The organism is Micromonospora sp. WMMD967 (assembly GCF_029626165.1).
GTDB classification, from domain to species: domain Bacteria; phylum Actinomycetota; class Actinomycetes; order Mycobacteriales; family Micromonosporaceae; genus Micromonospora; species Micromonospora taraxaci.
The window spans coordinates 3,554,344-3,669,686 of record NZ_JARUBK010000001.1 but is presented as its reverse complement, the minus strand read 5'-3'; the positions used below and the strand labels follow the sequence as shown (position 1 = coordinate 3,669,686).

The window sequence follows — 115,343 nt, the reverse complement described above, 5'->3', positions numbered from 1 at the left end:
TGACCGCGCCGGCCACCGCCAACCCACCGACCCGGGCCCGCGCGTCGGCCGGGAACCCGAACCCGGGCCGCATCCCGAGGCGCAGCCGGCCGACCGGGATGAGCAGGGACAACGACAGCACCACCACGCCGAGGGTCGTGCCGACCGACAGCAGCAGCTCACCGCCCGGGCTCACCCCACCGACCGTCGCGTTGCGGCCCTGCGTCGCGGTGAACCCCAGGTACACCACGATCACGGTGAGGCTGGACAGCAGCGGCGCGAGCACCGGCCAGGCGAAGCGCCGATGCGCCTGCAACACCCCGGTGAGCACGATGCCCACCCCGTACAGCGGCAACTGCGGTGCGAAGACCCGCAACATCCGGATGCCGCTCTGCTGCTGGGCGGCGGTCAGATGGTGCCCGAGCGACTCGACCACCGGCCCGGCGAGCAGCACCACCAGCAGCGCGAGCGGCACCAGCAGGGCCAGCGTCCAGGTCAGCAGCGCGCCGGTGGTCCGGGCCACCGTCGTGCGGTCGCCGGCCGCGACAGCGCCGGCCAGCAGCGGTACGACGAGACTGGCCAACGCGCCACCGGCGACGATCTCGAAGATGAAGTTCGGCACCGCGTTGGCCACCACGTAGGTGCCGCCGAGGTCGGTGTTGCCGAGGCTCCAGGTGAACAGCGCGGTGCGGCCGAAGCCCGCCAGCCGGCTGACCACGGTGAGGACGGCGATGAGCGCGGCTGCCCCGGCCAGCCGGCCGGCGCCGGCGAGGGGGGCCGGTCGGGTCACGTCAGTCGGCGCGTCGGCCCAGTGCGTCGAGCTCACGCAGCCCCGGGGTCCGTTGGATCACGGCCGTGAAGCTGACCTTCTCGCTGGCGGCGGTGAGCCCGGCGAGCACCGCGAGCAGACCGGCCCGACCCCACGGGCCGGTACGGACGGCGAGCGCGACACCGAGCAGCGCCCCGAGGGCGTTCGCGCCGCTGTCGCCGAGCATCACGTCCTCGCCCAGGTCGTCGCGGAGCAGACCAGCGGCGGCACCGGCGGCACCGGCGGCGATCCCGCCGTGCGGGCCACCGGCCAGCGGCGCGGCGAGCAGCAGCCCGGACTTGATCGCCCGGCCCGGCCGCAGGTCGAGCAGGTTGAGCAGGTTGGCCGTGCCGGCGATGACCCCGGCGCCGAGGAGCACGTCGACGCCCCGACCGAACGCGCCGTGGCGCTGCCGGCGCGGGTGCGCCGCGACCCGCTGGTCGGCGGCCAGCAGCGCCGCCGCGCCCAGGCCGGCGGCGCCCACCCCGGCGACCTTCACCAGGCCGGCGGTGACCCGCCCCTCACGCAGCGCGGCGAGGTGACCGGCGAAACCCTTCGCGGTCTTCTGCTCCGGCCGCGCGCCCACCACGTCGTCGTACAGGCCGACGGCACCCGCGCCGAGGCCGGCGACCAGCGCCGCCCCACCGGAGGGGCCGCTGGTGGCACCGAACGCGCCGACGGCCGCCGCGCCTGCGGCGAGCGCCGGCCCGGCGGCCAGGCTGACCGTGCGGCCCCGGAAGTTCGTGCGCTCCAACGCCGGACCGGCCGGCGAGGTGCGGACCTCACGCAGCGCGTACCGGGCCGCCGCGGCACCGGCGCCGACGAGCAGCAGCCGACCAAGCGTCCTCATGCCGCCACCCTGCTGCGCGTCAGCTCACGCGCGTCGATTACGGACACCGGGGTAAATCGTTCGCTCACTGGGGCAGTTTAGGCAGCAGCGACGGCGCGTTGTCGCCGACGCCGTACTGCCCGGCTTTCTTCTCGGTGAGCTGCTCCACCAGGGCGAGGCTGGTGACCAGCTGACCCTGCACGGTGTTGGCGTTGTCGACCGTGGAGATGGTCTGGGCGAGCACCGGGTCACCACGGACCACGGACACCAGGTTGCCGCCGACGGAGCCCTTCCCAGCCACCACGATCGACCCGGTCCGGTCGAACTGCTCGGCGATCTTGACGACCGACTCGTCCCGCTTCTCGGAGTCCTTGTCGACGTACGGCTGGCCGCTGACCACCACGACCGCCTCCGCCGAGCCGGTGACCTTGTTGTTGTCGGTGGTCAGGTAGCCGGCGTTGTTGTACGCGGCGAGCACCGCCCGCCGGTCGGCGTCACTGACCGGCGCGACCCCCTGGGCGCGGTCCAGCAGGACGCTGGCCAGCAACGCGCTGGACGTCTCCACACCGTGCCCGTTGCCCGGCAGGCCGGTGGTCTGCGCGGTCGGGCGGGCGGCGGTGACGGCCAACTCCAACAGGTTGGTGTTGTTGTCCGGGTTGATGAACTTGTCCTGCAACTCGACCCGTCCGGTCAGGGTGGCGCCGGCCTGCTGGAGCTTCTTGAGCACACCCTCGGTGTGGTCGCGCCCGTTGGGCAGCGTCAGCACCAGCACGCGGCGCCCGGTCAGGGTGCCGGGGAGGATGACCTGCGAGATCTCCTCGGCGAAGTCCTCCTCCAGCGCGAGCTGCTTCTCCATGTTGCTGACCTGCTGGCGCCAGTTCTGGTTGTCCTTACGCAGCCCGGTGACCTGTCCCTCGAGCGAGTCGGCGACCGGGCCGTTGAGGGCGGCTGTGCCGACCACCAAGCCGATCGCCAGAGCCAGGAAGACCGCGGTGAGGGACACCACGTGGTAGCGGAAGTTGATCACGCTTGCAGCCTCTTGATCGGTCGGGAACTAGAAGAGCCGGTACAGCTGGAACACGAGATTGTCCCACCACTCGGCGACCACGCCCAGGTACGCCTTCCCGACTGTCGACACGGCCACCGCGGACGCCATCGCCGCGATCGCCGACAACACCAGCAACAACAGCGACGAACCGGAGATGCTCTGCCGGTAGAGCCGGCTCACACCCTTGGCGTCGACCAGCTTGCCACCGACCTTGAGCCGGGTCAGGAACGTCGAGGCCATGCCACCGCGCCCCTTGTCCAGGAACTCGACCAGCGTGGCGTGGGTGCCGACCGCGACCAGCAGCGAGGCGCCCTTCTCGTCGGCGAGCAGCATCGCCAGGTCCTCGCTGGTCGCCGCGGCCGGGAACGTGATCGCCGGGACGCCGAGACCGTTGACCCGGGGCAGGCCGGGCGCCCTCCCGTCCGGGTACGCGTGCACGATCACCTCGGCGCCGCAGCGCAGCACGTCGTCGGTGACCGAATCCATGTCCCCGATGATCATGTCGGGGGTGTACCCGGCCTCGACCAGCGCGTCCGCCCCACCGTCGACGCCGATGAGCACCGGCTTGAACTCCCTGATGTACGGGCGCAGCACGTCCAGGTCGGCCTTGTAGTCGTACCCGCGCACCACGATCAGGCAGTGCCGACCCTGCATCTGGGTCTCGATGTCCGGAACGCCCACACCGTCGAGCAGCAGGTCGCGCTCCTGGCGCAGGTAGTCCATCGTGTTGGCGGCGAACGCCTCCAACTGCACCGACAGACCCTCCCGGGCGTCGGCCATCGCCTTGGCGACCGACTCGGCGTCCTGCAGGCTGCCGTGCGCCACCGGCTCGTCACCGGCGAAGACCGTGTTGCCCTCGATCCGGACCTGGTCGCCCTCGCGGATCCGTTCGAAGACCCCCTCGCCGAGGTCGTCGAGCAGCGGAATGCCGGCGGCGATCAACACCTCCGGGCCGAGGTTCGGGTAACGGCCGGACACCGAGGGCTTCGCGTTGAGCACCGCCCCGACACCGACAGCGACGAGCGAGTCGGCCGCCACCCGGTCCAGGTCGACGTGGTCGATGACCGCGATGTCGCCGGGGCGCAGGCGGCCGACCAGCCGTTTCGTCCGGCGATCAAGGCGCGCGGTGCCGAGGACTCTGCCCGGCTCGGGGGCACGGTTCCGGCGCAACGTGGGTAGACGCATCGTGACCATCCTGGCATGTGAGGCAGGCTTTTCTGTCGCGACATGCCTGAGCAGGGCCGCCTACCCAGGGAAGCACACGTCGGCACAAGCCGGTGTGCTTGCGCTCACAATACGCGGCGTCACAACCGCCTTTCCTTGGCGGCCACGGCCAGAAGCTCCTCGGCGTGAGCGATACCCAGATCCGAATCCGGCAAACCCGCCAACATCCGGGCCAGCTCCCGAGCCCGCTCAGTGTCCTCCACCACCCGAACACCACTGGTCGTCACCGCGCCACCGGTGTCCTTCGCCACCACCAGGTGCCGGTCGGCGAACGCCGCCACCTGCGGCAGGTGCGTGACGACCAACACCTGGTGGCTACGCGCCAACCGGGCCAGCCGCCGGCCGATCTCCACCGCCGCCTGACCCCCCACACCCGCGTCGACCTCGTCGAAGACCAACGTGGGAGGGCCGCCCGACCCGGCGAACACCACCTCTATCGCCAGCATCACCCGGGACAACTCACCACCGGACGCCCCGCGCTGCAAGGGCAACGACGGCGCGCCCGGGTGCGCCAGCAACCGCAGCTCCACCTCGTCACCGCCGTCCGAGGTGACACCCACCTCGACCCCGTTGACCGACAACGTGGGCTCGGCCCGACCCGCCGGCCGCGGCAGCACCGCCACCTCGATGCGCGCGTGCGGCATGGCCAACCCGGCCAGCTCCACGGTGACCTGGTCGGCGAAACGCAGCGCCGCCTCCTGCCGGGACGCCGACACCCGCCCGGCCAGGTCCGCCACCTCGACCGCGAGCCGCTGACCCTCCCGCTCCAGCTCGTCCAACAGATCGTCGGAGGTGTCCAGGTCGGACAGTCGCGTCCGCGCCCGATCAGCCCAGGCGATCACCCCGTCGACGTCGTCGGCGTACTTACGGGTCAGGGCACGCAGCGCCGCCCGCCGCTCGTAGACGTGCTGCAACCGGGCCGGGTCCGCGTCGAGCGTCGCCAGGTACGCCGACAACTCCGCCGACACGTCGGTGACCAGCGTCGCCGCCTCCTCCAGGCGCGACGCCAGGTCACCCAACGCCGGGTCGGTGCCCGCCTGCGCCTCCAGGGTCCGCCGGGCGGTGCCGAGCAACGCCGCCGCGTCCGGTGTCTCGTCGGTGGCCTCCGCGCCACCTGCCACACACTGCTGGGCGATCTGCGCGGCCGTCCGCAGCCCTTCGGCGTGCTCCAGCCGCTGCGCCTCGGTCTTCAGCTCGTCGTCCTCACCGGGCTGCGGATCGACCCGGGTGATCTCGTCGAGGCCCAACCGCAGCAGGTCGGCCTCCTGATTGCGCTCGCGGGCGTTGCGCCGCCGGTCGGCCAGGTCGTCGACCACCCGCCGCCACCCCGTGTACGCCTCCCGCAACGCGTCGAGCAGCTTCTCGTGCTCCGGGCCGGCGAACCGGTCCAACGCGGCCCGCTGTTCGGCCGGACGCAGCAGCCGCAACTGGTCGGACTGCCCGTGCACGGCGACCGCCTGCTCGCCGACCTCACCGAGCATCGACACCGGCATGCTCCGACCGCCGACGTGGGCACGCGAGCGGCCCTCCACCGTCACCGTGCGGCTCAGCAGCACCGAGCCGTCCTCGTCGGGCTCCCCACCGGCCTCGGTGATCCGCGCGTGCACGGCGTCGGCGACCCGCCCGAGCAGACGCAACCGCCCCTCGACCACCGCCCGGCCGGGTTGGGCACGAACCCGCCCGGCGTCGGCCCGGCCGCCGAAGAGCAGGCCGAGGCCGGTGACCACCATCGTCTTGCCCGCACCGGTCTCGCCGGTGATGACGTTCATCCCGCCGGTCAACGGCAGCGTGGTGTCGTCGATGACGCCCAGTCCGGTGATACGCAGCTCTTCCAGCACAGCCACCGACAGTAGACGCGAGGGGCGACAGTTGACCAGCCGACGGGCCCCGGCGCGGCCGGCACCCGGCCGACGTACAGTTCTGCCCCGTGTTGGACGTGATCGGCCTGACCTCGGCTGAGGAGGAGCTCTACCGCTGCCTGCTCCAGCTCACCGCGGCGCGCGTCGACGACCTGGCCCGACGCCTGCACCGACCGCGCGAGCAGGTCGTCGCCCAGATCGAGGCGCTGCGCGCCAAGGGACTGGTGCAACCCACCGACATCGACCCGGACGCGCCCCTGCGCCCGACCGCACCGGACGTCGCCCTCGGCGGGGCGCTGCTGCGTCGCCAGGAGGACCTGGAGGCCGCCCGGCACCGGGTCACCCAACTCGCCGAGGAGTACCGGTCCGGGCTGCGCCGGCACCACGTCGACCACCTCGTCGAGGTGATCGTCGGAGCCCGGGTCCTCCGCGACCGCCTGCGCGACCTGCAGAACTCGGCGCGTACCGAGGTGCTGTGGTTCTGCCGCGCCAACCCCCTGGCGATGGCCGGCCCGGAGAACGTCGAGGAGTTCGACGCGCTGGCCCGCGGCGTCAGCTACCGCGCCATCTACGAACGTGACCTGCTGCTGGAACCGGGAGCGTTGGCCGACCTGGCCAAGGGCGTCGCCGCCGGCGAGCAGGCCCGGGTGCTCGACCGGCTGCCCGTCCGACTGGCCATCGTGGACGCCAGCACCGCCATCTGCCCATTGGTGCCCGACCGCGACGGCGGGGAGCCGAGCGCCGCCGTGATCGGCCGCAGCCAACTGCTCGACGCGCTGCTCGCCCTCTTCGAGAGCCACTGGCGGATCGCCACCCGACTGCGCCTCGACGATCCCCTCACCGTCGCCGCGCCCGAGGGCCGGCGGCCGGACCCCGAGGACCGTCCCGGCGACGGCTACCAGCCCGACGCCGACGAGGCACGGCTGCTGTCGCTGTTCGTGGCCGGCGTACCCGACAAGTCCATCGCCTCGCAGCTCGGGGTGAGCCGCCGGACCGTGCAACGACGCATCGCCGACCTGATGGCCGCCGCCGGGGTGGACACCCGACCAGGGCTGGCGTTCCAGGTCGCCCGACGCGGCTGGCTCTGACCGCGCCGAGCCGGGGTGGGACGGCCCACGGCCATCCCACCCCGGCCTCCGATCAGCGCAGCCCGTACGCCTGGAGCACCGTCTGGTCGACGGTGTTCCCGGCCCGGTCGGCGGCGTGCACCCGCAGCGACACCGTTCCGCGCCCCGCCGGCACTGTCACGGTGTACCGGGTGCCCGACCCCTTGGTGTGCGCGTCACGCCAGGTGACTCCCCCGTCGAAGGAGACCTGCACCCGGACGCTGGTGCCGGTCGGCTTGGGCACACCGGTCGGCTGACGCAGGGTCAACGCCACCTGGTGCGGCCGGTTGCCACGAACCGTGCCGAGCAGGTCCGCCGGCACCTGGTAGTCCACCTGCAACAGCGACAACGGCGTGGCGGCCCCGCCCGCCGGACGGCCCGAGGTGAACTCCCAGGCCGTGTCGGTACGGGTGCCGTAGCGCCACTCGGCCGAGGACCGCTTCGTGGTCAGGTCCAGCCGGTAGCGGGCCCGACCCGGGGTGGCGGGCACCGGGGCCCACCCGCCGGACAGGTCGGCGATCTGCTTCCCGTCCCGACTGACCCGGGCCTCGACCGTGTCGGACTCCTCGCTGTTGCCGGCCACCGTGTAGTGCCCACCCGCGTCGACGAACTCGGGCACCCGCAGGTCCAGGCTGTCACCGGTGCGGGTGGGCACCGGCGCCCCACGGGCCGGCACGGCCGGACGGACCACCGGCGCGTGCCAGGTCTCGGTCTCCCGGTCGTCGGCGGCGTACCGTCGGGGCTCCTGGGTCAGGCCACCGGTCAACTGCCCCCACTGCATGAACATCGACTTGTGCAGCACCCGGTGCTGCCACCAGTTGTCCCCGGCGCTGACGAACTCCTGCCGGGTGGTGCCGTTGCGGACCAGACGCTGGTCGTCGTTCCAGGCGTACTCCTGCCATGGACGCCAGCCGAACCGCTCCTCGGTCGCCCAACCGGCGCCCATGTCGCCGTAGCTCGCGGTCACCTCCGCGGTGTTCTTCGCGGTCACCGTGTGCACGACCCGCTCCGGCACCCGACCCTTCGACACCTGCCACACGTCGTACAGGTAGGGGCTGTCCACCGTCAACGTCAGATCGAGCGTCGCCCGGCCCTTACGCGCCGTGGCGATCAACCGCTGCCCGTCGTCGTACGCCACCACCATCGACGGGATCGGCAGCGGCTCCGCCGCCGGCCTCCACACCGTCCACGCGCTCTGGTCCTGCGGGCGGACGATCAGCACCGCGGCGGCGCCGGCTGCCGCCGCGGCGGCGACCTGCTCCTCCTCCGCGCGGTTCGGGTCGGTGGTGAGAAGCGCGGCGGCACCCCGCACCCGGGCCAACTCGGCGGGGGTTCCGACACCGGCCCAGACCAGCGGCAACTTGTGCCGGCCGGTCGGCGCCGGCGAGGTGCCCAGCAGGTTGATGTCCGACGGACCGGACACGCCGCTGACCGTCGCGTCCACCATCGGCGCGACGAGCTGCCAGCGCGAGGCGAACTCGAACCCGCCCTGGCGCACCTGCCGGGTCGGCGTGACGTTGACCTGCTGGACGGTGCTGTACGCCATCACCCCGTGGTCGATCTGCCGACCGTTGCCCAGCACCCGGTGCACGTACCAACTCAGCGTGGCCCGCTGCTCGCTGGGCTTCGGCGTCTCGATCCGCACCGGCGTGCCCTTGCGGGCGTCGAGCACCACTGTCAGGTCCCGGTCGACGACCAGCTCCGGCTCGACCGTCTGGGTCATCTGCTCGTCCAGCGGAGCACCGTGCTCGACCAGGGCGGTCAGCAGGTACGTGCCCTCCTCGACCCGCAGCGTGCCCTCGCCCGGCCACCAACCCCAGTAGTCCGACTCGGGCTGCTCACCGAACAGGGTCAGCGCCGGCGACAGGGCCAGCTCACCCTTGCGGTCCAGCACCTTCACGGTGACGTCGTGCATCGGGCCGCTGACGGTCAACCCGACCGGCGTCCGCACGGCGACACCGTCGGTGCCGGTCGCCACCAGCCAGCCACCGTGCGGGCCCCGGGCCAGTTTCGCCGGGTCGGCCCGCAGCGGCACCGCCACGCTGCCACCCGCCGCGACGGTCACCGTGCCGGAGCCGACGGACACGCCGTCGGCCTCCGCCGCACCGCTGTCCAGGTTGCGCAGGTCCAGCGCGAGCCGCAGGGTCTGCGCGGCACTCGTCCCGTTGGTGTACGTCACGGTCCGCTCGACCGCGGCGCCGCCGGTGGAGACCCGACCGAAGTCGACAGTGGCCGACGCGTACACCCGCTGGGTGAGCGCCCGCGCCACGTCGACCCGACCGCCACCCTGCTCGAACACCGTCAACGCCGGGTTGGCCTTCGTGGTGCTGACCAACGCGTCCTTGAGAGCCCCGGCGGCCCAGTCCGGGTGCTCTTGGGCGAGGATCGCCGCCGCGCCGGCCACGTGCGGGGTGGCCATCGAGGTCCCGGACGCGGTCGTGTAGGCGTCGCCCACCGGCGTACCCATCGTGGTGCCGGCGGCCCGCGCGGCGACGATGCCGACGCCCGGCGCGGTGATCTCCGGCTTGAGGCCGTTGTCACCGACCCGTGGCCCACGGCTGGAGAAGTCGGCGAGGTTGTCGTCGCGGTCCACCGCGCCGACGGTGAGCGCCGCCGCGGCCGCGCCGGGCGACCCGACGGTACGCGCCTCACCCGCGTTGCCGGCGGCGATCACGAACAGCGCGCCGGTCTCGGCGGACAGGTCGTTGACCGCCTGGCTCATCGGGTCGGTGCCGTCGGTCGGGCCGCCGCCGAGGCTCATGCTGACGACCTTCGCGCCGGAGCGGGCCGCCCACTCCATGCCGGCGATGATGGACGAGTCGTAGCCGGAGCCACCGTCGTCGAGCACCTTGCCGACCAGCAGCTGCGCGCCGGGGGCGACGCCCTTACGGAGTCCGTCGGACGCCGCGCCACTGCCGGCGATGGTGGCCGCCACGTGGGTGCCGTGGCCGTGCCCGTCGCGGGCGCTGCCGCTGCCGGAGAAGTCCTGCGCCTCGGCGATCCGCCCGGCCAGGTCGGGGTGGGTGGCGTCGACGCCGGTGTCGAGCACCGCCACCTTCACACCGCTGCCGTCCCGGCCGGCTGCCCAGGCCGTCGGCGCGCCGATCTGCGGCACGCTGTGCTCCAGTGTCGGACGGACCTTCCCGTCCAGCCAGATCCGGGCGATGCCGCCGCCCAACCGGGGCGCGGCAGCCGAGGTCCGGGCGGTCGGCGTACCGGCGAGCGAGCTCCACAGACCGCCGAGGTCACCCTTGCCGACCCGCAGCGCCGCACCGTTGATGCTCTCCAGGGGGCGGGCGTCGGTGGCACCGGCGAGCGGTCGCACCCGACCGGCGGCCGGCTCCTGGTACCGCACGATCAGCGGCAGGGTGCCCCGCGCGGTGTCGCCGTAGCCGTCGGCCGCCAACTCCTGCACGTCGAACAGATTGGCGTCGAGGACCCCGCTGGTCACGTACGGCAGGGCGTCGCTGGGAAGCACCCGCAGCGTGCCGTCGACCTGCGTGGTCTGGAAGAAGATCCGTTCGCGCCCGGGTCCCGGGCGGACGGTGGCGGCGACCCGACCAGGCGCCGCCGGTGCCAGGTCGACCTGGTCACCGGTGATCAGCGTGATACGGACGGGCGCGGCACCCGGAGTGGGCGTGCCCGATGTCGGGCCGGTGGGCCGGGCGGGCGGGTCGGCGGACGCCGGTGCGGCGAGGCCGACCACCAACGCGCCGACCGCGCCGACGGCGAGCCAGCGTGGGGACCAGTGCATGCGATGTGCTCCTCTACTCCTCCAGGCCCACCATCCGTAGATGAGGGCCGATCGGAGTCTGCGTCGGAGCCTGTCACCAGGTCACTAGTCACCAGCCGCCGCAGCGGCGACATGTCGCCAGGTGGACAACCACCGTCCACCCACGGTGTGCGTCACGGTCACCGGCTGCCGCACCAACCGTGCACCGGCAGGCTGTCACCGGCGGCTGCCACGCCAACCGTGCACGGGCAGGCCGAACTTGGCGACCAGCCGGTCGGTGAACGGTCGGGGCCGCAGCCGCACGATGCGCACCGGCAGGGCACCCCGACGCACCGTCACCCGGGCGCCCGGCGGCAGGTCGTAGACCCGACGCCCGTCGCAGGACAGCACGGCCAGGGTGGTGAACGGGTCGACCGTGATCACGAAGGTGGACGTCGGCGCCGTGACCAGTGGACGGCTGAACAACGCGTGCGCGCTGATCGGCACCAGCAGCAGCGCCTCCACCTCCGGCCAGACCACCGGGCCGCCGCCGGAGAACGCGTACGCGGTGGAGCCCGTCGGGGTGGCGCAGACGACACCGTCGCAGCCGTAGCGGGACAGCGGCCGCCCGTCCACGTCGACGAGCAGTTCGAGCATCTGGGCCCGCTCGCCCTTCTCGATGCTGATCTCGTTGAGCGCCCAGGACTCGATGGTCGGCCCACCGTCGAACTCGGCGGTGACGTCCAGGGTGAGCCGCTCGTCGACCGTGTAGTTGCGACTGACGACGTCCTGCACCGCGACGTCCAGATCGTCGATCTCCGCCTCGGCCAGGAAACCCACCTTGCCGAGGTTGATGCCGAGCAGCGGGGCCTTCGCCGGACGGGCCAACTCGGCGGCCCGCAGGAAGGTGCCGTCCCCGCCGAGCGCGAAGACGATCTCGGCGCCCTCGGCGGCCTTCTGGCCGGCGACCGGCACCACACCGGGCAGGTCGAGGTCCTCGGCCTCGTCGGCGACCACCCGTACCTCGAAACCCGCGTCGATCAGGTCGGCGGCGACCGACCGGGCGTGCTCCGTGCTGCGGCGACGACCGGTGTGGGTCACCAGCAGAGCGGTCCGGCTCATCGCCTCGCCCGCCCGTCGGGGACCGGGCGGCGTCGCACCACCGTCGCCCCACTCCCGCCGCGTGTCGTCGCGGCGCCCTCGCTGCGCGCGTTCACCCTGCGACCTCCTCCGCCGCCGTCACGTCCGGCACGTCGCCGGCCGCTGTCGGGCCGTCCGGCCCGGCCGCCACCACGGCCCGCACCCGCTGCGGGTCGGCCGGCGGTGCGCCCCGGCGCAACCATACGAAGAACTCCACATTGCCGCTCGGCCCGGGCAGAGGGCTGGCCGCCACGTCGGCCAGACCCAGGCCGAGCGTGGCCGCCGCGGCGGCCACGTCCAGGACCGCCTCGGCACGCAACTCCGGATCGCGGACCACACCACCGGCGCCGACCCGTTCCTTGCCCACCTCGAACTGCGGCTTCACCATCAACGCCAGGTCGCCGTCGTCGCGGGTGCAGCCGGCCAACGCCGGCAGCACCAACCGCAGCGAGATGAACGACAGGTCGGCCACCGTGAGGTCGACAGGCCCACCGATCGTGTCCGGTACGAGGGTACGAACGTTCGTGCGTTCCAGGACGCGGACCCGCTCGTCGGTGCGCAGCGACCAGGCGAGCTGCCCGTAGCCGACGTCCACGGCCACCACCTCGGCGGCGTCGGCGCGCAACAGCACATCGGTGAAGCCACCGGTCGAGGCGCCGGCGTCCAGGCAGCGCCGGCCGGCGACCCGTAGCCCACCGGCCGCGAACGCGGCCAGCGCGCCGGCCAGCTTGTGCCCGCCCCGGGAGACGTACTCCTCGGCCGGGTCCTCGCCCGTCACCAGCAGCGGGTCGGCGGGGTCGACCATCGCGGCGGCCTTGCGCGCGACCACCCCGCGCAGCTGGACCCGGCCGGCCTCCACCAGCCCGGCGGCCTGCTCCCGGGAACGAGCCAGACCGCGCCGGACGAGTTCGGCGTCCAACCGGTTACGACGTGCCATGGGTGGTTCTCCGGTCTGCTTCAGGCCTGGTCGTGCCGCTCAGGTCTGGTCGATGGTGGCGAGGGTTTCCCGCAGCGTCTCGTAGGCCGCCTCGTACTGCGCGATCTGGTCCGCCGGGGCGAGCGTCGCGGCGTTCGCCATGGCCTGCACGGCGGCGTCCACCGCCGGGTGCCGCGCCGGCTCGTCCCCGAGGTCCGCCGGCGGACCGGGGCGGGCACCGGCCGGAGGGCCCGGGCGGGGCGGGAACGAGCCTCCGGTGGGTGGCCCGGGCCGGGGCGGGAACGAGCCGCCGGCCGGCGGGTGGGGCTGGATCATTCGGTGACGCCCGGTGGCTGCTTACGGACCGCCTTCTTGGCGGGCATGGCCGCCGGTGTCGGGGTCTCGTCGTCGGTGCGGCTGATCGTCGCCGGTGGCTTCTTCGCGATGGCCTTCTTGGCGACCGCCTTCTTGGCCACGGCCTTCTTCGCCACCGGCTGCACGGCCGCCGACTGCTCGGCCACCGCCTGCCCCGCCGAAGGCTGCCCGGCCGCCGGCTCGTCGGGCCCAGCCTGCCCCGCCGAAGGCTGCCCGGCCGCCGGCTTGTCGGGCGCATGAGCGGAGACCGGGGCACCCGCCGGGCCGTCGGACGGCACCAGACGGTCTCCGGGCCGCGCGGCGCGGGTCGGGTCCGGTCGCTCCGACGGGCTGCCGGTCGGCGTTTCCACTGGCTCGGAGGCGCGCGCCTCACGCAGTTGCCGTTCCAGGTCGCGCACCCGCCGGGTCAGCTCGGCCACCTCGTCGGCGGTTGCCAGGCCGACCGCCCCGAGAGCACGGTCGACCTCGAAGCGGACCAGCTTGGTGAGCGCCTCCCGGTTGGCGGCGCCGGTGGTGACCAGCTCCTCGCCGAGCGCCTGGAGTTGGGCGGCGGTCGCGCCACCGGAGCCGACGAGGCGTCGCGCCACGTCCTGGGCCTTCTTCCGGGGCGCCTCCGTGAGGCCCATGGCCAGTTCGAGGTAGGCGCGCCACGCGTCCTGCATGCCTGAGTCCTTCCACGGGGCGGGGTGTGCAGGTGTCACGCTACCGGGCACCCCGGACTGTGCCGTGCGGTACGGTGCCGAGGACGGCGTGGCGATCAGCGAGGGGGACATGTGGCCAGCGTGGACGAGTGCCGGCAGGCGTTGCAGGAGCTGGCCGCCCGGCTGGACCGCAACGCGGAGACGGTGCGCGAACGGATCGATCTGGACCGGACGCTGGCCTGCCGGATCACCGACCTGGACGCCGCGTTCCACGGCCGCATCACCGGCGGTCGACTGGTCGAGCTCACCGACGGCGACGACCCCAAAGCCAAGATCGCACTGAGCACCTCCAGCGACGACCTGCTCGCCCTGGTCCGCGGTGACCTCGACGTCACCAAGGCGGTGACCTCCCGCCGAGTGTCGATCAAGGCGAACCCGTTCGACCTGATGAAGCTGCGCAAACTGCTCTGACGACGCCGCGCCTGCCCGACCAGGGGTCAGGCGGTGGCGCTCAGACCGAAGCTCTCCAGCGCGTGCGCCGCGTCCGGGCCGATCGGGCGGATCTTCGGCAGCGCCGGCTCCGACGCCGACCAGGCCACCGCACAGAGCGCCGCCACCGCGTCCAACGGCCGACCCGACCCCGCCAACTCCAACGCACCGTCGCGGTCGGTCACCGACCAACCGCCGGCGTCCGCCGGGCCCGGCACCCGCACGACGGCCGCCGGGTCGAACAGCCCCGCCAGGTCCCTCGCGACGTACGTGGGCCGCCGACGCGGCTCCGCGGCCAGCAGATCCGGTACGCCATGGACACCGGTGAGCACCAGCAGGCTGTCCAGGCCGGCGCGGCGGGCACCCTCGATGTCGGTGTCCAACCGGTCGCCCACCACCACGCTCCGGCCTTCGCCCGCACGTCGAGCCGCCGTCTCGAACAACGCCGACTCCGGTTTGCCGACCACCACGTCGGGGTCGCGTTCCAGCGCCGTCCGCAACACGGCCACCAGCGAACCGTTGCCCGGCAACGGGCCCCGTCCACTGGGCAGCGTCCGGTCGGTGTTGGTGGCGATCCAGAGAGCACCCGCCCGCACCGCGACCGAGGCCTCGGCCAGCTCCGCCCAACCCACCTGCGGGCCGTACCCCTGCACCACAGCGGCCGGATTCTCGTCGGCCTTGGTGACCGGGGTAAGGCCGACCGCGCGTAGCTCCGCGCGCAGGGCCTCCGCGCCGACCACCAGGACCGGCGCGCCGGCGGGCAGCCGATCGCGCAGCACCTCGGCCGACGCCGCGGCGGAGGTGAGTACCTCCTCCGGTCGAGCCGGCACACCCATACCCGTCAGCAGGGCCGCGACCTCGCTGGACCGACGGGACGCGTTGTTGGTCGCGTACGCCACCGCGACGTTCTCGTCGTGCAGCCGGGCCACCGCCTCGACGGCGCCAGGGATCGGCCGGTCGATCAGGTAGATCACACCGTCCAGGTCAAAGACGACCAGGGTGTACCCGTCGACCAGCCGCTCCCCGACGTCCGCGCTCATCGCTGCGTCGACCCCGACTCGTCGTCCCCGGCCGGCGCGGTCCGCTGGGCGTCGACCGCGCTGTCGGACGTCGCCGTGGCGTCGGAGTCGGTGTCCGCAGCGGCGCTGCGCACGGCCTCGTCCGGGTGACGATCCTCGTCCTCGTCGTCGAAGCCCTCGTCGTCGTCGGAACGACCGACGACATCGTCCTGCTCGTCGTCGTCGAAGTCTTCGTCGTCGTCGCGGTCGTCATCGTCGTCGTCTTCGTCGTCGCCGGTCAGGTCGGCGTCGGGTCGGGCCGGGACCGCTCCGGGAGCACCCGGGCCTGCGGCGATCTCCTCCGCGGCTTCGTCCTCCTCGTCGCCCTCGATGACGACACCGTCGAGTTCCAGCAGCCGCTCGGCGGCGTCGGTCTCACCCTCGGTGTCGACGTCGGCAGCGCGGGAGAACCACTCGCGGGCCTCCTCGCGCCGGCCCACGGCGAGCAGCGCGTCGGCGTACGCGTACCGCAGCCGGGCCGTCCACGGCACCGTGGCCTCGCTGGTGAGGTCCGGGACCTGGAGCATCGCGACCGCTGCGTCCTTCTGGCCGAGGTCCCCCCGCGCGCCGGCAGCGACGATCAACAGCTCGATCGCCACGGCCTGGTCCAGCTTCTCCCGGTCGGCACCACGGAACAGGTCGATGGCCCGCTCCGGCCGGCCCAGAGCCCGCTCACAGTCCGCGAGCACCGCCAGGTGGCTCTGCAGCCCGCTCATCCGGTGGTACGTGCGCAGCTCGGCGATCGCCGTCTGCCACTCCCCCGCGTGGTACGCGGCCAGGCCGACAGCCTCGCGGACGGCGGAGATGCGCGACGCGAGCCGGCGAGCGGCCAGCGCGTGCGCCAACGCCTCCGCCGGGTCCTCGTCAATCAACTGACCGGTGGCGACCAGGTGCCGAGCCACCGTCTCGGCGACCGGCTTGTTCAGCGAGAGCAGCTCAGCGCGAACGTCCTTGTCGAGGTCGGTCGCGACGATGTCGTCCGGCAGAGCCGGGGCAGAGCTACGGCCACCCTCGAACGACTCGGCGCCGCCAGCGCGGTCGTCGCGGCGGAACTCGCCCTCACGGCGCGGTCGCTCGTCAGAGCGGGAAGCACCCGCCCGGTCACCGCCCCGGTAGCCGCCGTCACGGTCGCCACCACGGAAACCGCCCGTACGGGGAGCGCCACCCTCACGACGGTCACCGCCACGGAAGCCACCCTCGCGGTCACCACCACGGAAACCACCGCCCTCACGACGGTCACCGCCACGGAAGCCACCCTCACGGTCACCACCACGGAAACCACCGCCCTCACGACGGTCACCGCCACGGAAACCACCCTCACGGTCACCACCACGGAAACCACCGCCCTCACGACGATCGCCCCCACGGAAACCGCCGTCACGAGGAGCGCCGCCGTCGCGCGGTCCGCTCGGCCGCGAGCTGTCCCGGTCACCGCCACGGAAACCGCCTTCGCGGCGGTCACCGCCACGGAAACCGCCCTCGCGGTCACCACCACGGAAGCCGCCACCCTCACGACGATCGCCCCCACGGAAACCACCCTCGCGAGGAGCGCTGGAGCGCGATCCATCACGGTCGCCGCTGCGGAAGCCACCTTCGCGGCGGTCACCGCCACGGAAACCGCCCTCGCGGTCACCACCACGGAAGCCGCCGCCTTCGCGGCGGTCACCGCCACGGAAGCCACCGTCGCGGTCGCCACCACGGAAGCCGCCACCCTCGCGGGAACCGCCTTCGCGACGGTCGCCGCCGCGGAAACCACCGCCCTCACGACGATCGCCGCCACGGAAACCACCGTCGCGGTCGCCGCTGCGGAAGCCACCGCCCTCACGACGGTCACCGCCACGGAAACCGCCCTCGCGGTCGCCGCTGCGGAAGCCACCGCCCTCACGACGGTCACCGCCACGGAACCCACCGTCGCGGTCACCACCACGGAAACCGCCACCCTCGCGGGACGCACCAGGCCGAGAACCCTCGCGGGAACCGCCTTCACGACGGTCGCCGCCGCGGAAGCCACCCTCGCGGTCACCGCCACGGAAGCCGCCACCCTCACGACGGTCACCCCCACGGAAGCCACCCTCGCGGGACGGGCCGGACTGCGTACGGTCTCCGCTGCCCTGATAGCCGCCTTCACGACGGTCGCCGCCGCGGAAGCCACCCTCGCGGTCACCGCCACGGAAGCCACCGCCCTCACGACGGTCACCCCCACGGAAGCCACCCTCACGACGGTCGCCGCCGCGGAAACCACCCTCACGCGGGGCGCTGGAACGAGAGCCGTCGCGGTCACCACCACGGAAACCACCCTCGCGGGGAGCGCCGGAACGGGAGCCGTCGCGGTCGCCGCCACGGAAGCCACCGCCCTCACGACGGTCACCCCCACGGAAGCCACCCTCGCGACGGTCGCCGCCACCGAAACCGCCTTCGCGACGGTCGCCGCCGCGGTAACCACCCTCACGCGGGGCGCTCGAGCGCGAGCTGTCCCGGTCGCCGCCACGGGAACCAGAGTCGCGGCCGCCGGCGTATCCGCCGCGGGTGCCGCCGCCGCTGTCGCGGTCGCCCCGGTACGGGGGCCGGTCTCGATCGTCGCGGCGTGGGCCGCGGTCGCGTCCGCCCGCACCGTCGGTACGGTCTTCGTAACGACGGGGACGGTCTCCGCCCTGCGGTCCTGAACTCACAGGTACATCCTTCCTGATTGCGCCACCAATGGCGCTACGCAGTCGAGGGCCGACCCGGATGGGGCGGCCCTCGACTGGAAGATTGTCCGGCGGCGTCCTACTCTCCCACACCCTCACGAGTGCAGTACCATCGGCGCTGGAGGGCTTAGCTTCCGGGTTCGGAATGTAACCGGGCGTTTCCCCTCCGCCATGACCGCCGTAACTCTATGAACATATCAAACAACCCCGGCACACACACGTGGGTGTTCGCTTGTTCAGAGTTGCACAGTGGACGCGTAGCAGCTTAGTAGTCAAGTCCTCGGCCTATTAGTACCGGTCAACTGAACCCGTTACCGGGCTTACATTTCCGGCCTATCAACCCAGTCGTCTAGCTGGGGGCCTTACCCCACCAAAGTGGGTGGGATACCTCATCTTGAAGCAGGCTTCCCGCTTAGATGCTTTCAGCGGTTATCCCTTCCGAACGTAGCTAACCAGCCGTGCCCTTGGCAGGACAACTGGCACACCAGAGGTTCGTCCGTCCCGGTCCTCTCGTACTAGGGACAGCCCTTCTCAAGTATCCTACGCGCACGGCGGATAGGGACCGAACTGTCTCACGACGTTCTAAACCCAGCTCGCGTACCGCTTTAATGGGCGAACAGCCCAACCCTTGGGACCTGCTACAGCCCCAGGATGCGACGAGCCGACATCGAGGTGCCAAACCATCCCGTCGATATGGACTCTTGGGGAAGATCAGCCTGTTATCCCCGGGGTACCTTTTATCCGTTGAGCGACACCGCTTCCACTCGCAAGTGCCGGATCACTAGTCCCGACTTTCGTCCCTGCTCGACCTGTCAGTCTCACAGTCAAGCTCCCTTGTGTACTTGCACTCAACACCTGATTGCCAACCAGGCTGAGGGAACCTTTGGGCGCCTCCGTTACCTTTTAGGAGGCAACCGCCCCAGTTAAACTACCCACCAGACACTGTCCCTGAACCGGATAACGGTCCGAAGTTAGATACCCAAATCAACCAGAGTGGTATTTCAAGATTGCCTCCACCCATACTGGCGTATGGACTTCACCGGCTCCCACCTATCCTACACAAGCTAATTCGAGTACCAATGTCAAGCTATAGTAAAGGTCCCGGGGTCTTTCCGTCCTGCCGCGCGTAACGAGCATCTTTACTCGTACTGCAATTTCGCCGGGCCTGTGGTTGAGACAGTGGGGAAGTCGTTACGCCATTCGTGCAGGTCGGAACTTACCCGACAAGGAATTTCGCTACCTTAGGATGGTTATAGTTACCACCGCCGTTTACTGGCGCTTAAGTTCTCCGCTTCGCCCCGAAGAGCTAACAGGTCCCCTTAACGTTCCAGCACCGGGCAGGCGTCAGTCCATATACATCGAATTACTTCTTCGCATGGACCTGTGTTTTTAGTAAACAGTCGCTTCCCCCTGCTCTCTGCGGCCATACAACGCTCCACCCGCGCGGGGCTTCACGTCTCCGGCCCCCCTTCTCCCTAAGTTACGGGGGCAATTTGCCGAGTTCCTTAACCACAGTTCGCCCGATCGCCTCGGTATTCTCTACCTGACCACCTGTGTCGGTTTGGGGTACGGGCCGCTAAGAACTCGCTAGAGGCTTTTCTCGGCAGCATAGGATCACTGACTTCACCTGAATCGGCTCGGCATCACGTCTCAGCCTTCATGCGGTGCGGATTTGCCTACACCACGGCCTACACGCTTACCCCGGCACAACCACCGGCCGGGCTCAGCTACCTTCCTGCGTCACCCCATCGCTTGACTACTACCCGCCAGGTTCCCACGCTCCCCAACATCAACCCGAAGGTCTCCGTCAGTTTGGGTGGTTAGCACAACGAGGTTCGTCAGGGTCGCTCTTTCGCGGGTACGGGAATATCAACCCGTTGTCCATCGACTACGCCTCTCGGCCTCGCCTTAGGTCCCGACTCACCCAGGGCGGATTAGCCTGGCCCTGGAACCCTTGGTCATCCGGCGGAAGGGTTTCTCACCCTTCTTTCGCTACTCATGCCTGCATTCTCACTCGTGCCGCGTCCACAACTGGGTCACCCCGCTGCTTCACTCGCGGCACGACGCTCCCCTACCCATCCACACACCTGCACGCACCATCAAGGGCACGCGTGGTTAAAATGTGAATGCCACAGCTTCGGCGGTGTGCTTGAGCCCCGCTACATTGTCGGCGCGGAACCACTTGACCAGTGAGCTATTACGCACTCTTTAAAGGGTGGCTGCTTCTAAGCCAACCTCCTGGTTGTCTATGCGACCCCACATCCTTTTCCACTTAGCACACGCTTAGGGGCCTTAGCTGGTGATCTGGGCTGTTTCCCTCTCGACTACGAAGCTTATCCCCCGCAGTCTCACTGCCGCGCTCTCACTTACCGGCATTCGGAGTTTGGCTGATTTCGGTAAGCTTGTGGGCCCCCTAGACCATCCAGTGCTCTACCTCCGGCAAGAAACACGCGACGCTGCACCTAAATGCATTTCGGGGAGAACCAGCTATCACGGAGTTTGATTGGCCTTTCACCCCTAACCACAGGTCATCCCCCAATTTTTCAACATTGGTGGGTTCGGCCCTCCACGCGGTCTTACCCGCGCTTCAGCCTGCCCATGGCTAGATCACTCCGCTTCGGGTCTAGGACACGCGACTGAATCGCCCTATTCAGACTCGCTTTCGCTACGGCTCCCCCACACGGGTTAACCTCGCCACATGCCACTAACTCGCAGGCTCATTCTTCAAAAGGCACGCCGTCACCCCGCAAGGCTCCGACGGATTGTAGGCGAACGGTTTCAGGTACTATTTCACTCCCCTCCCGGGGTACTTTTCACCATTCCCTCACGGTACTCGTCCGCTATCGGTCACCAGGAAGTATTTAGGCTTACCAGGTGGTCCTGGCAGATTCACGGCAGATTTCAGGGGTCCGCCGCTACTCGGGAACACCCACAGAAGGTCAGCAACTTTCACCTACCGGACTTTCACCGTCTACGGTCAGCCATTCCAGACTGTTCGACTAGCCACCAACTTTGTAACTCCTCGAACAAGTGTCAGCTTGTTCAGCAGGGTCCCACAACCCCGACCACGCAACCCCTGACAGGTATCACACGCAGCCGGTTTAGCCTCAATCCGCTTTCGCTCGCCACTACTCACGGAATCACTATTTGTTTTCTCTTCCTACGGGTACTGAGATGTTTCACTTCCCCGCGTTCCCTCCACACACCCTATGTGTTCAGGTGTGGGTGACACCACATGACTGGTGCCAGGTTTCCCCATTCGGACACCCTGGGATCACAGCTTGGTTGACAGCTCCCCCAGGCCTATCGCGGCCTCCCACGTCCTTCATCGGCTCCTGGTGCCAAGGCATTCACCGTTCGCCCTTGACAACTTGACCACAAAGATGCTCGCGTCCACTGTGCAATTCTCAACAAACGACCAACCCACAACCCCAACAGCCCCACACCAAACCCAACACCAACGGTTAGCGGTATGTGAGGCCAGGCCATGCCTGGCAGACTCCCAGCCCCCACCACGGAGGGCCAGCGACGTCTCTGAAACAACAACACGATGGTTGTTCTTTCAGGACCCAACAGGGTGCTTACATTCTCCCTCAGCCGCACCAGAAGCATCCGTTCCCACCACCCGAGGGTGGCTGTACTAGGCGCCGCCGGCCGTTGCCAGGGCAAAACTTGCCAGTGTCTCCGCCATTCGAGCACCCCGACCCAACATTCGTAGGCCGCGGGCTCCTTACCACCTTTCGGTGGAAGGTGCTCCTTAGAAAGGAGGTGATCCAGCCGCACCTTCCGGTACGGCTACCTTGTTACGACTTCGTCCCAATCGCCAGCCCCACCTTCGACGGCTCCCTCCACAAGGGTTGGGCCACCGGCTTCGGGTGTTGCCGACTTTCGTGACGTGACGGGCGGTGTGTACAAGGCCCGGGAACGTATTCACCGCAGCGTTGCTGATCTGCGATTACTAGCGACTCCGACTTCACGGGGTCGAGTTGCAGACCCCGATCCGAACTGAGACCGGCTTTTTGGGATTCGCTCCACCTCACGGTATCGCAGCCCATTGTACCGGCCATTGTAGCATGCGTGAAGCCCTGGACATAAGGGGCATGATGACTTGACGTCATCCCCACCTTCCTCCGAGTTGACCCCGGCAGTCTTCGATGAGTCCCCGCCATAACGCGCTGGCAACATCGAACGAGGGTTGCGCTCGTTGCGGGACTTAACCCAACATCTCACGACACGAGCTGACGACAGCCATGCACCACCTGTGACCGCCCCCGAAGGACCCCCCATCTCTGGAGGTTTTGCGGCCATGTCAAACCCAGGTAAGGTTCTTCGCGTTGCATCGAATTAATCCGCATGCTCCGCCGCTTGTGCGGGCCCCCGTCAATTCCTTTGAGTTTTAGCCTTGCGGCCGTACTCCCCAGGCGGGGCGCTTAATGCGTTAGCTGCGGCACAGGGAACCGGAGAGGCCCCCCACACCTAGCGCCCAACGTTTACAGCGTGGACTACCAGGGTATCTAATCCTGTTCGCTCCCCACGCTTTCGCTCCTCAGCGTCAGTATCGGCCCAGAGACCCGCCTTCGCCACCGGTGTTCCTCCTGATATCTGCGCATTTCACCGCTACACCAGGAATTCCAGTCTCCCCTACCGAACTCTAGCCTGCCCGTATCGACCGCAGGCTTGGGGTTGAGCCCCAAGTTTTCACGGTCGACGCGACAAGCCGCCTACGAGCTCTTTACGCCCAATAAATCCGGACAACGCTCGCACCCTACGTCTTACCGCGGCTGCTGGCACGTAGTTGGCCGGTGCTTCTTCTGCAGGTACCGTCACTCTCGCTTCGTCCCTGCTGAAAGAGGTTTACAACCCGAAGGCCGTCATCCCTCACGCGGCGTCGCTGCATCAGGCTTCCGCCCATTGTGCAATATTCCCCACTGCTGCCTCCCGTAGGAGTCTGGGCCGTGTCTCAGTCCCAGTGTGGCCGGTCGCCCTCTCAGGCCGGCTACCCGTCGTCGCCTTGGTAGGCCATCACCCCACCAACAAGCTGATAGGCCGCGAGCCCATCCCAAGCCGAAAAACTTTCCACCCAACCCCATGCGGGGCCAGGTCCTATTCGGTATTAGCCCCCGTTTCCGAGGGTTATCCCAAAGCTTGGGGCAGGTTGCTCACGTGTTACTCACCCGTTCGCCGCTCGAGTACCCCGAAGGGCCTTTCCGCTCGACTTGCATGTGTTAAGCACGCCGCCAGCGTTCGTCCTGAGCCAGGATCAAACTCTCCAACAAAAAATTGGAAAACAATCCTGACAACAAACAAATTGTTGCCAAAGGAATCCCAACCAGCCAAACCAAAGGCCTGACCAGTCCGGGGTATAAATCATAATTGGCACTGGCTTTACAAGCACCCTGTTGAGTTCTCAAAGAACAACCACACACCGACCAGAAGCCCCACACTCAGTGGAACCCCAACCGGGGCTTTACCGCTCTGCGTTCCTAGCGCTTTCAGCGCCAGGCACTTTTACTACGTTACCCGCTGGTTTCCGCTGTGTCAAACCGGTGTTTCCCGGTTCGTCATGCTTCGCCCAGAGTCATGCGGGCACCATGTCTCGACCGGCTCTCGCCGCTCTCGTCACGGATTTGGCAGGCCGGCCGCTGCGGTTTCCCGCAAGCTCGCCCGGTGCCCTGCCGGTCGTAAACCTTACCCGGTCGGCTTCGCCGCACCAAATCCGCCTCGCGGCCAATCCGGCGAGCCCCGCCCGGCCGTGTCTCACAGGAGCGAACCCCTGCCTGACCCGGTCACCAGCTCGTTTCTGGGGGCTCAGAACTTTCGTCCCGTTTGCCCCGTTCCGCGCTGGCAGAGAGAAAGTTACGCGTCCGGCGGGATGATCGTCAAATCCGCCGGACGCGTCCCCCGTCACATCGTCGACACTCGGCTATTCGCCCAGCTCAACGCCCGCGAACGAGCGCTTGCCGCGGCGCAGCACCAGGTACCGCCCATGCAGCAGATCGGCCGGCGAGACCTCGGCGTCCACCTCGGTCACCCGATTGTTGTTCACGTAGGCGCCGCCCTCGGCGATCACCCGGCGAGCCTCCTTGAGGCCGTTCACGAGCCCGGAGTCGCGCAACAGGCCCGCCACATCCGGCAGCTCACCGGAGAGCCGCACCAGCCCGGCCTCGGTCAGTGCCGCGCGGAGCGTCTCCGGTGCCAACTCGTCCAGTGACCCGCGCCCGAAGAGCGCCTGACTGGCCGCGATGGCCTGCCGCGTCTCCTCGGGCCCGTGCACAAGGGTGGTCAACTCCTCGGCGAGCGCCCGCTGCGCCACGCGGGCCGCCGGCCGTTCGGCGGTGGCCTTCGCCAACTCCTCCAGCTCGTCGCGGGTACGGAAGCTGAAGTACCGCAGGTAACGGTCGACCTCCTGGTCCTCCACGTTGAGCCAGAACTGGTAGAACGCGTACGGGCTGGTCATCGTCGGGTCGAGCCAGACCGCGCCGCCCTCGGTCTTGCCGAACTTCGTGCCGTCGGACTTGGTGACCAGCGGCGTCGTGAACGCCTGCACCGGCCCCGCTCCCCGCCGGCGTACGTAGTCGACGCCCGCGGTGATGTTGCCCCACTGGTCGGACCCGCCGAACTGCAACTGGCAGCCGTGTCGGCGGTGCAGCTCGAAGAAGTCGTTGGCCTGGAGCAGCTGGTAGCTGAACTCGGTGAAGCTGATGCCGGTCTCCAACCGGGCCCGCACCACCTCCCGCGCGAGCATCTTGTTCACCGGGAAGTGCTTGCCCACGTCGCGCAGGAACTCGACGACCGACATCTCGCCGGTCCAGTCCAGGTTGTTGACGACCTGGGCCGCGTTCTCGCCGGTGTACGACACGAAGGGCGCCAGCTGGTCGCGGATGCGCTCCACCCACCCGGCGATCACGTCGGGCGGGTTGAGGGTCCGTTCGGCGCTCTCCTTCGGGTCACCGATCTGCCCGGTCGCCCCGCCGACCAGCAGCAACGGGCGGTGGCCGGCGAGTTGCAGCCGGCGGGCCATGGTGACCTGCATGAGGGAGCCGACGTGCAGGCTCGCCGCGGTGGGGTCGAAGCCCACGTAGTACGTGGCGGACTTCCCACCGTCGAGCAGCTCGCGCAGCTCGTCGAGGCCGGTCGAGTCCTGTATCAGGCCACGCCAGAGCAGGTCGTCGGTCAGGGAGTCCCGCCCGGGCGGCGGGAGGCTACTGTCGGTCACGGTCACCGATTCTCCCCCATCGCCGGCGCCGACCCGTACCGGGTTTGCCGCAACCCGCCACGGTTAGGCTTGCGCCAAGTTGATCGAGGAGGGATTCGCCGTGGAGATTCCGGACGTGACGGGTGGTCTCGTCGCCCTGCTCGGCCTGACGTTCAAGGAGGCGTCCCCCGACCGGGTCGTCATCACCTGGCAGGTGCGACCGGAGCTGCACCAGCCGTACGGCATCCTGCACGGCGGCGTGTACTGCTCGGTCGTGGAGACCGCGGCGAGCGTGGGTGGCGGCCTCTGGCTGGCCGACCGGGGCACCGTGGTCGGGGTGTCGAACCAGACCGACTTCCTGCGGGCCGTCCGGGACGGGGAGCTGACCGCCGTCGGCACTCCGGTGCACCGGGGCCGCAGCCAGCAGCTGTGGCAGGTGGAGATCACCGACGCCGACGATCGGCTGGTCGCCCGGGGTCAGGTACGGCTGCAGAACCTGTCCCGCGACTGAGCTACGGCCGCCGGTCGGCTCAGCTGCGGGCCTCGTCCAACACCGGCTCCGGGGTCTGCTCGGCGTCGCTGTCGCTGTCGTCGGGTACGCGGCTGAGCCGTACCTCGGTGATCGCCCGGTGGTCGATGCCGGCCACCATCAGGACCCAGCCGTCCAGGGTGACGTCCTCCCCGGCCACGGTGGGGATGTGCCCGAGCCGGGCCAGCACCAGGCCGGCGACCGTGGTGTAGTCCCCGGCCGGCCGCGAGGGCAGCTCGACGCCGATGTCCGGAAGGTCGTGCACCGGGAAGGTGCCGGGCAGCAGCAACGCGCCATCCGGGTCGCGGCGAACCGAGCTCACGTCCCGGTCGGTCTCGTCGTAGATCTCCCCGACGATCTCCTCCAGGATGTCCTCCAGCGTCACGATGCCGTCGACGGCGCCGCGTTCGTCCACGACCAGCGCGATGTGCTGGCGCTCGGCCTTGAACTGGCGCAGCGCGTCCACGACGGGCAGCGAGTCGGGCAGCAGCATGGGAGGCCGGGCGATCTCGTCGACCGGGCGGTCGTCGGGCACTCCCACCAGGTCACGCAGGTGGATCACGCCGGCCGTGTCGTCCAGGCCGCCGTGGCGCACGACCGGCGCCCGGGAGTGCCCGGTGGCGGCCAGCACGAGCCGCGCGGCCTCCGCCGTGGTCCCGCTGTCGAGCGTGAAGACCTGCAACCGGGGTACGAGGACAGCCCGCAACCGCCGATCCGCGATCTCCACCGCGCCCGCGATGATGGTGCGTTGCTCCTTGGTGAAGCCGTGGTTGCCGGCGACGATGTCCCGCAGCTCGTCCGGGCCGATCTCCTCCGGCTCGTGCTTGGGGTTGAGCCCGACCAGGCGGACCACCAGGTCACTGGTCGCGCCGAGGGCCCAGACGGCGGGGCGGGTGAAGGAAGCCAGCAGATCGAGCGGGCGGGCCACCAGCAGCGCCCACCGCTCGGCGGACTGCATGGCGATCCGTTTGGGCGCCAGCTCGCCGAAGACCAGCGTGACGAAGGTCAGCACGAGGGTGACCGCCACGATCGCCACCGTCTCGGCGGCTCCGCCGAACACCCCGAGCAGCGGCACCAGGGGCTTGGCCAGCGAGACCGCCGCAGCGGCGGACGCCAGGAAGCCGGCGAGGGTGATGCCGATCTGGATGGTGGCGAGGAAGCGGTTCGGGTCCTTGGCGAGCCGGGCCAGCACCCGCCCTGCGCGGCTGGTGCGCTCCAACCGCTGGATCTGGCTGTCCCGCAGTGACACCAACGCCATCTCGCTGCCGGCGAAGAGCGCGTTGATCACGATCAGGATTCCGACCAGGGCCAGTTGGCTCCCGTAGCTCTGCACGCCCGGTTCGCTCCCTCTCCGGTGGTGGCACCGGCCGGTACGCGCGGCGCCCCGCCGGTGGGCAAGCCCGCCCGGCGTAGGCGTGTCTTTGCCCCGTCCCGTGCCGGCCGAATCCTGCCGCAGCGAGGGTACGCCGAATCGGCGGCGCTAGGCCGGGCCGGGGGTCGGTGAGGTCGGCAGGTCGAGGACGTACGAGTCGCCCTCCGGGCGGAAGCCCAGCCGGTGGTAGTAGGGGGCGACCATCCGGGGCGGGCTGACCACCCGGTGGAAGCCCCGTTCGGTGAACAGGTGGCTGCGCCGGTAGACGAACTCACCCGGGGTGAAGTCGCGGAACTTCGGGGTCACGTAGTCCAGGTCGATCTGGGCGACGCCGCGCGCCTCGGCGTGCGACAGCACCACCCCGACCACCTCGTCGGCCGTCACCACCAGGAACGCGGACCGCCCCGACGCGTCCGGGTCCCAGTGGAAGCCGGGGTTGAAGCGGGCGATGTCGGCGGCGTGCACCCGCAACGTGTGGGCGAGGAACTGGTCGCCGACGCCGACCTCCACCACCTGGTAGGTCTTCTCGTCGTGACGGGTGGCGAGCATCCCGCGCAGGTACCAGATGTTGATCACCGCGAGCACGATGTTGAGCCCGACCATGGGCCAGACCCCGATCGCGGCGTTGTAGCCGATCAACACGACGCAACCGATGAGGTTGAGCGCGCGCAGCCGCAGGACGCGCGACTGCAACAGGGACCAGACCAGCACCGCGGAGCCGGCCCAGCCGACCAGATCCAACCAGTTCACCCCGCGAGACTAGTGCCCGCCCAGGTCAGCGCCATCGGCGGGCAGCTCCAGCAGCCACTCCTCGACGTCTTCGCCGCGGCCGTTGGCGTACCCCGAATCCTCACCGACCACCGCGAAGCCGCACTTGCGGAGCACCGCGAGGGAGGCGGCGTTGTCCTTGGCGGCGCGGGCGTGCACCGGTCGGGGCAGCTCGCGTAACAGGGCGGTCAGGGCCGCCGTGGCGTGACCCCGGCCCCAGCGCGTCGGGTCGATCCAGTAGCTGACCTCGGTCTGCTCGCCGGCCGGCCAGGCACTCACGTAGCCGACCACCTCGCCGTCGGCCTCGACGGTGCGGACCAGGTTGGCCGGGTTGGTCAGCACCCGGGCCCAGTGCTGGGCAAACTCCCGCCGGTCGGACGGGTCCTTGGGACCGAACGCGGCCATCCGGTTGGCCTCCGGGTCCTGCTGGTGCAGGAAGAACTCGACGAGGTCGTCCTCCAGGACCGGGCGGAGCCGCACTTCGAACGTCATCGGACGAGGGTACGCACTGGCTGTGGCAGTGCGGGACCTCTGGCCCGCGGACCGTACCGTCCGGCCCTGCCGGCACACCCGGACGCATTGGTACCAACAGAGGGAGAGGTCCGTGCGGCAAACGGAATCTGGAGGCCGGAGCCATGCCCAAGTACGTCTACGACTTCATCGAGGGTGACCGGGGCAGGGCCGACCTGCTGGGTGGCAAGGGCGCGAACCTGAGCGAGATGACCCGGCTGGGGTTGCCGGTGCCGCCGGGGTTCACCATCAGCACCGACGCCTGTCGCGCCTACCTGCGCACCGGTGGGCCTCCGGACGGGCTCTTCACCGAGGTCAACGCGCACCTGCGCGACGTGGAGGCGCGCCTGGACCGCCGGCTCGGCGACCCGCACGACCCGCTTCTACTGGCCGTCCGCTCCGGTGGCCGCTACTCGATGCCGGGGATGATGGAGACGGTCCTGGACATCGGGCTCAACGACACCACGGTCGGCGGTCTCGCGGCGCACAGCGGTGACGCCCGGTTCGCCTGGGACTCGTACCGGCGGTTGATCCAGATGTTCGGTCGCACGGTGCACGGGCTGCCGACAGAGGAGTTCGAGCAGGAGTTGGCGGCGCTACGCGCGGCGGCCGGCCCGGCCGGGCCGAACGCCGAGCAGTTGCGCGACCTGGTGGAGACCTACAAAAAGATCTTCGCCGCCCAGGTGGGGCACGAGTTTCCGCAGGCCCCGCACGAGCAGCTCTACCTGGCCATCCGGTCGGTGTTCGAGTCGTGGAACTCCCAGCGGGCGAGGTTGTACCGCCGCCAGGAGCACATCCCGGACGACCTGGGCACGGCGGTCAACGTCATGGCGATGGTCTTCGGCAACCTCGGCCCGAACTCCGGCACCGGGGTGGCGTTCACCCGTGACCCGGCCAGCGGCGCCCCCGGCGTCTACGGCGACTATCTCGCCAACGCTCAGGGTGAGGACGTGGTGGCCGGTATCCGCAACACGGTCGGCCTGCCGGAGCTGGCACGCATCGACCCGCTGAGTTACCACCGACTGCTCGAGATCATGGCGACGTTGGAGCGGCACTACCGGGACCTGTGCGACATCGAGTTCACCATCGAGCGGGGGCGGCTCTGGATGCTGCAGACCCGGGTGGGCAAGCGGACGGCGGCGGCCGCGTTCGTGATCGCCGCGCAACTGGTCGACGAGGGGCTGATCACGCTGGACGAGGCGCTGCACCGGGTCACCGGCGCTCAGCTGGCCCAGCTGATGTTTCCCGCGTTCGACCTGGCCGGCGCACCGCGACCGCTCGCCGTCGGTCTCGGCGCCTCACCCGGGGCCGCGGTGGGGCGCGTCGTCTTCGACTCGGCGGCCGCCGAGGCGGCGGACGGACCGGTGATCCTGGTCCGTCGGGAGACCAACCCGGACGACCTGCCCGGCATGATCGCCGCGGCGGGAGTGCTCACCTCGCGCGGCGGCAAGACCTCGCACGCCGCCGTGGTGGCCCGGGGCATGGGGCGTACCTGCGTCTGCGGGGCGGACGCACTGCGCATCGACACCGAGCGCGGCGAATTCACCGTCGGCGACCAGGTCGTCCGGGCCGGCGATGTGGTCTCGATCGACGGCATTACCGGAAAGGTCTACCTCGGCGAGTTGCCGGTACGGCCCTCGCCGGTCGCCCGCTACCTCGCGGGCGAGCTGGCACCAGAGGCCGACCCGCTGGTCGTGGCGGTGCACCGGTTACTCGGGCACGCCGACGCGGTACGCCGGCTGGGCGTACGCGCCAACGCGGACTCCGGAGCGGACGCCCGGCGGGCCCGACGCCTCGGTGCCAGCGGAATCGGGCTGTGCCGCACCGAGCACATGTTTCTCGGGGCCCGTCGGGAGCTGGTGGAGCGGCTGATCCTGGCCGAGGGCCCGGACGAGGTGACCGCGGCGCTGGAGGCGTTGCTGCCGTTGCAGCGGGCCGACTTCGTGGAGATCCTGACCGCGATGGACGGGCTACCGGTGACCATCCGCCTCATTGACCCGCCACTGCACGAGTTCCTGCCACCGCTGCACGAGCTGACCGCGCGGGTGGCCCGCGCCGAGGCACTCGGCGAGGATCCGGGCCGTGACGGCCGGCTGCTGCGGGCCGTACGCCGAATGCACGAGGCCAACCCGATGCTCGGGCTGCGCGGCGTGCGGCTCGGGCTGGTGATCCCGGGGCTGTTCGCGATGCAGGTCAGGGCGATCGCCGAGGCCGCTGCCCAGCGGATGGGCGAGGGCGGTGACCCTCGCCCGGAGATCATGGTGCCGTTGGTCGGCGACGTGCGGGAACTTCGCGCGGTGCGCGCCGAGATCGAACCGGTCCTTGCCGGGGTGCCCGACGCGCCGGAGATCCCCCTCGGCACGATGATCGAGGTGCCGAGGGCGGCGCTGACCGCCGGGGACATCGCCGGCGCGGCGCACTTCTTCTCCTTCGGCACCAATGACCTGACCCAGACCGCGTGGGCGTTCTCGCGTGACGACGTGGAGGGTTCGTTCTTCGACGCCTACCTGAAGCGGGGGATCTTCGAGCTGTCTCCGTTCGAGCGCATCGACCCTGTCGGCGTGGGCCGCCTGGTCCGGCTGGCCGTCGCCGAGGGTCGGGCGGCCCAACCGAAACTCACCATCGGGGTCTGCGGCGAACACGGCGGCGACCCGGACTCGATCGCGTTCTTCGCCGACGCCGGCGTGGACTACGTCTCCTGCTCGCCGTACCGGGTGCCGATCGCCCGGTTGGCCGCCGGGCAGGCCGCGGTCGACGCCACCACCGGCACGTCCGACTCCCGCTAGGAGGCAGCGCCATGACCGCGATCCTCAACCCCACCGGCGCCGCACCGCTGAGCCCACCCCCGACCCGGCGGGCGCCCGAGCCGACCGCCGCGCCGGTCACCGTGGGACCGGTGCTGGAACTGCCGGGTACACCGGCGTCCGCGCTGGTGCCGGTGGTCCGCGACGGCCGGGCGATGGGGGCGTACGTCCTCTCCGGCGGGCGGGTCCGGTACCGGCCGGTGACCGACCCGGACCGGCTGCTCGCCGCGGCGACCGGCGCGTTCGCGGTCGCGGTGCTCACCGCCGCCGTCGCCGTGGTCGGTCGGCGCAAGCCGCCGGCGATCGGCGCGGTGACGATGGGGCCGGGCGGCTGGGTCAGCCTGCGCGGCGTCCGCGCGCCGGCGCTGCGCCCGGCGGCACCGCGCCCGTGGTGGGCCCGGGTACTGCGGGCCCGCCGGCTGGTCGTCGAGCGTTGACCAGGAGACGATCCGCCGGTCGGGGACGGCTGGCGGATCGTCTCGTCGACGCCCACCGCGCGACGGGCCGTTGGTCCCGGCCGGCGGCGGACCTGCTCCCCTACCTGCGCCGGTACGACGGGACGACGCTGAGGGTGCAAGCGGAGAAACGACCCAGGAGGTCCCCGATGCGCGCAACAGTCGTCACCGCGTTCGACCGTCCACTGGAGATGTTCGACCTGCCCGTGCCGGAGCCGGGCTCCGGCGAGATGCTGGTCCGGATCGAGGCGAGCGGGCTGTGCCACACCGACATCCACGCCGCCCGCGGTGACTGGCCGGTCCGGCCCAACCCACCGTTCGTGCCCGGGCACGAGGGTGTCGGCATCGTGGAACGGGTCGGTCCTGGCGTGACCGAGCACGCCGTCGGCGACCGGGTGGCCCTGCCCTGGCTCGGTTGGGCCTGCGGCACCTGCTCCTACTGCGTGAGCGGCTGGGAGACCCTCTGCGAGGCGCAGCGCAACACCGGCTACAGCATCGACGGCGCGCACGCGGAGTACGCGGTGGCCGCCGCCCGATACGCGGTGCGCGTACCCGACGGTGTCGACCCGGCCGAGGCAGCGCCGCTGACCTGCGCCGGGGTCACCACGTACAAGGCGGTGAAAATGGCCGGCGTACGCCCCGGCGAGCGGGTGGCGATCTTCGGCATCGGCGGTCTCGGTCACCTCGCCCAGCAGTACGCGCAACTCTTCGGCGGCGAGACCGTCGCTGTCGACGTCACCGCCGAGAAGATCGCCCTGGCGACCGCGCTCGGCGCGACGCACACCGTGAACGCCGCGCAGATCGACCCGGTCGACGCGATCACCCGCCTCGGCGGAGCCGACGTGGCGATCGTTCTCGCCGCGAACCCCACGGTCATCGAACAGGCGCACCGCTGCCTGCGCCGCGGCGGGCGGCTGGTTCTGGTGTCCCTGCCGAAGGAGAACACGTTCGCCCTGCCGGTCTTCGAGACGGTACTCAAGGGAATCACTGTGATCGGCTCGATCGTCGGGACCCGAGCCGACCTCGCCGAGGTGTTCCGGTTGCACGCCGCCGGTCGCACCCGGGTGGCCTACGAGATCCGCAAGCTCGATGACATCAACACCGCTGTCGAGGATGTCCTCGCCGGCCGCGTCACCGCCCGTCTGGTTCTCCAGCCGTGACCGCCGTGACCGTTGCCCACCCGTCACCGACGACCGAGCGGTCAGGAGCAGACATGAACAGCGCCGCACCCCTCGCCCCGTGGCGTGGCTTCACCGACGGGACCTGGCAGCACACCATCGACGTCGCCGACTTCGTCCGGGCCAACCACGAGCCGTACACCGGGGACGCCGCGTTCCTCACCGGGGCCACGTGCCGCACGCTGGAGGTCTGGGGCGCACTCGCGACGCTGTTCGCCGAGGAACGCCGCCGAGGGGTCCTCGACGTGGACACCGCCACCCCGTCCACGATCACCGCCCACGCCCCCGGCTGGATCGACCGGGACAGGGAACTCATCGTCGGCCTCCAGACCGACGCGCCGCTGCGCCGGGCCGTCATGCCGGCCGGCGGGCTGCGGTTGGTGGAGAACGCGCTGCGGGCGTACGGGTACCGGCCCGACCCGACGGTGCACCAGATCTTCACCAGCTACCGCAAGACGCACAACGACGCGGTATTCGACGCGTACCCGGCCGACGTGCTGGCCGCACGGCGCTCGCACATCATCACCGGACTGCCCGACGCCTACGGGCGGGGAAGAATCATCGGCGACTACCGCCGGGTGGCGCTGTACGGCGTGGATCGGCTGGTCGCCGAGCGCAGGACGATCAAACAGGCCCTCGACGACCGGCCGTCGACCGACGACGTGATCCGCGACCGGGAGGAGCTGGCCGAGCAGATCCGGGCCCTGGACGAGCTGAAGCTGATGGCCGCGAGCTACGGGCACGACATCTCCGGGCCGGCCACGACCGGCCGGGAGGCGATCCAGTGGTTGTACTTCGCGTACCTGGCCGCCACCAAGGAACAGAATGGCGCGGCGATGTCGCTCGGACGTACCGCCACGTTTCTCGACGTCTACCTGCGGCGGGACCTCGCCGAGGGGCGGCTGACCGAAATGGAGGCCCAGGAGCTGATCGACGATTTCGTGATCAAGCTGCGGATCATCCGGTTCCTGCGCACCCCTGAGTACGACGAACTCTTCTCCGGCGACCCCACCTGGGTCACCGAGACGCTGGGTGGGATGGGCGCGGACGGCCGCCCGCTGGTCACCCGGACCAGCTTCCGGTACCTGCAGACCCTCTACAACCTGGGGCCGGCGCCCGAACCGAACCTGACCGTGCTGTGGTCGCCGCGGCTGCCCGCCGGGTTCAAACGGTTCTGCGCCCAGGTGTCGCTGGACACCAGCGCCATCCAGTACGAGAACGACGAGCTGATCCGTCCGGCGTACGACGACGACACCGCCATCGCCTGCTGTGTGTCGGCGCTGCGGGTCGGCCGGGACATGCAGTTCTTCGGTGCACGGGCCAACCTGGCCAAGGCGCTGCTCTACGCGATCAACGGCGGTCGGGACGAGGTTACCGGCGAGCAGGTCGCCCCGGCGACGCCACCGGTCGGCGACGAGGTCCTCGACTACGACGCGGTGCTGGCCGCGTACGACCGGACGCTGGACTGGCTCGCCGAGACGTACGTGGACGCGCTGAACGTGATCCACCACCAGCACGACCGGTACGCGTACGAGCGGCTGGAGATGGCGCTGCACGACCACCCGGTTCGCCGGTTCATGGCCACCGGCGTCGCCGGCCTGTCCGTGGCGGTCGACAGCCTCGCCGCGATCCGTTACGGCCAGGTCAAGGTGCTGCGCGACGACACCGGGCTCGCGGTCGACTACCTGCTGGAGGGCGAGCCACCCACGTACGGCAACAACGACGACCGGGCCGACTCCATCGCGGTGTGGCTGACCGAGACGTTCGCGGCGAAGCTGCGCCGGCAGCGCACCTACCGCCACGCCGAGCTGACCATGTCGGTGCTCACCATCACCTCGAACGTGGTGTACGGCCGGCACACCGGCAACACCCCGGACGGCCGACGCGCCGGCGAACCGTTCGCGCCGGGGGCGAACCCGATGAACGGGCGCGACACCCACGGCCTGGTCGCGGCCGCACTGTCGGTGGCGAAACTGCCGTACGACGCCGCCCGCGACGGGATCTCGTTGACCGGCACTGTCACTCCCGACGGGTTGGGACGTACCCGGCAGGAGCGGATCGACAACCTGGCCGGGGTGCTCGACGGGTACACCGACGCCGGTGGGTTCCACCTCAACGTCAACGTCCTGGACCGGGCCACCCTCCTCGACGCGATGGCGCACCCGCAGCGCTACCCGCAGCTGACCGTTCGGGTTTCCGGGTACGCGGTGAACTTCGTCCGGCTCACGCCCGAACAGCAACGCGACGTGGTGTCGCGTACCTTCCACGGGTCGCTGTGACCTCGCGGCCGGCACCGCCGTCCGGGCCACACCGGCCCGGGCGGACCGGCGCGCCGACCCTCGGGAGCGTGCACTCCTGGGACGTTTCGGTAGGTGTGGACGGGCCGGGGGTCCGCTTCGTGGCTTTCCTCGCCGGCTGCCCGCTGCGCTGCCGCTACTGCCACAGCCCGGACACCTGGTACCGGCGCAGCGGCCGGACCCGCACCGTCGACGAGATCATGACCGAGGTCGAGCGGTACCGGCGGTTCATCAGTGTCGCCGGCGGCGGTGTGACCCTCAGTGGTGGCGAGCCGCTGCAGCAACCCCGGTTCACCGGCGAGGTGCTGCGCCGCTGCCACGACCTCGGCCTGCACACCGCGCTGGACACCTCGGGATTCCTCGGGGTACGTGCCAACGACGCCCTGCTCGACGCCACCGACCTGGTGCTGCTGGACGTCAAGTCGTGGAATCCGGCGACGTACCGGCGGGTCACCCGGACCGGGTCGGTCACGCCGACCCTGCGTTTCGCCCGTCGGCTGGCCGAGCGGGGCACGCCCATCTGGATCCGGTTCGTGCTCGTACCGGGCCTGACCGACGCGGTGGAGAACGTCGCAGGCGTTGCGGACTTCGTCGCAGGGCTGGCCACCGTGCAGCGGGTCGAGGTGCTGCCCTTCCACCGGCTCGGCGCGCACAAGTACGCCGACCTGGGCCTCGCGTTCCCACTGGCCGGCACCGAGCCGCCCGACACCGGGTTGCTGGCCAGAGTCCGTGGGCAGTTCGCCGAACGAGGGCTGGCCGTCTACTGAGGCGACGAGGGACGTTCGTCCCGAGCCGCACGGGCGCAACGCCTCTGCCCGGCGCGGTCGCACAGCCGCATGGTGGGACGGGACGGCGTGCGGGCGACGCGCCGCGCAGGACGGGGAGGTCACGGGGTGACGACGACCGGAGGACGAGACGGGACACTGGAGGACCCCGTCGACCTGGCCGTACCGGTCGGGCTCGACGCGGCAGAGGCCGCCGCCCGGCTGCGTGCCAGCGGCCCCAACACGGTCACCCCGCCACCCCGCCAACACCTGGCCGTACGGATCCTGCACCAGCTCACCGACCCGCTGGTGGCACTACTGCTTGCCGCGGCGGCCGTCACCACGGTGCTCGGCGACTACCCGGACACCGCGGTGATCGTCCTGGTCGTGCTGGTGAACACCGTCATCGGGGTGGTGCAGGAGGTACGCGCCGACCGCGCGATCGCGGCTCTGGACCGGCTCGCCGCGCCCGCCGCCCGGGTGGTGCGTGACGGCCGGGAACTGGCGGTGCCCGCCGCCGACCTCGTCCCCGGCGATCTGGTCCGCGTCGAGGCCGGCGACATCGTCCCGGCCGACCTGCTGCTGATCGAGGCGAACCGGCTGCACCTGGACGAGTCCGCGCTGACCGGTGAGTCGGTGACAGCGGGGCGTACCCCCGGCGAGGAGGCGCTGGCCGGGACCGTCGTCACCACCGGACGGGCAGCCGGCACCGTGCTCCGCACCGGAGCAGTGAGCGCCCTGGGCCGGATCAGCGCGCTGATGGCCGGCACCCGTCCCACCACCACACCACTGCAGCGCCGGCTGTCCGCCCTGGGCCGGGTCCTCGGGTTGGTGGCGGTGGCCCTGTCCGGGCTCGTGTTCGCCATCGGCGTCGTCGGTGGCCGGCCGGTGGTGGACATGGCGATCACCGCGGTGAGCCTGGTGGTCGCGGCGGTGCCCGAGTCGCTGCCGGCCGTGGTGACGCTGGCCCTCGCGCTCGGCGCCCGCCGGATGGCCGCCGCGCACGCCATCCCGCGCCAACTGCACGCGGTCGAGACACTCGGCTCGGTGACGGTGATCGCCTCCGACAAGACCGGCACCCTCACCGAGGGGCGGATGGCGGTGCAGCAGGTGGTCATGCCCGACGGTGCCCGATATGGAATCACCGGCACCGGGTACGCCCCGTACGGCACTGTGCATCAGGACGGCGCGGCGGTGGCCGTACCGGAAGAGCTGCGCCGACTGGCGCGTGCCGGGCTGCTCTGCAACGACGCCGCCCTGTCGCCGCCGGACGACGAGCGGCCCGACTGGGCTGCGGTCGGTGACCCCCTGGAAGCGGCGCTCGTCGCCTTCGCGGCCCGGTGCGGCCTCGACCCGCAGACCACCCGCGCCGCCTGGCCCCGGGTCGCCGAGCACCCCTTCGACCAGGCGCAACGCCGGATGATCACGGTGCACCGCTCCTGCGACCAGCGTTACCTGGTGGTCTGCAAGGGTGCACCCGAGAGCATCCTCGGCGCGCCGCTGGTCGACGCGACCGCCGAGGAGATCGACGAACTGACCACCACCGCGCGGCGGCTGGCGGCCGAAGGGTTACGGGTGCTCGCCGTCGCGGCCGCCCTGGTGGACCGGATGCCCAACCTCGCCGCACCCACCGGGCTGCGTCCGGTGGGGCTGGTCGCCGTCGGTGACCCGTTGCGCGTCGGCGCCCCGGAGATCGCCGACAGCTTCGACACCGCCGGCGTACGGCTGCTGCTGATCACCGGAGACCACCCGGCCACGGCCGCGGCGATCGGTGGTCAGCTCGGCCTCTGGCGCGTGGGCGACCCCGTCGCCAGCGGCGACGACGACCAGACGGCGCACCCGGACACCCGGGTCTTCGCCCGGACCCAGCCGGAACAGAAGCTCGACATCATCGCCGGCATGCAGGCCCGTGGCGAGGTGGTGGCGATGACCGGTGACGGGGTGAACGACGGCCCCGCGCTTCGGCGCGCCGACATCGGGGTGGCGATGGGTAGTGGCACCGAGGTCGCCCGGCAGGCCGCTGACCTGGTGCTGGTCGACGACGAACTGTCGACGGTGGCCACTGCGATCGGCGGCCGGATCTACGACAACATCCGTCGGTTCCTGCGGTACGCCCTCGCCGGTGGGGTGGCGGAGATCATGGTGATGCTGACCGGCCCGTTGTTCGGGTTGGCCGTACCGCTGCTGCCCGCCCAGATCCTCTGGGTCAACCTGCTGACCCACGGGGTGCCCGGCGTGGCGCTCGGTGCCGAGCCCGCCGAACCCGGCACCCTGCGCCGCCCACCACGCTCGCCCCAGGAGTCGGTGCTCGGTGGCGGGCTGGGTCGGGACGTCCTGGTCACCGGCGCGCTGATCGCCGCCGTGGTGCTCGGCGCCGGCGTGTTCGCCGCACATCGGGGCCTGCCGTGGCAGTCGGTGGTCTTCGTGGTGCTCGGGCTCGCCCAGCTCGGTGTGGCGCTGGCGGTCCGAGCGCCCCGGCTGCCCGGAGCCCGACACGGCAACCCCGGCCTTCTCGTCGCGGTGGCGGCGTCGGCTCTGCTCCAGGTCGGTGGGGTGCTGCTCGCTCCGCTGCGGGAGTTGCTCGGCACCGACCCGCTGGGGCCGGGCGTGCTGCTGGCCTGCGCGGCGGTCAGCGTCGTTCCCGGTCTGGCGCTGCGGTTGGCCCGTCGCCAGTCATCGCTGGCAGCGCCCTGCCGGGACGCTGACGGGGCGTGACGAGTGACGGGACCAACGGCCCCCGACCCCTTGCCGTACGCCCCTGACCGCCGAGACGTCCTCGCAGGAGGATGAGGACGGATGAAGGAGGACGTGATGACCACGAGATCCGGTGCTCCCATTGTGGTGGCGGTGGACGGCTCGACGTCGGCGTTGGAGGCGGTACGGGTCGCCGCGCGGGAGGCCGTGACGCGGGGCCGGCCGCTGCGGGTGGTGCACGCGTTCATCTGGGCGCTGTACGGCGTGTCGCTGGAGCCGGTGCCCGGCGCTCCCGACGACGCAGGGTTCCGACACCAGGCGGAACAGACGGTCGCCGACGCGATGGCCGAGGCCGGCAAGATCGCGCCGGACCTCACCGTCACCGGCTCGGTCATCGACGGTTCGCCCACGCCGGTGCTGTTGGCCGAGGCCCGGGACGCGGCGCTGGTGGTGCTCGGCAGCCGGGGCCTGGGCGGCTTCGGCGGACTGCTGGTCGGCTCGGTGGCGGTGCAGGTCTCCGCCCACGCCGACTGCCCGGTACTCGTCGTCAAGGGCACGGCCCGCGCCGACGGACCGGTCCTGGTCGGCGTCGACGGCTCGGCCCTGTCCACCGAAGCGCTGGGTGTCGCCTTCGAGGAAGCCGCACTGCGGGACACCGGCCTGGTGGTGGTGCACGCCTGGAACATCCCGGTCCCGCCGAGCGCCCTCCTGCCGGTGGCCGACAGTTTCGAAGCGCTCGCCGGCGAGGAGGAGCGGGTGCTGGCAGAGGCGCTCGCTGGTTGGTCCGAGAGGTACCCGGACGTGCCGGTACGGCGCCACATCGCGTACGGCGCGCCGGCGCGGATCCTGGTGGAGGAGTCGTCCCGCGCGCAGCTGACAGTGGTCGGGGCGCGCGGCCGGGGCGTGTTCACCGGCATGCTGCTCGGCTCGGTGAGCCACGCGGTGCTGCACCACTCCCACAGCCCGCTGATGATCGTCCGGCACCGCCGGGACGCCTGAACGCCGTACCCCGTCCGTGCCGGCCGCCTCCCGGCCGGCGCGTTCGGCGGCGCGGCGCGGGTGCACGGTCGACAATGACCTGACCGACCCAGGGAGCGCCAATGAACCGACCCGTCGTGGTGGGCGTGGACGGATCGCCGTCCAGCCTCGTCGCCGCCGAGCACGCGGCCCACGCCGCGCAGCTCCGGTCCCGACCGCTGCACCTGGTGCACGGCTTCCTGCACCCGCTCGGCTACGGCGTGCCGCTCAACCCGTACGACCTCGGGGTGCCGGCCCCCTCCGAGGACGCGCAGAAGATGTTGGAGCGTACGGCGGCCGAGCTGGCCGACAGGTGGCCCGGCCTGGTCGTCGAGGTGCGTCAGGTCGCCGGCGGACCCGGCATCACCATGATCGAGGAGTCCCGCCGGGCCGACCTCGTCGTGGTGGGCAGTCGAGGGCTGGGCGGGTTCGCCGGGCTGCTGCTCGGCTCGGTCGGCTCTCAGGTCGCCGCGCACGCGCACTGCCCGGTGCTGGTGGTCCGCCCGGACGAACAGCCGATCCCGGTGGACGCCCCGGTGCTCGTCGGCGTCGACGGTTCCGAGTCGTCACGCCTCGCCGCGGGCTACGCGGCCGACGAGGCGGCACTACGCGACGTGCCGGTGGTGCTGGTGCACGTCGGCCCGCCCGACGAGGGCCGGACGGGGCCGGAGGAGATCGAGGAGTCGCAGGCCGCCTACCAGGCCGACGCGGTGCGGCTGCTCGCCGACGCCTCCGCCGCGGTCCGTGCCGAACATCCCGACCTGGTGGTGCGGGAGCATCCCGTCCGGGCCGCCGGGGCGGCCCAGGGGCTCATCGAGGCCAGCGGCACCGCGTCGCTGCTGGTCGTGGGCACCCGGGGCCGGGCCGGGTTCACCGGCATGCTGCTTGGCTCGGTCAGCCAGGCGGCGATCCAGCACGCGCACTGCCCGGTGCTGGTCGCCCACCCGTACCCGGTCAGCTGACCGGCGCGCCGTCCCCTCGGCCGAGCATCTGGAGGAAATCGGTGGTGAGGGCGAACGGGTCGGCCGGCCCGCCGGCCGGCGGTCGACGCTCGACCTGGTCGGCCAACTCCCCGGCGGCACGCCGGATCCGACCGCGCAACGCGCCGTCGGCGGTGCCGTCCGCCCAGTCCTCCGGGGCGGCGAAGACCGCGGTCGGGACCACCACCGACCGCAGGTACGCGAACATCGGGCGGACGGCGTGCTCCAGGGCCAGCGAGTGCCGGGCGGTGCCGCCGGTCGCCCCGATCAGCACCGGCCGGTCGACGAGCGACTCGGAGTCCAACACGTCGAAGAAGGACTTGAAGAGCCCGTTGTAGGAGGCGCTGAAGATCGGCGTGACGGCGATGAGGCCGTCCGCTCCGGTCACCCTGTCGACGACCTCGCGCAGCGCCGCCGGCGCGAACCCGGTGAGCATGTTGTTCACCACGTCGTGGGCGTACTCCCGCAGGTCGACGACGTGCAGCTCCACCTCGGCGCCGCGCCGGACCAACTCGTCGCGGGTGGCCGCGGCGAGCTGGTCGGCGAGCAGCCGGGTCGACGAGGGCTGGCTCAGCCCCGCCGAGACCACGGCCAGGTTGCGGCGGGTCATCGGGTCGCCTCCTCCGGGGCCTTGCCCGTGACGTCGTCGACGGCGTGCACGGTGCTGTCCTTGGCACCACCGGCGGCGGCGACCAGCGAGGCGTGGGTGGGCGCCTCCGGCACGTGCGCCGGGCGTCTCGCGGCGAACTCCTTGCGCAGCACCGGCACGACCTCCTCGCCGAGCAGGTCGAGCTGCTCCAGCACCGTCTTCAGGGGGAGGCCCGCGTGGTCCATCAGGAACAGCTGCCGCTGGTAGTCACCGACGTACTCCCGGAAACCCAGGGTGCGGTCGATGACCTGCTGCGGGCTGCCCACCGTCAGCGGCGTCTCCCGGGTGAACTCCTCCAACGACGGCCCGTGCCCGTAGACCGGGGCGTTGTCGAAGTACGGGCGGAACTCCCGGACGGCGTCCTGCGACTTGCGGCGCATGAACACCTGCCCGCCGAGGCCGACGATGGCCTGGTCGGCGGTGCCGTGGCCGTAGTGCGCGTAGCGCTGGCGGTAGAGGCCGACCATCCGCTGGGTGTGCTCCTTGGGCCAGAAGATGTGGTTGGCGAAGAAGCCGTCGCCGTAGTACGCCGCCTGCTCAGCGATCTCCGGGCTGCGGATCGAGCCGTGCCAGACGAACGGGGGCACCCCGTCGAGCGGGCGCGGCGTCGAGGTGAACGACTGCAACGGCGTGCGGTACTTGCCCTTCCAGTCGACCACGTCCTCGCGCCACAGCCGGTGCAGCAGGTCGTAGTTCTCGATGGCGAGGGGGATGCCGGCGCGGATGTCCTTGCCGAACCACGGGTAGACCGGGCCGGTGTTGCCGCGGCCCATCATGAGATCCACCCGACCGCCGGACAGGTGCTGGAGCATCGCGTAGTCCTCGGCGATCTTCACCGGGTCGTTGGTGGTGATCAGCGTGGTCGCGGTGGAGAGCAGCAGACGCTCGGTCCGTGCGGCGATGTAACCCATCATGGTGGTCGGGGACGACGGCACGAACGGCGGGTTGTGGTGCTCGCCGGTGGCGAAGACGTCCAGGCCGACCTCCTCGGCCTTGAGCGCGATGGCGACCATCGCCTTGATCCGCTCATGCTCGGTCGGCTCCCGACCGGTGGTCGGGTCGACCGTGACGTCGCCGACGGTGAAGACTCCGAACTGCATGACCAGCTCCTTGCGTGGTGAACCGGGTCATTCGTTGTGCCCGGACGCAGCTGTCAACTTATTTGACGAGTCAACTATTCCGTCAGCGGGTCGATCCGATGTGGCGCCGGTCACCTCCAGAGACGGATCCCGGTCGGCCGGGGGCCTCGCTCAGCCGCCCGCGACCGATGGCAACACCTGCACCTCGGCGTCGTCGCCGACCGGCGTGGCGAGACCACCGGAGTGCCGGCAGTCTTCCCCGTCGACGAAGACGTTGACGTAACGGCGCAGCTCACCCCGCTCGTCACGGATCCGCCGGGACAGCCGCGGATGGTGGGCGGCCAGCTCGTCGAGGACCGCCCGGAGGGTCCCGGTGGCGGCGACGCTCAGCCGACTGGCACCGCCGGCCTCACCCCGCAGCGGACCGGGCAGCAGCACGGTGACCACGTCACACCGTCGCAGCGCGGACGCAGAGCACATCCGGCAGGTGCGTGGCCAGCGTCGACCAGGAGTCACCCTCGTCGCGGCTGGCGAAGACCGAGCCGGACCGGGTGCCGAAGTAGACCCCACCGGGGGTGGAGTCGTCGGCGCACATCGCGTCCCGCAGCACCGCCGGGTAGAACGGCCCCTCCGGCAGCCCCACCGACAGCGGCTCCCACTTGCCGCCCGCGTCGGCGGAACGGAACACCCGGCAGCGGTGATCGGTCGGGAACCGCTCGCTGTCGGCCACCAACGGGAAGGTCCACACCATGCCGCCGCGCCCGGGGTGGGCCACCATCGGAAAGCCGAAGTCGCTGGGCAGCCCGTCGGCGATCGAGGACCACGTGCGGCCGTCGTCGTCGGAGCGGTAGACGCCGTGGTGGTTCTGCGCGTACAACCGCTCGGGGTTGCCCGCGTCCCGGGCGACCTTGTGCACGCACTGGCCGAACTCCGGCCACTCGTCGGGCATGAAGTACGCGCGGATGCCGGTGTTGCCCGGGGCCCAACTGGCCCCCGCGTCCTCCGAGCGGTAGACCCCGCCGGTGGACATGGCGACCAGCAGCCGGGCCGGGTCACGCGGGTGCGGCAGCACGGTGTGCACAGCCTGACCGCCGAAGCCGGCCTCCCACTGCGGGCGGTGCGGGTGGTCCCAGAGGGACCGGACCAGCTCGAAGCTGCGACCACCATCGGTGGACTTGAACAGGGCGGACGGCTCGGTGCCGGCCCAGACCACGTCCGGCTCGTCAGGGCCCGCCGGCATCAGCTGCCAGACCCGACCGAGGGAGACGCCCGTGTCGCTCGGGAACGCGACCGGCGCCTGGTCGGGCTCGTCCCAGGAAGCGCCGAGGTCGTCGCTGGTGGCGACGCTGGGCCCGAAGTGTGAGCTGGTCACCCCGGCGAGCAACCGGGGGGTGGAGCGACGGGTGTCGACAGCGACCGCGTAGACACCCGTCATCGGAAAGTGCGGGCCGGTGATCTCCCAACTGCGCCGGTCGTCGCCACTGGTGGCGAGGAACAACCCCTTGGCCGTGCCGATCGCGAGCAGTGTTGTCATCACGTCCTCCGAACCGTCGGTGAGCAGGTCCGGTGATTATGGCCACACCCCCCGACACGTTCGCCGGACACACGCCGGAGCCGCCAGAGCCACCGGGTGGGTGCGGCGCCGACGGATTGTCAGTGTTGGACGAGACCGACGACCGGGACGGGGTCGACGTGGCCCGTCGAAGGAAGCGTCCGCGCCAGGGCGAGGCCGATGTCGACCACCGCCGATCGGCGGAGGCGTGCCACGTCCGGCAGCGGAGTCCAGACCGACTCGGCTGTTTGGCCGTTCGGCTCGGGCCGCAGCGTGCCGCCGACGACGCGGACCCGGTAGAAGATGCCGACATTCTGGTGCTCGATCCGCATCCACGCGTCGGCAGCGGGAATCACCCGCGAATCCACGCCCAACAGTCGCTCGACCACCGCCTCGTAACCGGTCTCCTCGGCGACCTCTCGGATCACCGCGTCGAACGGGTCCTCCGCGTGCTCGACCTTGCCGCCGGGCAGGGTCCAGTGCCTCTCGCCGGTCGGTTTCACGTAGTGCGCGAGCAGCACCCGCTCGTCCCTGATGCACACGGCGTACGCCGCCAGCCGGAAACTCAACCCGCACCTCCCGGACGGAACCTATCCCGGTGATCGTGGAGACAGTGTCCGAACTTCGCTCGATCGGGGCTATCCCTTCGCCGTCCTCGCGGTCCGACGACGGGGCGCGTGCCGTCGGTAGCTGCTCACCGTGGGGTCACCGGTGATCCAGAAGCGCCACGGAACGTCGTGCGCGGCGGCCACTCCGACTCGCGGCCCGGCTGAAATGGCCGAACTCTCGACCGGCCGGGACGGCGGCGTCAACAGCAGCGGCCCCTCACCGTCGAGCAGGGACGTGCCGTTGGCCGACGCGGTGATCCCGAGCGCGACCACCAGCCGCGCAGGCCCGCGGGCGAGGTCACGATCGGGCACCTGATCCCCCCGACGCTTCCGGGCGAGGTCCAGGCCGTCGACGACCTCGCCGGCGCGCAGCAGGACGGCCGCCGCCTCCCCCTCGGGACCGCACACGATGTTCAGACACCAGTGCATGCCGAACACGAAGTAGGTGTAGGCGTATCCGGCCGGGCCGAACATGACAGCGGTACGCGGGGTCGGGCCGCGATGGGCGTGCGACGCCGGGTCCTCCCCCGTGCCCGCGTACGCCTCGACCTCGGTGAGCCTGATCCGGACCCCACCGGCCGTGATCTCCCAGCCGAGCAGCGACTGCGCCGTCTCGGCTATCTGGGCGGCGGGGGCGTGCAGTCGGGAGTAGTCCACCGGTCCAGCAAACTCCGGGCGACGGAGATCGGCAAACCCACCTCCCCAATGGTTAAACAATATGTTGACAACAGCGCGTTGATGATATGTGCTCGGGACATGACGACAGGCGATCCGTTCACCGCGCCCCACCCGGCCCACGCCCGCGCCCACCGCACCCACGAGGCGCTGCGGCGGATCAGTGAGCGGCACGCCGGCACCGAAGCCCAACGCGGACGCTGGGCCCACCCGTACGTGCTGGACCCCTGGGAGGCGGTGGCCCTGATCACCGCGCTCGCCGCCGGTGGGGCCGAGCGCGAGCCCACCGAGGAACCGGTCGACACCGCCGACCTCACCGCCGCGCTGACCCTGCTGCCGCACGTGCGCGCCGAACTGGACGCCCTGGAGGCCGGGTTGCTGACGCTGGCCCGCGATCGGGGATTGACCTGGCAGGCGATCGCGTACGGGCTGGGCCTGGGCAGCGCGCAGGCGGCCCGGCAGCGCTACGAGCGGGTCGCCGCCCGCTCCGCCGAGCCGGCCGCCGAGCCGAGCGAGCCCGTCCACTGACCGCACGGCACGGCACGGCCCTGGCGGATCGGGCGCGCCAGATCGGCGATGTGGGGGTCTCTGGGCGGAGTGAGGGCACCATTTCGCCGACCTGGAGTCGATCAAGCGGGCTGCGGCGCTCCGGCCGACGGGGCGGCGGCACGTCGCGTGCCGACCGGCGGCCGGGCGGGCAGACTGGGCCAACGACGAGGAGGTCCCCCATGGAGCGCGCGGACATGCTGGCGTACTGCCTGGCCAAGCCGGGAGCGTGGCTGGACCGGCCGTGGGAGGGCGACGAGGTGGTGAAGGTCGGCAGCCGGATCTTCGCATTCCTCGGCGACGGCGCGGGTGAGCCGACGGTCGGAGTCAAGTGCGGGCCGACCCGCGAGGTGGCCGACGAGTGGCTGCACCGGCACCCGGACGACGCCAGGGTGATGGCCTACATCGGCCGGTCCGGGTGGAACACGCTGCGCCTCGCCGGCGGGATCGACGCCGACGAGCTGACCGAGGCGGTCGACGGGTCGTACGACATGGTGGTCGCCAAACTCCCGAAGCGGGAACGACCGACGGCCTGAACCGACCGCGGCGCCGACGGAACCCGCCGACGCCGCGGCGAGGTCAGCGCGGTACGACCGACTCGGTGGCCCACTCCCGCCAGCCGGCCAGCCGGTCGGCGGCGGAGGCGAGCTGGTCGGCGACCGGGCCGGGACCGGTCGAGCCGGGAGTGGTGCGGGCCGCCAGGGCCGAACGGACCGAGAGCACGTCGCGCACCGACGGGTCGAGGTGCCCGCTGATCGCGGCCAGGTCCTCGTCCGAGACGTCCTCCAGCTCGCACTCGCGGGCTGCGCAGAGCGCCACCAACCGGCCGGTGATCTCGTGTGCGTCGCGGAACGGCACGTTGCGCCGGACCAGCCAGTCGGCGACCTCGGTGGCCAGGGAGAACCCGACCGGCGCGGCGGCGACGAGACGGTCCACCCGGACCGACATCGTGGAGATCATTCCCGCCAGGGCCGGCAGCAGCAGCTCAAGGGTGTCGACGGCGTCGAAGGCCGGCTCCTTGTCCTCCTGCATGTCCCGGTCGTAGGTCATCGGCAGGCCCTTGAGCATGGTCAGGACGGTCACCAGCCCACCGACCAGCCGCCCGGACTTGCCGCGCGCCAGCTCCGCGATGTCCGCGTTCTTCTTCTGCGGCATGATCGACGAGCCGGTGGCGAACGAGTCGTCCAGCTCCACCCAGCCGAACTCGTGCGACGTCCAGAGCACCACCTCCTCGCCGAGGCGGGACAGGTGCACCCCGATCATGGCGGTGGTGAAGAGGAACTCGGCGACGAAGTCCCGGTCGGCGACCGCGTCCATCGAGTTCGCGAACGACGTACGGAAACCCAGCTCCTTGGCCACGGCCACCGGGTCCAGGGGCAGCCCGGAACCGGCGAGGGCACCCGCACCGAGCGGGCTGACGGCCGCCCGGTGGTCCCAGTCGCGCAGCCGCTCCAGGTCCCGCAGCAACGGCTGCACGTGGGCCAGCAACCAGTGCCCGAAGGTGACCGGCTGGGCGTGCTGGAGGTGGGTCATGCCGGGCGCGGCGGTGTCGATGTGCCGTTCGGCCTGCTCGACCAACGCCTCGGCCAGCTCGACGAGGCGGCTGGCCACACCCCGGGCATGGTCACGCAGGTAGAGCCGCAGGTCGGTGGCGACCTGGTCGTTGCGGGACCGGCCGGCGCGCAGCTTGCCGCCGAGGCTGCCGAGGCGCTCCAGCAGACCGCGCTCCAACGCGGTGTGCACGTCCTCGTCGTCGATGGTGGGGCGGAACGCCCCGGAGGCGCAGGCGGCCTCCAGGTCGTCCAACGCGGCCAGGATCCGACCCAGCTCCTCCGGGTCGAGCAGACCGGCGCCGGCGAGAACCCGGGCGTGCGCCCGGGAACCGGCGATGTCGTACGGGGCCAGGCGCCAGTCGAACTGCACGCTCACCGACAGTCGGGCGAGCGCCTCGGCGGGACCGCCGGCGAACCGGCCACCCCACAGGCTCGTCCGGTTGGTGGCTGCGCTGTTCTCGGTCAGGCTCTTGTCGTCCACGTCGCCCATCATTTCTCGGCTTGCCTTCCGGTCGCGACTGCGGGGGCTACTCGCTGCGCTCGCTCACCGCTCGCGCTCGCACCTGTCACCGCGCGCCACCGCCCAGCCGGGCGTCCCGTGCGGCGGCCATCCGACTCGGCAGCCCCCACAACTGCACGAAGCCCCTGGCCAGGGACTGGTCGAAGGTGTCGCCGGTGTCGTAGGTGGCCATCTGGAAGTCGTAGAGGCTCGCCTCGGAGCGCCGGCCGGTGACGGTGGCCCGGCCACCGTGCAGGGTCATCCGCACCTCACCGCTCACGTGTCGCTGCGCGTCGTCGATGAACGCGTCCAACGACTCCTTCAACGGTGAGAACCACAGACCGTCGTAGACGAGCTCGCCCCAGCGCTGGTCGACGCTCTTCTTGAACCGGGCCAGGTCCCGCTCCACCGTCACCGCCTCCAACTCCTGGTGGGCGGTGATCAACGCGATCGCGCCGGGCGCCTCGTACACCTCGCGGCTCTTGATGCCCACGAGGCGGTCCTCGACCATGTCGAGCCGGCCGACGCCGTGGTCGCCGGCACGCCGGTTGAGCTCCAGGATCGCCTGGTACGGGGTGACCGTCTCACCGTCGATCGCCACCGGCACGCCGGCGTCGAAGGTGATCACGACCTCGTCGGCGTCGCGCTCCTGCGCCGGGTCGGCAGTGTACGAGTAGAGGTCCTCCACCGGGGCGTTCCAGATGTCCTCCAGGAACCCGGTCTCCACCGCGCGTCCCCACAGGTTCTGGTCGATCGAGTACGGGGACCGGGCCGACACGTCGATCGGCAGCCCCTTCTCCTCGGCGAAGGCGATGGCCTTGTCCCGGGTCCACGCGAAGTCCCGGGCCGGCGCGATGATCCGCAGGTCGGGGGCGAGCGCGTTCAGGCCCACCTCGAAGCGGACCTGGTCGTTGCCCTTGCCGGTGCAGCCGTGCGACACGATCGTGCCGCCGTGCGCACGCGCCGCCGCCACCAGGTGCTTGACGATCAGCGGCCGGGACAGCGCCGAGACGAGGGGGTAGCGGTCCATGTAGAGGGCGTTGGCCCGGATCGCCGGCAGGCAGTAGTCGGCGGCGAACTCGTCCCGCGCGTCGACCACCTCCGCCTCGACGGCGCCACAGTCCAGCGCACGCTGCCGGATCGCGCCCAGGTCCTCCCCGCCCTGACCGACGTCGACGGCGACTGCGATCACCTCGGCACCGGTCTGCTCGGCCAGGTACGGAATGGCGACGGACGTGTCCAACCCTCCGGAGTACGCGAGGACGACCCGCTCGCTCATGACGAGGTGGTCCCTTCGACGCTGTCGTCCCGTCGGGCCCAGCCGGCGAGCTTCTCACCGAGCGCCGCCCCACCGACGGCCTCGCGGGCCACGACGAGGATGGTGTCGTCGCCGGCGATGGTGCCGACGATCTCCGGCAGGCCCGCCCGGTCCAACGCGCTGGCCAGGTACTGGGCTGCGCCCGGCGGGGTACGCAGCACGGCGATGTTGCCGCTGGAGTCGACCCCGTTGAGCAGCTCGTGCAGCAGCCGCATCAGCCGGGCCGGCGCGGCCTCGGCGTCGCGCAGCGGCCGTTTGCCGTCCTCGGGGATCAGGTAGACGGCCGGACCGTCGCCGCCGCGCACCTTGACCGCACCCAACTCTTCGAGGTCCCGCGAGAGGGTGGCCTGGGTGACACCGACACCGTCGGCGGCGAGCAGGTCGGCCAGCTCGGTCTGGGACCGGATGGCCTTGTCGCGGATCAGCTCCACGATGCGGGCGTGTCGGGCCGCGCGGGTCAACGGGGCGGTCATCGGGACTCCCCCATCGGGGTTTCCAGCAGGAACGTCAGCAGTGCCTTCTGCGCGTGCAGCCGGTTCTCCGCCTGGTCGAAGACCGCGCTCTGCGGGCCGTCGAGCACCTCGTCGGTGATCTCCTCGCCGCGGTGCGCGGGCAGGCAGTGCAGCACTATCGCGTCCGGTGCGGCCTGGCCGAGCAGCTCCTTGTTGACCTGGTACGGCAGGAACGGTGTGATCCGATCCAGCCCGTCGGACTCCTGACCCATCGAGGTCCAGGTGTCGGTGGCGAGCACGTCGGCGTCGCGTACCGCCTGGGCCGGGTCGGTCAGCACCCGCACCGACCCACCGGTCTCGGCGGCGATCGCCGCTGCCCGGTCCACCACGGCCGGGTCGGGCGTGAACCCGTCGGGCCCGGCGACCCGGACGTGCATGCCGGCCGTCGCCCCGGCCAGCAGGTACGACTGCGCCATGTTGTTGGCGCTGTCCCCCACGTACGCCAGGGTGCGCCCGGCCGTGCCGCCGCACCTCTCCCGCACGGTCAGCAGGTCGGCCAGCAGCTGGCACGGGTGGAAGCCGTCGGTGAGCGCGTTGACCACCGGCACGCTGGCCCCCGCCGCCACCTCGGCGATCCGGTCGTCGCCGTGGGTACGCAGCACGATGGCCGCGACGTAGCGGGACAGCACACGCCCCGCGTCGGCCAGGGACTCACCCCGGCCGAAGTGGGTGACCTGCGTGTCCACGACGAGGGGGTGCCCACCCAGCTCGGCGATCCCGGCGTCGAACGAGATCCGGGTCCGCAGGCTCTGCTTGTCGAAGAGCACCGCCACCGAGCGGGGACCGACCAACGGTCGGTGACCGAACCGGTCCGCCTTCATCCGCTCGGCGAGGTCGAGGACCGCTGACTGCTCGGCGGGCGAGAGGTCGTCGTCGCGCAGGAAGTGCCGGGTCATCGAGTCGTCTCCGTGGTGGTCGTGGGTGTCGGCGTCGAGATCTTGGAAGATTTCGGCCCCTGGAGGGGCGCTTTCCCTCCAAGATCTGCGTCGGTTCCGGCGGCGGCCGGGGCCGTCACGTCCAGAGCGGTGGGCAGCGCGGCGAGGAAGGCGTCGGCCTGGGCGGCGGTGAGGATCAGCGGTGGGGCCAGCCGGATCACACCCGGCTGCACCGGGTTGACCAGGAAGCCGGCCTCACGCAGGGCGTCGGCGAGGACCGACGCCACCGGCGCGGTGAGCACCACGCCGAGCAGCAGCCCCGCGCCGCGTACGCCGGCGATCAGGGGGTGGCCCAGCGCCTCGATGCCCCGGCGCAGCCGCTCACCGACCCGCTTGACGTTGTCGAGCAGCCCTTCGTTGGCGATGGTCGCCACCACGGCGAGCGCCGCCGCGCAGCTGACCGGGTTGCCGCCGAACGTGGTGCCGTGCGAGCCGGGGGTGAGCAGGTCGGCCGCCGGGCCGAAGGCCAGCGTGGCGCCGATGGGCAACCCACCGCCCAGACCCTTCGCCAGGGTGACGACGTCCGGCTCCACACCCTCGGCCTGGTGCGCGAACCAGTGCCCGGTCCGACCGATGCCGGTCTGCACCTCGTCGAGGACCAGCAACGCCCCGTGCCGGGCGGTGATCCGCCGGGCCGCCGCGAGATAACCGGCCGGCGGGACGACCACACCGTTCTCACCCTGGATCGGCTCCACGATCAGCATCGCGGTGGCGTCGGAGACCGCTTCCTCCAGAGCAGCCACGTCGCCGTAGTCGACGTGGGTCACCTCACCGGGCAGCGGCCGGAACGGATCGGCCTTGGCCGGCTGACCGGTCAACGCGAGCGCACCCATGGTGCGGCCGTGGAAGCCACCCCTGGTGGCGACCACGTGCGTACGGCCGGTGCGCCGGGAGAGCTTGAACGCCGCCTCGTTGGCCTCCGCGCCAGAGTTGGCGAAGAAGACCCGGCCGGGCCGGCCGGCGAGCGCCAACAACAACTCGGCCAGGGCCACCGGCGGCTCGGCGACGTAGAGGTTGGAGACATGCCCGAGGGTCGCGACCTGCTTCGACACCGCCGCCACCACGGCCGGGTGAGCGTGCCCGAGGGCGTTCACCGCGATGCCGCCGACCAGGTCCAGATATTCCCGGCCGGTGTCGTCGACCACGACGGCACCGGCGCCGGAGACCAGCGCCAGCGGCGGCGTGCCGTAGTTGTCCATCATGGACTGCTTCCAGCGCTGCCCCAACGTGCTCACGGCGCGACCATCCCGTCTCCCGGCACCACCATCGTTCCGAACCCTTCCGAGGTGAACACCTCCAGCAACGTGGAGTGCGCCACCCGACCGTCGACGACGTGCGCGGCCGGCACTCCCCCGCGTACCGCCCGCAGGCAGGCCTCCATCTTCGGCACCATCCCCGACTCCAGGCTGGGCAGCAGCTTGGCCAGGTCGTCCGCGCTGATCTCGGAGACCAGGCTGCTGGTGTCCGGCCAGTCGGCGTACAGGCCGGCGACGTCGGTGAGCACGACCAGCTTGCGAGCCTGCAACGCGATCGCCAGCGCGGCGGCGGCGGTGTCCGCGTTGAGGTTGTGCAGCACCCCGTCGACGTCCGGCGCCACCGTGGAGATCACCGGGATCCGACCGGCCTCGATCAGGTCGGTCACCGCGGACACGTCGACCGACTCGACGTCCCCGACCTGACCGACGTCGACCGGCAACCCGTCCACGTACGCCGGGCGACGCACCGCGGTGAACAGCCGGGCATCCTCACCGGACAGACCGACGGCGTACGGGCCGTGCGAGTTGATCAGACCGACGAGCTCGCGGCCCACCTGCCCGACCAGCACCATCCGGACCACGTCCATCGCCTCGGCGGTCGTCACCCGCAGGCCACCCCGGAACTCACTGGCGATGCCCAGCCGGCCCAGCATGGCGGAGATCTGCGGGCCCCCGCCGTGCACCACCACCGGCTTCAGGCCGGCGTAGCGCAGAAAGACCATGTCGGCCGCGAACGCCCGCTGCAACTCGGGATCGGTCATCGCGTTGCCGCCGTACTTGACCACGACAGTGGAACCGGAGAAACGCGCCAACCAGGGCAACGCCTCGATCAGCGTCTCCGCCTTGACCTGGGCGCGAGCGAGATCGGTGCTGAGGCTCATGTCGAGTACGCCGAGTTCTCGTGCACGTACGCGTGGGACAGATCGTTGGTCCAGATCGTCGCCGCCGACGTACCCGCGTGCAGGTCGATGCGGATGGTCACGCCCCGCCCGGTCAGGTCGACCTTCGAGCGGTCCTCGGCACCGGCGCCACGGCGGCACACCCACACCCCGTTGACCGCCACGTCCACCTCGTCCGGGTCGAACGCGGCAGCGGTCGTGCCGACGGCGGCGAGGATCCGGCCCCAGTTGGGGTCGTTGCCGAACAGCGCGGTCTTGACCAGGTTGTTGCGTGCCACCGTACGGCCCACCTCGACGGCGTCGTCCTCGTCGGCGGCGTTCACCACCTCAATGGCGACCTCCTTGGTCGCGCCCTCGGCGTCGGACACCAACTGCTGGGCCAGGTCGTGACAGGCCGCGGTGACCGCGGCGGTCAGCTCCGCAGCCGTCGGCTCGATGCCGCTCGCGCCGCTGGCCAACAGCAACACCGTGTCGTTGGTGGACATGCAGCCGTCGGAGTCGACCCGGTCGAAGGTGACCCGGGTCGCCCCGCGCAGCGCCTCGTCCAACACCGCCGGCCCGGCCACCGCGTCGGTGGTGAGCACGCACAGCATGGTCGCCATCCCCGGAGCGAGCATCCCGGAGCCCTTGGCCATGCCGCCGACCGTCCAACCGCTGCCCCGGGCCACAGTCGTCTTCGGCCGGGTGTCAGTGGTCATGATGGCCTCGGCGGCGGCCGCCCCACCGTCGCGGGACAAGCTCTTGATCGCCGACCGGACACCGGGCAGCAGCTTCGGCATCGGCAGCCGCTCACCGATCAGGCCCGTCGAGCAAACCGCGACCTCACCGGCGCCGAGGATCAGCCGCGGGCTCACCGAGGTCAGCGCGGCGGCGGTGTGCTCGGCGGTGGCGTGGGTGTCCTGGAAACCGCCCGGGCCGGTGCAGGCGTTGGCGCCGCCGGAGTTGAGCACCACCGCGCGGACCACACCACCCTGCACGACCTGCTGGCTCCAGAGCACCGGCGCGGCCTTGACCCGGTTGGTGGTGAAGACACCGGCGACACCGGCGTCCGGGCCGTCGTTGACCACCAGCGCGACGTCCGCGCCGCCGCTGGACTTGAGTCCGGCGGCCACGCCGGCCGCCCGGAACCCCCGGGGGATGGTGACACTCACGGCGCCTGCCTTTCGTTCGCGACTGCGGGGCTCCGCTGCGCTGCACTCCTCGCGCTCACGGTGCTGGGCCTTTCGTTCGCGACTGCGGGGCTCCGCTGCGCTGCACTCCTCGCGCTCACGGGGTGACCCCCCAGATGGACAGGCCCGTCGTCTCCGGCAGGCCGAGCATGAGGTTGGCGTTCTGCACGGCCTGACCCGCGGCGCCCTTGCCCAGGTTGTCGAGCGCGCTGAGCACGATCAGCCGACCCGAGTCGACGTCGACCGTGGCCTGCAGGTGACAGGAGTTGGAGCCCAGCGTGGCGGCCGTGTGCGGCCACCGCCCCTCCGGCAGCACGTGCACGAACGGCGCGTCAGCGTACGCCCGCGTCAGCACCTCCTGCGGGTCGACGCCGCGCGCCGGCACCGCCGTGACGGTGGCCAGGATGCCGCGCGGCATCGGCGCCAGGACCGGGGTGAACGACAGGCCGGTCGCGCCGGTGGCCTGCTTGATCTCCGGTACGTGCTGGTGGGTGCCGACCCGGTAGGGCGACAGGTCGCCCATGACCTCGCTGGCCAACAGGTGCGCCTTGGCCGCGCGGCCGGCCCCGGAGGTGCCGGAGGCGGCGACCACCACCACGTCGGCCGGGTCGGCAGCGCCGTCGGCGATCAGCGGCGCGAGCGCCAGGGTGATCGCGGCGGCGTAGCAGCCGGTGTTGGCCACCCGGGTCGAGCCGGCGATCAGCTCCCGCTGACCGGGCAGCTCGGGCAGGCCGTAGGTCCACTGCCCGGCGTGGGTGCCGCCGTAGTACTGCGCCCAGGCGTACGGGTCGGCCAGCCGGTGGTCGGCACCGAGGTCGACGACGCGCACCTCCGCCGGCAACTGCGCGGCGAGGGCCGCCGACTCACCGTGCGGCAGGGCCAGGAAGACCAGGTCGGCGTCGGCCAGCGTGGCGGGGTCGGTCGCGCCGAGCACCAGGTCGAGACCGGTGAGCTGGGGGTGCACAGCGTCGACGCGGTGCCCGGCCTGGCTGTGTGCGGTGGCGGCGACCAGGTCGAACTCCGGGTGCCCGGCGATCAGACGCAGCAGCTCACCCCCGGCGTAGCCGCTCGCACCGGCAACCGCGACTCGGATCCCCATACTCACCTCCGCATGACTATGCAGAGAAGATTAACAAGGACGACTCACGAGTGCAAGTTCATGCAGCCTACTGCATGCTAATGAATAGATCGACTGCATGGCGGGCTGCCTGGCCATCCGGGCCGACGTCGCGGACGGTGTGCCGGAACGGCGACGCCCGTAGCTGGCCCGATCAAGGCGGGTGCCGCGCCGCCGGGCTTGAAGTCGATGTACGACCGGGTGCGGGACCTGAGCACACAGGCCAGCGGGCCGGTGCCCGTCGCCGCCCGGACCGTTGCGGTGATCGCGGCGCCCGCCCTGAACCGGGCGTCGACGCCTCGCTCGCCCAGACCTCGGATGTGAGCGAGAAAGCCGGAGGTGCTGCCGGCGCCGTCAGTATGGATCAGCAGCGGTGTCCCGTGCCGGTGGGCGTCAGGGATCTGCGTCAGTACCCCCGCCGATATTTCGAGGTGGGCAACCGGCCGCGGGTCTCACAGGTATGCGCCCACAGGACGTCCCGCGCTGCCGCACGGGCCTGCCGCAACCGGACCAACGCTGCCGCATCGAGGCTGTCCAGCACCCGCCAACCGGTCGCGTCGCAGGCGACCTGCCCAAACAATTCGGGCTGATGGCGTGGCACGCTCACGGCGATCGCTTCGCCACCGTCGGCGAGCATCACCGCCAGATCCACGGCGACCCGGCCCGGCTCAAGGACCGGGCGTCGCTGCCCCAACCCCGTGAGCGCATCACCGAAACCGCTGGCCGACCCGGTCACCTCAGCGATGTCGGCCAGCAGGCGGGCGCCGGCGTGACCGACCACGCCCCGACCGCCACCAGAGACCGCGAGCCTCGGACGCATGCCGGTACGCTGCACCTTGAAAGTGCCTTCCGCGATGGATGGGTGAGACCCTCGATGCCGGCGACCGCATGAACGACGGGCTCGACGTCGATCCCGCAATCGCGCGCCCGCTCGCACAACTCCCGGTCTTCCACGAGGTCGTCGCGTGAGTCCTCAGACTGGTCGCGGGCAGAGAGTGGACCAGCCGTCGACGAAGCTCGGCGGCAGCCAAGGGGAAACTCACCGCTGACACCGACCCCTTGCTGCCGGAGCTAGCTCACATCCGAGCGGACGAAGCGCCGGAACCCGACGGTCAGCGGGAGCAGAATCCATACCAGGAGAACGCTGACAGCCTGACCGATCTCGGTAGGGCCGGCAATGGCCGCGCTGCTGATCTGCTCGAAACCGGTGATCAGGGAGAACCACTTTCCAGCGTCTCCTAGGACAAGGCCGATGACAGTGTCGGACACCAGGGTCAGCACGAGAAACGCGGTGAGGGCCACCGACGTGAGCCGGACGACAGTGGCCACCCCGACCGCCATCAAGGTATAGACAGTTGTCAGAATCATGTTCTGAAGAAGCCCACCGTCCACGCCGAAGGCATCGGCGTAAGACACCAATCGGGCGGGATGCGCGACGTGCGTGGCAATCACGGCGAAGGCGAAGGCGATCAGGGGCAACGCGAGGGACAGCAGGACGCCCAGGCCCAGCTTCCCGGCGAACACCCGCGCCCGGCGAGGTGAGAGCGTGAAGGTCAGCAACGCCGAACGGGTCGACCATTCGGAGGTGAATGCCGTCAGCGCAATGATCGGAACGAAGAGCACGAGCGGTGCCACCGCCATGGCAAATGAGTCGCGCACCAGGACGACACGTGAATCCGCGGGTGCCGCAGCCGCGATCACCGCGCCGGCGGCGACCAGGACGACGGCCACCAGGAGCAGGCCGCGGCCGCTACGGGTGGTGACGATCTTCCTGCACTCGACGGCGACGTGATCCGTCAGGCCCATGTCATACGCCTTTCTCGGAGCCGACCGCCGAAATCCTCGAAATCGATTCGAAGTACATTTGCTCGATCCTGTCGGTGGACGCGACTGTCAGCTTGGTTACCACGATTCCGTGATCAAGAGCTAGCTGGCCGATGCGTTCGGCGAGAGTACGCGCGAAGACGTCACCGCCCTGTCGGTGATGTTCGATGCCTTCCTTATCCAGGGCATCGCGCAGAGCTGCGGCATCGGTGGCGGACACCAGGACACCTGGCTCACTGCCGATCAGTTCCGCCAGGGTGCCCCGCGCCGCGACCCGCCCCTGATCGACGATGACGAGGTTGTCGGCGATCGACTCGACCTCCTTGAGCAGGTGACTCGAGAGCAGCACGGTGTGCCCCTGTTCGGCGTGCTGCTGCAGCAGTCTCCGGATCCAGGCCATACCGCTGGGGTCGAGGCCGTTGACCGGTTCGTCGAGAATCAAGTACCGCGGCTCGCCGAGCAGCGCTAAACCGATGCTCAGGCGTTGACGCATCCCGAGGGAGCAGTTACGGACAAGCTTTCCGTACTCGGGGGCGAGCCCGACCTGCGCGAGCACCTCGTCCGCCCGGGCCGTCGGGACTCCGATAATGCTCGCGGCCAGCCGGATCGTCCCGCGCAAGGTCCGCCCGGGGTGCAGGCCGCTCGCATCCAAAGAGACACCCACGGTCCGGCCCGGGTTCGGCAGTTCTCGGTAGGGGACCCCGTCTATCGTGGCCAGGCCGCGCGTGGGGGAAACCAGACCCAACAGCATCTTGAGAACTGTGGACTTGCCCGCACCGTTCGGGCCGAGGAGCCCGGTGATGGTTCCGGGGACGCAGTCGAAGCTCACGTCCGTCACCGCAGCCCGCCCGCCGAAGTCCTTGCAGATGTCGGTGACCGAGATCAACGGCTGGCCTCGCTGGCGGTGCGGAACTCCGGGGGTACCCGGTGATCGGCGATGATTGCGGCGATCACGACCACCACTTGGACGGCGAGCAGCACAAAGATCACTCGTACGGAGCCCACCTGAAGGTGCGTCTCGCGCGTCATCGTCAAGACGAAGTCGACGGCGATGATAGCGATTGCGACCACCAGGCAACCGATGGCCAGCCGGGTCGGCAACGACCGGACCTTGCCCTTGGGGAACTTCTCGGCGTAGGTCGAGGCCGGCCCGAACTGCTGCTCCGGCTCCTGACCCGATTCCCGGGAAAGCTCTCGCACGTCACGCAGGATCTCGACGATTGTGGACTCGGGGACTCTCCGAAGTCGAAGGTAGAACGCAAGGCTGCCGTAGTAGCTCACTTTTTCTCCATCTCGGAAGTCGGGAAGGACAGTGCCGACGCGACGGTCGTGTTGAGCCGCCGCCACTCACTCACCAGGCGTTCGAGCTCCTGCCTCCCCCTGTCGGTCAACCAGAACACTTTGCGTGCCGGACCCGGCGAGTCGATCTCCCATCGGTGGTCAACTAGGCCCAACTCCTGCTGCCGGGCCAGGAAGGGGTAGAGCGTGCCGCCCTTGACGGAACCGAATCCAAGCGAACCGAGGATCCGGAGGATCACGTACCCGTGTGCCTCGCCCCTGGCGAGCACGCTCAGCGACACCAACGGCAGGACTGCCCGCAGCCAGCCCGATGACCATTCAGCCTCGTCCATGGCTTTAGCCTAGCAACTATCTAAGTAGAGTCGCAACCTAGATAGCTTCCTTTACTCTCTCGGCGGCACCCGCCGCCTGCTCATCGCTCCCTGTGACCGGGCCGGCGGCCATGTCGCGGAGGAGTTCCTCGGCCATTGGGATACCGGCAAGCCGCCGGCTCGACAGCGCCAGACCTGCACCTACCCAGCCCAGCACAACAACCAAGGCGAGGATCGGCAGAGAACCTGCGGTAGCGAGGCCACCAAACGGCGGCGTAAGGAGGAGGAGAAACACGATCGAATGCAGTAGGTAGAGCGTGAGGCTGCGCTGCCCGAGTGTGGCGAGGATGCGGACCCCGGACGAGGCACGCAGCCCGGTCCATTTCTCGGCGATCGCCCACCAGCAGGCCAGGGCCCCCAGCAGACCACCGATCTGCGCCGCCACCAGGTGCCATGGATGGGCGGCCACGGCCCGGATGTCTCCCCAGTGTTCCGCCAAAACGGCCGCGTATGGCAGGCAGAGCGTAAAGGATCCGACGAGCAGCACGACGACCAGCGGGAAGGATCTGCTCGTCGGACGATCGCCCGCAGATCTGTCGCGCAGGACGACCGCGGCCGAACGGTAGCCGACTAGCATCGGGAACAGGAGCCCGCTGCTCAAAAAGGGCGTGGACAAGACGTACAGCAGCCACTCGGTCCAGCGCGCCCCCAAGGCCACCGAGGCGGAGTCGGCCAACACCGACGCGGTAGCCTCGTCGCCCGCTGTCAGCAGCAGCGTGAACGGCAGGACTAACGTCTGAAGCAGGAACAGGACGCCACTGGCCCAGGTCGCCAAGCGCAGCCGGCGTGGCTTTCGGGTCGCCCACACCAGGACGTACAGCAGGATCCCGTAGACGGCAAGAATGTCGCCGGAGAATACGAGCATCCCGTGTAGCGCCCCGAGCAGGATGAGGGAGAGGTTGCGCCGCACGACTGCCGCTCGCCGCTGAGGTGAGTCGGCACGGCGCAGCAGTACGTACATTCCGAACCCGAGGAGCAATGCGTACAGGGGCAGCCCTCGGTATTCGATCAGGACAGCCAGTGCTGCCCTGATCGCGCGTTCGACAACCGACGTACCCGCCGTGACGGACTCTGCGGGCAAGTAGATGAGCAGGTTCTCCAGCATGATGAACAGGAGCGCGACCCCGCGGAGCGCGTCCACCGCGGGAAGGCGCACGGCCTGCCTGCGTTCGACGCGTGCGGCCTCGTGGCTGGCGAACCGCTGCGTCCAGGCGGACGCGGGCCAAGCGGACCGGCTCGGAAAGACGGCGGCGGCAATCGAGAAGAATATTAGATATTTCGCGACCAGCAGGTTGGGAGAGTTTTCCGGTGCGAACTCAAGGGCGCCGAAACTCTGCGCGATCACGTTGTTAACGACGTGCAGGAGAACCGGAACCGCGATCGTCCGGGTTGCGCCCAGCACCTGATGCATGAGCAACGCGAAGAGAACGTGATCGAGGAAGGACGCGGCCGAGTCCGGCACGTGGAAGACGCCGAAGAGCAGCGCGGATACCAAGGTGGCCGCGACTGCCCCGTAGGGCGAGCGACCGAAGGCTCTCACCAGGACAAGGGGCAACAGCAGCCGGAAGAGCAACTCTTCGGTCGTGGCCTGCATAATCGTCACGCCCAACAGCGGGACGGCGAACGCGGCGTCCGTTGCGGTGAGAGCGAGGTGCTGCGCCCCGGTCGGCGCAACAGCGACGACCAAGCCGCCCCACAGGACGAACGCGGTCACGACGAAGGCACCGGCTCGCCAGAGAGGCTGTCGAATCCGGTCTCCCGCCGCGTCCGGAATATGGCGCGGCAGGGCGAGCAGGACGAAAGGCAGCATCGCCGCCACCGCGAGTCTGTCGGCGAGACCCGCAGGAACCGCGGCACCGCCTATCCGACCCAGGACGAGGTTCGTAGCGACAAGTACGGCTACGGAGGACACCAGGCCGAACCCGATGGCGACGACTGCTGTTCTCACGGTGGGCCAGTGGGCCGGCCGCCACCGCGCCCAGCCGCGGCCGGTTTGCCGGGAATCCGCATCAATCATGGTGTGATTCCTCGCCGGAGACGTTGGGTGCTCCCCCATTGCACCTGGGGAAGCACCCAACGACCCGATGGGGTTCCTAGAGCAGGTCCCTGATCGCCTCATAGAGGCTGTACAGGTTAAGCCCGCTGCCCAGAACGCGGATGTACCACGGCAGGGTCTTCCACCACGCCTGGAACTTCTGGTATGAGGCAACCGCGGCCCGCATTGCGTTGACCGCTCCCGAGCCAAGCTTCGTGACGGCGGCGATGATGGCCCGTGCCGCAGCGCCGAGCTGCTCGGTCGTCGCGCCCTGGGCGGTTCCGACGTTCACCGACGAGGCCGCCGGCGCCGCCGAGATCGCGGACGGCGCCGCACCAATTCCGAGCCCGAGTGCCAGGGCTACGGGCACGGCCACTAAGGCCGGCTTCAGCTTCATAAATTTCCTCCCGTGATTGATGGAAAGCGGCTGAGGCGCACAGCATTCGGCATTGCGCGATCGCAGGCCATGTCGAGTCCCGTACGACAATCGACGCCGCTCAGAGGTATCCAAATTAGTGACCGTGGCCAATGGTCACTCAAATTCGGATGCAGCGACCGTACAAGACGTTCATCGATGAGGCAACCCCTGATGCGGGTCACATGACTTCTTTGGTAGGCGCATTGCGGGCCGGAAGAGAGATTTCCGGCGACCCACCTGCACATACACACGCCTCGATCGGCGGAGGGGCTCACGACCGCGCGACAACATGGTACGGTCGGGCCGCAGAACGACGTGCATACATGCGACCACGGGGGTCGAATGAGTCACTTGCCTTGCCGCGCTACAACGTCGCCAATCGCCCACATCGCACTGGCCGACTGCTGCCCATCGCTGCCTAAATGGACTAAATCCACCCTGCTCAGGCCTGTCCACGCGACCTGAGCAGGGCCAAGCTACGTCTGATTGAGCGCCCATATACCGGTCAATGCGCCTTTGTCCGGTAGGGCGCCTCAGAGCAACCCCCGGTTCGCTCGCCACCAGAATCACGAAGGTGCGCGAGTTGATGGTGCGTTGCTTTTTCGGCCAGCCGCAGGACATCGTGTCCTGTGGCCGTTCGGGGCACCTATGCCCACACTTTAAAGGAGGAAGACAACGATGACCGAAACCGCCGTACTCGAACTGAACACCGCTTTGGACCATCCCGCCGGTGATCTCGAAGCCGAGATGCGGGAACTGGAGGAGTCCATGGAATTGCAGACCATCGAGGCCGCCCGCACCTGGCTCTCGGCCATCGGCGTCTGCTGCTTCTAGGACACTTAGTCGCCATGCCGATGCCCGATGCTTTCTCTGCCGCGCCGACCCTCGGTACGGACCTCCACTGCGCCCTTCGGCGTGCCGCCCCCCGGGCCGAACGAGACCCGGGCCGGAACGTACGGCCCGAGTCTCGAAGTCAGCCGCGTGAGCGGGAAGAGCATCGGCGTCCGTGGGTGCCGTTCGGCCCGAGCGGGCCGAACGGCACCCACGCCGAGCAGACCGGCACAGGGGCTGCCGACCAGTCCGGCCCGCGGCAGCAGACCGTCGTCGCGGGGGTCACCGGGGCTCGGCCGTCGGCGCTGAGCAAAGCAGACGGGCCCGAGCCGGACTGGGCGTTCGACGTGACCGAGGCGTACGGCACAGCGCCGCTTCCCACGGATGTCGGCCGGGGCGGCGTCGGCGCTTGGACCGCCGGCGGCCCAACGGCCGGCGCAGACGGTCGCGGTGAACAGGCCGGAAACGGCGACGAGCTGCCCTTCCTGCCGTTGACCGAGCCGCTGGCCGAGCTGCTCCGCAAGCGTCTGTCAGGGTCTCTGACGGAGATCCGGTGCGACCGCCTACCGAGCCCAGATCGCCTCGCCGACCTGCTGCTGCCCGGGCTGCTGCCACGGCTCAACGCAATGGTTCAGCGCACCTGCCTGCTGGAGTTGGCTGCCTGTCGGGAGGCGGGCCTGCTCGCCGGGCAGACTCCGCAGGAGCGGTTCGCGGATTTCCGTAAGCGGCTGTCCGACCCTGTCGAACGGCACCGGCTGATGGTCCGCTACCCCGTCCTAGCCCGCCAATTGGCCGTGACCGGACGGGCCTGGATCGGCCACGCGATCGAGTTGGTGACCCGCCTCGCCCAAGACCTGGCGGACCTGGTGCGGACCTTCTCCCCGGATCGTGACCCCGGCACGGTCGTCGATATCCTCACTGGTCTCGGCGACCCACATCGTGGCGCACGATCCGTGGCGATGGTGTGCTTCTCCGGTGGCTTGCGCATCGTCTACAAGCCAAGGCCGATGGCGGTCGACGGACACTTTCAAGATCTTGTGGCCTGGGTCAACGAACGCAGCCCCGGTCCACGCCTACGGATCCTGCGCTGCCTGGACCGGGGCACCTACGGCTGGATGGAGCACGTCGACTGCTCACTGCCCTGCGACGAACAGGCCGAGCGGCGCTACCACCGGCGGCAGGGTGGCCTGCTGGCCATCCTCTACCTGCTGCACGCCGGCGACTTCCACTCCGAGAACCTGATCGCGGCCGGGGACCAGCCAGTACTGGTGGACCTGGAATCTCTCTTCCAACCCGAGTTGCCGTCGCTGCGGCCCGTCGGAGAGTCGAACGTGGAGCGGCTGGCGGCGGGGCTTCTCTCCGGGTCGGTGATGCACGCCGGGTTGTTACCGATGCGCCCCTCGCCGTGGGGCACCGGCGAAGCCGGCATGGCGGAGGTCGGCACGCCCCGGCCGCACAGGGCGGAAGTGCGGCTGCCATCCCTGGCCGGAGCGGGCACCGACCAGATGCGGTTCGAGTTGACGTTTCGCGCCGAGGCGGTGCCCGAGGCCGGCCCGGCGGAGCGCCCCGTGGGCAAGGTCGCGCCGCAGGACCAGGTCGATCAGATCGTGCAGGGCTTCACCGAGGTCTACCGAACCATCGAGGGGCACCGAGACGAGCTCGGCGCGGTAGACGGGCCGCTGGAGGCCTTCGCCGCCGATGAGGTGCGAGTGCTGGCCCGCGACACGATGACCTACGCCGTGCTCCTCGGCGCGTCGTTCCATCCCAGCCTGCTGTTGGACGGCTTGGATCGCGACAAGCACTTCGATCGGCTGCTGCGCGAGGCGGATCACCGACCGGGCCTGCGGGCGATCGTCGAGGCGGAGCGCAGGGACCTCTGGCAGGGCGACATCCCCATCTTCAGCACCGGTGTGGCTCAGAGCCCGGTACGTGACAGCAGTGGGCAGCCGTTGCCGGATGTACCGGCGGTCGCGGGACTGGGGATTGCTCGTACCGTACTCGCCGGGCTTGGCCCCGCGGACCTCGCCCGCCAGACCTGGCTGATCCGCGCATGCATCGCGGTCAACGGAATAAGGCGGGACCAGCCCTACCTCTTCCACCGGCATCCCACCCAGCCTGCGGAGTTGCCCGCCCCGGACCACCGGATCGCCGATGCCGTGGCGGGGATCGCCGACCAACTGGCACAACTCGCGGTGCAAGACGATGACGACGCCGCTTGGATCGGGGCGCAGTTCGGGTTCCGCCGTTTCTGCTCCGTGGAGGTGCTCGGGCCAGGCCTGCACGACGGGTTGCTGGGGATCGCCCTGTTCCTCGCCTGGCATGCCGAGATTGCGGGGGACCGGTGCGCCCATCGGCTGGCCCGCAGCGCGGTCCGGACCGCCGTGCGTCAGATCCGCCGGGGTCTGCTTGGCCGGGTGGCTGGGCTCAGCGGGCTAGGTGGCGCGGTCTACGGCCTGAGCCAGCTTGGGGCTCTGTGGGAAGACGACACGCTGTTCCGCGAGGCCGACAGGCTCATCGAGGAGCTACCCACGCTGCTCGCCGCCGACCGGGAGTTCGAGGTGATGGAGGGTACGGCCGGCGCCTTGTTCGGCCTGGTCGCGCGTCATCATGTCAGGCCGTCCGGAAGGTCGCGCGAGTTGGTCAGGACGGCGGCCGACCGATTGGTGTCGACCCAGCGGGCCTACGGCCCCGGCGCGAGCTGGCTGCCGGCGGAGGTGGTGGCCAACGGTCTCGCCGACCGACCATTGGCGGGTTTCGGCCACGGTACGGCCGGGATCGCCGCAGCCCTGCTGGCCGGCGCGGATCTGCTTAGCGACGAGAGCTACGCGGTGGCTGCCGCCCGCGGTTTCGAATACGAGAGGGACCTTTTCGATCCCCGGAACGGGTACTGGACGGATATCCGTGACCACTCGCGGGCGGGAGAGGTCAGGATGAGGTTCGACGACGGCTCAGTCCGGTCGAACCGGTCGGTCGCGTGGTGCCACGGCTCACCGGGGATCGGGATGGCACGACTCGCGGCGATGTCCCGCCCCGGCCCGGCTGGGTGCCGGCCGGAGTTGTCCGAAGAGCTGTCCTCGGCGGTCGACGACACCTTGCAAAGCGGCTTCGGCAACGGACACTCACTGTGCCACGGCGATCTGGGCAGCCTCGACTTCCTGCAACTGGTCGGCGACCAGACCGGTGATCCGGCGCTGCTGCACAGAGTCCGTCGACAGGCGGCCGCGATGTTGGACTCGGTCGCCACAACTGGTTGGCACTGTGGGCTGCATCGCGACGTCGGAATACCCGGCCTGCTCACCGGCCTGGCCGGGATAGGCTACGGGCTGCTACGGCTGCTCGCCCCGCGCCGGGTGCCGTCGCTCTTGGCCCAACAGTCCCTGATGAGCCGGTGACGCGGATGCGTGGCTGGCGGAGGTCGTGCGCTGGCCATGCCGTAGAACCCCGGCGAGCACTCGTTGGTGCGCCGCCAGGGACTTGAACCCCGAACCCGCGGATTAAGAGACCGCGGGTCCGGGGCCGCTCCCGTCAGGCGCCGCGCAGGGTCGCGCCGAAACGTTCCGCCGCGACGGCGACCGCCGCGTCCCGCGCCGCGACCGCCTCCTCGACGGTGAGCGTCCGGTCCGGGGCCCGGAAGGTCAGCTTGTACGCCAGCGACCGGCGGCCCTCGCCGAGCTGCGCACTGGAGTAGACGTCGAACAGCCGCACATCCTCCAGCAGCTCACCGGCTCCTGCCTCCAGCGCCCGGCGCACCTGCTCCGCCGACACCGACTCGTCCACGACCAACGCCACGTCGATGAGCGCCGGCGGGAAGCCGGAGACCGTCGGCGCGGGCGTCACCGGGCTCGGCGGCAACGCGTCGAGGTTCAGCTCCATCGCGCAGGTGCGACGGGGCAGCTCCAGCGCCGCGACGACCACCGGGTGCAGCTCACCGGCGTGCCCCACGACGGTGCCGTCGACCAGCAGCTCGGCGCAGCGGCCCGGGTGCCACGGCGCGTACTCGGCCGCGCGCACCTCGACCCGCTCGTCCGGGATACCGGCGGCGGCCAGCACGTCCCGGGCCGCCTCGATGGCGTCCGCCCAGCCGGCCGGTCGACCCGCACCCCACCAACCGGCCGGGTCGATGTCGCCTGCGAGCACCACCGCGACGTGCACCGGCTGTGCCGGCACCACCGCGTCGGCGGCGGCGAACTCCTCGTCGGTGGGACGCCGGTCCACGCCCATCGCCGGCGGGCTGCCGGCACCGACGCGCGGGTGGAAGACCGCACCGATCTCGTAGAGGGCCAGGTCGCGAAGACCCCGGCCGAGGTTGCGCTTGAGGACCCCGAGCAGCGGGCCGAGCAGCGTGGTGCGCAGCAGCGGCTCCTCCTCGGACAGCGGGTTGGCCAGCCGCACCGCGGGCCGACGCGGGTCGTCGGCCGGCAGGCCGAGCTGGTCGGCCAGCTCCGGCGACACGAACGGGTGCGCGAGCACCTCCACGTACCCCCGCTCGGCCAGCGACCCGGCGACGGCCCGGCGGCGACGCTGCCGCGGCGTCAGACCGTTACCGGGAGGGGCGGTCGGCAGCACCGACGGCACCTTGTCGTACCCGTCGAGGCGGACCACCTCCTCGACCAGGTCGGCCGGGTCGGTCAGGTCGGGCCGCCAGGTCGGTGGGGTGACGCTCAGCGTCGTCCCTTCGCCGCTGGCCACGCCGACCGCGCCCGGGTCCTCGGACAACCGGTCGGAACCCTGCGCGACGGTGCAGCCGACCCGCTCGAGCAGGGCGACCACCCGCGCCGGCGGGTACTCGACCCCGATCCGCCGGGTCGGCAGGTCCGCCGGGAGGCTGATCGGGGTACGCGGGCGGACGTGGTCGATGTCGAGGATCTCCGCGCTCGGCGTGCCGCCGCCGTGCTCGGTGAGCAGCCCCACGGCACGCTCCAACGCGACCAACGGCACGGCCGGGTCGACGCCCCGCTCCCACCGCTTCGCGGCCTCGCTGAACAGCTTGTGCCGGCGGGCGGTGCGCCCGACCATCGCCGGGTCCCAGTGGGCCGCCTCGAAGAGCACGTTGGTGGTGGTTCCGGTGTCGACCTCGCTGGTCTCCCCGCCCATCACCGCGGCGAGGGAGATGGGCCCGGTGTCGTCGCAGATCACCATGTCGTCGGCGGTGAGCACCCGACTGACACCGTCCAGGGTGGTCAGCTTCTCCCCCGCCTCGGCGCGGCGGACCACCAGCGGCCCGGCGATCCGGTCGGCGTCGAAGGCGTGCATCGGCTGGCCCAGCTCCAGCATCACGTAGTTGGTGATGTCGACGGGCAGCGAGATGCTGCGGATGCCGGCGGTCACGAGTCGCTGGGCCATCCACGACGGGGTGGGCGCGCTCGGGTCGACGCCCCGCACCAGGCGGGCGGTGAACCGGTCGCAGCCGACGGTGTCGCGGACCTCCACCGGGTACGCCGGCGTCTCGGTGCCCCTCGGCGCGGGCACCAGAGCCGGGTCACGCAGCGGCACCTCGAACGCGTGCGACAGCTCCCGGGCCAGGCCGCGCAGGCTCAGCGCGTACCCCCGGTCGGGGGTGATCTCCAGGTCGAGCACGACGTCGTCGAGACCGACCACCGGGCGCGCGTCGTCGCCCGGCTTGGCCGTCACGTCCGGCCCCAGCACGATGATGCCGGAGTGGTCGTCGCCCAGACCCAGCTCCTTCGCCGAGCAGATCATGCCCGCCGAGTTGTGCCCGTACGTCTTACGGGCGCCGATCGCGAACCCGCCGGGCAGCACACCACCGGGCAGGATCACCACCACCCGGTCACCGACGGCGAAGTTCCGCGCCCCGCAGACGATCTCCTGCGGCTCCCCGGTGCCGTTCGCGTTACCCACGTCCACCCGGCAGAACCGGATCGGCTTCTTGAAGCCGGTGAGTTCCTCGATCTCGCGTACCTCACCGACGACGAGCTGACCGGTGACCGACCCGGCCAGGTCCACCACGGACTCGACCTCGATACCGAGGTCGACCAGTGCCTGCTCGAGGTCACCGGTGGGCAGGTCGGCGGGGAGGTCGACGTACTCCCGCAGCCAACTGACAGAAACTCGCATGACTTCAGACCACCGTTCCCGTGTCTCGTACCCGCATCGCCTACGCCTCGGTCCCGAGCGCGCGGCTGAACCGCACGTCGCCCTCGAAGAGATGGCGGATGTCGCTGACGCCGTGCCGGATCATCAGGGTCCGGTCGATGCCCATGCCGAACGCGAATCCGGAGTAGACCTCCGGGTCGACCCCGCAGGCGCGCAGCACCCGAGGGTTGACCATGCCGCAGCCACCCCACTCGACCCACTGCGGGCCGTCGCGGTGCTCCGGGAACCACACGTCGAACTCGGCCGACGGCTCGGTGAACGGGAAGTAGTGCGGCCGCCACCGGGTCTTCGCCTCCGGCCCGAACATCGCCCGGGCGAAGTGGTCGAGCGTGCCCCGCAGGTGCGCCATCGTGATGCCCTTGTCGACCACCAGACCCTCGGCCTGGTGGAACACCGGGCTGTGCGTGGCGTCGATCTCGTCGGTGCGGTAGACCCGGCCGGGCACGATCACGTAGATCGGCGGCTTACGGCTGAGCATCGTGCGGGTCTGCACCGTCGAGGTGTGGGTTCGTAGAACAAGGCCCGAGTCCTCCGGTGCGATGTGGAAGGTGTCCATCAACCCGCGCGCCGGGTGGTCGGCGGGGATGTTCAACGCGTCGAAGTTGACCCACTCCAGGTCGACCTCGGGACCCTCGGCCACCTCGTAGCCCATCCCGACGAACAGGTCGCTGATCGACTCCATCAGCGTGCTCAGCGGGTGCCGGGCACCACGGGGACGCCGGTCGTAGGGCAGCGTGACGTCCACCCGCTCCTCGACGAGCACCCGCTCGGCCTGTTCACGCTCCACCACAGCGGCGCGCTCGGCGTACGCGGACTCGATCGCCCGGCGGGCCTCGTTGACCCGCTTGCCGGCGTCGGACTTCGCGGCCGGCGGTAGCGCGCCGATCTCCCGGCGGGCCAACGAGACCGGGGACCGGTCACCGAGGTGCACCGAGCGCAGGGCGGTCAACGCGTCCGGGTCGGCGGCGGACTCGAACGCCTTCGTGGCGTCCGCGACGGCCTCGGCCAGGGCGGCGGGGTCGAGCAGGGCGACCTGCTTCGGGTCGTACGGATCGTTGCGGTAGCTCATGGCGTACGGGCACTCCCTCACGGCGGCGCCAGCCCTCATCGGGGCGGCGTAGCGAGTCTACGGACGCGCGGCTGTGCCGCAGCCCGCCGGTAGGAGTTGTGCAGGGAGCAGGTCAGGCCCGCCGCCCGCCGACACCGGCGGGCTGGCTAAACGAACGCCGTGTCGCGTTCATGGACGGACGCTCTCCCCTGCTGTCAGTCGCGCCGGGTGTGGACACCGTCAGCGCTGTGCTCTCGCTGAAGCGTACAGGCAGACGGCCGCGGCGGCAGCCAGGTTGAGGCTCTCGGCGCGCCCGTACAGCGGCACCCGCACGCGGGCGTCGGCCGCTGCCGTCAACTCCTCGGGCAGCCCGTGCGCCTCGGAACCGAACAGCCAGGCGGTGGGCCCGACGAGTCGGCCGTAGTCGGTCAGGTCGTCCAGGTCGTCGTCGCCGTACCCCGTGGTCGCGAAGATCGACAGCCCGGCGGCGCGCAGCGCGTCGACCACCGCGACCGGGTCGGGCGCGCGGACCACGTCGACGTGGAAGAGACTGCCGGCCGAGGCCCGCACACACTTACCGTTGTACGGATCCACGGCGTCGCCGGCGAAGATCACCGCACCCGCGCCGGCGGCGTCGGCGGTGCGCAGCACCGTGCCGGCGTTGCCCGGGTCACGGATCTCGGCGAGCACCGCCACCAGCCGGGGCCCACCCGCGAGAGCCTGCTCAAGTGTGACGTCCAGGTGCTGACAGACCGCTACCAACCCCTGCGGGGCGACGGTCTCGGTCAGCGCCGCGAGGGCGTCGTCGGTCACCTCGGAAACCGGCACGTCGGCGCGGGCCGCCGTGGCGGCCAACTCCGGATACCGGTCGAGCGCGGCGGGCGTACCGAAAAGCTCGGTGACCACCCCCGGCCGGGCGAGGGCCTCACGGACGGCCTGCGGGCCCTCGGCCAGGAAACGACCGGTCGCGTCGCGGTCCCGGCGGCGTTGCAGACGGCGGGCGGCGACAACCCTGGGGGTACGCGGGGTGAAGGCCATGGGGTTCGCTCCTCCGGCACGATCGAGGCGCCCCCCGGACGGCGATGCCGACCCGGGAGACGCCTCTCTCTGGTGCGTGGGGATCAGGCGGCCTGAGCCGCCGCGCCGCCGGTGCCCTCGGCCGTGACCGCAGCCCGGGCCAGCTCCACGATCGCCGCGAACGAAGCGGCGTCGTTGACAGCCATGTCGGCCAGGATCTTGCGGTCGACCTCGATGCCGGCCAGACGCAGGCCCTGGATCAGACGGTTGTAGGTCATCCCGTTGGCCCGGGCGCCCGCGTTGATCCGCTGAATCCACAGCTGCCGGAAGTCGCCCTTGCGGTCGCGACGGTCCCGGTAGGCGTACTGCATCGAGTGCAGCACCTGCTCCTTGGCCTTGCGGTACAGCCGGGAGCGCTGACCGCGGTAACCACTCGCGGTCTCCAGCAGGGTACGACGCTTCTTCTGGGCGTTTACAGCCCGCTTGACGCGTGCCATCTCAACTCCTTCTTACGTAAAGGTGGCGCGCGTCAGCGGCCGAGCAGCTTCTTGATGCGCTTGACGTCGGCCTTGGCCAGCACGACCGTGCCGGTCAGCCGGCGGGTCTGGGTGGAGGGCTTCTTCTCCAGGTTGTGGCGCAGGCCAGCCTGCTGGGCAACGATCTTGCCCTTGCCGGTCACCCGGACCCGCTTACCCATACCCGTGTGGCTCTTCATCTTCGGCATGTGGAACGTCTCTCCCCTGTTACTCGCCGCTGGTGGCGGCGGTGCCGGTGTCACCGGCTGCTGCGGTCTCGCCGACCGCCGCGGTGTCATCGGCTGCCGGAGCGGCGGACTCGTCCGCGGCCCGGTCCCGAGGGCCACCGCGAGACGCCGTGGCGGCGACCGCGGAAGCCTTGACGGCCCGGTGCGGAGCGAGAACCATGATCATGTTTCGGCCGTCCTGCTTGGGAGCGGCCTCGACGTATCCCAGGTCCGTGATCTCGGATTCGAGCCGACGCAGAAGCCGGTAACCCAGCTCCGGGCGACTCTGCTCGCGACCGCGGAACATGATCGTCACCTTGACCTTGTCGCCCGCCTTGAGGAACCGCACCACGTGACCCTTCTTGGTCTCGTAGTCGTGCGGGTCGATCTTCGGCCGAAGCTTCATTTCCTTGATGACGGTCTGCTGCTGGTTACGCCGCGCTTCGCGCGCCTTGAGTGCGCTCTCGTACTTGAACTTGCCGAAGTCCATGAGCTTGCACACCGGCGGGCGCGCCATCGGCGCAACCTCGACCAGGTCCAGATCGACGTCCGCGGCCAGCTGAAGAGCGCGCTCCAGCGGGACGATGCCCACCTGCTCACCCTCTGGGCCGACCAGTCGGACCTCACGTGCCCGGATCTGCTCGTTCACGCGTGGTTCGACGCTGATGGGGCCTCCTCGAGTCGTTTCTGCTCAGTGGCCGACCCCTGCGGCTCCCGGATGGGAACCGACCCGAAAAGCAGAAGGCCCCGGCGCATGCCAGGGCCCGCTCGACCGGCCAGCACGATCACAGGATCGCGCATCCGACGCCGGGACATGCCCGGAACCGGTGACCGGACCCGGCCACCGTAGCGGCGACTCGGGTGGGAGCAGGCGCTCCGCTTTCAAGGCTGCCTGCTCGCATGCGGAGACAGCCTGGTCGACTCGACAACACTACACCGACGTCCCGGCCACCCCCAAACCGGGACACCCGGGGCACCCTCCGGGGCTACCTGGACAACCCCGCGTCACACGCTGAGACGCGGGGCGTGGGGGCCTCCACAGGCCGCGCGCTTTCGGTGACGTTGCTGCCTCCGCCGTTCCGGAGGCAGCAGTTTCACCGACGTTGTCCGGATCTTGGAGGCCGGGCGTGGGCAGAGGACGGCGCGATATCCAGAGGGCACAGGCGCCCGACGGCGAGGCACGCAGCGGGCAACGTCTCAGCGCCGCAGCCAGTGGTCGACGGTGTGGGTTGTCAGTGGTCGACGGCGCGCTCGGCGCGTTCGGCCAGGTGGGCCTGGTGCGCCTGGTGCAGTCGCCGCAGCGCGCGGACCCCCTCGACGGCCAGTTCCTTGTCGGCAGCCTGCAGGGCGACCATCGGCAGCAGGTCGTCGTCGTGCAGTTCCAGGCTGGCCCACGGCGCGCCCCGGTCGAAGCGGACTCCCCGCACGACCTCCCAGGGCAGCTCGTAGGAGCTGATCACGTTGCGCACCCGGATGCCACGCGCGTCCGCCACCACCCGAGGGCGGGTGAACAGCAGGAACCCCAGCGCGCCGAAGATGCCCAGGCCGATCATCGCCACCTGGTCACCGCGCTGGAAGCTGCCGTAGCCATCGCCGGTCGGCCCACTCAGTGAGGTGGCGACCAGGCCGAACACCACCACCAACGCGACCGCCGCCGACCAGCAGACCACGCGGATACGGCGGGGCTTCAGTCGGACCAGCTCGGTTTCACTCACCCCACCAGTCTGCCATCCGCACCGAGCCCCTCAAACGCACCACCCGCTGACCAACGCCTCAAACCTCGCTGCCGGCCGTCAGGCCACCGGACCGCGACCGGGCCGACCGTCAGGCGGGACCGACCACCACAAGATCGCGCTCGAACAAGGAAGTAGTGGCCTCGGGTAGGGAGTGCGGCCACTACATCAACGATGGAGCGCGATCCTGCCGCGGTCAGGTGCGGCTTCCGGCGCTCCCCGCACGCGAGGCCGCACACGGGGACAGATCCACTCCGGTTCGCCGAAGTGGGGGTGTCGCGGCGGGCCGGACACCCCCACTTCGGCGAAACCGAGTTGATCAAGGCGCAAGGCGCAAACCAGGGACCGAGGCGCGCGGCCTGGACCGACGCGCGCGGCATGGACGGTCAGAGGCGACAGGCGTGGATGTTGGTGACGAGGATGGCGCGGGCGCCCAACTCGTACAACTCGTCCATGATCCGGTGGACGTCGTCGCGGAGCACCATCGCCTGCACCGCCACCCAGCCCTCGCGGTGCAGGGGCGAGACGGTGGGCGACTCGATGCCCGGGGTGAGCCCGCTGGCCCGGTCCAGCAGGCCGGCCGGCACGTCGTAGGCGAGCATCACGTACCGGCGGGCGACCAACACCCCGTGCAGGCGACGCAGGAGCTGCTCGGCCTGCGGGTGCGCGGGCGCGTCGGCACGACGGACCAGCACCGCCGAGGAGCGCAGCAGCGGCTCGCCGAAGACGACCAGGCCCGCCTGGCGCAGGGTGGCACCGGTCTCGACCACGTCCGCGATCACGTCGGCGACACCGAGGCGTACGGCGTTCTCCACCGCACCGTCGAGGCGGATGACGTCGGCCTTGACCCCCACCTCGCGGAGGTGCCGCTCGACCAGTCCCGGGTACGCGGTGGCGATCCGGTGGCCGCCCAGGTCCTGCACGGAGGCGATGTCGTCGGGGCGGGCGGCGAAGCGGAAGGTGGCCCGCCCGAAGGCGAGGTCTACCACCTCTTCGGCCGGCGCGGCCGAGTCGATCAGCAGGTCGCGGCCGGTGATGCCGAGGTCGAGGTCACCGGAACCGACGTAGGTGGCGATGTCCTTGGGGCGCAGGTAGAAGAATTCGACGTCGTTGGCCTCGTCCCGGCAGACGAGGTCCTTGGGGTCGGTGCGCTGGCGGTAGCCCGCCTCGCGCAGCATCTGGGCGGCCGGTTCGGCGAGGGTGCCCTTGTTGGGGATGGCGACACGCAGCATGACGGAGTGCTCCTTCGATCCGAATGACGATCAACGGGTGAGGGCACTCACAGATGTCGGTAGACGTCCTTAAGCTCGAGACCACTGGCGAGCATCAGCACCTGGACCTGGTAGAGCAGTTGGGAGATCTCCTCGGCAGTGCGCTCCGGCCCCTCGTGCTCGGCGGCCATCCACGACTCGGCGGCCTCCTCGACGACCTTCTTGCCGATGAAGTGCACGCCCTTGTCGAGGGCGGCGACGGTGCCCGAGCCCGGGGTGCCGGCGGCGGCCTTGGCCTGCAGCTCGGCGAACAACTCCTCGAACGTCTTCACGGAGAGCGATTCTTCCAGCCACCCGACCGGCACCCACGCCTGGGTCCGCCGGCACCCAGCCAGCGGGACAATTCCCTACCGACATGGTCGGAGAATTGCCGATCGACGGCTGTCACGCTCTACGCTGTCCGCCATGGCCAGCAGCTCACGTCTCCTCGCGCTCACCCTCGCCGGTGCCGCCGTGGTCGCCGCCGCCGGATGCGCGCCGCAGGACGACACACCGACCCCCGTCGTCACCGCGCCGCCGTCGTGCGCCAAGGACAGCCTGCCCACCCGTACGCCGGGCAAGCTGACCATCGCGACCGACCAGCCCGCGTACGAGCCGTGGTTCTCGAAGGACAAGCCGGACAACGGCGAGGGCTTCGAGTCCGCTGTCGCGTACGCGGTGGCCGAGAAGCTCGGGTACGCCCGCGCCGACGTCACCTGGACCCGGGTCAAGTTCGACGCGGCGATCGCGCCCGGACCGAAGACCTTCGACGTCGACATCAACCAGTTCTCCATCACCGAGGAGCGCAAGCAGGCGGTCGACTTCTCCGCGCCGTACTACCTGGTGCGGCAGACCGTCATCGCGTTGAAGTCCTCGAAGATCGCCGGCAAGAAGTCGCTGACCGACCTTCGCGACGCGCGGCTCGGCGCCCAGGTGGGCACCACCAGCTACCAGGCGATCACCGACGTGATCAAGCCGGCGGTCGAGCCGCGGGTCTACAACAGCAACGACGACGCCAAGAAGGCCCTGCAGAACGGGCAGTTGGACGGGCTCGTGGTGGACCTGCCGACCGCCTTCTACATCACCGGGGCGGAGATCACCGACGCCACGATCGTCGGCCAGGTGCCGCAGGTCGGCACGCCGGAGGCGTTCGGGTTGCTGCTGGACAAGAACTCTCCCCTGACGTCCTGCGTGAGCGGCGCTGTCGGTCAGCTCGCCGAGGCGGGGACGTTGAAGGAGTTGGAGCAGAAGTGGCTGGCGCAGGTGGCGGGCGCGGCCGAGCTGCGGTGACCCTGCTGGATCGCGTTCCCACCGAGGCGCAACGGCGGCGGTCGGCGTACCGGCGTCGGCAAACCGTCTACAGCGTGCTGGTCGCGGCCTCGTCCACGGCGGTGCTCGGCACGCTGCTGGTCGTCGCGGTGACCGGCGCGCCCGGGTGGGAGCGGGTACGGCAGTCGTTCCTGGACCCGGCGATCGCCCGGGACGCGCTGCCGGCCGTGGTGACCGGGCTCTGGCTGAACGTCCGACTGCTGGTCTGTTGTGCGGTCGGGGCGCTGCTGCTCGGGTTGGTGATCGCGGTACTGCGGACGTTGCGCGGCCCGGTCTTCTTCCCGGTCCGGGCGCTGGCCGCCGGTTACACGTACACGTTCCGGGGTCTACCGCTGATCATCGTGCTGTACCTGCTCACCCTCGGTGTGCCCGGCCTGCGGTTGCAGGGCATGCCGCCGGTGCTGGTGCTGGGTGGGCTCGCGTTGGTTCTCACCTACGGCGGCTACCTGGCCGAGGTGTTCCGGGCCGGCATCGAGTCGGTGCATCCCAGTCAGCTCGCCGCGGCCCGCTCACTGGGCCTGACCTACCGGCAGACGATGCGGCACGTGGTCCTGCCGCAGGCCGTCCGCCGGGTGGCGCCACCCCTGCTCAACGACGTGGTGGCGTTGCAGAAGGACGTCGGGTTGGTCTCGCTCGCCGGGCCGATCGACGCGGTCCGCGCCGCCCAGATCGCCACCGCCCAGTCATTCAACTACACGCCGTACATCGTGGCGGGGGTGCTGTTCGTGCTGCTCGCCATCCCGCTGATCGCGGTCACCGACTGGGTGACGCTGCGGGCGGCCCGCCGACAGTCGGGAGGGTGACGATGGCGTTGCTGCGCTGCCGGGGTCTGCGCAAGGAGTTCGCCGACCACGTGGTGCTCGACCAGCTCGACCTGACCGTCGACGAGCATCAGGTGGTGGCCCTGATCGGTGCGTCCGGGTCCGGCAAGTCGACACTGCTGCGGTGTGTGAACCTGCTGGAGGAGATCGACGACGGGACCATCGAGTTGGACGGTGAGGACATCTCCGATCCGCGGGTGGACGCCGACCGGGTCCGCCGGCGGATCGGCATGGTCTTCCAGGCGTACAACCTGTTCCCGCACCTGAGCGTGTTGGAGAACGTCACTCTCGCGCCGCGCCGCGTACACCGGCGGGCTCGGGCGGAGGCGGAGGCCCAGGCCCGGGAGTTGCTGGACCGGGTGGGGCTCGGCGCGAAGGCGGACGCCTACCCGGACCGACTGTCCGGCGGTCAGCAGCAGCGGGTGGCGATCGTCCGGGCCCTTGCGAACTCGCCTCGGCTGATGTTGCTGGACGAGGTGACCTCCGCGCTGGACCCGGAGCTCGTCGGCGAGGTGCTGGCGATGATCCGGGATCTGAAGGCCGACGGCATGACGATGGTGCTGGCCACCCACGAGATGGGCTTCGCCCGGGAGGTCGCCGACCAGGTGTGTTTCCTCGACGCGGGGCGCGTCCTGGAGAGCGGCCCGCCCGAGCAGGTGCTGGGCGAGCCGACCCAGCCTCGGACCCGGCAGTTCCTGCGCCGGATCATCGAGGCCGGTCGGCTGTGAGCGAGCGAGAAAGCGAAGGTCAGCCGCCGAAGCCGACCCGCTGGGCGTTGCCGGCGGCGACGACCCGGACGGCCAGCGCGGCGTCGAGCGCGGCGACGGTGGCGGCCCAGCCCTTGTCCTCCGCCGAGCCGGGCAGGCCGGCCCGGTCCCGGGCCTGCTCGATCGTCTCCACCGTCAACACCCCGTGCGCCACCGGCTTGCCCTCGTCGAGAGCCACCCGGGTCAGGCCGTCGGTGACCGAACGGCAGACGTAGTCGAAGTGGGCGGTGGCGCCGCGCACCACCACGCCGAGGGCGACCACCACGTCACAGCGGCGGGCGAGGGCCTGGGCGACCACCGGCAGCTCGACCGAACCGGCGACGCGGGCGACCACGGACCGCGCCCCGCACGCCTCGGCGGCGGCCAGCGCACGCTCCACCATGTGGTCGGTCAGATCGCCGTGCCAGCGGGCGGCGACGATCCCGACGGTCAGCCCTGCGGCGTCCACCGCCTCGACTCCCGGCTCCCCGAAACCCGCCATCGTCATGCTCCGATCTCGTCGTTGGCGACCGGACGCCCCAGCGGCGCCTCGGACACCTCGTCCAACTCGTCCAGCAGGTGCCCCATCCGGTCCCGCTTGGTGCGCAGGTAGCGCATGTTCTCCGGGTGCGCCCCGGCGGGCAGCCCCTCGCGGCCGGTGATGGTCAACCCGTACCCCTCCAGCCCGGCCCGCTTGGCCGGGTTGTTGGTCAGCAGTCGCATCGAGCGCACGCCCAGGTCGTAGAGGATCTGCGCGCCGGTGCCGTAGTCCCGGGCGTCGGCCGGCAACCCCAGGTCGAGGTTGGCGTCGACGGTGTCGCGGCCCAGGTCCTGCAACTGGTACGCCTGCAACTTGTGCAGCAGGCCGATGCCACGCCCCTCGTGACCGCGGACGTACAGCACGACGCCCCGACCCTCCCGCGCGACGCGGGCCAGCGCGGCGTCCAACTGCGGACCGCAGTCGCACCGCAGCGAACCGAACACGTCCCCGGTCAGGCACTCGGAGTGCACCCGCACCAGCACGTCCTGGCCGTCACCGATATCCCCCAACACCATCGCCACGTGCTCGGCGGGGTCGTGCTCGGCCCGGTAGCCGAGCGCGCGGAACACCCCGTGCCGGGTGGGCATCCGGGCGTCGGCGACCAGCTCGACCTGCTTCTCGGTACGCCGCCGGTAGGCGATCAGGTCGGCGATGGTGACCAGGACGAGACCGTGGTCGGCGGCGAACTTCTCCAGGTCGGGCAGCCGCATCATGGTGCCGTCGTCGTTGACCAGCTCGCAGAGCACACCCGCCGGGCGCAACCCGGCCAGCCGGGTCAGGTCGATGGCGGCCTCGGTGTGCCCGGGCCGGCGCAGCACCCCGCCCTCACGGGCGCGCAGCGGCACGACGTGCCCGGGGCGGGCCAGGTCGGTCGGGTCGGTGGACGCGTCGGCGAGCAGCCGGATGGTGTGCGCGCGGTCGGCCGCCGAGATGCCGGTGCTGATCCCCTCCCGGGCGTCCACCGTCACCGTGTACGCGGTGCCGCGCCGGTCCTGGTTGGTGTGGTGCATCGGCGGCAGGTCGAGGCGGTCGGCCTCGCTCTCGGTCAACGGCACGCAGACGTACCCGGAGGTGTAGCGCACCATGAACGCCATCAACTCCGGCGTGGCCAGCTCGGCCGCGAAGATCAGGTCGCCCTCGTTCTCCCGGTCCGCGTCGTCGACCACGACGACCGGCCGACCGGCCGCGATCTCGGCGACCGCCTGCTCGATGCTCCCGAAGCTGCTCATGCCACCACTCCGCTTCGCTCCATGGCGTCATGAGGCACCGAGACACTGAGCCTGATGATTCGCTCGCTGCGCTCGCTCATGCCACCACTCCGCTTCGCTCCATGGCGTCATGACCTACCACGGCGCCGATGATTCGCTCGCTCATGCCACGGCCTCCCGGTAGATGGGCGTGCGGGCGAGGGCGGTCGCACGCGAGGTGCGCCACCAGGCGGCGAAGCCCCAGACGCACAGCGCGCCGTAGATCAGGTACATGACCGCGGACGGGTAGAAGCCACCGCGCAGCAGCAGCGGCACGCCGACCGCGTCGACCGCGATCCACAGCAGCCAGAACTCCACCCAGCCGCGGGCCATGCCGTACGTGGCCAGCAGGCTGCCGGTGAGGATCCAGGCGTCGGGCAGCGGGCCCCACGAGCCCAGGGCCTTGAGCACCGGGTACGCCGCGGCGGTGCCGACCACGGCGGCCAGCAGCAGCATCAGCCGCTCCCGCCCGGTGGCCCACCGTGGGACGACCGCCGCCTGCCCGCCCTCGGCGCGGCGGTTGCGCTGCCAGCGCCACCAGCCGTAGACGCTGACCGCGAAGAAGAACACCTGTCGTCCGGCCTGCCCGTACAGGTCGTGCGCCTGCGGGGTGGCGAACACCCCGCCGAGGAAGACGGTCAGGAGCAGCGCGTTACCGATCATGCCGACCGGCCAGGCCCAGACCACCCGGCGCAGCCCGAGCAGCGCGGAGATCAGACCGAAGGCGTTGCCGACGATCTCCCGGACCAGCACCGGCGAACCGGCCACCTGCACCTGGGCGTCCAGCAGCCAACCGAGCGGACCCATCAGGCCACCCCGCCCGTGATCGGGGCCACCCCGGAACCGTCGGTGCCGGCCAGCCGGTCGCCGAGCAGCCGCTCGACGTACTTGGCCAGCACGTCGACCTCCAGGTTGACCGGGTCGCCGGCCCTCTTCGCGCCGAGCGTGGTCAGCTTGAGCGTGGTCGGGATCAACCCGACGGAAAACTCGTCCGCGCCCACCTCGGCCACGGTCAGCGAGACACCGTCGATGGTGATGGAGCCCTTCTCCACCACGTACCGGGACAGGCCGGCGGGCAGCCGGAACCGGACAGTCTCCCACTGCTCGGCCGGCTCCCGCGAGATCAGCTCGCCGACCCCGTCCACGTGGCCCTGCACCAGGTGCCCGCCGAGCCGGCTGCCGAGCGCGGCGGCCCGCTCCAGGTTGACCGGGTCGCCGACGCTCAGCGCGCCCAGCGCGGAGCGGCGAAGCGTCTCGCCCATCACGTCGGCGGTGAAGACCCCGTCGGCCACGTCCACGACGGTCAGGCAGACGCCGTTGACCGCGATGGAGTCGCCGTGCCGGGCGTCCGAGGTGACCAACGGACCACGGACGCCGATCAGCGCGGAATCGCCCGCCGTCGCCGTGACCCGGACGATCTCCCCCAACTCCTCGATAATGCCGGTGAACATCTCAGCCCTCCCTTTTGCGGGGCAAAGCGGTGATCCGGAGATCCGGACCGATCTGCGTAACGTCGACGAACTCCAGATCGATGGCCTCAGCGATAGTGCTCACTCCCGCGTCGACCAGAGCGGTCGGTCCGGCGCCGAGCAGTCGCGGCGCGACGTACCCGATGACCTTGTCGACCAGGCCGGCCTGCAGGAACGCTCCGGCCAGCCGGGGGCCGCCCTCCAGCAGCAGCGAACGGACCCCCCGCTCGTGCAGCGCCGCGAGCAGCGCCGGCAGGTCGACCCGGCCGTCCGGGCCGGCGCCGACCTCCTCGGCGGTCGCGATCCACGTCCGCGCGGCGCCGTCGCGGACCCGGGCGTCAGCCGGGGTACGCCCGGAGCTGTCCACCACCACCCGCAGCGGCTGCCGGATGGCCAGGCTGCCGTCGCGCAGGTTGCGAGCGGTCAGCCGGGGGTCGTCGGCGAGCACCGTGCCCACCCCGGCGAGCACCGCGTCGACAGTGCCGCGCAGCGCGTGCACGTCGATCCGGGCGGCCTCCGAGGTGATCCACATGCTGGTGCCGTCCAGGGCGGCGGCGCGCCCGTCGAGCGTGGCGGCGTACTTCCAGATGACGTACGGCCAGCCCCGGCGCATCGAGGTCAACCACGCGACGTTGCCGGCCTCGGCCTCCTCGCCGCGTACCCCGAGATCGACGCGGACCCCGGCGGCGCGCAGGGTGGCGGCGCCACCGGACGCGACCGGGTTGGGATCGGGTACGGCGATGACCACCCGGGCGACCCCGGCCTGGACCAGCGCGGAACTGCAGGGGCCGGTGCGACCGGTGTGGTCACAGGGCTCCAGCGTGACGACCGCGGTGCCGCCCTTGGCCCGCTGCCCGGCCTGCGCCAGGGCGACGATCTCGGCGTGCGGCCCGCCGGCGTACGCGTGGAAGCCCTCCCCCACGACCTGGCCGTCCTCGTCGAGCAGCACGCACCCGACCACCGGATTGGGGCTGGTCGTACCGAGCCCGCGCGCCGCCAACTCGATCGCACGCCGCATCGCCTCGTCGACGGAGACGCTGGCCATCGCCCTGCCCTGCCCTCTCACTCGCCGTCCGCGCGCTGGCGGTCAGGGAGGCTGCGGCCATGGGGCCGCGGGCAGGCGGAGGCGGAATCCGGGAACGGCACAGCCGCCCCGGGAGGTCGGCACGGCACGCTGAAGCCAGCGGCCGGCACGGACCGTCCGTCCCGCGCGCTGTCTCCCATCCGGACTGTCTGGGCGCGGACGAACCGCCCCCAACCGTCGGCCCCGGATTTTCACCAGGTCCACCGGGCGGCAGAGCCGTCCGGGTCGCGGGCTGACCACGGTTGGACCGTGGATCACCGCCGGTTCGGAATTTCACCGAGTCCCGCCAGCGCGTGGTGGGTACACCGGCAGTCTTACACGCTGACGCCGCTCCGCCGCCACCTAGGCGAGCTACTTCACAGCGGGATCACGCGTCAGGTGACGCCGCGCCGCCGGTCCACCGCCACGTACGACCCGGGTTGGCTCTTGGCGACCGTCTTCATCTCCGAGGCCACCGCGATCACCTCCAGGGGGTCGGTGAACCGCTTGCCGGCGTCGGAGAGGGACACCCCGATGGACAGGGTGACCAGGGCGGCGCGTCGGATGTTGCCACGCCGGTCCTTCAGCTCGACGAAGCCGCGCTCCCGGTCGGTCGGGTCGTAGAGGGTGTCGGCGGCGGTCTCGAAGTCCACCACCGCCTGGGAGGTCAGAGGGCGGACCTGGTCCGGGGCGCAGACGATGACGAAGTCGTCGCCGCCGACGTGGCCGAGGAAGGCCGGCGGCAGGCCGACGCCCACCACGGCCCGGTGCAGGCTGCGGGCCAACGCGGAGATGAAGTCGTCGCCCCGGACGAAGCCGTACCGGTCGTTGACGCTCTTGAACCGGTCGATGTCGACGTAGCCGACGGCGTAGTCCACGCCCTGCCGCACCCGGTCGCTGATCTCCCGGCGGATCCGGCTGTTGCCGGGCAGCCCGGTCAGCGGGGAGACCTCCCGGAACTCCTTGTTGCGGCGCAGCGTGGACGAGACCCGGGCCACCAGCTCGGCGGTGTCGAACGGCTTGACCAGGTAGTCGTCGGCACCGGCGCTGAGCCCCAGCACCTTGTCGACGGTCATTCCCTTGGCCGTCAACATGATCACCGGCAGGGCGGAGGTCATCGGGTCGGCGCGCAGCCGCCGGGTCAGCTCCAGGCCGTCGATCCGGGGCATCATGAGGTCGACGACCGCCAGGTCGGGACGCTCCCGTTCGATGACCTCGAGGGCCTCCTGGCCGTCGCTGGCGTGGATCACGTCGAAGCCGTGCAGGCGCAGGTTGAACTCGACGAAACGAGCGATGTCCTCGTCGTCGTCGACGACGAGGATGATGTCCTTGCGGTCGCCGTCGGGTTCCACGTCAGGCGCCGGGAGCCGCGCGTTCCGCCAGCGTACGCAGCCGTCGTACCGCCTCCGCCGGGTCGGCGGCGCCGTACACGGCGGTGCCGGCGACGAACGCGTCAGCGCCCGCCGCGGCGGCCTGCTCGATGGTGTCGGCGGCGATCCCGCCGTCCACCTCGATGCGCAGTTCCAGATGCCCGGTCGAGACGTGCCGGCGGGCGGTACGCACCTTGTCGAGCAGCTGCGGGATGAACCGCTGCCCACCGAAGCCGGCCTTGATCGTCATGATCAGCAGGGTGTCGAAGCTGGGCAGCAGGTCCAGGTACGGCTCGATCGGGGTGTCCCGGTCGATGGCCAGGCCCGCCTTCGCGCCAGCCGACCGCAGGTCCTTGGCCAACGCCACCGGATCGTCGGAGGCCTCGGCGTGGAAGGTGACGTTGTACGCCCCGGCGTCGGCGTAACCCGGCGCCCACCGGCGCGGATCCTCGATCATCAGGTGCACGTCGAACGGCATCGCGGTGACGGCCCGCAGGCTCTGCACCACGGGCAGGCCGATGGTCAGGTTCGGCACGAAGTGGTTGTCCATCACGTCGACGTGCAACCAGTCCGCGGCGTCCTCGACGGCACGGACCTCTTCGGCGAGGCGGGAGAAATCGGCGGCCAGGATGCTCGGCGCGACGATCGGCGGCGGTACGGTCACGTGGCCAGTGTACGAAGATGGCCACCCGCGACCCGCATCGCGCCACCTTCGGGGACGCGCTGTGACCCAGCAGTGACCACTGGTGCAGAATTAGTCGATCCGGATCCCCCAATCCGGACGAACAGACGTCAATGGCTGGCCGATCGGCGGAAAGGCGACGACACTCCAACCGGGACTGTGCCATAGGCTGCACGCCCGCCGGGGTCTCGCCGCGGGGCGCGGTGACCGGCCGCCATCTCCCGGGAAGGGCGGACGATGCGACGGTGGCTCCCAGCGCTGGTGCTGGCCGGCGTCACGACGATGCTGCTGGCCGGTTGCGCGCCGGCACGAGGCGCGGACGGCGACCTCACCGACGACTGGCCGGCGCTGCGGGTTCCGAAGCCGTTCAGTCCGGCCACCGACACCTGCCTGCCCCGGATCATCCCGGTCGTGCAGGCCAGCACGTACGAGACGGTGGACTGCGCGCGCAACCACCTGGCCGAGACCATCCACGTCGGCACCTTCACCGGCCCCGACGCGCTGACCGAGACCCGGCCCGAGCCCGGCTCGCCGGCGCTGCGCACCGCCCGCGCCGAGTGCGACCAGCGGGCCCGGGAGGTGCTCGGCGGCGACTGGCACACCGCCCGGCTCGCGTTGAACCTCGCCCTGCCGTCCGCGCCCGCCTGGTCCGGCGGGGCGCGCTGGTTCCGCTGCGATCTCAGCGAAACCGGCAGCATCGACAACACGCGACCGGTCAACCGCACCGGCAGCCTGCGCGGCGCGCTGATCGGCGACAGCCCGCTGACGCACCGCTGCTTCGACCCGAAACTGATCGGCGACAACCTCAACTACATGGCACCGGTGCTCTGCACCGAACCGCACCGCGCCGAGTTCGTGGGCGTCTACGAGGAACGCGACATGAGTTGGGCCGACTTCAGCAAGGCCGCCGCCCAGGCGCACCGGCGCTGCATGGAGCTGATCGCCACGTTCGCGTCGGTGCCCAACAACAGCGAACTGCCGTACCGGGCCGGGTCCATCTACTACCCGCCGTCGCAACGGGAGTGGGAGGAGGGCGACCGCGGGGTGCGGTGTTTCCTGTGGAGCGACGACCGCAAACTCACCCGTTCGATGCGCGGCGCCGGCCCCGAGGGACTTCCGGCGATCTGAGCAGTGGTGCCGTATGCTGCTGCGCCGTGGCGCTACCGCCCGGCCGGGTCCGGTCGGCGGCCACCAGCGGCGGGGAGGTCAGGGATGCGACGGTGGTTGACGGCGTTCACCGGAGGTGCGGCCCTGGCGCTGACGCTGGCCGGATGCAACGCGCCCGCCGGCCTCGACCGTGACCTCGTCGACGACTGGCCGGCGCCCGTCGCGGCGCAGCAGTTCGTACCCGCCGCCGACGTCTGCCACCAGACCACCCAGCAGGTCGGCTTCCTGACCGGCTACAACCCGACGCCGTGCACCGAGGCGCACCGGGTGGAGACCATGCACGTCGGCACCCTCACCGGTCCGGCCGCCGAGCCCGGCACGACGCCACTGCCCGGTTCGGCGGGCATGCGGGCCGCGCAGGCCGCGTGCGACAAGCAGGTCAACAAGGCGGTCGGCGCCGACTGGCGCTCCGGACGACTCGGCCTGACCGTCGTGCTGCCGTCGCCGCAGGCCTGGGCCGGCGGGGCCCGCTGGTACCGCTGCGACGTCACCGAGATCGTCAGCATCGACGACACCACTGTCGACCTGCGCACCGGCAGCCTCCGGGGCTCGTTGTCCGGCGCCGCCCCGCTGGCGTACCGCTGCTTCAACCCGAAGATGGTCAAGAACGACATCGACGAGATGGTGCCGGTCTCCTGCACGGCGAAGCACCACGCCGAGTTCGTCGGGGTGTGGCAGGCCCCGGACGTCAGCTACGCCGAGTTCTCCCGCACCACCAAGCGCACCCACAGGGCCTGCCAGTCGATGATCGCCAGGTACGCGAAGGTGCCGGACAACTCCCAACTCGACTTCCGCGCCGGAACGATCTACTACCAGCCGTACGAGGAAGAGTGGAAGAACGGCAACCGCGGCGTGCAGTGCTTCCTCTGGATCTCCGACCGGGACCTGACCCGTTCGATGAAGAACGCCGGCACCAAGGGCCTCCCGGTCACCTGAGCCGCCGCGTCCGGCCGGGGGCACCGGCCGGACGCGAACCGCATCAGTTTCGGCGCAGGACCGCGAGGAACATCGCGTCGGTGCCGTGGCGGTGTGGCCAGAGCTGCACGGTCGGCCCGTCACCCAGACCGGGCATCCCGGCCGGCAGCAGCGGGCGGGCGTCCACGAAGTCCACCGCGACACCGCTGCGGCGGGCCGCCTCGGTCACCGTCACGTGCGTCTCGACCGTGTGCGGTGAGCAGGTGACGTAGGCGACCAGGCCACCGGGCCGGACCGCCCGCAGCGCCGCACCGAGCAACTCCCGTTGCAGCCGCGTCAGGGGCGGCAGGTCGGACGGTTGACGACGCCACCGTGACTCCGGCCGACGGCGCAACGAGCCCAGCCCCGTGCATGGTGCGTCGACGAGCACACGGTCGAAGTGCTGCTCGGGAAGCTTCGGGTCGCCGCCGACCTCCCGGCCGTCCATGGCCAGCACGGCCACCGGCAGGCCGCGGGTCGCCTGGGACACCAACCGGGCCCGGTGCTCGGCGACCTCCACTGCTGTCACCCGGGCGCCACGCTGCGCGGCCAGGGCACCCAGCAGACCGGCCTTGCCACCCGGACCGGCGCACAGGTCCAGCCAGCGCCCGTCCGGACCGTCGAGCGGCGCGTCGGCGAGCGCCGCCGCCACCAACTGGGAGCCCTCGTCCTGGACGTGGGCAAGGCCGTCGGCCACCGCCGGCACGTCGCCGGGCGCCCCGCCGGGCAGATAGACGGCGTACGGCGAGAAGGCACCGGGCGCACCGCCCACCTGGTCGGCCAGGTCGACCGGGTCGATCAGCCCCGGCCGGGCACAGAGGTGCACCGCCGGACGCTCGTTGTCCTCGATCAGGAGGCGGGTCGTCTCGCCCAGGTCGCCGCCGAGCGCCTCGGAGAAGGCCCGCACGATCCACTGCGGATGGCTGTACGCCAGGGCCAGGTGCCCGACCGGGTCGGTCTCCATCGGTGGGGCGAGCTTCGCCACCCAGGCGTCCACGTCACGGGTGGACACCTCGCGCAGCACCGCGTTGGCGAAACCCGCGGCGCCCGGCGCGACCGAGCGGACCAGGTCCACTGTCGACGAGACAGCGGCGTGCGGCGGCACCCGGGTGTACAGCAGCTGGTACGCCCCGAGCCGCAACGCGTCACGTGCCGGAGGGTCGATGCGGGCCACGTCCCGACCGGACGCGTCGGTCAGGATCGCGTCCAACGTGCCCAGGTGGCGCAGGGTGCCGTAGGTCAGCTCGGTGGCGAAGGCCGCGTCCCGGCCGAACAGGCCCTCCTCCCGCAGGATGGTGGGGAGCACCAGGTTGGCGAACGCGTCGTCGCGGTGCACCGCCGCCACCGCCTCGTACGCGGCACGACGCGGCCGGTCCAGTGGCGGCCGGGCCGGCCGGCGGTCCCCGCCACGACCCGAGGGCGGACCGGAGCGCGCGGGACGCGTCCCCTCCGGGGCCGTCACGCGAACTCCTCGCCGGTGCCGACGCGGACGCCGCGCGCCCAGTCGGTGGCACCCATCGCCCGCTTTCCGGCGGCACGGACCTCACCGAGGCGCACCGGTACGGTCGCCGTGCCCGCGAGCACCCGGGACTTCTCCACCAGCAACTCCCCCGGCTTCAGCTCCGGGCCGTCGGGCTCCGGCACCACCGGGCCGAGCTTCACCCGCTCGCCTCGGAACGTGGTCCAGCCACCCGGGGCCGGGGTGCAGGCGCGCAGGCGACGGTCCACGGCGAAAGCCGGGTCGCCCCAGCGCACCCGGGCGTCGTCCACAGTCAGTTTCGGTGCCAGCGACACCCCGTCGGCGGGCTGCGGCTCGGCCCGCGCGGTGCCGTCGGCGATCGCGTCGAGCACCGCCACCAGCAGCCCGGCGCCGGAGTCGGCGAGCCGCCCCAGCAGGTCACCGGAGGTGTCGGCCGCGCGGATCTCGTCGGTGAGGGTGCCGTAGACCGGGCCGGTGTCCAGGCCCTCCTCCAACTGGAAGACGCTGGCGCCGGTCAACTCGTCACCGTGCAGCACCGCGTGCTGCACGGGTGCGGCGCCACGCCAGGCGGGCAGCAGCGAGAAGTGCAGGTTGATCCAGCCGTGCCGGGGGATCTCCAGGGCGGCCGGTGGCACCAGCGCGCCGTAGGCGACCACCGGCACGCAGTCCGGTGCGAGCGCGCGGAGCCGGTCGAGGAACTCGGGCTCGCGGGGCCGGGCCGGAGTGAGCACCTCCACGCCGTGCTCGTCGGCCCACTCGCCAACCGGGGAGCGGGACAGACCACGCCCGCGCCCGGCGGGCGCGTCGGGCCGGGTGACCACGGCGACCAGCTCGTGCCGGGAGGCGGCGACGGCAGCCAGGGCGGGTACGGCGACGGCCGGCGTACCGGCGAAGATCACGCGCATCCGGGTCACCGCCCCAGGCCGAAGGGACTGCCCGCGCCGTGCGGGTTGACCTTGACCGTGGGCGGGGCGGACGCGTCGTACCACTCGGCCTGGCGGATCGCCTTCATCGCCTCCTTGCGACCGGCGGCGTCCAGCCGGTCGAGGAAGAGCACGCCGTCGAGGTGGTCGGTCTCGTGCTGCACGCAGCGGGCCATCAGGCCCGTGCCGACGATCTGCAACGGGTCGCCGTAGCCGTTGAAGCCCTTGGCGATGACGTTCTGACGGCGCTTGGTGTCGAAGTAGAGCCCGGGGATGGACAGGCAGCCCTCCGGGCCGTCCTGCTCCTCCTCGTCGGGGAACTCGAGCACGGGGTTCACGAGGTGCCCGAGCACGTCGTCGACGTCGAAGGCGAACACCCGCAGGCCCACACCGAGCTGCGGTGCGGCCAGACCGGCGCCGTTCTGCTCACGCATCGTGTCGGTGAGGTCGGCGATGAGCCGCCGCAACTCGACGTCGAAATCGACCACCGGATCGGCCGGCGTGCGCAGCACCGGATCCCCAAACAGACGGATGGGCTGGACGGTCACGCGGGGTGGCTCCTTCACGGGTCGGACGAGCGGTGCCGTACCAGTCTACGGAGTGCCCGGCCACCCGCCGGGCGGCGTACCTCGATCGGCGACCGCCGGTGTGCCCAGCGTCACCGGCCGGCTCCCGCATCCGGGGACTCGGCCCGGGCCAGCAGGTCCCGCACCCGCTCGCTGTCCGGATGGCCGAGGTCGTCGAGGATGCCCAGTGCCCGCCGCCAGGTACGCACGGCACCGGCCGGGTCCCCCGCCGCGTGCCGGCTCACTCCGAGCCGGGACAGGGTGTCGGCCTCGTCGTAGCGGTCGCTGATGCGTCGGTACAGCCGCAGCGCCCGCCCGTAACAGCGGATCGCCTCGCGGTGCTCACCCAGCTGGGCGTGGATGAAGCCCAGGCTGTCCCAGGTGTTCGCCTCACCGTGCCGGTCACCGGTCGGGCGTAGCAGCGCCAACGCCTCCGCGCAGTGCGCGAGTGCCGGCCCGTACTGGCCGAGCTGGGCGTGCGCCCAACCCACCGCGTTGCGGGCGCTCGCCTCCCCCGCCAGGTGGCCGGCGGCCTGGTACAGCGCCAGCGCGCGTTCACCGTGCTCGAGCGCCTCGGCGTACCGTCCGAGCCCGTCGAGCATCGCGCCGAACGCCCGGTGGGTCCGCGCCTGACCGGTGTGGTCGCCCAACGACTCGAAGATCACCAGCGCCTGCCGGTAGTTCCTCGCCGCCTCGTCCACCCGGCCCAGCCGGTACAGCACGCGGGCGAGGTCCCGGTGGGCGTTCGCCTGCCCGAGCCGGTCGCCCACCCGCCGCGCCCCGGCCAGCGCGGCCTGCTGGGCGAGGACCAGGTCCGGCCAGCGCCCCCGGCGTTGCAGGAAGTCCACCAACGTCCAGGCCAACTGCCAGGCATGACCGTCGAACCCGGTACGCCTCGCGTACGAGACCGCCGCCAGCAGCACCGGGTGCTCGACGGTGAACCAGGCGAGCGCCCGCCCGTGGTCGGTGATCTCCTCGGGCATCACGCCCGGCCCGGCGGCGGCCAGGGTGACCGGATCCCGACCCGGCTGCAGCAGCAACGCGGCCGCGTGCGCGGTGTGCAGGTAGTGGTCGAGCCCTCGTCGGATCGCGGCCCGCCGGGACTCCGCGGGTTCGAGACGTTCGGCCTGCTCGGCCGCGTACGCCCGGAGCAGGTCGTGGGCGCCGAACCGGCCGGGGGCATGCTCGGTGACGAGGTGCGCGTGGGCCAGCTCCGCCAGCAGCCGGGGCACCTGGGCCCGGGGCAGCCCGGCCAGGCTGGCCGCGGCGGCGACTCCGATGTCCGGCCCCGGGTGGCAGCCGAACAGCCGGAACAGTCGTGCCGCCGCCGGCGTCAGGTTCCGGTACGACCAGGAGAAGACGGCCTGCACGTCGGTGCTGGCATCTCCGCCGTCGAAGGAGTCCAGCGGGCGCGGCGCCTCGCGCAGCTCGGCCGCGAGGGCCGCCAGGGAGAACGCCGGATTCGCCGCGCCCCTCGCGGCGAGCACCGCCAGCGCCAGCGGCAGCCGCGCGCACCGCTCGATGATCTCGTCCACCGCCGTCGGCTCGACCGTCAACCGCTGCGCGCCGAGCCGACGGGCCAGCAGTTGCCAGGACTCGGCGGCACTGAGCAGGCCGACGCCGATCGGCCGGGCGCCCTCGGCGGCGACCAGGCCGGCGAGCCGGTTGCGGCTGGTGACCAGGACCAGGCACGTCGGGCTGCCGACCAGCAGGGGCCGAACGTGGTCGATGTCGCGGGCGTTGTCCAGCAGCACCAGCATCCGGCGGTTGGCGAGCAGGCTGCGGTAGAGGCCCACCTGCGCGGTCAGATGGGTGGGTATGCGTTCGGGCGGCACCTCGAGGGCCTCGAGGAAGCCGCGTACCGCCTCGACGGCTGTCATCTCCGTACCGGTGGAGTCGAAGCCGCGCAGGTCGACGTAGAGCTGGCCGTCCGGGAAACGGTCGGCCACCCGGTGCGCCCAGTACACCGCCAGGGTCGTCTTGCCGACCCCGGCCGTCCCGGACAGCGTCATGATGGTCACCGGCGCCGGACCGCCGTCCTCGGGCGGAGCGAGGTTGACGCACTCGGCGTCGAGCTGCGCGAGCTGGGCGACACGTCCGATGAATCCGGGTAGCGCCGGGGGTAGTTGGCGGGGCACGGGCAGCCGGGTCGACGTCGTACCGGCCCGTTGGCCGCCGCCCCGGACCCGGGCCGGCCCGGCGCCCGACCGCCCGGTCGCGGCGTGGTCCCGGTTGGGTCGTCGGCGCCCCTCCTCGACCCGGTCCCGCGCGGTGGCCAGCGCTCCCTGCTCGGCGGGTGTCGCCCCGAGCAGGCGGATGAGGACGTCGAACCGCTCCGGCGGAGGCAGGATGTTGCCGGCGAAGTACTCCCCGATGATCCCCCGTGACCAGCCGGTCTTGGCGGCCAGCTGCCGATACGTCAGTTGGGTCTCACCCTCCTGCCGAGCCTCCCGGCGGCGCAACTGGCGCAACAGCCCGGCCAGTTCCGGCAGTGTCTGCGCGTCGCAGCTGCCGCGGCCCACCTCGAACGACCCGGGTGAACCCTGCTCCGTCGGTCGAGCGCCGGGCGGTACCCGTTGGTCGGACATACGGCTTCCACCCCCCGGCCACCCGGCCCCCCCGGATGCCCACGGGCAGGCTAATTCCACCTCCACACCCATCGATAGGTGACCGCCGATGTCTGACAGTTCCACTTCGGACCCGTGATCGTCCGATGATGTCCGGCGGTGTCCAGTGCCGTCCAGGATGCGCGACGCGAAGCCGAGGTCCCGTGCCACCGTCCTGCTGCGGGTTCGACCCGCTTCACGACCCCTGGGGGAAGAGGTACCTGATGATCCGTCCACACCCGACCGTCCGGCGGACCACGATGCTGCGTCGCATCGCCGTCACCGCCTTCGGCCTCACGCTGCTCGCCGCGGGAGTGACCCCCGCACCGGCCACCGCCGCACCGGGCGGCAAGGCTGGCATCGCCGCACCGGGCGGCAAGGCCGCCATCGCCGGGTCGTTCGTCGACAGCACACCGGTGCCCGCCGGCTTCGCCTCCTGGTCCGAGCTGCTGCGGTTGCAGCAGCGCATGAACAACGCCGCCGCCCAGATCACTGACGCGGCGCAGCGCAGCGCCAACTCCGGCTTCGCCGGCATCGTCGCCGACCCCACCAACCGCCACCTCAAGGTCTACTGGAAGGGGGAGCCGCCGGCCAACCTGATGGCCAACGCCCGGGCCACCGTCGCCACGCAGGTGCTGCCCGCCGCGTACTCCCAGCGGGAACTCCTTGCCGCGGCCGACCGCCTGCGGGCCAAGGCGGGCGACGAGATCACCACCGTCGGGCCGCGCGCCGACGGCGCCGGCCTGCTCGTCGGCACGCAGGACGGCCTGCTCGGCGCGACGGCCCTGGCCGGCGTGCCGGTGACCGTGCAGACCAACGTCGCCGCCGCGCCGGCGACCCGCTGGGACGACACCGCGCCGTGGTGGGGTGGCGCCGCCTGGCGCAACGCCACCACCGGCGGTGGCTGCTCGACCGGCTTCGGGGTCTTCAAGAACGGAAACGCGCGGATCCTCTCCGCCGCGCACTGCGGCAACCTCAACAACGTCGCGACCGACCCGACCGGCCAGGCGATGGGCACCGTCAGCACCCGCAACGTCGGCACCGACACCCTGCTGTTGTCGGGCGGCTCCGGCGGCCGGGTCTTCAACAACAGCACCGACGCGCTGGGCAACGTGGTCAGTGAGTTCAGCAACCAGGTGATCGGCGCGTCGGCCAGCCAGGTCGGCAACTGGGTGTGCACCTCCGGCGCGTACTCCGGCACCCGCTGCTCGATCCAGGTGAAGGCCCGCAACCTCTGCATCAACGTGCGCGACTTCGGCCAGGTCTGCGGGCAGGTCCAGGCGGAGCACACCGGCCGCCTCAACGCCGTCGGTCAGGGCGACAGCGGTGGCCCGGTGGAGATCGTGAACGCGGCGAACACCCTGCAGGTCTGGGCGACCGGCACCAACACCGCCATCGACGACACCAACACGTCGACGGCCTGCACCGGCTACCGCCCCACTGGGCGGGTCTGCGCCTGGCGGTTCTACTACGAGGACATCTTCTCGGGCATGGCCGGCGTCGGCGCCACGGGCGTCGTCCTCGGCTGAGGTAGCTCGGCGACCCGCCGAACGACTCGGTGGCCGGGTCGGTGCGCACACCCGCGCACCGGCCCGGCCCTTGCCTGCTCTCAGGCGCCGGCGGCCGGGTGCCCGGCTAGGGCGTGTGTCAAAGCCCCTGGCCCGCCGCAGGCCGGCCAGGGGCTTTGACACACGCCCTAAGGAGCGGTCCCCCGGACACCGGCCGACGCGCCCAGCGACACCAGCAGGCTCTCGTAGCCACGCAGGGTCAGCCGGGTCCGGTGCCGGGGCGGCTCGACCAGCGCCAGCTCGGGGAGGCGGCGCAGCAGCAGCGGGAACGCCAGCTGCGCCTCCAGCCGGGCCAGGCCCGCGCCGAGGCAGTAGTGCGGGCCGGCGCCGAAGGACAACGGGTGCGCCTGGTCCCGCGTCGGGTCGAAACGCCACGGGTCGGCAAACCGGCGCGGGTCGCGGTTCGCCGCGCCGAGCAGCAGCAACGCCGTGCTGCCGGGCGGAAGGTCGAGCCCGCCGCAGCGCACCGGCGCCGTGCTGGTGCGAGTGGTCAACTGCACCGGCGAGTCGTAGCGCAGCAGCTCCTCGACGTACGCCGGGGCGAGCGCGGGATCGGCGCGCAGCTCGGCGGCGGCGGCCGGGTGACGCAGCAGCACGACGAGACCGTTGCCGAGCAGGTTGGTAGTGGTCTCGAAGCCGGCCACCAGCAGCACCACCAGGTTGGCCAGCAGTTCGTCCCCGGTGAGCCGGTCACCGTCGGCGTCGTGCACCTGGACCAGCGCGGTGGTCAGGTCGTCGGCCGGTGCCCGTCGCCGGGCGACGATCAGCTCGACGAAGTAGTCGCGCAGCTCGGAGGCACCCGCGTCGGCGACCGTCAACTCCTCGGGAGTGATCTCCGGCTCCAGCACCCCGGTCAGGTCACCGGCCCACCGGCGGAACAACGGCCGGTCAGCCGCGGGTACGCCGAGCAGCGCGCAGATCACCCCGACGGGCAGCGGGTACGCGAAGTCGGCCAGTATGTCGACCGGACCGCCGCCCGCGGCTCTGTCGACCATCGCGTCGAGCAACTCCTCGGCCTGTGCCCGCACCACGTCGCGCATGCCGGCGATCCGGCGTGGACTGAACGCCCCGGCGGCCAGCCGACGCATCCGGCTGTGGTCGGGCGGGTTGGTCCGCAGCATGGACCGGGCGATCGACGACACCGCCGGGCTCTGCCGCCAGTTCGGCCAGACCTGGTCCCGCAGCGCGTCGTCGAGCACCCCGAGCCGGGGGTCGCGCAACAACTCGTCGACCTCCGGGTAGCCGGTCACCACGTACAGGCCCGGTAACGCCTGCACCACTGGCCCGTGGGCGCGCAGCCGCTCGTACGTCGGGTACGGGTCGACCCGCCCCTGCGGCGACATGAGCAGTGTCAGCGCCTCGGCAGCCTCCATGGCCGGCCCCCCGTCGATGCGTCGGAGGTTCCATCATCCCGGTGCGGCCGCCATCCAGCAGCCCCCAGGGCCGCGCGGTCGACGCCGAGCCCGGACACGGCGGGTCGGGCACTGGCGGGCCTGGCACCGGCCGGCGGGCCTGGCACCGGCCGGCAGGGCTCAGGCGCTGGCGCTCGGGTCCCCGGCGAGGACCGCGTCACCGCGGAGCAAAGCCGGCTCGGGCAGCGGAAGCTGGATCTTGTGAGCCGCCTCCCAGTCGTAAATCAGGCCGGGGCGGACCTGGGCGGCGAAGTAGTCGATCGCCGTCATCCCACCCACGACCGGCTCGTCGACCTCGGCGACCAGCTGGGCGGGGACGAGGGAGAACCCGTTCTGCAGGGCGGCGCTGAGCCGGCGGTGACCGTCGACGACGAAGAAGTACTCGCCGGTGAACCCGATCTTCAACGGTTCGAGGGCCTCGTCGCCGGCCTCGGCCACGTCGCCGACGAAGTCGGTGTCCCACAGACCCCGCAGGGTGGCGATGTCCTCGGTCGGGTATACGCGGGCCGGGTCGAGCAGCAGCAGCGGTGGCGCGTCCCGCAGCACCTCGGCTCCGAGCGTCCCCTCGTACGCGGCGATGATGTGTTCGATCACCTCGGAGGCGGTCGCCCGGGTGGTGTCACAGATCAGGTCGTAGTTGCGCAGTCGGGCCTTGTCCACGCCGTACCGGATGATGAACCGGCTGCGCTCGCTGGCACTGCGCTCCCGGAGCTTGGCCTTGGCCTCCTCCATCGAGGCGTAGCTCTCTGCCGGGCCGGAGGGCCGGGCGAGCACCCGACGGGCCGCCTCACCCGGCTCGGTGATCATGTGCACCTTGAGCGCGTCGGTGAAGAAGTGCCAGGCCAGCCGGGAGTCCATGACGAGGCGCTCACCGGAGGCGGCGATGTCCCGCTGGAGCTGGTCGACGTAGCCGTCGACGGCCTGGTCGAGCTCGGCGTGCAGATTGAGTTGCAGAGCGGTCATCTGCCGCTGCTGCGCCATCTCCCGGTAGAGGTCCCCCACGCTGACCCGGCGCATCCCGAGCCGCTTGGCGATCTCGACCGACACGGTGCTCTTGCCGCTGCCGAGGTCGCCGTTGAAGACGATCGATTGTCCAACGGTCACGACTTGTCCACCCCTGATCACCGGCTCATTGACATCATCGACACCGCGTCCGACCGACGCGTTCCCGCCATCGTCGCGACAGCCCGCGGCGGCCCCGACTGAGCGCGTCTGACGCTCCGTCGCGACCGGGAGCCGCCGTACGCCTCGGCATGACGGGCGATGCTACCACTCCGGCGCCACCCCTCTGCCGGACGCAGTGTGCGAGGCCACTCCCCACAGGCGGGGTCCGTCGCCGCCGGCACCAGCCGAAACTCCTCAGAACAGGCTCAGCGGATCGACCTGGAGACGGACCGGGTCGGCGGCCTTGCGGGCGGCACGAGCGCCGGCCGCCGAGTGCAACGCCTCGGCGAGCGCGGCAGCCCGCGCCCGGGGCACCCGGACCAGCATCCGCTCCCGTCCCTCCTCGGCCGGCACCGGCCCGAGCACCTCGGCGTCCTCGGGCAGCCGGGCCGCGGTGAGCAGGTCCGCCACCGCCTCGGCCGGGCCGGTGACGCTCGCCATCCGGACGGCCGGGGGGAAACCCAACTCCCGGCGCTCGGCCAACTCCCGGCCGGCGAACCAGGCGGCGTCCCAACGCAGCAGCGCCTGCACCGGTGCGAGCGCGCCGTCGGCGACCACCACCACCCGCCCCGCCGGGGCCGGTCGGGCCAGCGCCGCCGCGGCCAGCCAGCGACGCAACGCCTCCTCGCCGGCGCGCAGGTCGGCCCGGGTCAGCAGGGCCCACGAGTCGAGCAGCAGCACCGCTCCGTAGCCGCCCTCGGCGACCGGTTCGGCACCGGGCGTCGCCACCACCAGGGCCGCCCCCCCGGGAACGTCGGTCAGCACCTCCTCGCGCCCCGACGTGCGCACCGGCACGCCCGGGAATGCCCGGCCCATCTCCTCGGCGGTCCGCCGGGCACCGGTCACCGCCGCCCGCAACCGCCGCCCACCGCACTGCGGGCAGGCGTACGCGGCGGCCACCCGAGCGCACCAGCGGCAGGCCGGGGTGCCGCCGGCCGAGGGCAGCGCGAGCGGGCCGGCGCAGTGCGCGCAACGGGCCGGGGTGCGGCAGTCGGCGCAGGAGATCGACGGCAGGTAGCCGCGCCGGGGCACCTGCACCAGCACCGGCAGGTCCTGACGGAGGGCGTCACGGGCGGCCGTCCAGGCCAGGCTGGGCAGCCGAGCGGTGGCGGCCCCGGGGTCGCGGGCCAGTTGGGGGTCGTCGCCGGTCGGCGCGATCGCCGGGATGCGAGCCCGCACTGTCGCGCGGTCGGCGACCACCTCCCGCGCCCAGCCCGTCTCCAGCAGCAGCTGCGCCTCGGCGCTGCGCGCGTAACCACCGACCAGCGCACCGGCCTCGGCGAGCTGGGCGCGGGTGAGCAGCACGTCGCGGGCGTGCGGATAGGGCGCCCGGGGCTCGGAGTGCAGGTCGTCGCCGTCGTCCCAGACGGCGACCAGACCGAGGCGCTCCACCGGGGCGAACATCGCCGCCCGGGTGCCGATCACCACCGGCACCCGTCCCCGGCGGGCGGCGAGGAACGCGCGGTAGCGGCGCGCCGGCCCGAGCGCGGCAGTCAGGCTGACGTGCCGCCCCTCCCCGAGGACGGCGGTGAGCGCGGCGTCCAGCCGGTCGAGGTCGCGGGCGTCGGGCACCACGACGACAGCGCCGCGCCCCCCGGCCACGGTGGCGGCCACCGCGTCGGCGTAGCGGGCCGCCCAGTCCTCGCCCGGAAGCGCCGACCAGACCGCGCGGGGAGCCCGCCCGTCAGTGAGCGCCCGCAGCAGCGCGGGACCGGTCGGGTAGTCCCGCCAGCCGCGCGGGTCGACCACCGCGTCCTCGGCGACCACCGCGTCCTCGGCGACCGCCGCCGCAGCGGGCTGGTCGTCGCGGGGTTCCTTCTCCACCCGGGCGTGCCGGGGCGGCACGGCGAGCCGGAGCACGTCGGCGAGGTTGCCCGCGTACCGGTCGGCGACCGCGCGGGCCAGCCCGGCGATCTCGGGCGCCAGCACCGGTTCCGGCGACACCACCTTCTCCAGGTACGCGAGGCGCCCTGTGTGCCCGGAGTCGTCGGCACGGGACAGCAACCACCCGTCGACGAGCTGCCCGGCGAAGCGCACCTTCACCCGGGTGCCGGGCACCGCCACCTCGTCCAGCTCAGCCGGCACCAGGTAGTCGAACGGCCGGTCCAGGTGCGCCAGTCCGACATCCACGCAGACGCGCGCGACCGGCGACCCGTCCGCGGGTCGCCGGTCGCTACGCCTGGTGGCGGTCAGGCTCCCGCGGCCGACTTGAGGTCGGCGGCCCGGTCGGTGCTCTCCCAGGTCAGGTCCGGCAACTCGCGGCCGAAGTGGCCGTACGCGGCGGTCTGCTGGTAGATCGGGCGGAGCAGGTTGAGGTCCCGGATGATCGCGGCCGGGCGCAGGTCGAACACCTCGGTGACGGCCTTCTCGATCGACGAGACCGGCACGGTCTCGGTGCCGAACGTCTCGATGAACAGGCTGACCGGGTGCGCCTTGCCGATGGCGTAGGCGACCTGCGCCTCGCACCGCTCGGCCAGGCCGGCGGCGACCACGTTCTTGGCGACCCAGCGCATGGCGTACGCGGCCGACCGGTCCACCTTCGACGGGTCCTTGCCGGAGAACGCGCCACCGCCGTGGCGGGCGTACCCGCCGTAGGTGTCGACGATGATCTTGCGGCCGGTCAGCCCGGCGTCACCCATCGGGCCGCCGATCTCGAACCGCCCGGTCGGGTTGACCAGCAGCCGGTAGCCCTCGGTGTCCAGACCGAGGCTCTCCAGCTCCGGGGCGATGACGTGGTCACGCACGTCCGGGGTGAGCAGGGAGTCCAGGGAGATGTCGGCGGCGTGCTGGCTGGACACGACGACGGTGTTCAGCCGGACCGGGCGCAGCCCCTCGTACTCGATGGTGACCTGGGTCTTGCCGTCCGGGCGCAGGTAGGGGATCGTGCCGTCCTTGCGGACCGCGGCGAGCCGGCGGGCCAGTCGGTGCGCGAGGGCGATCGGCAGCGGCATCAGCTCGGGAGTCTCCGAGCAGGCGAAGCCGAACATCATGCCCTGGTCGCCGGCGCCCTGCGCGTCCAGCGCGCTCTCCGACGCCCCGGTACGCAGCTCGAAGGCGTTGTCCACGCCCTGCGCGATGTCCTCGGACTGCGCGCCGATGGAGACGCTGACCCCGCAGGAGGCCCCGTCGAAGCCCTTCTTCGACGAGTCGTAGCCGATGTCGAGGATGGTCCGACGGACGATCGTCGGGATGTCGGCGTACGCCTTGGTGGTCACCTCGCCGGCGATGTGCACCTGGCCGGTGGTGATCATGGTCTCGACCGCCACCCGGCTGTGCGGATCCTCGGCCAGCAGCGCGTCGAGGATGCCATCGCTGATCTGGTCGGCGATCTTGTCCGGGTGGCCTTCCGTGACCGATTCGGACGTGAAGAGACGGCGTGTCACGGCACTCCTAAGCGTGTGAGGTCGTTCCGCGGCAGTCTAATCACCACTGCGGCTGGTGTCGGGATCGGTCGCGCCCTTTACCACCCGTCAGGAACTGCCGGGTAGCCGCGCCACGACGAGATCCCATACCGCGTCGGCCACGGACTCCTTGGCCTGCTCCGGCAGATGGGCGACCGAGCCGTCCGCGCCGATGACCGTCACCGTGTTGGTGTCGGCGCCGAAGACCAGGTCCGGACCGACCTCGTTGATCACGATGAGGTCGGCCCGTTTCCGGGCGAGTTTCGCCCGGCCGTTGGCCTCGGCGTCGCCGGTCTCGGCGGCGAACACCACGAGCAGTTGCTCCGGTCGCTTGCGCTGGCCGAGCTCCGCCGCGATGTCGGGGTTCGTCACGAGGTCGATGGTGGGCGCGACACCATCGTCGGACTTCTTGATTTTGCCAGGCGCGTAGGTGGCCGGCCGGAAATCGGCCGGAGCCGCCGCCATCACCACCGCGTCGGCCTCGACGGCGGCCTTGACCGTCGCCTCCCGCAACTCGGCGGTGGTGCCGACCCGGATCAGGTCGACGCCGGCGGGGTCGGGAAGGGACACGTTGGCCGCGATCAGTGTGACCTGGGCGCCCCGGGCGACGGCGGCGCGGGCGAACGCGTACCCCTGCTTGCCGGAGGAGCGGTTGCCCAGGAAGCGGACCGGGTCCAACGGCTCCCGGGTGCCACCCGCGGTGACGACCACCCGGCGGCCGGCCAGGTCGGCGGGGGCGGAGCCGCCCCGGGCCAGCACCTGCCGGGCCACGGCGAAGATCTCCGCCGGGTCGGGCAGCCGCCCCTTGCCGGTGTCGGCGCCGGTGAGCCGGCCGACGGCGGGGTCGATGACCCGCACACCCCGGGAGCGCAGCGTGGCGACGTTGGCCACGGTGGCCGGGTGCTCCCACATCTCGGTGTGCATGGCCGGGGCGAGCAGCACCGGGCAGCGGGCGGTCAGCAGGGTGTTGGTCAGCAGGTCGTCGGCGAGCCCGTGGGCGGCCTTCGCGAGCAGGTCGGTGGTGGTCGGCGCGACCACCACCAGGTCGGCCTGCTTACCGAGGCGGACGTGCGGCACCTCGTGGACGTCGGTCCAGACGTCGTCGGCGACCGGCTGACCGGAGAGCGCCGCCCAGGTCGGCGCCCCGACGAACCGGAGCGCCGACGCGGTCGGCACGACCCGAACCCGGTGACCGGATTCGGTGAAGAGTCGCAGCAGCTCGCACGCCTTGTAGGCGGCGATGCCGCCGCCGACCCCGAGGACGATCGAGGCGGACATCGGCCAGCGAGGGCTTACGGCTGGTCGGTCGGCTCGGCGGTGAGCAGGCCCGAGTTGATCTCGCGCATGGCGATGGAGAGGGGCTTCTCCTGGGGGGTGGTCTCGACGAGCGGGCCGACGTACTCCAGCAGACCCTCACCGAGCTGGCTGTAGTAGGCGTTGACCTGGCGCGCGCGCTTGGCGGCGAAGATGACCAGCGCGTACTTCGACGTCGTCTTCTCGAGGAGCTCGTCGATCGGCGGGTTGGTGATGCCTTCGGGGTTGGCGATGGATCCCACGAATTAACCTCTGCGTCTTTCGAACCGCGCGAACGCGGTGCTGAGTCTCAACGGCGGCCGACCGTCAGCCACGCACGCGCGACCAGGTCGGATCCGGATAAGAAGAACCGAGTAAGCCTACCAGCTCTTCGACGACCCGCTCGGTGAGGTCGTGCGTCAGCGTGTGTTCGAAGGCCGCCGCCACCTGGGCGTCGGGTCGGTAACCGGGTGGGCTCAGCAGCACCAGACGGGAGGCCGGCAGGCGCGCGCGCACCAGCGGAGCGCCGGGCAGGTCGAGCGGGAGGAGCACCGGTTGCCCGGCGTCGAGCCGGGCGCGCAACGGCGGGTACGGGGTGCCCCGGCGGTAGGAGCCGATCCGGGACCATTCCAACAGCTCGCCCGCGACGAGCCGGCGGTCGAACTCGGCCGGGGCGAGGAAGACGCGGTCGACCCCGTCGATCTCCGACTCGCGGCGCGGCCGTGTGGTCGCCGGTACGGGCAACCACACGGACGGAGAACGCGCCCGGACGAGCTCGACGACACTCTCCCTGCCGGAACCCGAAGGTCCAGCCAGGACAGTGAGCCGAGCCGCCGGGCGCGCCTCGTCATCCGTGCTCACTGCTTGTTTCTACACGCTGCCAGGTTCAGTTGGCGGCGAACTCTCCAAGCAGTGCCTTGCGCTGCTGCTCGCCGAGGCCACGCAGGCGACGGCTGTCGGCGATCTTGAGCTTCTCCATGATCTGGGTAGCCCGGATCTTGCCGATGCCCGGCATGGCCTGCAGGACGGCCGAAACCTTGAGCTTGCCGACGACGTCGTCGCTCTCGGCGCGCTCAAGGACAGCACCGAGGGTGGTCTTGCCCTGCTTGAGCTGCTCCTTCAGCTGAGCACGGGCCTTGCGGATCTCCGCGGCCTTCTCGAGCGCGGCAGCGCGTTGTTCGGGGGTCAGTGACGGGAGCGGCACCAGTTCTCCTCAGGTCCCTATCGCGGCGGGCGGGGCGCACCGCCGCATCTGTGAAACGTGGTGTCGCTGTGAACCAAGGGGTCCGTGGTTCCCAGCGCGGGGAAAACTAGCGGTCAACGGAGCTTTCGGCAACGTGGGGGGCCCATGATCAACGCAAAGTGACCGACCCGTCAGTCAGTCAGAGGGCAGGCAGAACGGCCCGGCAGTCGGCCAACACCCGGTCCGCGGCGGCCCGCAGGGCAGCGACGTCGGGGCCCGCGGAGAGCACCTCCCGGGAGTACGACGGGAGCACCGAGGCGAGGCTCGAACCGAAGACGGTCCGCAGATCCGCTGCCCCGCCACCCTGCGCGCCGAGGCCCGGGGCGAGCAGTGGACCCCCTACGCCGGTGAGGTCGTGACCGGTGTCGCCGATGGTCGCCCCGACCACCAGACCGAAGCTCCCGAGGGGGGTAGCACCCCTGTTGAGCTGGGAAATCTCGTCGATCACGGTTTGCGCCACGGTGCGGCCGTCGGCCGTACGGGCCTGCTGCACGGCCGCACCCTCGGGGTTGGAGGTGAGGGCCAGCACGAAGACGCCGCCGCCGTGCTGGGCGGCCAGCTCGAACATCGGGGCCAGCGAACCGACGCCGAGGTAGGGGCTCGCGGTGACCGCGTCGACATACATCGGGCTGGATGGATCAAGGTACGCGGAGGCGTACGCGCTCACCGTCGAGCCGATGTCGCCGCGCTTGACGTCGAGGAGAACGAGCGAGCCAGCATCTCGTAACTGTCGGATAGTTGACTCAAGAATGGCCACGCCGTGGGACCCGAACCGCTCGAAAAAGGCCGACTGAGGCTTGACCACCGCAACCCGGTCACCGAGGGCTTCCACGACGGTCCGGGTGAAGCGGTCAAGGCCCTGGACGTCGTCGGCGAGGCCCCAACGGGCCAACAGACCGGGATGCGGATCGATGCCCACACACAGTGGCCCCCGCTCGACCATCGCCCGGTGCAGCCGGGTTCCGAAGCTCTCCATCCGGTGCTCCCTCTCTCTTGTCCGTCCGGGCGGCGACGCGCCTCCCGGGGTGTACCCGTGTGTTCAGCCGGCCGCCACGGCCGCCGCCACGCCGGCGGCGATCCGGGCCACGTCGGCGTCGTCGGTGACGTACGGCGGCATCGTGTAGACCAGGTCGCGGAACGGCCGCAGCCACACCCCCTGCCCGGCCGCGGCGGCGGTGGCCGCGCCGAGGTCGACCTCGTGATCCAGCTGGACCACCCCGATCGCGCCGAGCACCCGTACGTCGGCGACACCCGGCGTACCGCGCAGCGGCTCCAGGCCGGCGCGCAGGCCGGCGCCGACCCTGGCGACCTGTCCCGCCCAGTCCCCGGCCCGCAGCAGACCGATGGAGGCGTTGGCCACCGCGCAGGCCAAGGGGTTGCCCATGAAGGTGGGTCCGTGCGCCAGCACACCGGCGGCGGAGATGCCCCGGGCGATCTCCGGGGTGCACAGCGTCGCCGCCAGCGTCAGGTAGCCCCCGGTGAGCGCCTTGCCCACGCACAGCACGTCCGGGGTCACCCCGGCGTGCTCGGCGGCGAACATCGCACCGGTACGGCCGAACCCGGTGGCGATCTCGTCGAAGATCAACAGCACTCCGTGGGCGCGGGTCACCTCCCGCAGCACCCGGAGGTAACCCGGGTGGTGGAAGCGCATCCCGCCGGCGCCCTGGACGACCGGCTCGACGATCACGGCGGCCAGTTCGTGGGCGTGCCGCTCGACGGTCTCCACCAGTGCCGCCACGTACGCGTCGTCGGGTGGGTCGTCGAAGCCGCCCGGCGGCACCGGGGCGAACACCTGTCGCGGCAGCACGTCGCCCCAGAGGTGGTGCATCCCGCCCTCCGGGTCGCAGACGCTCATCGGGTGGAACGTGTCACCGTGGTAGCCGCCCCGCCAGGTCGCCAACCGACGCCGCTGCGGCTGCCCGACGGCCCGCTGGTACTGCAGGCACATCTTCACCGCCACCTCGACGCTGACCGACCCGGAGTCGGCGAGGAACACGTGCTCCAGGCCCTCCGGCGTCAGCTCGACCAGGGTGCGGGCGAGCTGCACCGCTGGCTCGTGGGTGAGGCCGCCGAACATCACGTGGCTCATCCGTCCGAGCTGGTCGGTGACCGCCGCGTCCAGCACCGGGTGCCGGTACCCGTGGATCGCCGCCCACCAGGACGACATCCCGTCCACCAGCTCACGGCCGTCGGCCAGCCGCAGGCGTACGCCCTCGGCGCTGCGCACCACGTATGGCGGGCTGGCCGGCGGCAGTGCCGCGTACGGATGCCAGACATGGTCCCGGTCGACGGCCAGGATCTCCTCGGGGGTCACGCGTACTCCTTTCGAGGCGCGAACCGGCCGGACGTCGGTCGTCCTTCGGCCGGTCGAGCCACTCCGTCGCCGCCTTTGCTCTGCACCCATGGGCGCGACACCGCACGACGCGACGCCGCACGACGCGACGCCGCATGACGCGACACCGCAGCACGCGACACCCACGGGCGCGGCACCGCAGCACGCGACACCCACGGGCGCGGCACCGCAGCACGCGACGCCGCCGGACGCGACACCCGGCGGCCGGGTGGCGCGCTCAGGCGGGCAGTGGTGCACCGAAGGGTGCAGAGCAACCGGGTGGTGGTGCACCCAAGGGTGCAGAGCAATCTGGTGACGGCTGCGGTGCGTCCGCGGGTGCAGAGCAAAGGATCCGTGGCAGGGGTGGGGTCCTTGGCGCGGAGCCGGCTCGGCACCGGATCGGTCCGGGCCGGCACCACGCCGCGTGCGGTCACCGGCCGGCGACCGGATCCGGTGTCACCGCCGTGGCACTCGCCCGGGCGGCTGCCCGGACCAGGGCCGGGCCCCGGTAGATGAAGCCGGTGTAGAGCTGCACCAGGGAGGCTCCGGCGTCGAACATCCGAGTGGCGTCGTCCGGGTCGAGCACCCCACCGACCCCGATGATGGGCAACCGACCACCGGTCTCCCGATGCACGAAGGCCACCACCTCCCGGGCGCGGCCGGTCAACGGCCGACCGGACAGACCACCGGCCTGCTCGCCGCGCTCGACGTCCACGGCGGCGAGCCCGTCGCGGGACAGCGTGGTGTTGGTGGCGATCACACCGGCCGCGCCCCGGGCCAGGCAGACCTCCAGCAGTTCGGCGATCGCCGCCTCGGTCAGGTCAGGGGCGATCTTGACCAGCACCGGCTTCTCTCCCACCAACGCGCCGAGCAGCGCGTCCAGGTGGGCGCGGTCCTGCAGGGAGCGCAGGCCCGGAGTGTTCGGTGAGGACACGTTCACCGCGAAGTAGTCACCGTGCCCGCGCAGCGCCCGGTACGAGGCGAGGTAGTCCTCGACCGCCTCGTCGAGCGCTGTCACCTTGGACTTGCCCAGCGAGATGCCCAACGGCACCCCGAGCGGGCGCGGCAGCGCCGCCAGCCGGGCGGCCAACGCGGCGGCACCGGCGTTGTTGAAGCCCATCCGGTTGACCACCGCCTCGCTGGCCGGCAGGCGGAACAGCCGTGGTCGCGGGTTGCCCGGCTGGGCGTGCGCGGTGACCGTGCCGACCTCGACAAAGCCGAAGCCCAGCGCCGGCCAGGCCGGCAACGCCGCGCCGTCCTTGTCCATGCCGGCGGCCAACCCGACCGGGTTGGGGAACCGCACGCCGAACACCGTGCGCGGCGCGTCGACCGCGTACCGGACCCGCAGCGCGGCCAGGGCGGCCGGACGCCGCGACAGGGCGGCCAACCGCCGCAGCGTCCACTCGTGCGCCGCCTCGGCGTCCCCACCCCCGAGCCGGAACAACCCGGGTCGTACGAACCGCTCGAACACCGTCACTGGGCCGCTCGCAGGGTGGCGTGCAGGTCCTGCAGCGGACGTACCCGCATGTCGCCCCGGATCCGCGCCTCGATGCCCATCACGGCGGCGGCCGCCCCAGGCACCGTGGTGATGCAGGGGATGTCAGCGGTGACGGCCGCGCTGCGGATCTCGTAGCCGTCGGAGCGGGCGCTGGCGCCCGAACCCTGCGGCGTGTTGATCACCAGCGCCACGTGGCCGCCGCCGATCAGCGACACCGCGTCGTCTCCCTCGCCCGCCTGGTAGTGCTTGCGGATCTGCTCGCAGGCGATGCCGTGCCGGCGCAGCACCTCGGCCGTGCCGGTGGTCGCGACGATCTCGAAGCCCAGGTCGGCCAGCCGCTTGATCGGGAAGATCATGCCGCGCTTGTCCCGGTTGGCCACCGACACGAAGATCTTCCCGCCGGTCGGCAGCGACCCGTACGCGGCCGACTGGCTCTTGGCGAACGCGTGCCCGAAGTTGGTGTCGATGCCCATCACCTCGCCCGTCGACTTCATCTCCGGGCCGAGCAGCGAGTCGATCCCCTTGCCCGAGCGGGTCCGGAAACGCTTGAACGGCAGCACCGCCTCCTTGACCGCGACCGGCGCGTCGGCGGGCATCGTGCCCCCGTCACCGGTCGCCGGCAGCAGACCCTCGGCGCGCAACTCGGCGATGCTCGCGCCGAGCGCGATCCGCGCCGCCGCTTTGGCCAGCGGCACCGCCGTCGCCTTCGAGACGAACGGAACGGTCCGCGACGCCCGCGGGTTGGCCTCCAGGACGTAGAGCACGTCGTCCTTGAGCGCGTACTGCACGTTGAGCAGGCCACGGACGCCGACGCCACGCGCGATGGCCTCGGTGTAGCGGCGAACCTCGGCGAGGTGCGAGCCGGCGAGGGTGATCGGCGGCAGCGCGCAGGACGAGTCGCCGGAGTGGATGCCGGCCTCCTCGATGTGCTCCATCACGCCGCCGATGTAGACCTCGCCGTCGGCGTCGCAGAGCGCGTCCACGTCGATCTCGATGGCGTCGTCGAGGAAACGGTCGACGAGCACCGGGTGGTCCGGGGAGATGTCCGTGGCCCGTCCGATGTAGTCGCGCAGCGTCGGGTCGTCGTAGACGATCTCCATGCCCCGCCCGCCCAGCACGTACGACGGCCGGACCAGCACCGGGTAGCCGATCTCGTCGGCGATCGTCTTGGCCTCGTCGTAGGAGGTGGCCATGCCGTGGGCGGGCGCGCGCAGCCCGGCCCGGGCCAGCACCGCGCCGAACGCGCCGCGCTCCTCGGCCAGGTGGATCGACTCCGGGGAGGTGCCGACGATCGGCACGCCCGCGTTCTTGAGCCGCTGCGCCAGCCCCAGCGGCGTCTGACCGCCGAGCTGCACGACCACCCCGACCACGCCCGGCCCGCCGGCCGCCCGGCCGGACGAGTCCTCGGCGTGCCAGACCTCCAGGACGTCCTCGAACGTCAGCGGCTCGAAGTAGAGCCGGTCGGCGGTGTCGTAGTCGGTGGACACCGTCTCCGGGTTGCAGTTGACCATGACGGTCTCGTAACCGGCCGACCGCAACGCTTGTACCGCGTGCACGCAGGAGTAGTCGAACTCGATGCCCTGGCCGATCCGGTTCGGGCCGGAACCCAGGATCAGCACCTTCGGCCGGTTCGACGGCACGACCTCGGTCTCCAGGTCGTACGTCGAGTAGTGGTACGGAGTCGTCGCCTCGAACTCGGCCGCGCAGGTGTCCACCGTCTTGTAGACCGGACGCACGTCGAGGCGGTGCCGCAGGGTCCGTACGCCGTCCTCAGCGGCCAACTCCGGGCGCAGCGCGGCGAGCTGCCGGTCGGACAGGCCGGCCCGCTTGGCCTGGCGCAGCAGGTCGGCGTCGAGCACCGGCGCGTCCACGATCTCCGCGCGCAGCTCGATCAGCGCGGCGATCTGGTCGAGGAACCACGGGTCGATCCCGCCGGAGGCCTCGGCGACCTCGGCGATCGACGCGCCGAGGCGCAGCGCCCGTTCCACCGTGTACAGCCGGCCGTCGTGCGGGATCCGCAGGGCGGCCAGGGTGTCGGCGAGGGTGACTCCGACCGGGTCAGGCTGCGTCCAGAAGCCCGCCGATTTCGTCTCCATCGAGCGCATGGCCTTGTTCAGCGCCTCGGTGAAGTTACGCCCGAGGCTCATCGCCTCGCCCACCGACTTCATCGTGGTGGTCAGCTCCGGGTCCGCGCCGGGGAACTTCTCGAACGCGAACCGGGGGATCTTCACCACCACGTAGTCCAGGGTCGGCTCGAAGGCCGCCGGGGTCTTCAGGGTGATGTCGTTGGGGATCTCGTCGAGGGTGTAACCGATGGCCAGCTTCGCGGCGATCTTGGCGATCGGGAAGCCGGTCGCCTTGGAGGCCAGCGCCGAGGAACGGGACACCCGGGGGTTCATCTCGATCACGACGATCCGGCCGTCGACCGGGTTGACCGCGAACTGGATGTTGCAGCCGCCGGTGTCCACCCCGACCTCGCGGAGCACGGCGATACCCAGGTCACGCAGGCGCTGGTACTCCCGGTCGGTGAGCGTCATGGCCGGGGCCACGGTGACGCTGTCGCCGGTGTGCACACCCATCGGGTCGACGTTCTCGATCGAGCAGACCACCACCACGTTGTCGTGCCGGTCGCGCATCAGTTCGAGTTCGTACTCCTTCCAACCGAGCACGCTCTCCTCGATGAGCACCTCGTGCACCGGGCTGGCGGCGAGACCGTCACCGGCGATGCGGGCCAGGTCCTCCGGGGTGTGCGCCATGCCGGAGCCGAGGCCACCCATGGTGAACGACGGCCGGATCACCACCGGCAGACCCAGCTCGGCGACCGTCGCCTCGACCTCCTCCATCGAGTGGCAGACCCGGGAGCGGGGCACCAGCCCGTTCGGGTCCTCGACACCCAGGCGTACGCCGGCCTTCGCCACGATCTCCTTGAACAGCTGCCGGTCCTCGCCGCGGTTGATGGCGTCGATGTTCGCGCCGATCAACTCCACGCCGTACTTCTCCAGGATGCCGCCCTCGTGCAGGGCGACGGCCGTGTTCAGCGCGGTCTGCCCGCCGAGGGTCGCCAGGATCGCGTCCGGGCGTTCCTTGGCGATGACCAGCTCCACGAACTCCGGGGTGATCGGCTCGACGTAGGTCGCGTCGGCGAACTCCGGGTCCGTCATGATCGTGGCCGGGTTGGAGTTGACCAGGCTGACCCGGATCCCCTCACTGCGCAGCACCCGACAGGCCTGGGTGCCGGAGTAGTCGAACTCGCAGGCCTGCCCGATGACGATCGGCCCCGAGCCGATCACCAGGATGTGCTTGAGATCGGTCCGCTTAGGCATTGCTGCGCCCCTTGCTGTGGGTCTTGCCTTCGATCAGTTCCGCGAAACGGTCGAACAGGTAGTCCGCGTCGTGCGGGCCGGCCGCCGCCTCCGGGTGGTACTGCACGGTGAACGCGGGCACGTCGATCGCCCGCAGCCCCTCGACCACGTTGTCATTGAGGCAGACATGGGACACCTGAACGCCGCCGAAGTCGGTGTCGATCACCTGGTCGGGAACGACAGCGCCGACGCCGGCGCCGGGCACCTGGACGGCGAAGCCGTGGTTGTGACTGGTCACCTCGACCTTGCCGGTGGCCCGGTCGAGCACCGGCTGGTTGATCCCACGGTGGCCGTAGCCCAGCTTGTAGGTGCCGAAGCCGAGCGCCCGGCCGAGGATCTGACTGCCGAAGCAGATGCCGAACAGCGGCACCTCACGCCGCAGCGCCTCCCGGGCCAGCGCCACCGGGCCGTCGGCGGTGGCCGGATCGCCGGGGCCGGGCGACAGGAAGATCGCGTCGGCGCCGGTGGCCAGGAGCTGCTCGATCGTCGACGAGGCCGGCAGCACGTGGGTGGTCACCCCGCGCGTGGCGAGCCGACGGGGCACGTTGCGCTTGATACCGAGATCCAGCGCCGCCACTGTGAACCGGTGCTCGCCGACGGCCTCGACGACGTACGGCTCGGCGGTGCTCACCTCGGCGGACAGGTCCGCGCCGACCATCTGCGGCGACTGCCGGACCCGGGCCAGCAGGCTCTGCGGGTCCTTCTCGACACTGGAGATGCCGACGCGCATGGCGCCCCGCTCCCGCAGGTGCCGGGTCAACGCCCGGGTGTCCACCCCGCTGATGCCCACCACACCCTCGGTGGCGAGCCGGTCCTCGAGGCCGCCGGTGGCCCGCCAGTTCGAGCCGATCCGGGCCGGGTCACGCACGACGTAACCGGCCACCCAGATCCGGCCGGACTCGTCGTCCTCGCCGTTGACGCCGGTGTTGCCGATGTGCGGCGCGGTCTGCACCACCACCTGCCGGTGGTACGACGGGTCGGTGAGCGTCTCCTGGTAGCCGGTCATGCCGGTGTTGAAGACCGCTTCGCCGAAGGTCTCCCCGACGCTGCCGTACGCCTCACCGGGGAACGTGCGCCCGTCCTCGAGTACGAGGATCGCGGGCCTGCGCTTGGCCATTACTTGACCGCCTTTCCGTCCAGGACCGTCGGCTCGCCGCGCAGGAAGGTCGCCACGATGCGACCGGGCAGCGTCATGCGGGCGTACGGGGTGTTGCGACTGCGACTGGCCAGCTCCGCCGGTTCGATGGTGCGGCGGGCGGCCGGGTCGACCACTGTCAGGTTGGCCGGCACGCCGGGTGCCGGGTCGACGCCGTGCCCGGTCAACCCCGCGATCCGGGCGGGGGTACGCGACATCCGCTCGGCGATCAGGTCCCACTCGGGGCCGAGCACGTCGAGCGCGATGGACAGGGCCGTCTCCAGACCGAGCATCCCCGGCCGGGCGTACGCCCACTCGCACTCCTTGTCTTCCACGGCGTGCGGGGCGTGGTCGGTGGCGATGATGTCGATGACCCCGTCGGCGAGCGCGGCGCGCAACGCGGCGATGTCCGCGGCCGTCCGCAGCGGCGGGTTGACCTTGAAGACCGGGTCGTAGGTCTCGGCGCGCTCGTCGGTGAGCAGCAGGTGGTGCGGGGTGACCTCGGCGGTGACGCGTACCCCGCGTGCCTTTGCCTGGCGCAGCACCTCGACGCTGCCGGCGGTGGAGACGTGGCAGACGTGCAGTCGGCTGCCGACGTGTTCGGCGAGCAGCACGTCGCGGGCGATGATCGCCTCCTCGGCGACCGCCGGCCAGCCGATCAGCCCGAGGCGGGTGGAGACCTCACCCTCGTGCATCTGGGCGCCCTCGGTGAGCCGGGGCTCCTCGGCGTGCTGGGCGATGATCCCGTCGAACGCCTTGACGTACTCCAGGGCCCGGCGCATCAGCTTCGGGTCGGCGACGCAGTGCCCGTCGTCGGAGAAGATCCGCACCCGGGCCGCGGAGTCGGCCATCGCGCCCAGCTCGGCCAGGCGCTCGCCGGCCAGCCCGACGGTGACCGCGCCGATCGGTTGCACGTCGACCAGGCCGGCCTCCCGGCCGAGCCGCCAGACCTGCTCGACCACACCGGCGGTGTCGGCGACCGGGGAGGTGTTGGCCATGGCGCAGACCGCCGTGTAACCGCCGAGCGCGGCGGCGCGGGATCCGGATTCGACGGTCTCGGCGTCCTCCCGACCGGGTTCGCGCAGGTGGGTGTGGAGGTCGACCAGGCCGGGCAGGGCGACCAGCCCGGTGCCGTCGACGACAGTGGCGTCCGGCGCGGACAGGTCGTCGGCGACCTCGGCGACCACGCCGTCGCGGATCAACAGGTCGGTCGGCGGGCCACCGACGACGCTCACGTTGGTGATCAGGTACGCGCTCACCGGTTGTTCCCTCCGAGCAGCAGGTAAAGGACAGCCATCCGCACGGAGACCCCGTTGGTGACCTGTTCGACGATCGTGGAGCGGGGTGAGTCGGCGACCTCGGCGGTGATCTCCATCCCCCGGTTCATCGGGCCGGGGTGCATGACGATCGCGTGCTCGGGCAGCCGGCGCATCCGCGGGCCGTCCAGCCCGTAGCGGCGGGCGTACTCGCGCGCGGAGGGGAAGTAGGAGTCGTTCATGCGTTCCCGCTGCACCCGCAGCATCATCACCACGTCCGCGTTGGGCAGCACCGAGTCGAGGTCGTAGGAGACGTCGGTGCCGGGGGCGAGGGCTCCGGCGATGTCGACCGGGATGAGCGTCGGCGGGCCGACCAGGGTGACCTTGGCGCCGAGGGTGGAGAGCAGCAGCACGTTGGAGCGGGCGACGCGGGAGTGCAGGACGTCCCCGACCACCGCGACCGACAGGCCGGCCAGCCGGCCCAGCCGGGCCCGCATGGTGTACGCGTCCAGCAGCGCCTGGGTGGGGTGCTCGTGGGTGCCGTCGCCGGCGTTGACGACCGAGCCGTCGACCCAGTTGGCCAGCCGGTGTGGAGCGCCGGAGGCGGGGTGCCGGACGACGACGGCGTCCGCGCCCATGGCCTGCAGGGTCAGCGCGGTGTCCTTCAGGCTCTCGCCCTTGGTGACGCTGGACCCCTTCGCGGAAAAGTTGATCACGTCGGCGCTGAGGCGCTTCGCCGCCGCCTCGAACGAGATCCGGGTACGGGTCGAGTCCTCGTAGAAGAGGTTCACCACGGTCCGGCCGCGCAACGCGGGCAGTTTCTTGATCTCCCGGCCGGCGACGGTGGCCATCTCGGCGGCGGTGTCCAGGATCTCGGTGGCGGTGGCGGCGTCCAGGTCCGCGCCGGAGAGCAGATGCTTGATCATGAAGTGGCACCCCCGTAGAGCTTGACCTCGTCCACTCCGTCGATCTCGGCGAGCGTCACCTTCACGCTCTCGGCGAGCGAGGTCGGGATGTTCTTGCCGACGTAGTCGGCGCGGATCGGCAGCTCCCGGTGACCGCGATCGACCAGGACGGCGAGCTGCACGGAGGCCGGGCGGCCGACGTCGTTGAGGGCGTCGAGCGCGGCCCGGACGGTGCGGCCGGAGAACAGCACGTCGTCGACGAGGATGACCCGCTTGCCGTCGATGCCGCTGGAGGGCAATTCGGTCGGGCCGACCGCGCGGGTGGCCTGCCGGCGCAGGTCGTCACGGTAGAGGGTGATGTCGAGCACACCGACGGGCACGGAGACGTCCTCGAAGGTGCTGATCCGGTCGGCGAGCCGCCGCGCCAGAGGGGTACCTCTCGTGGGAATCCCAAGAAGCACCGTGTTGGCGGCACCCTGGGTCTTCTCCAGGATCTGGTGGGCGATGCGGTCGACCACGCGTTGCACGTCGGCGCTGGCGAGGATCACCTTCACCGAGGGTTGTCGCGGTGGTGACGAGCGGGCAGCCGGTGGGTATGCCACGGCGGACCTCCTTCCCCGCCTCACGGGACGGGTCGTTAAAGGATGTCGGGCACCTCCGGCCGGACCGCGGAAGCGGACCTGGGCCGGGGCTTCACGCCACGTTACCAGTGGTCACCGGGCCGATGGACGGCGGCCACTGACCACCGGGTCAGGACCACGAAAAGGGGATAACTTCCCGGACGCTCCCCAACGGTAGGGTCACGACCACTTGACCAGGTGTCCCATTCCCCGTACCGTCACGCTCCGTAGCGATCGACGGGAGAACCCCGAGCAGCACTGGGAGTGTCCGAATGCCCTCTGAATACGCCAAGTCGCTGGGCGCCCGCCTGCGCTCCATCCGCCAACAGCAGGGTCTCTCCCTGCAGGGTGTGGAGGAAAAGTCGAACGGGCGGTGGAAGGCCGTGGTGGTCGGCTCGTACGAGCGCGGCGACCGGGCCGTGACGGTGTCCCGCCTGGCCGAGTTGGCCGAGTTCTACCGTGTCCCCGTCTCGGAGTTGCTGCCTGACGGCAGCGGCGTCCGGCACGAGCCCACCAGCAAGATCGTCCTGGACCTGGAGCGGCTCTACGACGAGGCCTCCGAGGACCTGGCCTACGTCGCGCGCTACGCCCGCGCCATCCAGCAGCAGCGTGGTGACTACAACGGCCGGGTGCTCTCCATCCGCGCCGACGACCTGCGGGCCCTCGCGATCGTGTACGACGCCTCACCGTCGGGCCTGATCGAGCGGCTCACCGAGCACGGTGTGCTGGTGGCCGACCCCCGGGCGTTCTTCGCCTCCTGAGCGACAGCTCCACCCGAAAGGGCCCGTGCCGTCCGGCACGGGCCCTTTTCGATGGTGGTGCCGCTTCGGTCAGCGGGTGGCGTACTCCGCGATCCGGCCGAGCACCCCGTTGAGGAAGCGCGGCGAATCGTCGGTGGACATCTGCCGGGCCAGCTCCACGGCCTCGCTGATCGCCACCGCGTCGTCGATCTCGTCGACGTAGAGCAACTCGTAGACGGCGATCCGAGCCAGATTCCGGTCGACGACCGGCATCCGGTCCAGCGTCCAACCCTCGGCGTAGCTGGCGATCAGCTCGTCGATCCGGTTGAGGTGTTCGGCGACCCCCTCGACCAGGCCCACCGCGTAACCCAGGTGCTCCGGTCGGGGCTGCTCGATCCGCTGCACGTAGCCGGCGAGCACCTCCACCGGAGGCTTGTCCCGCAGGTCGGCCTCGTAGAGGACATCCAGCGCCCGCTTGCGCGCCTTGCGGCGCGCCGGCATCTGCTGCTTGGAACCCTCAGCCATCAGGCGCGGCCGAGGTAACGGCCGTCGCGGGTGTCGACCTTGATCTTCTCGCCGGTGGTGATGAACAGCGGCACCTGCACGGTGGCGCCGGTCTCCACGGTCGCCGGCTTGTTGCCACCGGTGGAACGGTCGCCCTGCAGACCCGGCTCGGTGTAGGTGACCTCCAGCACGACGCTGGTGGGCAGCTCGATGTAGAGCGGCACACCCTCGTGCTGGGCGACGGTCGCCTCCGCCTCGGGGAGCAGGTAGTTGGCTGCCTCGCCGACGGTGCCACCGGGCACGGTGATCTGGTCGAAGGTCTCCAGATCCATGAAGACGAAGTCCTCGCCGTCGGCGTACAGGTACTGCATCGTGCGCTTGTCAACGGTCGCGGTCTCGACCTTGGTGCCCGCGTTGAAGGTCTTGTCGACCACCTTCCCGGACAGCACGTTCTTCAGCGTGGTGCGCACGAAGGCACCACCCTTACCGGGCTTGACGTGCTGGAACTCGACGACGGCCCAGAGCTCGCCGTCCAGGTTGAGTACCAGGCCGTTTTTGAGGTCGTTGGTGGAGGCCATTTCCTGCCTTGATCATCAATTGGCGGACAGACCCTGCGAGTCTACTGCCTGCGTCTAATCGGCTGGTCGCCGCTTCCGGCGACCCTTCAGCGGGTGGTCAGGTGGTGCAGGGCGAGACGATAGCCGTCGATGCCGAGACCGCAGATCACCCCGGTCGCCACCGCGGACACCACCGAATGGTGCCGGAACTCCTCGCGGGCATGGATGTTGGAGAGGTGCACCTCCACCAACGGCCCCCGCAGCATGGCGCAGGCGTCGCGCACGGCGTACGAGTAGTGCGACCACGCGGCCGGGTTGAGCACCACGGCAGCGCCCTCGTCGGCGGCGGTGTGCAGCCAGCCGAGCAGCTCGTGCTCGGCGTCGGTCTGCCGGACCGTCACGTCCAGCCCCAGCTCCCGACCCGTGGCCTCGCAGAGCGCGACCAGGTCGGCGTAGGTGGTCGCGCCGTACACCTCGGGCTCGCGGGTGCCCAGCCGGCCCAGGTTCGGCCCGTTCAGGACGTAGACCTTCACGGGTGGGAGACCTCCTGGTAGGCGGCCTCCAGCAGCGCGTCGTCCGGGCCTTCCAACATCGCCGGGCGGGCCAGCCCGTCGAGCACCACGAACCGCAGCTTGTTGCCTCGGGCCTTCTTGTCCACCCGCATGGTCGCCAGCAGCCGCGGCCACGCGTCGGCCGGGTAGCTCACCGGCAGACCGAGCGCGGTCAGGGCGACCCGGTGCCGGTCGGCGGTCGGGGCGTCCAGCCGGCCGGCGAGCCGGGCCAGCGCCGCGGCGTACACCAGGCCGACAGCGACGGCGTGGCCGTGCCGCCACCGGTAGCCCTCGTTCTGCTCGATCGCGTGGGCGAGGGTGTGACCGTAGTTGAGCACCTCCCGCACGCCCGACTCGCGCAGGTCACCGGCGACCACGTCGGCCTTGACCCGGATCGCCCGCTCGATCAGCTCCCGCGTCGCCGGCCCACGCACGTCGGTGGCCGCCGCCGGATCGCGCTCGACCAGGTCGAGGATCGCCGGATCGGCGATGAAGCCGCACTTGACCACCTCGGCGAGCCCGGCCGCGACGTCGACAGTGGGCAGGCTGTCCAGGGTGGCCAGGTCGGCGAGCACCCCGACCGGCGGGTGGAACGAGCCCACCAGGTTCTTGCCGGCGGCCGTGTTGATGCCGGTCTTGCCGCCGACGGCGGCGTCGACCATGCCCAGCAGCGAGGTCGCCACCGGAACCCAGCGCACGCCCCGCAACCAGCAGGCCGCGACGAACCCGGCCAGGTCGGTCACCGCGCCGCCGCCCACGCCGACCACCGCGTCGGTACGGGTGAACCCGGCCTCTCCGAGCCGGTCCCAACAGGCGGCGGCGACGTCGATCTGCTTGCCCGACTCGGCGTCGGGCACCTCGATCGGCAGCGGCTCGACGCCGGCGGCGCGCAGCCGCTCGCCGACCGCGTCCGCGAGGGCCTTGAGCGGGGGCGCGTGCAGCACCGCCGCCCGAGTCGCCCCGGGCAGCAGCCCGGGCAGCGCGCCCAGCAGGTCACGCCCCACCAACACGTCGTACGGCCGCTCGCCGCCGACCGGAATCCGGGTCACCTCGTCCATCGCCGGCAGCCTAGTCCAGCGGGCGGCGCGGCGACGGCGTCTGTCCACCTGCTGGCCGGGCGGCCCACTCCGCCAGTCGACGGGCGTGCTCGGCCACGGCGGTGCGCAGCTCCTCCGGCTGCCGGACGGTGAAGGGGCAGCCCAGACCGGAGAGCAGCGCGGCCATACCGGGCAGGCTCTCCGCCCGAGCCCGCAGCAGCACCCCGTCGGTGGTGGCGGTCAACTCGGCCACGCTGGGCGGGATGCGGCGACGGGCGGCGACCAGGTCGCTCTCCAGCAGCACCTCCACAGCATGCT

At 71.2% G+C, this 115,343-nt stretch carries 100 protein-coding genes, 3 rRNA genes, 1 pseudogene and 1 riboswitch (2 of these 105 only partly in view); of the genes and pseudogenes, 23 read left to right on the top strand and 81 right to left on the bottom strand.

The window, feature by feature from the left end; genetic code table 11:
- The 5 genes from O7631_RS17115 to recN all read right to left on the bottom strand — a co-directional run.
- Window positions 1-769, bottom strand: partial view of a lipid II flippase MurJ gene (locus tag O7631_RS17115; RefSeq protein ID WP_278147962.1) — the start only. The gene continues 920 nt to the left of window position 1, outside the view; 769 of the gene's 1,689 nt are visible here — the first part of the coding sequence; it begins with the start codon at window positions 767-769; the stop codon falls past the left edge of the window.
- A 1-nt stretch (window position 770) separates the two neighbouring features.
- Window positions 771-1,637 carry a hypothetical protein gene (locus O7631_RS17110; protein WP_278145091.1) on the bottom strand — a complete coding sequence of 289 codons (867 nt, stop codon included), beginning with the start codon at window positions 1,635-1,637 and terminating at the stop codon, window positions 771-773.
- A 64-nt stretch (window positions 1,638-1,701) separates the two neighbouring features.
- Window positions 1,702-2,643: a copper transporter gene (locus O7631_RS17105; RefSeq protein WP_269679808.1), complete on the bottom strand. Its 942-nt coding sequence runs from the start codon at window positions 2,641-2,643 to the stop codon at window positions 1,702-1,704.
- A 27-nt stretch (window positions 2,644-2,670) separates the two neighbouring features.
- Window positions 2,671-3,849 (bottom strand): putative cytokinetic ring protein SteA, encoded by a 1,179-nt coding sequence (gene steA / locus O7631_RS17100; RefSeq protein ID WP_278145090.1) that lies wholly within the window; start codon window positions 3,847-3,849, stop codon window positions 2,671-2,673.
- A gap of 119 nt (window positions 3,850-3,968) precedes the next feature.
- The gene (recN, locus tag O7631_RS17095; RefSeq protein ID WP_278147961.1) at window positions 3,969-5,726 is read right to left on the bottom strand and encodes a DNA repair protein RecN; all 1,758 of its coding nucleotides are present in this window, start codon (window positions 5,724-5,726) and stop codon (window positions 3,969-3,971) included.
- An 89-nt stretch (window positions 5,727-5,815) separates the two neighbouring features.
- Between recN and O7631_RS17090 the strand changes: the two genes are divergently transcribed.
- The gene (locus tag O7631_RS17090) at window positions 5,816-6,835 is read left to right on the top strand and encodes a helix-turn-helix domain-containing protein (RefSeq protein ID WP_278145089.1); all 1,020 of its coding nucleotides are present in this window, start codon (window positions 5,816-5,818) and stop codon (window positions 6,833-6,835) included.
- Window positions 6,836-6,887: 52 nt separating this feature from the next.
- On the opposite strand, the gene O7631_RS17085 is transcribed toward O7631_RS17090, so the two are convergent.
- From O7631_RS17085 to O7631_RS17065, 5 genes are all read right to left on the bottom strand, one after another.
- A complete protein-coding gene (locus O7631_RS17085) occupies window positions 6,888-10,607 on the bottom strand; it encodes a S8 family serine peptidase (protein ID WP_278145088.1) in 3,720 nt (1,239 codons plus the stop codon).
- A gap of 195 nt (window positions 10,608-10,802) precedes the next feature.
- Window positions 10,803-11,687: an NAD kinase gene (locus O7631_RS17080; RefSeq protein ID WP_088990256.1), complete on the bottom strand. Its 885-nt coding sequence runs from the start codon at window positions 11,685-11,687 to the stop codon at window positions 10,803-10,805.
- Between the two features lie 91 nt (window positions 11,688-11,778).
- The gene (locus tag O7631_RS17075) at window positions 11,779-12,642 is read right to left on the bottom strand and encodes a TlyA family RNA methyltransferase (protein WP_278145087.1); all 864 of its coding nucleotides are present in this window, start codon (window positions 12,640-12,642) and stop codon (window positions 11,779-11,781) included.
- Between the two features lie 39 nt (window positions 12,643-12,681).
- Entirely contained in the window at window positions 12,682-12,957 is a 276-nt protein-coding gene (locus O7631_RS17070) for a hypothetical protein (protein ID WP_278145086.1), read from the bottom strand.
- Window positions 12,954-13,658: a hypothetical protein gene (locus tag O7631_RS17065; protein WP_278145085.1), complete on the bottom strand. Its 705-nt coding sequence runs from the start codon at window positions 13,656-13,658 to the stop codon at window positions 12,954-12,956. The genes O7631_RS17070 and O7631_RS17065 overlap by 4 nt, the downstream gene beginning before the upstream one ends.
- A gap of 111 nt (window positions 13,659-13,769) precedes the next feature.
- Here O7631_RS17065 and O7631_RS17060 point away from each other — a divergent pair, with 111 nt between their 5' ends.
- Window positions 13,770-14,108, top strand: coding sequence for an SCP2 sterol-binding domain-containing protein (locus O7631_RS17060; protein WP_269679814.1), 339 nt, complete (start codon window positions 13,770-13,772; stop codon window positions 14,106-14,108).
- A gap of 26 nt (window positions 14,109-14,134) precedes the next feature.
- On the opposite strand, the gene O7631_RS17055 is transcribed toward O7631_RS17060, so the two are convergent.
- Together O7631_RS17055 and O7631_RS17050 are read right to left on the bottom strand one after the other, a co-directional pair.
- Window positions 14,135-15,166 carry an HAD-IIA family hydrolase gene (locus O7631_RS17055; RefSeq protein WP_278145084.1) on the bottom strand — a complete coding sequence of 344 codons (1,032 nt, stop codon included), beginning with the start codon at window positions 15,164-15,166 and terminating at the stop codon, window positions 14,135-14,137.
- Complete coding sequence (locus tag O7631_RS17050; RefSeq protein ID WP_278145083.1) at window positions 15,163-16,086, bottom strand: Replicase polyprotein 1ab; 924 nt, start codon at window positions 16,084-16,086, stop codon at window positions 15,163-15,165. Before O7631_RS17050 ends, O7631_RS17055 begins: the two co-directional genes overlap by 4 nt.
- Here O7631_RS17050 and O7631_RS17045 point away from each other — a divergent pair.
- On the top strand, window positions 16,021-17,847 hold the full coding sequence (locus O7631_RS17045; RefSeq protein ID WP_278148101.1) for a hypothetical protein: 1,827 nt from the start codon (window positions 16,021-16,023) through the stop codon (window positions 17,845-17,847). The genes O7631_RS17050 and O7631_RS17045 overlap by 66 nt on opposite strands.
- 90 nt (window positions 17,848-17,937) lie before the next feature.
- Here the strand turns inward: O7631_RS17045 and rrf are convergent.
- From rrf to tyrS, 4 genes are all read right to left on the bottom strand, one after another.
- Window positions 17,938-18,054 (bottom strand): 5S ribosomal RNA (rrf, locus tag O7631_RS17040).
- A gap of 85 nt (window positions 18,055-18,139) precedes the next feature.
- Window positions 18,140-21,248, bottom strand: a 23S ribosomal RNA gene (locus O7631_RS17035).
- Between the two features lie 384 nt (window positions 21,249-21,632).
- Window positions 21,633-23,147: ribosomal RNA gene (locus tag O7631_RS17030) — 16S ribosomal RNA — on the bottom strand.
- The 16S, 23S and 5S rRNA genes sit together here, the layout of an rRNA operon.
- A gap of 647 nt (window positions 23,148-23,794) precedes the next feature.
- The gene (gene tyrS, locus O7631_RS17025; protein ID WP_278145082.1) at window positions 23,795-25,087 is read right to left on the bottom strand and encodes a tyrosine--tRNA ligase; all 1,293 of its coding nucleotides are present in this window, start codon (window positions 25,085-25,087) and stop codon (window positions 23,795-23,797) included.
- A gap of 82 nt (window positions 25,088-25,169) precedes the next feature.
- Between tyrS and O7631_RS17020 the strand changes: the two genes are divergently transcribed.
- Window positions 25,170-25,577, top strand: coding sequence for a PaaI family thioesterase (locus O7631_RS17020; protein WP_197699487.1), 408 nt, complete (start codon window positions 25,170-25,172; stop codon window positions 25,575-25,577).
- Window positions 25,578-25,596: 19 nt separating this feature from the next.
- Here the strand turns inward: O7631_RS17020 and O7631_RS17015 are convergent, their stop codons facing one another.
- From O7631_RS17015 to O7631_RS17005, 3 genes are all read right to left on the bottom strand, one after another.
- A complete protein-coding gene (locus O7631_RS17015) occupies window positions 25,597-26,928 on the bottom strand; it encodes a hemolysin family protein (protein WP_269679820.1) in 1,332 nt (443 codons plus the stop codon).
- Between the two features lie 147 nt (window positions 26,929-27,075).
- Window positions 27,076-27,717, bottom strand: a complete 642-nt coding sequence (locus O7631_RS17010; protein WP_278145081.1) for a hypothetical protein — start codon at window positions 27,715-27,717, stop codon at window positions 27,076-27,078.
- A gap of 9 nt (window positions 27,718-27,726) precedes the next feature.
- The gene (locus tag O7631_RS17005) at window positions 27,727-28,227 is read right to left on the bottom strand and encodes a GNAT family N-acetyltransferase (protein WP_278145080.1); all 501 of its coding nucleotides are present in this window, start codon (window positions 28,225-28,227) and stop codon (window positions 27,727-27,729) included.
- A 143-nt stretch (window positions 28,228-28,370) separates the two neighbouring features.
- On the opposite strand from O7631_RS17005, the gene ppdK reads away from it, so the two are divergent.
- The 8 genes from ppdK (at window position 28,371) to O7631_RS16965 (ending at window position 40,416) form a co-directional block, all read left to right on the top strand.
- Window positions 28,371-31,031 (top strand): pyruvate, phosphate dikinase, encoded by a 2,661-nt coding sequence (gene ppdK, locus O7631_RS17000; RefSeq protein WP_278145079.1) that lies wholly within the window; start codon window positions 28,371-28,373, stop codon window positions 31,029-31,031.
- 11 nt (window positions 31,032-31,042) lie between these two features.
- Window positions 31,043-31,486, top strand: a complete 444-nt coding sequence (locus tag O7631_RS16995; RefSeq protein WP_278145078.1) for a hypothetical protein — start codon at window positions 31,043-31,045, stop codon at window positions 31,484-31,486.
- Between the two features lie 167 nt (window positions 31,487-31,653).
- Window positions 31,654-32,664 carry a zinc-dependent alcohol dehydrogenase gene (locus tag O7631_RS16990; protein WP_278145077.1) on the top strand — a complete coding sequence of 337 codons (1,011 nt, stop codon included), beginning with the start codon at window positions 31,654-31,656 and terminating at the stop codon, window positions 32,662-32,664.
- A gap of 53 nt (window positions 32,665-32,717) precedes the next feature.
- The gene (pflB, locus tag O7631_RS16985) at window positions 32,718-34,961 is read left to right on the top strand and encodes a formate C-acetyltransferase (RefSeq protein ID WP_278145076.1); all 2,244 of its coding nucleotides are present in this window, start codon (window positions 32,718-32,720) and stop codon (window positions 34,959-34,961) included.
- A gap of 68 nt (window positions 34,962-35,029) precedes the next feature.
- Window positions 35,030-35,746, top strand: a complete 717-nt coding sequence (pflA, locus tag O7631_RS16980) for a pyruvate formate-lyase-activating protein (RefSeq protein ID WP_278145075.1) — start codon at window positions 35,030-35,032, stop codon at window positions 35,744-35,746.
- 126 nt (window positions 35,747-35,872) lie between these two features.
- A complete protein-coding gene (locus O7631_RS16975; RefSeq protein WP_278145074.1) occupies window positions 35,873-38,458 on the top strand; it encodes a cation-transporting P-type ATPase in 2,586 nt (861 codons plus the stop codon).
- A gap of 96 nt (window positions 38,459-38,554) precedes the next feature.
- The gene (locus O7631_RS16970; protein ID WP_278145073.1) at window positions 38,555-39,436 is read left to right on the top strand and encodes a universal stress protein; all 882 of its coding nucleotides are present in this window, start codon (window positions 38,555-38,557) and stop codon (window positions 39,434-39,436) included.
- A 101-nt stretch (window positions 39,437-39,537) separates the two neighbouring features.
- Entirely contained in the window at window positions 39,538-40,416 is an 879-nt protein-coding gene (locus tag O7631_RS16965; protein WP_278145072.1) for a universal stress protein, read from the top strand.
- Here O7631_RS16965 and O7631_RS16960 read toward each other — a convergent pair.
- The 6 genes from O7631_RS16960 to O7631_RS16935 all read right to left on the bottom strand — a co-directional run bounded on the left by O7631_RS16960 (window position 40,409) and on the right by O7631_RS16935 (window position 44,979).
- Window positions 40,409-41,044: an FMN reductase gene (locus O7631_RS16960; RefSeq protein ID WP_278145071.1), complete on the bottom strand. Its 636-nt coding sequence runs from the start codon at window positions 41,042-41,044 to the stop codon at window positions 40,409-40,411. The genes O7631_RS16965 and O7631_RS16960 overlap by 8 nt on opposite strands.
- Window positions 41,041-42,183, bottom strand: a complete 1,143-nt coding sequence (locus O7631_RS16955; RefSeq protein ID WP_269679827.1) for an LLM class flavin-dependent oxidoreductase — start codon at window positions 42,181-42,183, stop codon at window positions 41,041-41,043. The genes O7631_RS16960 and O7631_RS16955 overlap by 4 nt, the downstream gene beginning before the upstream one ends.
- Window positions 42,184-42,333: 150 nt before the next feature.
- Complete coding sequence (locus O7631_RS16950; RefSeq protein WP_145783583.1) at window positions 42,334-42,609, bottom strand: ubiquitin-like small modifier protein 1; 276 nt, start codon at window positions 42,607-42,609, stop codon at window positions 42,334-42,336.
- Window position 42,610: 1 nt separating this feature from the next.
- Complete coding sequence (locus O7631_RS16945) at window positions 42,611-43,696, bottom strand: exo-alpha-sialidase (protein WP_278145070.1); 1,086 nt, start codon at window positions 43,694-43,696, stop codon at window positions 42,611-42,613.
- Between the two features lie 119 nt (window positions 43,697-43,815).
- On the bottom strand, window positions 43,816-44,283 hold the full coding sequence (locus O7631_RS16940) for an NUDIX hydrolase (protein WP_278145069.1): 468 nt from the start codon (window positions 44,281-44,283) through the stop codon (window positions 43,816-43,818).
- A gap of 69 nt (window positions 44,284-44,352) precedes the next feature.
- Complete coding sequence (locus O7631_RS16935) at window positions 44,353-44,979, bottom strand: DNA-3-methyladenine glycosylase (RefSeq protein WP_278145068.1); 627 nt, start codon at window positions 44,977-44,979, stop codon at window positions 44,353-44,355.
- 99 nt (window positions 44,980-45,078) lie between these two features.
- Here O7631_RS16935 and O7631_RS16930 point away from each other — a divergent pair, with 99 nt between their 5' ends.
- Both O7631_RS16930 and O7631_RS16925 read left to right on the top strand, forming a co-directional pair.
- A complete protein-coding gene (locus tag O7631_RS16930; RefSeq protein ID WP_278145067.1) occupies window positions 45,079-45,525 on the top strand; it encodes a DNA-binding protein in 447 nt (148 codons plus the stop codon).
- A 200-nt stretch (window positions 45,526-45,725) separates the two neighbouring features.
- The gene (locus O7631_RS16925; protein ID WP_278145066.1) at window positions 45,726-46,079 is read left to right on the top strand and encodes an MmcQ/YjbR family DNA-binding protein; all 354 of its coding nucleotides are present in this window, start codon (window positions 45,726-45,728) and stop codon (window positions 46,077-46,079) included.
- A 43-nt stretch (window positions 46,080-46,122) separates the two neighbouring features.
- Here the strand turns inward: O7631_RS16925 and argH are convergent, their stop codons facing one another.
- From argH to O7631_RS16850, 15 genes and pseudogenes are all read right to left on the bottom strand, one after another.
- On the bottom strand, window positions 46,123-47,586 hold the full coding sequence (gene argH, locus O7631_RS16920) for an argininosuccinate lyase (protein WP_088990271.1): 1,464 nt from the start codon (window positions 47,584-47,586) through the stop codon (window positions 46,123-46,125).
- A 76-nt stretch (window positions 47,587-47,662) separates the two neighbouring features.
- Window positions 47,663-48,874 carry an argininosuccinate synthase gene (locus O7631_RS16915; RefSeq protein ID WP_278145065.1) on the bottom strand — a complete coding sequence of 404 codons (1,212 nt, stop codon included), beginning with the start codon at window positions 48,872-48,874 and terminating at the stop codon, window positions 47,663-47,665.
- Window positions 48,871-49,386 carry an arginine repressor gene (locus O7631_RS16910; RefSeq protein ID WP_278145064.1) on the bottom strand — a complete coding sequence of 172 codons (516 nt, stop codon included), beginning with the start codon at window positions 49,384-49,386 and terminating at the stop codon, window positions 48,871-48,873. The genes O7631_RS16915 and O7631_RS16910 overlap by 4 nt, the downstream gene beginning before the upstream one ends.
- Window positions 49,383-50,321 (bottom strand): ornithine carbamoyltransferase, encoded by a 939-nt coding sequence (argF, locus tag O7631_RS16905; RefSeq protein ID WP_278145063.1) that lies wholly within the window; start codon window positions 50,319-50,321, stop codon window positions 49,383-49,385. The genes O7631_RS16910 and argF overlap by 4 nt, the downstream gene beginning before the upstream one ends.
- Complete coding sequence (locus tag O7631_RS16900) at window positions 50,318-51,595, bottom strand: acetylornithine transaminase (protein WP_278145062.1); 1,278 nt, start codon at window positions 51,593-51,595, stop codon at window positions 50,318-50,320. Before O7631_RS16900 ends, argF begins: the two co-directional genes overlap by 4 nt.
- A complete protein-coding gene (argB, locus tag O7631_RS16895) occupies window positions 51,592-52,497 on the bottom strand; it encodes an acetylglutamate kinase (protein ID WP_278145061.1) in 906 nt (301 codons plus the stop codon). The genes O7631_RS16900 and argB overlap by 4 nt, the downstream gene beginning before the upstream one ends.
- The gene (gene argJ, locus O7631_RS16890; protein ID WP_278145060.1) at window positions 52,494-53,666 is read right to left on the bottom strand and encodes a bifunctional glutamate N-acetyltransferase/amino-acid acetyltransferase ArgJ; all 1,173 of its coding nucleotides are present in this window, start codon (window positions 53,664-53,666) and stop codon (window positions 52,494-52,496) included. The genes argB and argJ overlap by 4 nt, the downstream gene beginning before the upstream one ends.
- 115 nt (window positions 53,667-53,781) lie before the next feature.
- A complete protein-coding gene (gene argC, locus O7631_RS16885; protein WP_088990277.1) occupies window positions 53,782-54,783 on the bottom strand; it encodes an N-acetyl-gamma-glutamyl-phosphate reductase in 1,002 nt (333 codons plus the stop codon).
- 254 nt (window positions 54,784-55,037) lie between these two features.
- Window positions 55,038-55,657, bottom strand: a pseudogene (locus O7631_RS16880) (IS1380 family transposase); the annotation flags it as partial.
- A 215-nt stretch (window positions 55,658-55,872) separates the two neighbouring features.
- Window positions 55,873-56,607, bottom strand: a complete 735-nt coding sequence (locus O7631_RS16875) for a hypothetical protein (protein WP_088990279.1) — start codon at window positions 56,605-56,607, stop codon at window positions 55,873-55,875.
- A 1-nt stretch (window position 56,608) separates the two neighbouring features.
- Window positions 56,609-57,511, bottom strand: coding sequence for an ATP-binding cassette domain-containing protein (locus tag O7631_RS16870; RefSeq protein ID WP_088990280.1), 903 nt, complete (start codon window positions 57,509-57,511; stop codon window positions 56,609-56,611).
- Window positions 57,508-57,906: a hypothetical protein gene (locus O7631_RS16865; protein WP_088990281.1), complete on the bottom strand. Its 399-nt coding sequence runs from the start codon at window positions 57,904-57,906 to the stop codon at window positions 57,508-57,510. Before O7631_RS16865 ends, O7631_RS16870 begins: the two co-directional genes overlap by 4 nt.
- On the bottom strand, window positions 57,903-58,256 hold the full coding sequence (locus tag O7631_RS16860) for a PadR family transcriptional regulator (RefSeq protein ID WP_088990282.1): 354 nt from the start codon (window positions 58,254-58,256) through the stop codon (window positions 57,903-57,905). Before O7631_RS16860 ends, O7631_RS16865 begins: the two co-directional genes overlap by 4 nt.
- 37 nt (window positions 58,257-58,293) lie before the next feature.
- Window positions 58,294-60,312 carry a CPBP family glutamic-type intramembrane protease gene (locus tag O7631_RS16855; protein WP_278145059.1) on the bottom strand — a complete coding sequence of 673 codons (2,019 nt, stop codon included), beginning with the start codon at window positions 60,310-60,312 and terminating at the stop codon, window positions 58,294-58,296.
- A 76-nt stretch (window positions 60,313-60,388) separates the two neighbouring features.
- Window positions 60,389-60,727 carry a hypothetical protein gene (locus O7631_RS16850; RefSeq protein ID WP_278145058.1) on the bottom strand — a complete coding sequence of 113 codons (339 nt, stop codon included), beginning with the start codon at window positions 60,725-60,727 and terminating at the stop codon, window positions 60,389-60,391.
- Window positions 60,728-61,426: 699 nt separating this feature from the next.
- Between O7631_RS16850 and O7631_RS16845 the strand changes: the two genes are divergently transcribed.
- Window positions 61,427-61,582, top strand: a complete 156-nt coding sequence (locus tag O7631_RS16845) for a hypothetical protein (RefSeq protein ID WP_278145057.1) — start codon at window positions 61,427-61,429, stop codon at window positions 61,580-61,582.
- Between the two features lie 176 nt (window positions 61,583-61,758).
- On the top strand, window positions 61,759-64,971 hold the full coding sequence (locus O7631_RS16840; protein WP_088990284.1) for a type 2 lanthipeptide synthetase LanM family protein: 3,213 nt from the start codon (window positions 61,759-61,761) through the stop codon (window positions 64,969-64,971).
- A gap of 133 nt (window positions 64,972-65,104) precedes the next feature.
- Here the strand turns inward: O7631_RS16840 and pheT are convergent, their stop codons facing one another.
- From pheT to O7631_RS16795, 9 genes are all read right to left on the bottom strand, one after another.
- On the bottom strand, window positions 65,105-67,654 hold the full coding sequence (pheT, locus tag O7631_RS16835) for a phenylalanine--tRNA ligase subunit beta (protein WP_278145056.1): 2,550 nt from the start codon (window positions 67,652-67,654) through the stop codon (window positions 65,105-65,107).
- Window positions 67,655-67,694: 40 nt separating this feature from the next.
- Window positions 67,695-68,762, bottom strand: coding sequence for a phenylalanine--tRNA ligase subunit alpha (pheS, locus tag O7631_RS16830; RefSeq protein ID WP_278147960.1), 1,068 nt, complete (start codon window positions 68,760-68,762; stop codon window positions 67,695-67,697).
- A gap of 219 nt (window positions 68,763-68,981) precedes the next feature.
- A complete protein-coding gene (locus O7631_RS16825; RefSeq protein WP_088990287.1) occupies window positions 68,982-69,779 on the bottom strand; it encodes an RNA methyltransferase in 798 nt (265 codons plus the stop codon).
- An 83-nt stretch (window positions 69,780-69,862) separates the two neighbouring features.
- A complete protein-coding gene (gene rplT, locus O7631_RS16820) occupies window positions 69,863-70,255 on the bottom strand; it encodes a 50S ribosomal protein L20 (RefSeq protein ID WP_007458417.1) in 393 nt (130 codons plus the stop codon).
- 32 nt (window positions 70,256-70,287) lie between these two features.
- Window positions 70,288-70,482, bottom strand: a complete 195-nt coding sequence (gene rpmI / locus O7631_RS16815; RefSeq protein ID WP_030488428.1) for a 50S ribosomal protein L35 — start codon at window positions 70,480-70,482, stop codon at window positions 70,288-70,290.
- A gap of 19 nt (window positions 70,483-70,501) precedes the next feature.
- Window positions 70,502-71,149 carry a translation initiation factor IF-3 gene (gene infC, locus O7631_RS16810; protein WP_269679849.1) on the bottom strand — a complete coding sequence of 216 codons (648 nt, stop codon included), beginning with the start codon at window positions 71,147-71,149 and terminating at the stop codon, window positions 70,502-70,504.
- 583 nt (window positions 71,150-71,732) lie between these two features.
- Window positions 71,733-72,215 (bottom strand): PH domain-containing protein, encoded by a 483-nt coding sequence (locus O7631_RS16805; protein ID WP_269679850.1) that lies wholly within the window; start codon window positions 72,213-72,215, stop codon window positions 71,733-71,735.
- Window positions 72,216-72,619: 404 nt separating this feature from the next.
- The gene (gene hisG, locus O7631_RS16800) at window positions 72,620-73,465 is read right to left on the bottom strand and encodes an ATP phosphoribosyltransferase (protein ID WP_145783629.1); all 846 of its coding nucleotides are present in this window, start codon (window positions 73,463-73,465) and stop codon (window positions 72,620-72,622) included.
- 47 nt (window positions 73,466-73,512) lie between these two features.
- Window positions 73,513-73,794 (bottom strand): phosphoribosyl-ATP diphosphatase, encoded by a 282-nt coding sequence (locus O7631_RS16795; RefSeq protein WP_197699488.1) that lies wholly within the window; start codon window positions 73,792-73,794, stop codon window positions 73,513-73,515.
- 115 nt (window positions 73,795-73,909) lie between these two features.
- Here O7631_RS16795 and O7631_RS16790 point away from each other — a divergent pair, with 115 nt between their 5' ends.
- From O7631_RS16790 to O7631_RS16780, 3 genes are read left to right on the top strand one after another with little or no spacing between them, the layout of a single operon-like run.
- On the top strand, window positions 73,910-74,773 hold the full coding sequence (locus O7631_RS16790; protein WP_278145055.1) for an ABC transporter substrate-binding protein: 864 nt from the start codon (window positions 73,910-73,912) through the stop codon (window positions 74,771-74,773).
- Between the two features lie 5 nt (window positions 74,774-74,778).
- Window positions 74,779-75,615: an amino acid ABC transporter permease gene (locus tag O7631_RS16785; RefSeq protein ID WP_269683615.1), complete on the top strand. Its 837-nt coding sequence runs from the start codon at window positions 74,779-74,781 to the stop codon at window positions 75,613-75,615.
- Between the two features lie 2 nt (window positions 75,616-75,617).
- Complete coding sequence (locus O7631_RS16780; RefSeq protein WP_269683616.1) at window positions 75,618-76,361, top strand: amino acid ABC transporter ATP-binding protein; 744 nt, start codon at window positions 75,618-75,620, stop codon at window positions 76,359-76,361.
- A gap of 19 nt (window positions 76,362-76,380) precedes the next feature.
- Here the strand turns inward: O7631_RS16780 and ribH are convergent, their stop codons facing one another.
- From ribH to rpe, 7 genes are all read right to left on the bottom strand, one after another.
- The gene (ribH, locus tag O7631_RS16775) at window positions 76,381-76,881 is read right to left on the bottom strand and encodes a 6,7-dimethyl-8-ribityllumazine synthase (RefSeq protein ID WP_088990294.1); all 501 of its coding nucleotides are present in this window, start codon (window positions 76,879-76,881) and stop codon (window positions 76,381-76,383) included.
- A gap of 2 nt (window positions 76,882-76,883) precedes the next feature.
- Window positions 76,884-78,149: a bifunctional 3,4-dihydroxy-2-butanone-4-phosphate synthase/GTP cyclohydrolase II gene (locus O7631_RS16770; RefSeq protein ID WP_278145054.1), complete on the bottom strand. Its 1,266-nt coding sequence runs from the start codon at window positions 78,147-78,149 to the stop codon at window positions 76,884-76,886.
- 141 nt (window positions 78,150-78,290) lie between these two features.
- Entirely contained in the window at window positions 78,291-78,974 is a 684-nt protein-coding gene (gene pnuC, locus O7631_RS16765) for a nicotinamide riboside transporter PnuC (RefSeq protein ID WP_269679854.1), read from the bottom strand.
- Window positions 78,974-79,618, bottom strand: a complete 645-nt coding sequence (locus O7631_RS16760) for a riboflavin synthase (RefSeq protein WP_278145053.1) — start codon at window positions 79,616-79,618, stop codon at window positions 78,974-78,976. Before O7631_RS16760 ends, pnuC begins: the two co-directional genes overlap by 1 nt.
- 1 nt (window position 79,619) lies before the next feature.
- Window positions 79,620-80,681, bottom strand: coding sequence for a bifunctional diaminohydroxyphosphoribosylaminopyrimidine deaminase/5-amino-6-(5-phosphoribosylamino)uracil reductase RibD (ribD, locus tag O7631_RS16755; protein WP_145783640.1), 1,062 nt, complete (start codon window positions 80,679-80,681; stop codon window positions 79,620-79,622).
- A 163-nt stretch (window positions 80,682-80,844) separates the two neighbouring features.
- Window positions 80,845-81,015: riboswitch (FMN riboswitch) on the bottom strand.
- A gap of 79 nt (window positions 81,016-81,094) precedes the next feature.
- Window positions 81,095-82,051 carry a response regulator gene (locus tag O7631_RS16750; protein ID WP_145783642.1) on the bottom strand — a complete coding sequence of 319 codons (957 nt, stop codon included), beginning with the start codon at window positions 82,049-82,051 and terminating at the stop codon, window positions 81,095-81,097.
- A 1-nt stretch (window position 82,052) separates the two neighbouring features.
- Window positions 82,053-82,733, bottom strand: coding sequence for a ribulose-phosphate 3-epimerase (rpe, locus tag O7631_RS16745; RefSeq protein WP_269679857.1), 681 nt, complete (start codon window positions 82,731-82,733; stop codon window positions 82,053-82,055).
- Window positions 82,734-82,988: 255 nt separating this feature from the next.
- Here rpe and O7631_RS16740 point away from each other — a divergent pair, with 255 nt between their 5' ends.
- Together O7631_RS16740 and O7631_RS16735 are read left to right on the top strand one after the other, a co-directional pair.
- The gene (locus O7631_RS16740) at window positions 82,989-83,879 is read left to right on the top strand and encodes a septum formation family protein (RefSeq protein WP_278145052.1); all 891 of its coding nucleotides are present in this window, start codon (window positions 82,989-82,991) and stop codon (window positions 83,877-83,879) included.
- Between the two features lie 84 nt (window positions 83,880-83,963).
- Window positions 83,964-84,854 carry a septum formation family protein gene (locus O7631_RS16735; protein ID WP_278145051.1) on the top strand — a complete coding sequence of 297 codons (891 nt, stop codon included), beginning with the start codon at window positions 83,964-83,966 and terminating at the stop codon, window positions 84,852-84,854.
- Between the two features lie 43 nt (window positions 84,855-84,897).
- Here O7631_RS16735 and O7631_RS16730 read toward each other — a convergent pair whose 3' ends face one another.
- The 4 genes from O7631_RS16730 to O7631_RS16715 form a co-directional block, all read right to left on the bottom strand.
- Window positions 84,898-86,334 (bottom strand): transcription antitermination factor NusB, encoded by a 1,437-nt coding sequence (locus O7631_RS16730; protein ID WP_278145050.1) that lies wholly within the window; start codon window positions 86,332-86,334, stop codon window positions 84,898-84,900.
- The gene (fmt, locus tag O7631_RS16725; protein WP_088991772.1) at window positions 86,331-87,257 is read right to left on the bottom strand and encodes a methionyl-tRNA formyltransferase; all 927 of its coding nucleotides are present in this window, start codon (window positions 87,255-87,257) and stop codon (window positions 86,331-86,333) included. Before fmt ends, O7631_RS16730 begins: the two co-directional genes overlap by 4 nt.
- A 5-nt stretch (window positions 87,258-87,262) precedes the next feature.
- The gene (def, locus tag O7631_RS16720; RefSeq protein ID WP_278145049.1) at window positions 87,263-87,823 is read right to left on the bottom strand and encodes a peptide deformylase; all 561 of its coding nucleotides are present in this window, start codon (window positions 87,821-87,823) and stop codon (window positions 87,263-87,265) included.
- A 110-nt stretch (window positions 87,824-87,933) separates the two neighbouring features.
- Window positions 87,934-90,429, bottom strand: a complete 2,496-nt coding sequence (locus O7631_RS16715; protein ID WP_278145048.1) for a helix-turn-helix domain-containing protein — start codon at window positions 90,427-90,429, stop codon at window positions 87,934-87,936.
- Between the two features lie 242 nt (window positions 90,430-90,671).
- Between O7631_RS16715 and O7631_RS16710 the strand changes: the two genes are divergently transcribed.
- A complete protein-coding gene (locus tag O7631_RS16710) occupies window positions 90,672-91,976 on the top strand; it encodes a hypothetical protein (RefSeq protein ID WP_278145047.1) in 1,305 nt (434 codons plus the stop codon).
- A 167-nt stretch (window positions 91,977-92,143) separates the two neighbouring features.
- On the opposite strand, the gene O7631_RS16705 is transcribed toward O7631_RS16710, so the two are convergent.
- From O7631_RS16705 to pyrR, 16 genes are all read right to left on the bottom strand, one after another.
- Entirely contained in the window at window positions 92,144-93,388 is a 1,245-nt protein-coding gene (locus tag O7631_RS16705; RefSeq protein ID WP_278145046.1) for a cytochrome P450, read from the bottom strand.
- Window positions 93,389-93,547: 159 nt separating this feature from the next.
- On the bottom strand, window positions 93,548-94,531 hold the full coding sequence (locus tag O7631_RS16700; RefSeq protein WP_145783693.1) for an AAA family ATPase: 984 nt from the start codon (window positions 94,529-94,531) through the stop codon (window positions 93,548-93,550).
- A 255-nt stretch (window positions 94,532-94,786) separates the two neighbouring features.
- On the bottom strand, window positions 94,787-96,721 hold the full coding sequence (locus tag O7631_RS16695; protein ID WP_278145045.1) for a primosomal protein N': 1,935 nt from the start codon (window positions 96,719-96,721) through the stop codon (window positions 94,787-94,789).
- A 59-nt stretch (window positions 96,722-96,780) separates the two neighbouring features.
- Window positions 96,781-97,974, bottom strand: coding sequence for a methionine adenosyltransferase (metK, locus tag O7631_RS16690; protein ID WP_088947464.1), 1,194 nt, complete (start codon window positions 97,972-97,974; stop codon window positions 96,781-96,783).
- A gap of 87 nt (window positions 97,975-98,061) precedes the next feature.
- Window positions 98,062-99,270 (bottom strand): bifunctional phosphopantothenoylcysteine decarboxylase/phosphopantothenate--cysteine ligase CoaBC, encoded by a 1,209-nt coding sequence (coaBC, locus tag O7631_RS16685; RefSeq protein ID WP_278145044.1) that lies wholly within the window; start codon window positions 99,268-99,270, stop codon window positions 98,062-98,064.
- 14 nt (window positions 99,271-99,284) lie between these two features.
- Complete coding sequence (gene rpoZ / locus O7631_RS16680) at window positions 99,285-99,548, bottom strand: DNA-directed RNA polymerase subunit omega (RefSeq protein ID WP_030335666.1); 264 nt, start codon at window positions 99,546-99,548, stop codon at window positions 99,285-99,287.
- 64 nt (window positions 99,549-99,612) lie between these two features.
- The gene (locus O7631_RS16675) at window positions 99,613-100,146 is read right to left on the bottom strand and encodes a guanylate kinase (protein WP_269679869.1); all 534 of its coding nucleotides are present in this window, start codon (window positions 100,144-100,146) and stop codon (window positions 99,613-99,615) included.
- A 25-nt stretch (window positions 100,147-100,171) separates the two neighbouring features.
- Window positions 100,172-100,489, bottom strand: a complete 318-nt coding sequence (mihF, locus tag O7631_RS16670) for an integration host factor, actinobacterial type (protein WP_030335662.1) — start codon at window positions 100,487-100,489, stop codon at window positions 100,172-100,174.
- A gap of 178 nt (window positions 100,490-100,667) precedes the next feature.
- On the bottom strand, window positions 100,668-101,504 hold the full coding sequence (gene pyrF, locus O7631_RS16665; protein WP_278145043.1) for an orotidine-5'-phosphate decarboxylase: 837 nt from the start codon (window positions 101,502-101,504) through the stop codon (window positions 100,668-100,670).
- A gap of 63 nt (window positions 101,505-101,567) precedes the next feature.
- On the bottom strand, window positions 101,568-102,842 hold the full coding sequence (locus O7631_RS16660) for an adenosylmethionine--8-amino-7-oxononanoate transaminase (RefSeq protein ID WP_278145042.1): 1,275 nt from the start codon (window positions 102,840-102,842) through the stop codon (window positions 101,568-101,570).
- A gap of 448 nt (window positions 102,843-103,290) precedes the next feature.
- On the bottom strand, window positions 103,291-104,337 hold the full coding sequence (locus tag O7631_RS16655) for a quinone-dependent dihydroorotate dehydrogenase (protein ID WP_278145041.1): 1,047 nt from the start codon (window positions 104,335-104,337) through the stop codon (window positions 103,291-103,293).
- Window positions 104,334-107,681: a carbamoyl-phosphate synthase large subunit gene (carB, locus tag O7631_RS16650; RefSeq protein ID WP_278145040.1), complete on the bottom strand. Its 3,348-nt coding sequence runs from the start codon at window positions 107,679-107,681 to the stop codon at window positions 104,334-104,336. The genes O7631_RS16655 and carB overlap by 4 nt, the downstream gene beginning before the upstream one ends.
- Window positions 107,674-108,837: a glutamine-hydrolyzing carbamoyl-phosphate synthase small subunit gene (gene carA / locus O7631_RS16645; RefSeq protein ID WP_278145039.1), complete on the bottom strand. Its 1,164-nt coding sequence runs from the start codon at window positions 108,835-108,837 to the stop codon at window positions 107,674-107,676. Before carA ends, carB begins: the two co-directional genes overlap by 8 nt.
- On the bottom strand, window positions 108,837-110,114 hold the full coding sequence (locus O7631_RS16640; RefSeq protein WP_278145038.1) for a dihydroorotase: 1,278 nt from the start codon (window positions 110,112-110,114) through the stop codon (window positions 108,837-108,839). The genes carA and O7631_RS16640 overlap by 1 nt, the downstream gene beginning before the upstream one ends.
- Window positions 110,111-111,037 (bottom strand): aspartate carbamoyltransferase catalytic subunit, encoded by a 927-nt coding sequence (locus O7631_RS16635; RefSeq protein WP_278145037.1) that lies wholly within the window; start codon window positions 111,035-111,037, stop codon window positions 110,111-110,113. The genes O7631_RS16640 and O7631_RS16635 overlap by 4 nt, the downstream gene beginning before the upstream one ends.
- Entirely contained in the window at window positions 111,034-111,618 is a 585-nt protein-coding gene (gene pyrR, locus O7631_RS16630; protein ID WP_278145036.1) for a bifunctional pyr operon transcriptional regulator/uracil phosphoribosyltransferase PyrR, read from the bottom strand. Before pyrR ends, O7631_RS16635 begins: the two co-directional genes overlap by 4 nt.
- A gap of 290 nt (window positions 111,619-111,908) precedes the next feature.
- Between pyrR and O7631_RS16625 the strand changes: the two genes are divergently transcribed.
- The gene (locus tag O7631_RS16625; protein WP_007458348.1) at window positions 111,909-112,397 is read left to right on the top strand and encodes a transcriptional regulator; all 489 of its coding nucleotides are present in this window, start codon (window positions 111,909-111,911) and stop codon (window positions 112,395-112,397) included.
- Window positions 112,398-112,466: 69 nt separating this feature from the next.
- Here O7631_RS16625 and nusB read toward each other — a convergent pair whose 3' ends face one another.
- From nusB to O7631_RS16600, 5 genes are all read right to left on the bottom strand, one after another.
- Entirely contained in the window at window positions 112,467-112,877 is a 411-nt protein-coding gene (nusB, locus tag O7631_RS16620) for a transcription antitermination factor NusB (protein ID WP_197699491.1), read from the bottom strand.
- A 23-nt stretch (window positions 112,878-112,900) separates the two neighbouring features.
- Window positions 112,901-113,458 (bottom strand): elongation factor P, encoded by a 558-nt coding sequence (gene efp / locus O7631_RS16615; protein ID WP_088990319.1) that lies wholly within the window; start codon window positions 113,456-113,458, stop codon window positions 112,901-112,903.
- 86 nt (window positions 113,459-113,544) lie between these two features.
- Complete coding sequence (gene aroQ, locus O7631_RS16610) at window positions 113,545-113,970, bottom strand: type II 3-dehydroquinate dehydratase (protein WP_088990320.1); 426 nt, start codon at window positions 113,968-113,970, stop codon at window positions 113,545-113,547.
- Window positions 113,967-115,046 carry a 3-dehydroquinate synthase gene (aroB, locus tag O7631_RS16605; RefSeq protein WP_278145035.1) on the bottom strand — a complete coding sequence of 360 codons (1,080 nt, stop codon included), beginning with the start codon at window positions 115,044-115,046 and terminating at the stop codon, window positions 113,967-113,969. Before aroB ends, aroQ begins: the two co-directional genes overlap by 4 nt.
- A 10-nt stretch (window positions 115,047-115,056) precedes the next feature.
- Window positions 115,057-115,343, bottom strand: the end of a protein-coding gene (locus O7631_RS16600) for a YafY family protein (protein WP_278145034.1). 712 nt of this gene lie beyond the right edge of the window; only the last 287 of its 999 coding nucleotides appear in the window; its start codon lies beyond the right edge, outside the window — the gene reads right to left on this strand; it ends in the stop codon at window positions 115,057-115,059.

What these genes read in the sequence shown, in the direction of transcription:
- O7631_RS17110 (WP_278145091.1), bottom strand. Translation starts at nt 1,637, where the DNA reads ATGAGGACGCTTGGTCGGCTGCTGCTCGTCGGCGCCGGTGCCGCGGCG.
- steA (WP_278145090.1), bottom strand. Translation starts at nt 3,849, where the DNA reads ATGCGTCTACCCACGTTGCGCCGGAACCGTGCCCCCGAGCCGGGCAGA.
- O7631_RS17085 (WP_278145088.1), bottom strand. Translation starts at nt 10,607, where the DNA reads ATGCACTGGTCCCCACGCTGGCTCGCCGTCGGCGCGGTCGGCGCGTTG.
- O7631_RS17080 (WP_088990256.1), bottom strand. Translation starts at nt 11,687, where the DNA reads ATGAGCCGGACCGCTCTGCTGGTGACCCACACCGGTCGTCGCCGCAGC.
- O7631_RS17075 (WP_278145087.1), bottom strand. Translation starts at nt 12,642, where the DNA reads ATGGCACGTCGTAACCGGTTGGACGCCGAACTCGTCCGGCGCGGTCTG.
- O7631_RS17070 (WP_278145086.1), bottom strand. Translation starts at nt 12,957, where the DNA reads ATGATCCAGCCCCACCCGCCGGCCGGCGGCTCGTTCCCGCCCCGGCCC.
- O7631_RS17065 (WP_278145085.1), bottom strand. Translation starts at nt 13,658, where the DNA reads ATGCAGGACGCGTGGCGCGCCTACCTCGAACTGGCCATGGGCCTCACG.
- O7631_RS17055 (WP_278145084.1), bottom strand. Translation starts at nt 15,166, where the DNA reads ATGAGCGCGGACGTCGGGGAGCGGCTGGTCGACGGGTACACCCTGGTC.
- O7631_RS17005 (WP_278145080.1), bottom strand. Translation starts at nt 28,227, where the DNA reads ATGACGTTCGAAGTGCGGCTCCGCCCGGTCCTGGAGGACGACCTCGTC.
- ppdK (WP_278145079.1), top strand. Translation starts at nt 28,371, where the DNA reads ATGCCCAAGTACGTCTACGACTTCATCGAGGGTGACCGGGGCAGGGCC.
- O7631_RS16995 (WP_278145078.1), top strand. Translation starts at nt 31,043, where the DNA reads ATGACCGCGATCCTCAACCCCACCGGCGCCGCACCGCTGAGCCCACCC.
- O7631_RS16990 (WP_278145077.1), top strand. Translation starts at nt 31,654, where the DNA reads ATGCGCGCAACAGTCGTCACCGCGTTCGACCGTCCACTGGAGATGTTC.
- pflB (WP_278145076.1), top strand. Translation starts at nt 32,718, where the DNA reads ATGAACAGCGCCGCACCCCTCGCCCCGTGGCGTGGCTTCACCGACGGG.
- O7631_RS16970 (WP_278145073.1), top strand. Translation starts at nt 38,555, where the DNA reads ATGACCACGAGATCCGGTGCTCCCATTGTGGTGGCGGTGGACGGCTCG.
- O7631_RS16965 (WP_278145072.1), top strand. Translation starts at nt 39,538, where the DNA reads ATGAACCGACCCGTCGTGGTGGGCGTGGACGGATCGCCGTCCAGCCTC.
- O7631_RS16960 (WP_278145071.1), bottom strand. Translation starts at nt 41,044, where the DNA reads ATGACCCGCCGCAACCTGGCCGTGGTCTCGGCGGGGCTGAGCCAGCCC.
- O7631_RS16955 (WP_269679827.1), bottom strand. Translation starts at nt 42,183, where the DNA reads ATGCAGTTCGGAGTCTTCACCGTCGGCGACGTCACGGTCGACCCGACC.
- O7631_RS16945 (WP_278145070.1), bottom strand. Translation starts at nt 43,696, where the DNA reads ATGACAACACTGCTCGCGATCGGCACGGCCAAGGGGTTGTTCCTCGCC.
- O7631_RS16930 (WP_278145067.1), top strand. Translation starts at nt 45,079, where the DNA reads ATGACGACAGGCGATCCGTTCACCGCGCCCCACCCGGCCCACGCCCGC.
- O7631_RS16925 (WP_278145066.1), top strand. Translation starts at nt 45,726, where the DNA reads ATGGAGCGCGCGGACATGCTGGCGTACTGCCTGGCCAAGCCGGGAGCG.
- argH (WP_088990271.1), bottom strand. Translation starts at nt 47,586, where the DNA reads ATGGGCGACGTGGACGACAAGAGCCTGACCGAGAACAGCGCAGCCACC.
- O7631_RS16915 (WP_278145065.1), bottom strand. Translation starts at nt 48,874, where the DNA reads ATGAGCGAGCGGGTCGTCCTCGCGTACTCCGGAGGGTTGGACACGTCC.
- O7631_RS16910 (WP_278145064.1), bottom strand. Translation starts at nt 49,386, where the DNA reads ATGACCGCCCCGTTGACCCGCGCGGCCCGACACGCCCGCATCGTGGAG.
- argF (WP_278145063.1), bottom strand. Translation starts at nt 50,321, where the DNA reads ATGACCCGGCACTTCCTGCGCGACGACGACCTCTCGCCCGCCGAGCAG.
- argB (WP_278145061.1), bottom strand. Translation starts at nt 52,497, where the DNA reads ATGAGCCTCAGCACCGATCTCGCTCGCGCCCAGGTCAAGGCGGAGACG.
- argC (WP_088990277.1), bottom strand. Translation starts at nt 54,783, where the DNA reads ATGGGGATCCGAGTCGCGGTTGCCGGTGCGAGCGGCTACGCCGGGGGT.
- O7631_RS16875 (WP_088990279.1), bottom strand. Translation starts at nt 56,607, where the DNA reads ATGGGCCTGACGGATCACGTCGCCGTCGAGTGCAGGAAGATCGTCACC.
- O7631_RS16860 (WP_088990282.1), bottom strand. Translation starts at nt 58,256, where the DNA reads ATGGACGAGGCTGAATGGTCATCGGGCTGGCTGCGGGCAGTCCTGCCG.
- O7631_RS16855 (WP_278145059.1), bottom strand. Translation starts at nt 60,312, where the DNA reads ATGATTGATGCGGATTCCCGGCAAACCGGCCGCGGCTGGGCGCGGTGG.
- O7631_RS16850 (WP_278145058.1), bottom strand. Translation starts at nt 60,727, where the DNA reads ATGAAGCTGAAGCCGGCCTTAGTGGCCGTGCCCGTAGCCCTGGCACTC.
- O7631_RS16845 (WP_278145057.1), top strand. Translation starts at nt 61,427, where the DNA reads ATGACCGAAACCGCCGTACTCGAACTGAACACCGCTTTGGACCATCCC.
- pheT (WP_278145056.1), bottom strand. Translation starts at nt 67,654, where the DNA reads ATGCGAGTTTCTGTCAGTTGGCTGCGGGAGTACGTCGACCTCCCCGCC.
- pheS (WP_278147960.1), bottom strand. Translation starts at nt 68,762, where the DNA reads ATGAGCTACCGCAACGATCCGTACGACCCGAAGCAGGTCGCCCTGCTC.
- O7631_RS16825 (WP_088990287.1), bottom strand. Translation starts at nt 69,779, where the DNA reads ATGGCCTTCACCCCGCGTACCCCCAGGGTTGTCGCCGCCCGCCGTCTG.
- rplT (WP_007458417.1), bottom strand. Translation starts at nt 70,255, where the DNA reads ATGGCACGCGTCAAGCGGGCTGTAAACGCCCAGAAGAAGCGTCGTACC.
- rpmI (WP_030488428.1), bottom strand. Translation starts at nt 70,482, where the DNA reads ATGCCGAAGATGAAGAGCCACACGGGTATGGGTAAGCGGGTCCGGGTG.
- hisG (WP_145783629.1), bottom strand. Translation starts at nt 73,465, where the DNA reads ATGCTGCGTGTCGCCATCCCCAACAAGGGCACCCTCGCCGAACCGGCC.
- O7631_RS16790 (WP_278145055.1), top strand. Translation starts at nt 73,910, where the DNA reads ATGGCCAGCAGCTCACGTCTCCTCGCGCTCACCCTCGCCGGTGCCGCC.
- O7631_RS16780 (WP_269683616.1), top strand. Translation starts at nt 75,618, where the DNA reads ATGGCGTTGCTGCGCTGCCGGGGTCTGCGCAAGGAGTTCGCCGACCAC.
- ribH (WP_088990294.1), bottom strand. Translation starts at nt 76,881, where the DNA reads ATGGCGGGTTTCGGGGAGCCGGGAGTCGAGGCGGTGGACGCCGCAGGG.
- O7631_RS16770 (WP_278145054.1), bottom strand. Translation starts at nt 78,149, where the DNA reads ATGAGCAGCTTCGGGAGCATCGAGCAGGCGGTCGCCGAGATCGCGGCC.
- pnuC (WP_269679854.1), bottom strand. Translation starts at nt 78,974, where the DNA reads ATGGGTCCGCTCGGTTGGCTGCTGGACGCCCAGGTGCAGGTGGCCGGT.
- O7631_RS16760 (WP_278145053.1), bottom strand. Translation starts at nt 79,618, where the DNA reads ATGTTCACCGGCATTATCGAGGAGTTGGGGGAGATCGTCCGGGTCACG.
- ribD (WP_145783640.1), bottom strand. Translation starts at nt 80,681, where the DNA reads ATGGCCAGCGTCTCCGTCGACGAGGCGATGCGGCGTGCGATCGAGTTG.
- O7631_RS16740 (WP_278145052.1), top strand. Translation starts at nt 82,989, where the DNA reads ATGCGACGGTGGCTCCCAGCGCTGGTGCTGGCCGGCGTCACGACGATG.
- O7631_RS16735 (WP_278145051.1), top strand. Translation starts at nt 83,964, where the DNA reads ATGCGACGGTGGTTGACGGCGTTCACCGGAGGTGCGGCCCTGGCGCTG.
- fmt (WP_088991772.1), bottom strand. Translation starts at nt 87,257, where the DNA reads ATGCGCGTGATCTTCGCCGGTACGCCGGCCGTCGCCGTACCCGCCCTG.
- O7631_RS16715 (WP_278145048.1), bottom strand. Translation starts at nt 90,429, where the DNA reads ATGTCCGACCAACGGGTACCGCCCGGCGCTCGACCGACGGAGCAGGGT.
- O7631_RS16710 (WP_278145047.1), top strand. Translation starts at nt 90,672, where the DNA reads ATGATCCGTCCACACCCGACCGTCCGGCGGACCACGATGCTGCGTCGC.
- O7631_RS16705 (WP_278145046.1), bottom strand. Translation starts at nt 93,388, where the DNA reads ATGGAGGCTGCCGAGGCGCTGACACTGCTCATGTCGCCGCAGGGGCGG.
- coaBC (WP_278145044.1), bottom strand. Translation starts at nt 99,270, where the DNA reads ATGTCCGCCTCGATCGTCCTCGGGGTCGGCGGCGGCATCGCCGCCTAC.
- pyrF (WP_278145043.1), bottom strand. Translation starts at nt 101,504, where the DNA reads ATGGAGAGCTTCGGAACCCGGCTGCACCGGGCGATGGTCGAGCGGGGG.
- carB (WP_278145040.1), bottom strand. Translation starts at nt 107,681, where the DNA reads ATGCCTAAGCGGACCGATCTCAAGCACATCCTGGTGATCGGCTCGGGG.
- carA (WP_278145039.1), bottom strand. Translation starts at nt 108,837, where the DNA reads ATGGCCAAGCGCAGGCCCGCGATCCTCGTACTCGAGGACGGGCGCACG.
- O7631_RS16635 (WP_278145037.1), bottom strand. Translation starts at nt 111,037, where the DNA reads ATGATCAAGCATCTGCTCTCCGGCGCGGACCTGGACGCCGCCACCGCC.
- O7631_RS16625 (WP_007458348.1), top strand. Translation starts at nt 111,909, where the DNA reads ATGCCCTCTGAATACGCCAAGTCGCTGGGCGCCCGCCTGCGCTCCATC.
- nusB (WP_197699491.1), bottom strand. Translation starts at nt 112,877, where the DNA reads ATGCCGGCGCGCCGCAAGGCGCGCAAGCGGGCGCTGGATGTCCTCTAC.
- efp (WP_088990319.1), bottom strand. Translation starts at nt 113,458, where the DNA reads ATGGCCTCCACCAACGACCTCAAAAACGGCCTGGTACTCAACCTGGAC.
- aroB (WP_278145035.1), bottom strand. Translation starts at nt 115,046, where the DNA reads ATGGACGAGGTGACCCGGATTCCGGTCGGCGGCGAGCGGCCGTACGAC.